The sequence below is a fragment of the Thermococcus nautili genome (assembly GCF_000585495.1).
Taxonomy (GTDB): domain Archaea; phylum Methanobacteriota_B; class Thermococci; order Thermococcales; family Thermococcaceae; genus Thermococcus; species Thermococcus nautili.
The window spans coordinates 1,307,750-1,417,326 of the sequence record NZ_CP007264.1; the positions used below are offsets into that span (position 1 = coordinate 1,307,750).

Annotated in this window: 119 protein-coding genes, 6 tRNA genes, 1 rRNA gene, 1 other RNA gene and 1 pseudogene (2 of these 128 running past the window's edge); 69 read left to right on the forward strand and 59 right to left on the reverse strand. The window is 53.5% G+C overall.

Going from position 1 to position 109,577, the window contains the following annotated elements; translation table 11 throughout:
• The 6 genes from BD01_RS07140 to BD01_RS07165 all read left to right on the forward strand — a co-directional run.
• On the forward strand, nt 1-487 hold the 3' end of the coding sequence (locus BD01_RS07140) for a glucose-1-phosphate thymidylyltransferase (RefSeq protein ID WP_042691367.1). The gene continues 572 nt to the left of window position 1, outside the view; only the last 487 of its 1,059 coding nucleotides appear in the window; its start codon lies beyond the left edge, outside the window; its stop codon occupies nt 485-487.
• Nucleotides 488-496: 9 nt separating this feature from the next.
• Complete coding sequence (gene rfbB / locus BD01_RS07145; RefSeq protein ID WP_042691370.1) at nt 497-1,498, forward strand: dTDP-glucose 4,6-dehydratase; 1,002 nt, start codon at nt 497-499, stop codon at nt 1,496-1,498.
• Between the two features lie 2 nt (nt 1,499-1,500).
• Nucleotides 1,501-2,058, forward strand: coding sequence for a dTDP-4-dehydrorhamnose 3,5-epimerase (rfbC, locus tag BD01_RS07150; RefSeq protein ID WP_042691372.1), 558 nt, complete (start codon nt 1,501-1,503; stop codon nt 2,056-2,058).
• A 9-nt stretch (nt 2,059-2,067) separates the two neighbouring features.
• Nucleotides 2,068-2,961, forward strand: a complete 894-nt coding sequence (gene rfbD / locus BD01_RS07155; RefSeq protein WP_042691375.1) for a dTDP-4-dehydrorhamnose reductase — start codon at nt 2,068-2,070, stop codon at nt 2,959-2,961.
• 256 nt (nt 2,962-3,217) lie between these two features.
• Nucleotides 3,218-4,447: a GDP-mannose 4,6-dehydratase gene (locus tag BD01_RS07160; RefSeq protein ID WP_042691378.1), complete on the forward strand. Its 1,230-nt coding sequence runs from the start codon at nt 3,218-3,220 to the stop codon at nt 4,445-4,447.
• Nucleotides 4,448-4,484: 37 nt separating this feature from the next.
• On the forward strand, nt 4,485-5,729 hold the full coding sequence (locus BD01_RS07165) for a flippase (RefSeq protein WP_051482181.1): 1,245 nt from the start codon (nt 4,485-4,487) through the stop codon (nt 5,727-5,729).
• On the opposite strand, the gene BD01_RS07170 is transcribed toward BD01_RS07165, so the two are convergent.
• The 4 genes from BD01_RS07170 to BD01_RS07185 are packed head-to-tail and all read right to left on the reverse strand — an operon-like array spanning nt 5,715 to nt 11,199.
• Nucleotides 5,715-7,997: a DUF2206 domain-containing protein gene (locus tag BD01_RS07170; protein ID WP_042691381.1), complete on the reverse strand. Its 2,283-nt coding sequence runs from the start codon at nt 7,995-7,997 to the stop codon at nt 5,715-5,717. The genes BD01_RS07165 and BD01_RS07170 overlap by 15 nt on opposite strands.
• Nucleotides 7,998-8,009: 12 nt before the next feature.
• On the reverse strand, nt 8,010-9,137 hold the full coding sequence (locus BD01_RS07175; RefSeq protein WP_042691384.1) for a glycosyltransferase family 4 protein: 1,128 nt from the start codon (nt 9,135-9,137) through the stop codon (nt 8,010-8,012).
• A gap of 9 nt (nt 9,138-9,146) precedes the next feature.
• A complete protein-coding gene (locus BD01_RS07180) occupies nt 9,147-10,214 on the reverse strand; it encodes a glycosyltransferase (RefSeq protein ID WP_042691387.1) in 1,068 nt (355 codons plus the stop codon).
• A 13-nt stretch (nt 10,215-10,227) separates the two neighbouring features.
• Nucleotides 10,228-11,199, reverse strand: a complete 972-nt coding sequence (locus tag BD01_RS07185) for a glycosyltransferase family 2 protein (protein ID WP_042691389.1) — start codon at nt 11,197-11,199, stop codon at nt 10,228-10,230.
• 184 nt (nt 11,200-11,383) lie between these two features.
• Between BD01_RS07185 and BD01_RS07190 the strand changes: the two genes are divergently transcribed.
• From BD01_RS07190 to BD01_RS07265, 16 genes are all read left to right on the forward strand, one after another.
• Nucleotides 11,384-11,461, forward strand: a tRNA-Glu gene (locus BD01_RS07190).
• Between the two features lie 10 nt (nt 11,462-11,471).
• A tRNA-Ile gene (locus tag BD01_RS07195) sits at nt 11,472-11,549 on the forward strand.
• A 625-nt stretch (nt 11,550-12,174) separates the two neighbouring features.
• Nucleotides 12,175-12,250: transfer RNA gene (locus BD01_RS07200), tRNA-Gln, on the forward strand.
• Between the two features lie 393 nt (nt 12,251-12,643).
• The gene (locus BD01_RS07205; protein WP_042691391.1) at nt 12,644-12,850 is read left to right on the forward strand and encodes a helix-turn-helix domain-containing protein; all 207 of its coding nucleotides are present in this window, start codon (nt 12,644-12,646) and stop codon (nt 12,848-12,850) included.
• A gap of 5 nt (nt 12,851-12,855) precedes the next feature.
• On the forward strand, nt 12,856-13,287 hold the full coding sequence (locus BD01_RS07210; protein ID WP_042691394.1) for a DUF7344 domain-containing protein: 432 nt from the start codon (nt 12,856-12,858) through the stop codon (nt 13,285-13,287).
• Between the two features lie 221 nt (nt 13,288-13,508).
• Nucleotides 13,509-14,102 carry a DUF1102 domain-containing protein gene (locus BD01_RS07215; RefSeq protein WP_042691397.1) on the forward strand — a complete coding sequence of 198 codons (594 nt, stop codon included), beginning with the start codon at nt 13,509-13,511 and terminating at the stop codon, nt 14,100-14,102.
• Nucleotides 14,103-14,116: 14 nt separating this feature from the next.
• The gene (locus BD01_RS07220) at nt 14,117-14,662 is read left to right on the forward strand and encodes a DUF1102 domain-containing protein (protein WP_042691399.1); all 546 of its coding nucleotides are present in this window, start codon (nt 14,117-14,119) and stop codon (nt 14,660-14,662) included.
• Between the two features lie 46 nt (nt 14,663-14,708).
• Nucleotides 14,709-15,767, forward strand: a complete 1,059-nt coding sequence (locus BD01_RS07225; RefSeq protein ID WP_042691402.1) for a signal peptidase I — start codon at nt 14,709-14,711, stop codon at nt 15,765-15,767.
• Between the two features lies 1 nt (nt 15,768).
• Nucleotides 15,769-16,638, forward strand: a complete 870-nt coding sequence (locus tag BD01_RS07230; protein ID WP_042691405.1) for a COG1470 family protein — start codon at nt 15,769-15,771, stop codon at nt 16,636-16,638.
• A gap of 2 nt (nt 16,639-16,640) precedes the next feature.
• Complete coding sequence (locus BD01_RS07235; RefSeq protein ID WP_042691408.1) at nt 16,641-17,603, forward strand: DUF5305 family protein; 963 nt, start codon at nt 16,641-16,643, stop codon at nt 17,601-17,603.
• Nucleotides 17,604-17,679: 76 nt separating this feature from the next.
• Nucleotides 17,680-18,213, forward strand: coding sequence for an inorganic diphosphatase (locus BD01_RS07240; protein ID WP_042691409.1), 534 nt, complete (start codon nt 17,680-17,682; stop codon nt 18,211-18,213).
• A 30-nt stretch (nt 18,214-18,243) separates the two neighbouring features.
• Entirely contained in the window at nt 18,244-18,804 is a 561-nt protein-coding gene (locus tag BD01_RS07245) for a DNA-directed RNA polymerase (RefSeq protein WP_042691412.1), read from the forward strand.
• 2 nt (nt 18,805-18,806) lie between these two features.
• Entirely contained in the window at nt 18,807-19,010 is a 204-nt protein-coding gene (gene spt4 / locus BD01_RS07250) for a transcription elongation factor subunit Spt4 (protein WP_042691415.1), read from the forward strand.
• Between the two features lies 1 nt (nt 19,011).
• Nucleotides 19,012-19,539 (forward strand): GTP-dependent dephospho-CoA kinase, encoded by a 528-nt coding sequence (locus BD01_RS07255; protein WP_042691417.1) that lies wholly within the window; start codon nt 19,012-19,014, stop codon nt 19,537-19,539.
• The gene (locus tag BD01_RS07260) at nt 19,529-19,825 is read left to right on the forward strand and encodes a 30S ribosomal protein S24e (protein ID WP_042691419.1); all 297 of its coding nucleotides are present in this window, start codon (nt 19,529-19,531) and stop codon (nt 19,823-19,825) included. Before BD01_RS07255 ends, BD01_RS07260 begins: the two co-directional genes overlap by 11 nt.
• A 10-nt stretch (nt 19,826-19,835) precedes the next feature.
• Nucleotides 19,836-20,009 (forward strand): 30S ribosomal protein S27ae, encoded by a 174-nt coding sequence (locus tag BD01_RS07265; protein ID WP_011250646.1) that lies wholly within the window; start codon nt 19,836-19,838, stop codon nt 20,007-20,009.
• A gap of 66 nt (nt 20,010-20,075) precedes the next feature.
• On the opposite strand, the gene BD01_RS07270 is transcribed toward BD01_RS07265, so the two are convergent.
• Nucleotides 20,076-21,356, reverse strand: coding sequence for a S8 family peptidase (locus tag BD01_RS07270; RefSeq protein ID WP_042691425.1), 1,281 nt, complete (start codon nt 21,354-21,356; stop codon nt 20,076-20,078).
• Between the two features lie 244 nt (nt 21,357-21,600).
• On the opposite strand from BD01_RS07270, the gene BD01_RS07275 reads away from it, so the two are divergent.
• Nucleotides 21,601-22,176 (forward strand): HemK2/MTQ2 family protein methyltransferase, encoded by a 576-nt coding sequence (locus BD01_RS07275; protein WP_042691428.1) that lies wholly within the window; start codon nt 21,601-21,603, stop codon nt 22,174-22,176.
• Here BD01_RS07275 and BD01_RS11435 read toward each other — a convergent pair.
• Nucleotides 22,161-22,295, reverse strand: coding sequence for a hypothetical protein (locus BD01_RS11435; RefSeq protein ID WP_262926564.1), 135 nt, complete (start codon nt 22,293-22,295; stop codon nt 22,161-22,163). The genes BD01_RS07275 and BD01_RS11435 overlap by 16 nt on opposite strands.
• A gap of 123 nt (nt 22,296-22,418) precedes the next feature.
• On the opposite strand from BD01_RS11435, the gene twy1 reads away from it, so the two are divergent.
• The 11 genes from twy1 (at nt 22,419) to BD01_RS07330 (ending at nt 37,029) form a co-directional block, all read left to right on the forward strand.
• Nucleotides 22,419-23,420, forward strand: coding sequence for a 4-demethylwyosine synthase TYW1 (twy1, locus tag BD01_RS07280; protein ID WP_042691431.1), 1,002 nt, complete (start codon nt 22,419-22,421; stop codon nt 23,418-23,420).
• A 62-nt stretch (nt 23,421-23,482) separates the two neighbouring features.
• The gene (locus tag BD01_RS07285) at nt 23,483-25,708 is read left to right on the forward strand and encodes a prenyltransferase/squalene oxidase repeat-containing protein (RefSeq protein WP_042691434.1); all 2,226 of its coding nucleotides are present in this window, start codon (nt 23,483-23,485) and stop codon (nt 25,706-25,708) included.
• A gap of 6 nt (nt 25,709-25,714) precedes the next feature.
• Nucleotides 25,715-26,812, forward strand: coding sequence for an FtsZ/tubulin family protein (locus BD01_RS07290; protein WP_042691436.1), 1,098 nt, complete (start codon nt 25,715-25,717; stop codon nt 26,810-26,812).
• Nucleotides 26,809-27,429 carry a hypothetical protein gene (locus BD01_RS07295; RefSeq protein ID WP_051482182.1) on the forward strand — a complete coding sequence of 207 codons (621 nt, stop codon included), beginning with the start codon at nt 26,809-26,811 and terminating at the stop codon, nt 27,427-27,429. The genes BD01_RS07290 and BD01_RS07295 overlap by 4 nt, the downstream gene beginning before the upstream one ends.
• Before the next feature lie 44 nt (nt 27,430-27,473).
• The gene (locus BD01_RS07300; protein ID WP_042691441.1) at nt 27,474-28,088 is read left to right on the forward strand and encodes a class III signal peptide-containing protein; all 615 of its coding nucleotides are present in this window, start codon (nt 27,474-27,476) and stop codon (nt 28,086-28,088) included.
• 1 nt (nt 28,089) lies between these two features.
• Nucleotides 28,090-28,518 carry a hypothetical protein gene (locus BD01_RS07305; RefSeq protein ID WP_042691444.1) on the forward strand — a complete coding sequence of 143 codons (429 nt, stop codon included), beginning with the start codon at nt 28,090-28,092 and terminating at the stop codon, nt 28,516-28,518.
• Entirely contained in the window at nt 28,490-28,960 is a 471-nt protein-coding gene (locus tag BD01_RS07310; RefSeq protein ID WP_042691446.1) for a hypothetical protein, read from the forward strand. Before BD01_RS07305 ends, BD01_RS07310 begins: the two co-directional genes overlap by 29 nt.
• Entirely contained in the window at nt 28,957-30,756 is a 1,800-nt protein-coding gene (locus BD01_RS07315) for a hypothetical protein (RefSeq protein ID WP_042691449.1), read from the forward strand. The genes BD01_RS07310 and BD01_RS07315 overlap by 4 nt, the downstream gene beginning before the upstream one ends.
• 11 nt (nt 30,757-30,767) lie before the next feature.
• Entirely contained in the window at nt 30,768-32,999 is a 2,232-nt protein-coding gene (locus tag BD01_RS07320) for a hypothetical protein (protein WP_156927399.1), read from the forward strand.
• Between the two features lie 926 nt (nt 33,000-33,925).
• Complete coding sequence (locus BD01_RS07325) at nt 33,926-36,280, forward strand: DUF2341 domain-containing protein (RefSeq protein WP_169730288.1); 2,355 nt, start codon at nt 33,926-33,928, stop codon at nt 36,278-36,280.
• 5 nt (nt 36,281-36,285) lie between these two features.
• The gene (locus BD01_RS07330; RefSeq protein ID WP_042691456.1) at nt 36,286-37,029 is read left to right on the forward strand and encodes a DUF2101 family protein; all 744 of its coding nucleotides are present in this window, start codon (nt 36,286-36,288) and stop codon (nt 37,027-37,029) included.
• Here BD01_RS07330 and BD01_RS07335 read toward each other — a convergent pair.
• The gene (locus BD01_RS07335) at nt 36,984-37,259 is read right to left on the reverse strand and encodes a hypothetical protein (RefSeq protein ID WP_042691458.1); all 276 of its coding nucleotides are present in this window, start codon (nt 37,257-37,259) and stop codon (nt 36,984-36,986) included. The two genes, BD01_RS07330 and BD01_RS07335, sit on opposite strands and share 46 nt — an antisense overlap.
• Nucleotides 37,260-37,376: 117 nt before the next feature.
• Between BD01_RS07335 and snatA the strand changes: the two genes are divergently transcribed.
• Together snatA and BD01_RS07345 are read left to right on the forward strand one after the other, a co-directional pair.
• A complete protein-coding gene (snatA, locus tag BD01_RS07340) occupies nt 37,377-38,027 on the forward strand; it encodes a neutral amino acid NAAT transporter SnatA (RefSeq protein WP_042691461.1) in 651 nt (216 codons plus the stop codon).
• A gap of 51 nt (nt 38,028-38,078) precedes the next feature.
• On the forward strand, nt 38,079-38,357 hold the full coding sequence (locus tag BD01_RS07345; protein ID WP_042691463.1) for a family 4A encapsulin nanocompartment shell protein: 279 nt from the start codon (nt 38,079-38,081) through the stop codon (nt 38,355-38,357).
• On the opposite strand, the gene BD01_RS07350 is transcribed toward BD01_RS07345, so the two are convergent.
• The 3 genes from BD01_RS07350 to BD01_RS07360 form a co-directional block, all read right to left on the reverse strand.
• A complete protein-coding gene (locus BD01_RS07350) occupies nt 38,341-39,264 on the reverse strand; it encodes a triphosphoribosyl-dephospho-CoA synthase (RefSeq protein WP_042691466.1) in 924 nt (307 codons plus the stop codon). The two genes, BD01_RS07345 and BD01_RS07350, sit on opposite strands and share 17 nt — an antisense overlap.
• Nucleotides 39,265-39,308: 44 nt before the next feature.
• The gene (gene pfpI, locus BD01_RS07355) at nt 39,309-39,809 is read right to left on the reverse strand and encodes a deglycase PfpI (protein WP_042691468.1); all 501 of its coding nucleotides are present in this window, start codon (nt 39,807-39,809) and stop codon (nt 39,309-39,311) included.
• Between the two features lie 70 nt (nt 39,810-39,879).
• A complete protein-coding gene (locus BD01_RS07360) occupies nt 39,880-40,335 on the reverse strand; it encodes an Lrp/AsnC family transcriptional regulator (protein ID WP_042691471.1) in 456 nt (151 codons plus the stop codon).
• Nucleotides 40,336-40,450: 115 nt separating this feature from the next.
• Here BD01_RS07360 and BD01_RS07365 point away from each other — a divergent pair, with 115 nt between their 5' ends.
• The gene (locus BD01_RS07365; RefSeq protein ID WP_042691474.1) at nt 40,451-41,617 is read left to right on the forward strand and encodes an OBG GTPase family GTP-binding protein; all 1,167 of its coding nucleotides are present in this window, start codon (nt 40,451-40,453) and stop codon (nt 41,615-41,617) included.
• Here the strand turns inward: BD01_RS07365 and BD01_RS07370 are convergent.
• Nucleotides 41,614-42,096 carry a hypothetical protein gene (locus BD01_RS07370; protein ID WP_042691476.1) on the reverse strand — a complete coding sequence of 161 codons (483 nt, stop codon included), beginning with the start codon at nt 42,094-42,096 and terminating at the stop codon, nt 41,614-41,616. The genes BD01_RS07365 and BD01_RS07370 overlap by 4 nt on opposite strands.
• A 149-nt stretch (nt 42,097-42,245) precedes the next feature.
• On the opposite strand from BD01_RS07370, the gene BD01_RS11320 reads away from it, so the two are divergent.
• The 5 genes from BD01_RS11320 to BD01_RS07390 all read left to right on the forward strand — a co-directional run bounded on the left by BD01_RS11320 (nt 42,246) and on the right by BD01_RS07390 (nt 48,115).
• Nucleotides 42,246-42,419 (forward strand): hypothetical protein, encoded by a 174-nt coding sequence (locus BD01_RS11320; RefSeq protein WP_167729093.1) that lies wholly within the window; start codon nt 42,246-42,248, stop codon nt 42,417-42,419.
• On the forward strand, nt 42,416-44,032 hold the full coding sequence (locus BD01_RS07375) for a sodium/proline symporter (protein WP_042691479.1): 1,617 nt from the start codon (nt 42,416-42,418) through the stop codon (nt 44,030-44,032). Before BD01_RS11320 ends, BD01_RS07375 begins: the two co-directional genes overlap by 4 nt.
• A gap of 129 nt (nt 44,033-44,161) precedes the next feature.
• Nucleotides 44,162-45,640: an FAD-dependent oxidoreductase gene (locus BD01_RS07380; protein WP_042691481.1), complete on the forward strand. Its 1,479-nt coding sequence runs from the start codon at nt 44,162-44,164 to the stop codon at nt 45,638-45,640.
• 2 nt (nt 45,641-45,642) lie between these two features.
• Nucleotides 45,643-46,803, forward strand: coding sequence for an NAD(P)/FAD-dependent oxidoreductase (locus tag BD01_RS07385; RefSeq protein WP_042691484.1), 1,161 nt, complete (start codon nt 45,643-45,645; stop codon nt 46,801-46,803).
• Between the two features lie 73 nt (nt 46,804-46,876).
• Nucleotides 46,877-48,115, forward strand: a complete 1,239-nt coding sequence (locus BD01_RS07390) for an MFS transporter (RefSeq protein WP_042691487.1) — start codon at nt 46,877-46,879, stop codon at nt 48,113-48,115.
• Here the strand turns inward: BD01_RS07390 and BD01_RS07395 are convergent.
• The 14 genes and pseudogenes from BD01_RS07395 to BD01_RS07460 all read right to left on the reverse strand — a co-directional run bounded on the left by BD01_RS07395 (nt 48,099) and on the right by BD01_RS07460 (nt 59,849).
• Nucleotides 48,099-48,635: an RNA 2'-phosphotransferase gene (locus BD01_RS07395; RefSeq protein WP_042691490.1), complete on the reverse strand. Its 537-nt coding sequence runs from the start codon at nt 48,633-48,635 to the stop codon at nt 48,099-48,101. The genes BD01_RS07390 and BD01_RS07395 overlap by 17 nt on opposite strands.
• 32 nt (nt 48,636-48,667) lie before the next feature.
• A complete protein-coding gene (locus BD01_RS07400; protein ID WP_042691492.1) occupies nt 48,668-49,426 on the reverse strand; it encodes a hypothetical protein in 759 nt (252 codons plus the stop codon).
• A gap of 54 nt (nt 49,427-49,480) precedes the next feature.
• Complete coding sequence (locus BD01_RS07405) at nt 49,481-50,800, reverse strand: NAD(P)/FAD-dependent oxidoreductase (RefSeq protein ID WP_042691495.1); 1,320 nt, start codon at nt 50,798-50,800, stop codon at nt 49,481-49,483.
• 124 nt (nt 50,801-50,924) lie between these two features.
• The gene (locus BD01_RS07410) at nt 50,925-51,386 is read right to left on the reverse strand and encodes a putative toxin-antitoxin system toxin component, PIN family (RefSeq protein WP_042691498.1); all 462 of its coding nucleotides are present in this window, start codon (nt 51,384-51,386) and stop codon (nt 50,925-50,927) included.
• Nucleotides 51,362-51,628 carry a ribbon-helix-helix domain-containing protein gene (locus BD01_RS07415; protein ID WP_042691501.1) on the reverse strand — a complete coding sequence of 89 codons (267 nt, stop codon included), beginning with the start codon at nt 51,626-51,628 and terminating at the stop codon, nt 51,362-51,364. Before BD01_RS07415 ends, BD01_RS07410 begins: the two co-directional genes overlap by 25 nt.
• A pseudogene (locus BD01_RS11255) lies at nt 51,583-51,879 on the reverse strand (type II toxin-antitoxin system RelE family toxin); the annotation flags it as partial. The gene BD01_RS07415 and the pseudogene BD01_RS11255, both read right to left, overlap by 46 nt.
• Before the next feature lie 58 nt (nt 51,880-51,937).
• Nucleotides 51,938-52,147, reverse strand: a complete 210-nt coding sequence (locus BD01_RS07420) for a hypothetical protein (protein ID WP_042691504.1) — start codon at nt 52,145-52,147, stop codon at nt 51,938-51,940.
• A gap of 45 nt (nt 52,148-52,192) precedes the next feature.
• Nucleotides 52,193-53,743, reverse strand: a complete 1,551-nt coding sequence (locus BD01_RS07425; protein WP_042691506.1) for a potassium channel family protein — start codon at nt 53,741-53,743, stop codon at nt 52,193-52,195.
• A gap of 80 nt (nt 53,744-53,823) precedes the next feature.
• A complete protein-coding gene (gene pyrH, locus BD01_RS07430) occupies nt 53,824-54,501 on the reverse strand; it encodes a UMP kinase (protein ID WP_042691509.1) in 678 nt (225 codons plus the stop codon).
• Nucleotides 54,502-54,585: 84 nt separating this feature from the next.
• The gene (locus BD01_RS07435; protein WP_042691512.1) at nt 54,586-55,752 is read right to left on the reverse strand and encodes an NAD(P)/FAD-dependent oxidoreductase; all 1,167 of its coding nucleotides are present in this window, start codon (nt 55,750-55,752) and stop codon (nt 54,586-54,588) included.
• Nucleotides 55,745-56,017, reverse strand: coding sequence for a (2Fe-2S)-binding protein (locus BD01_RS07440; protein WP_042691515.1), 273 nt, complete (start codon nt 56,015-56,017; stop codon nt 55,745-55,747). The genes BD01_RS07435 and BD01_RS07440 overlap by 8 nt, the downstream gene beginning before the upstream one ends.
• Nucleotides 56,014-56,520 (reverse strand): 4Fe-4S dicluster domain-containing protein, encoded by a 507-nt coding sequence (locus BD01_RS07445; protein ID WP_042691518.1) that lies wholly within the window; start codon nt 56,518-56,520, stop codon nt 56,014-56,016. Before BD01_RS07445 ends, BD01_RS07440 begins: the two co-directional genes overlap by 4 nt.
• Before the next feature lie 196 nt (nt 56,521-56,716).
• The gene (locus BD01_RS07455) at nt 56,717-58,153 is read right to left on the reverse strand and encodes an FAD-dependent oxidoreductase (RefSeq protein WP_042691524.1); all 1,437 of its coding nucleotides are present in this window, start codon (nt 58,151-58,153) and stop codon (nt 56,717-56,719) included.
• Nucleotides 58,154-58,409: 256 nt separating this feature from the next.
• Nucleotides 58,410-59,849 carry a Kelch repeat-containing protein gene (locus tag BD01_RS07460; protein WP_042691528.1) on the reverse strand — a complete coding sequence of 480 codons (1,440 nt, stop codon included), beginning with the start codon at nt 59,847-59,849 and terminating at the stop codon, nt 58,410-58,412.
• A gap of 97 nt (nt 59,850-59,946) precedes the next feature.
• Here BD01_RS07460 and ffs point away from each other — a divergent pair.
• The 8 genes from ffs to BD01_RS07495 all read left to right on the forward strand — a co-directional run bounded on the left by ffs (nt 59,947) and on the right by BD01_RS07495 (nt 63,905).
• Nucleotides 59,947-60,260: signal recognition particle sRNA (gene ffs, locus BD01_RS11190), an RNA gene on the forward strand.
• 47 nt (nt 60,261-60,307) lie between these two features.
• Nucleotides 60,308-61,306: a pyridoxal-phosphate dependent enzyme gene (locus BD01_RS07465; RefSeq protein ID WP_042691531.1), complete on the forward strand. Its 999-nt coding sequence runs from the start codon at nt 60,308-60,310 to the stop codon at nt 61,304-61,306.
• A gap of 34 nt (nt 61,307-61,340) precedes the next feature.
• A complete protein-coding gene (locus BD01_RS07470; RefSeq protein WP_042691533.1) occupies nt 61,341-62,243 on the forward strand; it encodes a dihydroorotate dehydrogenase in 903 nt (300 codons plus the stop codon).
• A gap of 81 nt (nt 62,244-62,324) precedes the next feature.
• Nucleotides 62,325-62,561, forward strand: coding sequence for an AbrB/MazE/SpoVT family DNA-binding domain-containing protein (locus BD01_RS07475; RefSeq protein ID WP_042691536.1), 237 nt, complete (start codon nt 62,325-62,327; stop codon nt 62,559-62,561).
• A complete protein-coding gene (locus BD01_RS07480) occupies nt 62,549-62,959 on the forward strand; it encodes a PIN domain-containing protein (protein ID WP_042691539.1) in 411 nt (136 codons plus the stop codon). Before BD01_RS07475 ends, BD01_RS07480 begins: the two co-directional genes overlap by 13 nt.
• On the forward strand, nt 62,956-63,675 hold the full coding sequence (gene queC / locus BD01_RS07485) for a 7-cyano-7-deazaguanine synthase QueC (RefSeq protein ID WP_042691543.1): 720 nt from the start codon (nt 62,956-62,958) through the stop codon (nt 63,673-63,675). The genes BD01_RS07480 and queC overlap by 4 nt, the downstream gene beginning before the upstream one ends.
• Before the next feature lie 67 nt (nt 63,676-63,742).
• Nucleotides 63,743-63,819, forward strand: a tRNA-Phe gene (locus BD01_RS07490).
• 8 nt (nt 63,820-63,827) lie between these two features.
• Nucleotides 63,828-63,905: transfer RNA gene (locus BD01_RS07495), tRNA-Gly, on the forward strand.
• A 236-nt stretch (nt 63,906-64,141) separates the two neighbouring features.
• Here BD01_RS07495 and BD01_RS07500 read toward each other — a convergent pair.
• The gene (locus BD01_RS07500) at nt 64,142-64,897 is read right to left on the reverse strand and encodes a DUF835 domain-containing protein (RefSeq protein ID WP_245599212.1); all 756 of its coding nucleotides are present in this window, start codon (nt 64,895-64,897) and stop codon (nt 64,142-64,144) included.
• Between the two features lie 154 nt (nt 64,898-65,051).
• Between BD01_RS07500 and cobO the strand changes: the two genes are divergently transcribed.
• Both cobO and BD01_RS07510 read left to right on the forward strand, forming a co-directional pair.
• On the forward strand, nt 65,052-65,579 hold the full coding sequence (cobO, locus tag BD01_RS07505; protein ID WP_042691549.1) for a cob(I)yrinic acid a,c-diamide adenosyltransferase: 528 nt from the start codon (nt 65,052-65,054) through the stop codon (nt 65,577-65,579).
• A 103-nt stretch (nt 65,580-65,682) separates the two neighbouring features.
• A complete protein-coding gene (locus tag BD01_RS07510; RefSeq protein WP_014122777.1) occupies nt 65,683-65,934 on the forward strand; it encodes a UPF0147 family protein in 252 nt (83 codons plus the stop codon).
• Nucleotides 65,935-65,951: 17 nt separating this feature from the next.
• Here BD01_RS07510 and BD01_RS07515 read toward each other — a convergent pair whose 3' ends face one another.
• A complete protein-coding gene (locus tag BD01_RS07515) occupies nt 65,952-66,509 on the reverse strand; it encodes an aldolase (protein ID WP_042691553.1) in 558 nt (185 codons plus the stop codon).
• Nucleotides 66,510-66,514: 5 nt separating this feature from the next.
• A complete protein-coding gene (locus BD01_RS07520) occupies nt 66,515-67,081 on the reverse strand; it encodes a hypothetical protein (RefSeq protein WP_042691557.1) in 567 nt (188 codons plus the stop codon).
• A gap of 78 nt (nt 67,082-67,159) precedes the next feature.
• On the opposite strand from BD01_RS07520, the gene BD01_RS07525 reads away from it, so the two are divergent.
• Nucleotides 67,160-67,237 (forward strand) — tRNA-Tyr (locus BD01_RS07525).
• Between the two features lie 138 nt (nt 67,238-67,375).
• Here the strand turns inward: BD01_RS07525 and lrpA are convergent.
• Both lrpA and rlmD read right to left on the reverse strand, forming a co-directional pair.
• A complete protein-coding gene (gene lrpA, locus BD01_RS07530; protein ID WP_042691562.1) occupies nt 67,376-67,801 on the reverse strand; it encodes an HTH-type transcriptional regulator LrpA in 426 nt (141 codons plus the stop codon).
• A gap of 61 nt (nt 67,802-67,862) precedes the next feature.
• Entirely contained in the window at nt 67,863-69,119 is a 1,257-nt protein-coding gene (rlmD, locus tag BD01_RS07535; RefSeq protein WP_042691565.1) for a 23S rRNA (uracil(1939)-C(5))-methyltransferase RlmD, read from the reverse strand.
• A 120-nt stretch (nt 69,120-69,239) separates the two neighbouring features.
• On the opposite strand from rlmD, the gene BD01_RS07540 reads away from it, so the two are divergent.
• Nucleotides 69,240-69,455 (forward strand): hypothetical protein, encoded by a 216-nt coding sequence (locus BD01_RS07540; RefSeq protein WP_042691567.1) that lies wholly within the window; start codon nt 69,240-69,242, stop codon nt 69,453-69,455.
• Between the two features lie 46 nt (nt 69,456-69,501).
• Nucleotides 69,502-70,329 carry a MinD/ParA family ATP-binding protein gene (locus BD01_RS07545; RefSeq protein WP_042691569.1) on the forward strand — a complete coding sequence of 276 codons (828 nt, stop codon included), beginning with the start codon at nt 69,502-69,504 and terminating at the stop codon, nt 70,327-70,329.
• On the opposite strand, the gene pyrE is transcribed toward BD01_RS07545, so the two are convergent.
• Entirely contained in the window at nt 70,291-70,839 is a 549-nt protein-coding gene (gene pyrE / locus BD01_RS07550) for an orotate phosphoribosyltransferase (RefSeq protein ID WP_042691571.1), read from the reverse strand. The genes BD01_RS07545 and pyrE overlap by 39 nt on opposite strands.
• A gap of 123 nt (nt 70,840-70,962) precedes the next feature.
• Here pyrE and BD01_RS07555 point away from each other — a divergent pair, with 123 nt between their 5' ends.
• Nucleotides 70,963-71,763 (forward strand): PrsW family glutamic-type intramembrane protease, encoded by an 801-nt coding sequence (locus tag BD01_RS07555; protein WP_042691574.1) that lies wholly within the window; start codon nt 70,963-70,965, stop codon nt 71,761-71,763.
• On the opposite strand, the gene BD01_RS07560 is transcribed toward BD01_RS07555, so the two are convergent.
• Entirely contained in the window at nt 71,747-73,426 is a 1,680-nt protein-coding gene (locus BD01_RS07560) for an ATP-dependent DNA ligase (protein WP_042693257.1), read from the reverse strand. The two genes, BD01_RS07555 and BD01_RS07560, sit on opposite strands and share 17 nt — an antisense overlap.
• 149 nt (nt 73,427-73,575) lie before the next feature.
• Here BD01_RS07560 and BD01_RS07565 point away from each other — a divergent pair, with 149 nt between their 5' ends.
• Nucleotides 73,576-73,881 carry a nucleotidyltransferase domain-containing protein gene (locus BD01_RS07565; RefSeq protein WP_042691577.1) on the forward strand — a complete coding sequence of 102 codons (306 nt, stop codon included), beginning with the start codon at nt 73,576-73,578 and terminating at the stop codon, nt 73,879-73,881.
• Here BD01_RS07565 and BD01_RS07570 read toward each other — a convergent pair.
• The 9 genes from BD01_RS07570 to BD01_RS07610 all read right to left on the reverse strand — a co-directional run bounded on the left by BD01_RS07570 (nt 73,878) and on the right by BD01_RS07610 (nt 81,152).
• Entirely contained in the window at nt 73,878-74,780 is a 903-nt protein-coding gene (locus BD01_RS07570; protein ID WP_042691580.1) for a pantoate kinase, read from the reverse strand. The genes BD01_RS07565 and BD01_RS07570 overlap by 4 nt on opposite strands.
• A 39-nt stretch (nt 74,781-74,819) precedes the next feature.
• Entirely contained in the window at nt 74,820-75,476 is a 657-nt protein-coding gene (locus tag BD01_RS07575) for a hypothetical protein (protein WP_042691582.1), read from the reverse strand.
• Nucleotides 75,473-76,165: an ABC transporter ATP-binding protein gene (locus tag BD01_RS07580; protein ID WP_051482183.1), complete on the reverse strand. Its 693-nt coding sequence runs from the start codon at nt 76,163-76,165 to the stop codon at nt 75,473-75,475. The genes BD01_RS07575 and BD01_RS07580 overlap by 4 nt, the downstream gene beginning before the upstream one ends.
• A complete protein-coding gene (locus tag BD01_RS07585; protein WP_042691585.1) occupies nt 76,162-76,593 on the reverse strand; it encodes a hypothetical protein in 432 nt (143 codons plus the stop codon). Before BD01_RS07585 ends, BD01_RS07580 begins: the two co-directional genes overlap by 4 nt.
• Nucleotides 76,586-77,935, reverse strand: a complete 1,350-nt coding sequence (locus BD01_RS07590) for a radical SAM protein (protein WP_042691587.1) — start codon at nt 77,933-77,935, stop codon at nt 76,586-76,588. The genes BD01_RS07585 and BD01_RS07590 overlap by 8 nt, the downstream gene beginning before the upstream one ends.
• A 39-nt stretch (nt 77,936-77,974) precedes the next feature.
• Nucleotides 77,975-78,103 (reverse strand): subtilosin A family bacteriocin, encoded by a 129-nt coding sequence (locus tag BD01_RS07595; protein ID WP_042691590.1) that lies wholly within the window; start codon nt 78,101-78,103, stop codon nt 77,975-77,977.
• Nucleotides 78,104-78,257: 154 nt separating this feature from the next.
• Entirely contained in the window at nt 78,258-79,919 is a 1,662-nt protein-coding gene (locus BD01_RS07600) for a Na+/H+ antiporter NhaC family protein (RefSeq protein WP_042691592.1), read from the reverse strand.
• Nucleotides 79,920-80,208: 289 nt separating this feature from the next.
• Nucleotides 80,209-80,796, reverse strand: a complete 588-nt coding sequence (udg, locus tag BD01_RS07605; RefSeq protein ID WP_042691595.1) for a type-4 uracil-DNA glycosylase — start codon at nt 80,794-80,796, stop codon at nt 80,209-80,211.
• 5 nt (nt 80,797-80,801) lie between these two features.
• Nucleotides 80,802-81,152 (reverse strand): hypothetical protein, encoded by a 351-nt coding sequence (locus tag BD01_RS07610; RefSeq protein ID WP_042691597.1) that lies wholly within the window; start codon nt 81,150-81,152, stop codon nt 80,802-80,804.
• Between the two features lie 146 nt (nt 81,153-81,298).
• On the opposite strand from BD01_RS07610, the gene tes reads away from it, so the two are divergent.
• The 5 genes from tes to BD01_RS07635 all read left to right on the forward strand — a co-directional run bounded on the left by tes (nt 81,299) and on the right by BD01_RS07635 (nt 87,631).
• Nucleotides 81,299-83,065 carry a tetraether lipid synthase Tes gene (gene tes, locus BD01_RS07615; protein WP_042691600.1) on the forward strand — a complete coding sequence of 589 codons (1,767 nt, stop codon included), beginning with the start codon at nt 81,299-81,301 and terminating at the stop codon, nt 83,063-83,065.
• Nucleotides 83,066-83,077: 12 nt separating this feature from the next.
• Nucleotides 83,078-83,377, forward strand: coding sequence for a DUF3213 domain-containing protein (locus tag BD01_RS07620; protein ID WP_042691601.1), 300 nt, complete (start codon nt 83,078-83,080; stop codon nt 83,375-83,377).
• A 120-nt stretch (nt 83,378-83,497) separates the two neighbouring features.
• Nucleotides 83,498-85,807, forward strand: coding sequence for a methyl-accepting chemotaxis protein (locus tag BD01_RS07625; protein WP_042691604.1), 2,310 nt, complete (start codon nt 83,498-83,500; stop codon nt 85,805-85,807).
• A gap of 39 nt (nt 85,808-85,846) precedes the next feature.
• Nucleotides 85,847-86,587, forward strand: a complete 741-nt coding sequence (locus BD01_RS07630; RefSeq protein ID WP_042691607.1) for a hypothetical protein — start codon at nt 85,847-85,849, stop codon at nt 86,585-86,587.
• An 18-nt stretch (nt 86,588-86,605) separates the two neighbouring features.
• Complete coding sequence (locus tag BD01_RS07635) at nt 86,606-87,631, forward strand: CheF family chemotaxis protein (protein WP_042691609.1); 1,026 nt, start codon at nt 86,606-86,608, stop codon at nt 87,629-87,631.
• On the opposite strand, the gene BD01_RS07640 is transcribed toward BD01_RS07635, so the two are convergent.
• Nucleotides 87,624-88,898 carry an outer membrane protein assembly factor BamB family protein gene (locus BD01_RS07640; protein ID WP_042691612.1) on the reverse strand — a complete coding sequence of 425 codons (1,275 nt, stop codon included), beginning with the start codon at nt 88,896-88,898 and terminating at the stop codon, nt 87,624-87,626. The genes BD01_RS07635 and BD01_RS07640 overlap by 8 nt on opposite strands.
• Nucleotides 88,899-88,967: 69 nt before the next feature.
• Between BD01_RS07640 and BD01_RS07645 the strand changes: the two genes are divergently transcribed.
• Nucleotides 88,968-89,717 carry a PH0542 domain-containing protein gene (locus BD01_RS07645; protein WP_042691615.1) on the forward strand — a complete coding sequence of 250 codons (750 nt, stop codon included), beginning with the start codon at nt 88,968-88,970 and terminating at the stop codon, nt 89,715-89,717.
• Here BD01_RS07645 and BD01_RS07650 read toward each other — a convergent pair.
• Both BD01_RS07650 and rrf read right to left on the reverse strand, forming a co-directional pair.
• Nucleotides 89,685-90,734 (reverse strand): coiled-coil domain-containing protein, encoded by a 1,050-nt coding sequence (locus BD01_RS07650; protein ID WP_042691618.1) that lies wholly within the window; start codon nt 90,732-90,734, stop codon nt 89,685-89,687. The genes BD01_RS07645 and BD01_RS07650 overlap by 33 nt on opposite strands.
• Before the next feature lie 74 nt (nt 90,735-90,808).
• Nucleotides 90,809-90,930, reverse strand: a 5S ribosomal RNA gene (gene rrf, locus BD01_RS07655).
• Between the two features lie 53 nt (nt 90,931-90,983).
• Here rrf and BD01_RS07660 point away from each other — a divergent pair.
• Nucleotides 90,984-92,471 (forward strand): hypothetical protein, encoded by a 1,488-nt coding sequence (locus BD01_RS07660; RefSeq protein ID WP_042693261.1) that lies wholly within the window; start codon nt 90,984-90,986, stop codon nt 92,469-92,471.
• Between the two features lies 1 nt (nt 92,472).
• Nucleotides 92,473-92,835 carry a ribonuclease P protein component 4 gene (locus tag BD01_RS07665; protein ID WP_042691620.1) on the forward strand — a complete coding sequence of 121 codons (363 nt, stop codon included), beginning with the start codon at nt 92,473-92,475 and terminating at the stop codon, nt 92,833-92,835.
• Here BD01_RS07665 and BD01_RS07670 read toward each other — a convergent pair whose 3' ends face one another.
• Nucleotides 92,836-93,999: a cell wall-binding repeat-containing protein gene (locus tag BD01_RS07670; protein WP_051482184.1), complete on the reverse strand. Its 1,164-nt coding sequence runs from the start codon at nt 93,997-93,999 to the stop codon at nt 92,836-92,838. It abuts the gene before it with no gap.
• 223 nt (nt 94,000-94,222) lie between these two features.
• A complete protein-coding gene (locus tag BD01_RS07675; protein ID WP_042691623.1) occupies nt 94,223-94,795 on the reverse strand; it encodes a cyclase family protein in 573 nt (190 codons plus the stop codon).
• 53 nt (nt 94,796-94,848) lie between these two features.
• Between BD01_RS07675 and BD01_RS07680 the strand changes: the two genes are divergently transcribed.
• Complete coding sequence (locus BD01_RS07680) at nt 94,849-96,114, forward strand: adenosylhomocysteinase (protein WP_042691625.1); 1,266 nt, start codon at nt 94,849-94,851, stop codon at nt 96,112-96,114.
• Here the strand turns inward: BD01_RS07680 and BD01_RS07685 are convergent.
• From BD01_RS07685 to BD01_RS07705, 5 genes are read right to left on the reverse strand one after another with little or no spacing between them, the layout of a single operon-like run.
• Complete coding sequence (locus BD01_RS07685) at nt 96,065-96,976, reverse strand: hypothetical protein (protein WP_042691628.1); 912 nt, start codon at nt 96,974-96,976, stop codon at nt 96,065-96,067. The genes BD01_RS07680 and BD01_RS07685 overlap by 50 nt on opposite strands.
• A complete protein-coding gene (locus BD01_RS07690; RefSeq protein ID WP_042691631.1) occupies nt 96,957-98,204 on the reverse strand; it encodes a DUF58 domain-containing protein in 1,248 nt (415 codons plus the stop codon). The genes BD01_RS07685 and BD01_RS07690 overlap by 20 nt, the downstream gene beginning before the upstream one ends.
• Entirely contained in the window at nt 98,201-99,013 is an 813-nt protein-coding gene (locus BD01_RS07695; RefSeq protein WP_042691634.1) for a hypothetical protein, read from the reverse strand. Before BD01_RS07695 ends, BD01_RS07690 begins: the two co-directional genes overlap by 4 nt.
• Nucleotides 99,000-100,925: a DUF4129 domain-containing protein gene (locus tag BD01_RS07700; RefSeq protein ID WP_042691636.1), complete on the reverse strand. Its 1,926-nt coding sequence runs from the start codon at nt 100,923-100,925 to the stop codon at nt 99,000-99,002. The genes BD01_RS07695 and BD01_RS07700 overlap by 14 nt, the downstream gene beginning before the upstream one ends.
• Nucleotides 100,915-101,889, reverse strand: a complete 975-nt coding sequence (locus BD01_RS07705; protein WP_042691638.1) for an AAA family ATPase — start codon at nt 101,887-101,889, stop codon at nt 100,915-100,917. The genes BD01_RS07700 and BD01_RS07705 overlap by 11 nt, the downstream gene beginning before the upstream one ends.
• A gap of 121 nt (nt 101,890-102,010) precedes the next feature.
• Between BD01_RS07705 and tsaA the strand changes: the two genes are divergently transcribed.
• A complete protein-coding gene (gene tsaA, locus BD01_RS07710; RefSeq protein ID WP_042691641.1) occupies nt 102,011-102,667 on the forward strand; it encodes a tRNA (N6-threonylcarbamoyladenosine(37)-N6)-methyltransferase TrmO in 657 nt (218 codons plus the stop codon).
• On the opposite strand, the gene wtpC is transcribed toward tsaA, so the two are convergent.
• From wtpC to BD01_RS07735, 5 genes are all read right to left on the reverse strand, one after another.
• Nucleotides 102,639-103,673 (reverse strand): tungstate ABC transporter ATP-binding protein WtpC, encoded by a 1,035-nt coding sequence (gene wtpC, locus BD01_RS07715; protein WP_042691642.1) that lies wholly within the window; start codon nt 103,671-103,673, stop codon nt 102,639-102,641. The two genes, tsaA and wtpC, sit on opposite strands and share 29 nt — an antisense overlap.
• Nucleotides 103,660-104,412, reverse strand: a complete 753-nt coding sequence (gene wtpB, locus BD01_RS07720; RefSeq protein ID WP_042691645.1) for a tungstate ABC transporter permease WtpB — start codon at nt 104,410-104,412, stop codon at nt 103,660-103,662. Before wtpB ends, wtpC begins: the two co-directional genes overlap by 14 nt.
• A gap of 34 nt (nt 104,413-104,446) precedes the next feature.
• Entirely contained in the window at nt 104,447-105,493 is a 1,047-nt protein-coding gene (wtpA, locus tag BD01_RS07725; protein ID WP_042691648.1) for a tungstate ABC transporter substrate-binding protein WtpA, read from the reverse strand.
• A gap of 171 nt (nt 105,494-105,664) precedes the next feature.
• Nucleotides 105,665-106,222, reverse strand: a complete 558-nt coding sequence (locus BD01_RS07730; protein WP_042691651.1) for an HD domain-containing protein — start codon at nt 106,220-106,222, stop codon at nt 105,665-105,667.
• 2 nt (nt 106,223-106,224) lie between these two features.
• Nucleotides 106,225-106,533, reverse strand: coding sequence for a hypothetical protein (locus BD01_RS07735; protein WP_042691654.1), 309 nt, complete (start codon nt 106,531-106,533; stop codon nt 106,225-106,227).
• Nucleotides 106,534-106,582: 49 nt separating this feature from the next.
• Between BD01_RS07735 and BD01_RS07740 the strand changes: the two genes are divergently transcribed.
• Nucleotides 106,583-107,140 (forward strand): Era-like GTP-binding protein, encoded by a 558-nt coding sequence (locus BD01_RS07740; protein WP_042691657.1) that lies wholly within the window; start codon nt 106,583-106,585, stop codon nt 107,138-107,140.
• Here BD01_RS07740 and BD01_RS07745 read toward each other — a convergent pair whose 3' ends face one another.
• The 3 genes from BD01_RS07745 to BD01_RS07755 are packed head-to-tail and all read right to left on the reverse strand — an operon-like array spanning nt 107,141 to nt 109,105.
• Complete coding sequence (locus BD01_RS07745; RefSeq protein ID WP_042691660.1) at nt 107,141-107,569, reverse strand: secondary thiamine-phosphate synthase enzyme YjbQ; 429 nt, start codon at nt 107,567-107,569, stop codon at nt 107,141-107,143. It abuts the gene before it with no gap.
• On the reverse strand, nt 107,569-107,850 hold the full coding sequence (locus BD01_RS07750; protein WP_051482185.1) for a hypothetical protein: 282 nt from the start codon (nt 107,848-107,850) through the stop codon (nt 107,569-107,571). The genes BD01_RS07745 and BD01_RS07750 overlap by 1 nt, the downstream gene beginning before the upstream one ends.
• Nucleotides 107,804-109,105 carry a hypothetical protein gene (locus tag BD01_RS07755; protein WP_042691663.1) on the reverse strand — a complete coding sequence of 434 codons (1,302 nt, stop codon included), beginning with the start codon at nt 109,103-109,105 and terminating at the stop codon, nt 107,804-107,806. The genes BD01_RS07750 and BD01_RS07755 overlap by 47 nt, the downstream gene beginning before the upstream one ends.
• Before the next feature lie 69 nt (nt 109,106-109,174).
• On the opposite strand from BD01_RS07755, the gene BD01_RS07760 reads away from it, so the two are divergent.
• Nucleotides 109,175-109,577, forward strand: the start of a protein-coding gene (locus BD01_RS07760) for a TRM11 family SAM-dependent methyltransferase (protein ID WP_042691665.1). It continues 698 nt past the right edge of the window; the window shows 403 of its 1,101 coding nt (coding positions 1-403); its start codon is at nt 109,175-109,177; its stop codon lies beyond the right edge, outside the window.

The window sequence follows — 109,577 nt, forward strand, 5'->3', positions numbered from 1 at the left end:
CGAACTTGAGATTACCGACGCCATCCAGTGGCTCATCGACCACGGCTACAGGGTAGGATGGACCAAGGTTACGGGCTGGTGGAAGGACACGGGGAAGCCGGAGGACTTGCTTGACGCCAACCGGCTCATACTCGACGACTTGAAACCAGACGTGAGAGTTCAAACCGAGGCAAGGATTCATGGAAGGGTTGTCATCGGTGAGGGAAGCGAGATAGACGAGAACACGGTCATAAAAGGTCCGGTAATAATCGGTAGAAACGTCAGAATCAGGAACTCATACATAGGGCCGTACACCAGCATCGGCGACAACGTCATCATCGAGAACACAGAAATAGAAGACTCAATAGTCCTCCCGGACAGTGAAATTCGGAACGCAGGCAGAATCGTCGAAAGCGTCATTGGCAGAGGCGTTAAGATTCAAAAGGGCAACACACACCCCTTTGGAAAGAAACTCGTCGTTGGTGACAATTCAAGGATAATACTGTGAGGTGGAAGGATGAAACTCCTTGTAACGGGAGGAATGGGTTTCATAGGGAGCAACTTCATCCGCTACGTCCTTAAAGAGCATTCTGACTGGGAGATAATCAACCTTGACAAACTCGGCTACGGTTCGAACCCAGCCAACCTGAGAGACCTTGAAGACGACCCTCGCTACACCTTTGTGAAGGGTGACATAGCGGACTTCGAACTCATAAAAGAGCTCGTAAAGCAGGTTGACGCAGTCGTAAACTTTGCCGCTGAAAGCCACGTGGACAGGAGCATCTCAAGTCCCGACCACTTCATAAGGAGCAACGTGATGGGCGTTTACACAATCCTTGAGGCAATACGAAAGGAGAACCCAGAGGTGAGACTCGTCCATATAAGCACAGACGAGGTCTACGGGGACATACTGGAGGGTTCATTTAGAGAGGAGGACGCGCTGAAGCCTTCCTCCCCCTACTCAGCGACGAAAGCGGCCGCCGATTCCTTAGTCCTTGGATGGGCGAGAACTTATAATCTGAACGCATCAATAACTCGCTGTACCAACAACTACGGCCCATACCAGTTTCCAGAGAAGCTCATACCCAAGACGATAATACGAGCGAGTATGGGGCTCAAAGTTCCAATCTATGGAACTGGTCAGAATGTGAGGGACTGGATTTATGTGGAGGACCATGTGAGAGCTGTCGAGAGAGTTCTGCTGAAGGGCGAACCAAGGGAAATCTACAACGTTTCTGCCGGAGAGGAGAAGACAAACCTTGAAGTCGTCAAGACGATTCTCAGGCTTCTCGGCAAGGATGAATCACTCATAGAGTTCGTTGAGGACAGGCCCGGACACGATTTGAGGTACTCCCTTGATTCATGGAAAATAACGAGGGACTTAAAGTGGCGTCCAAAGGTGAGCTTCGAGGAAGGTATAAGGCTGACGGTTGAGTGGTACCTGAAGAACGAGGACTGGTGGAGACTGCTGGTGAATGAAAAAGTTCTCCACCCGACGCCGTGGAAGCTAGGGTGGTAACCATGCCCTTCGAGTTCGAGAGGCTGGAGATTCCAGACGTGGTTCTTATCAAGCCGAAGGTCTTTGGTGATGAAAGGGGCTTCTTCATGGAGACATACAAAAAGCCAGACTTCGAGAGGGCGGGCATTAAGGGGGAGTTCGTCCAGGACAACCACTCCCGCTCGCGCTACGGCGTGTTGCGTGGACTTCACTTTCAGCGTGAACCCTATGCTCAGGCCAAGATTGTCCGCGTTGTTCGGGGAATAATCTACGATGTTGCCGTTGACTTACGAAGGAACTCACCAACGTTTGGAAAGTGGGTGGGAGTTATCCTATCAGAGTTCAACAAATGGCAACTCTATATTCCCCGGGGCTTCGCCCACGGTTTTGTCGTGCTAAGCGATGTTGCAGACGTGGTTTATAAGGTGGACAACGTTTACGCTCCCGACCACGAGGGTGGTATTATCTGGAACGACCCGGAACTTGGCATAGACTGGCTAGTAGATGAACCAATAGTCTCAGAGAAAGACAAAAAATGGCCGACGCTGAAAGAGGCTATCAAGAGAGGCTGGGTGTTCTGAGGTGATGCTATGAGGGTCGCAATCATAGGGGCAAACGGCCAGCTTGGAACTGACTTAGTAAAGGTCTTCCGGGGGGAGCCAGGCTTTGAGGTCGTCCCGCTGACCCACAGGGACCTCGACGTGACGGTTTCCGAGAGCCTGAAGATTCTGAAGGAGGTCAAACCCGACGTCATAATCAACACGGCCGCCTACGTTCGTGTGGATGATGCTGAGCTCTATCCGGAGAGGGCCTTTACTGTTAACGCTATTGGAGCGCTCAACGTTGCAAGGGTTGCAGAGGAAATCGGAGCGGTGAACGTTTACATCAGCACAGATTATGTCTTTGACGGGGAGAAAGGAGAACCATACGCCGAGGATGACGTTCCAAACCCGATAAACGTCTACGGGACGAGCAAGCTTGCGGGGGAGATTTTCACGCGGAACTACTCAAGCAAATACTACATTATCCGTGTCGCAAGCCTCTACGGTAAGGCCGGCGCAAGTGGAAAGGGCGGGAACTTCGTGAACTGGGTCATTGAGAAGGCGAAGCGGGGCGAGAGACTTAGGATAGTTGACGACCAAGTAATGAGTCCGACTCACACCCTCGACGTTGCGAAGACTTTGGTGAGGTTCATACGACTTGAACCATCAGAGTATGGAGTGTACCACATGGTGAATGAAGGTTACTGCTCTTGGTACGAGTTCACTAAGACAATTTTTGAGATCCTTGGCTGGACCGTTGAAATTGAACCCATAAAGTCGAGCGAATTGAATCGGCTCGCAAGGAGGCCGAGGTTTTCGGCGCTGGAGAATGCAAGACTTCATGCGCTTGGCTTAAGAATGACCGGATGGAGAGAGGGATTAAGAGAGTACTTAAAAGAAATAAAGCTTCTTTACACTAGCGAAGGCAAAACACACGAATAGGGGAATTCAAAAGTGAATGAAGTGAATCCGGCGCTTTGCCGTTTACACTTGTGGTCAGGATGATTACATTGCATATGTTACGTTGATATTTGTTTTTAGTATCACTACATACCAGTAGACTCTTTAATATTTGAACTCTTCGAAAATATAAGCTGGTTCATGACAATAAATACATCAAAGCTAGATTTCAGTAAGTATCACAAAATCGAGAAAAACTTAAAAGGTATCTACCTGTAGGAAGTCAAGAGGTGTTGCTATGAGCTGGAATGACAGAAATGTTCTAATTACCGGTGTTAGTGGATTCGTGGGCTCCTATTTGGCTAAATACCTGATTGACCAGGGAGCAAACGTTTATGGCTTAATTAGAAGAAGGGCCGACGGTAGGATACCAAAGAACCTCGTAGATAGGGGCATATACAATGAGGTAAAACTTATTGAGGCCGATTTGCTAGATTTAGCTGGTTTGGCCAACGCAATTGATGAAGCTCAACCTGATGTTATTTTCCACCTCGCTGCGCAGTCCTTTGTTCCGAGGAGTTTCACCCATCCGTTGGAGACTTTCCAGATAAACACCCTTGGCACTGCTAATCTGCTTGAAGCAGTTAGGGTAAAGGATTACGACCCCACCATCGTCTTTGCAGGTTCCAGTGAGGAGTACGGTCTTGTAATCAGCTCGGAGGAACAGTACAATAGGGTTAAAGCTAAGTATGGTCATGTATCCCCCGAGCCCGAGAGAATCCCTGAGGTTCCAATAAACGAGGGCAATCCACTAAGGCCAATGTCACCCTATGCCGTCAGCAAGATTCACGGTGAATACATATTTAGAAACTACTATTACACCTACGGAATGAAGACCATCGTTTCAAGGGGATTCAACCATGAGGGGGCAGGAAGGGGAATAATGTTTGTTACCTCAGTAGTCACTAATCAGGTCATGAAGTACAAGTTTGGAGAGACGGATAAGATTCTCATTGGCAACGTCAATGCATTCAGGGACTGGAGCCATGTCATGGACATCGTCAGGGGTTACTGCCTGCTCGCGGAAAAGGGAAGACCTGGTGACGTCTACAACCAGGGTTCGATGCGGACCAACTCCGTCATGAGCTATATCCTCCTGAGCTTAGAACAGGCGGGTTGGAAGATTGAGAAAATCGAGACCATGAAGAATAACAAAGTCGTGGAGAATCCAACTGAAATTGACGATTCCGAAATGTTTGGAGTTAAATTCGAGAAAACCAAACTGGACAGGATGATGCTGGAAAATGAGATAGAATTTACAATAGAGGATGAGGGTGTCTGGGTGCACACTGACAAGGGCAAGATACCGGTGGTCTTTGACCCCAACAGATTCAGACCATCTGAAGTTCCGATTCTAATGGCTGATACAAGGAAGATACAGAAACTTGGGTTCAAGGCCGAGCATAGATTAACGGACATAATTAGGGATCAGCTGAACTATTTCCTCAGGCCAGAGAACAGGGTATGAATCCTTTTCTGATTTTCCAATTTTCGGAGGAGTTGCAATGTCTGCAGTTAGGACAATAACAAAGAATACGCTAGCGCTTATGGTTGCCTCTGTTGTTTCCAAAGGTCTTGCGTTCCTTACCTTAATTTTATTGGCAAGGTATTTGGGAAGCGAGAATTATGGGAAGTTGGCATTTGCAATGGCATTGACATCATTTTTTACAGTAATAGCGGATTTTGGCTTGAGTTCTTTGATAGTCAGAGAGGTTGCAAGGGGGAAGGAAAAAGCTGGGGTGTATCTGGGGACTTTCTCCATATTTAAAGTGTTCCTTGCTGTAGTAGTGTTCTTGGCTCTGGTTTTGATATCCCATTTTGGTGGTTATGACTACAGTACAAAAATTTTGATTCTTCTATTCGGGATTTACACTATTTTGCTTTCGTATTCAACGTTCTTTATATCCTTCTTTAGAGCGTTTGAGAGGATGGAATATGAGGCATTGGTTAGAAGTATTGAGAAGGTGTTTCTTCTGGTATTGACTGCAATGTTTATTTACCTTAATAAAAAGCTCGTATATTTTGCGGTCCCATACTTGGCTTCAAGCTCTGTTGCTGTTCTCTTAGCTTTATTTCTTGTTATACATAAGGTGGACAAGCCAAAGTTTTTATCTGACAAGGGGTTTTTAGTTGAAACACTGAAAGAATCTTTACCATTTGCCCTTACTTCAATATTTGTTATTGTGTACTTCAAAACAGATACTGTTATGCTGTCTTTTATGATAGGGGATAGTGCAGTAGGAATTTACAATGCGGCACGTAATCTTATTGAGGGATTGATATTTTTGATACCGTACCCATTGTCAATGGCACTGTATCCGATAATGTCGAGGTATGCACTTAATTCCATAGAAGAGCTCAGAAAAGTCTACATTTATGGGTTTCTGGCATCTCTTCTTCTTGGTTTAGCTGGTGTGTTGTTTGTTTTGAGTTTTAGAGAGAAGATAATATTACTCATATATGGGAGCGAATATCTAGAAGCAACAAAAGTTTTAGCGGTTTTGGTCTGGACGTTCTTAGTTATTTGTGTGAGTACGATTTCCAGCACGTTGTTAAATGCTGTAAATAAGCAGAAGATAGTGACCATTGGGACAGCGATAGGGGCGTCTCTAAATGTTGTATTTAATTACCTTTTGATCCCCAAGTACAGCTATGTTGGGGCGGCTTATGCAACATTAATAACGGAAGGTGTTGGATTTGGAATTTATTTGTACTATACTATGAGGTTCCTGAGATTAAGGACACCATAGAATTTCACTTCCAGAGTTTGTGTATATTTTACTGTGGGAGATTATGGTTCGGGAATATGGAAACCTGTACGGATGAACTCCTTGTAATAACTGATCCCATGTCCATGCAGTCTTCAACTTTGTTACTGGGTATGAAAGGTAAAGATAAGATTCTTTAATTGTGGTTGATTCAGGGGATGCATGATAGATATAGATCTCTTCTTGTATAAACCCGCCATAAACTGTAAATTCAGGATCACCTTCAACTACATCAACCCTATATATCTGAGATGGTAAATGGTACTTATATAACCACCGAGCACTAATAACATCTAACCTTTCTACATACCCCATATAAAAGCTAGCAACTATCTGAGGATTATCACTCTTGTTAACCGAACTGTAGCTTAGAGAAATTGAATTGGGATGATCTTTTGTGATTTCATATATAAATCCACTACTGAACAACAATAATAGCACTATTCCGGCAATAGATGTTATTTTAACATAATTTATAACTTGTGAAGGCGTCTTTAACGCCGTTCTTGCTAGGTATAAAAGACCCAAAGAGTAAAAAACTCCAATAATGTAAGAAAACATATGGAACAATCTTCTCGGGTCTACAACAGCAAAGTATGGAACAATTATTGTTGCCACTAACATTCCTATTGCATATATTGAAAAGCCTAAGTAAACATACCATTTGACTTTATTGTTTTCATTTTTTGTATGAATATGTTTAATCTGATATAGGAAGCATCCTATAACCCCAATAGCAATTATAAACTGGATGTATAAATATAGAAATCTTGTTATTTCATGATATATATCTCCACTTTCTTTGCTTAAGATGTATGCACCTCTTGAGAATTCTAACACGAATAATTTTAACTGCACTATAACTTGAGCGATTGTATCTATCTGAATAATTAATGCCTTAAACACTAAGGAAGTTGCTACGCTTGAGTACCATGCAATGTGAACAATTATTCCAAACAAGATTATGAGAGCTAATTGTTTATTAATATACGTAGAAAATAATTTTCCATTAGCCTCTTTAGGAAATAATCTCAAAAATGCGCCTCCAAATGCAAGTCCCACCAAATATATAAAGGATGACGAGTAATGGGAGATAACCATGGAGAAAGTAAATATTAAGGATAAGAGTAATGTATATTTTTTGACACTAAAAAGCGATAGTAAAATCAGAACAAAAAATAACTCTGCAATCGATTGCTTAGAGATTAGAGGAACTATTCTATAAAATGGCATGATTACACATACTAACAAAGCGGAGATTCCCGCTAGCTTATTTTCGTTCATGCCCCCAAATTTTTCTTGGTAATCTCTGTAAAAGGTCAAAAATACCTTGTATGTTGCGAGTACAGTAAAACTATAAAGGCCAGGCCCAATAATCTTGTAAATCTCATTTAAACCCAACTTCAGTATCAAAGAGTATATGGGCCATAATATGGCACAAACCAAGCTAGTATTATAGTAGGACAAGCTAAACATTGGAATATCACTTTTGTATAAGAACTCATATGAAGGGTTCCAAATTCCGTTAATTATGGTGGTCTCAGAGACAATGTACTCCCCTATCGCATCTAGCGGAGGTATGTACTCAGTTATTAACGTTATGTGCCATATTAGAGCAATAGCTACAATCCAAATAGCGTAAGAATATAATTTTCCGGGAATTATATCAGCAAATCCAACTAACAAAACGACTAAAGCAATGACAACAATCATAACCATTAATAAGATATTGTTAGCATAATAATTTACTAAATACGTCCCAAATATTGCCATAAATGGTATCAAGCTCAAGAACAAAAATTGTGAAGACAAAATATCCTTCAAATTAATAAAATCTGGATTGCAGTAGTCTCTATCTCTAAAATATGCCCAAATCGACAGTAGCAAGGTTGCTAGGGTGAACGTAACCACAATTGGAATTTCTGAGATAGGTTTATCTGTTATTCCAAGCATTGGATAAAACATATTCATTAGGAACCCAACAAACATATCAAAAAACAAGCTAAGCCCAACAGCATACATAAAACTCTCCTCGGATGTTAGTTTATGTATTTTAAGTATCCTAAGAAGTAAATATCCCGGAATAAATGTGATATACACAAAACCTAGAATCTGTCTTAAAAATGGAATCTCAATACCAAGTTTGTTCATGCTAAATATTCCAAGATATGCTAACTGAATACTGAATATTACTATAAGAAAGCTTTTGATATCCCAATCGTTCATTTTAAGAGGACTTTTAATTTTCATATCCCTACACCTTTATGTTCCATTATATACTTCTTCATATACTTTTAAGGTTTCTTCTGCTGTTTTTCTCCAGCTGAATAGCTTAGCTCTTCTTAAACCTTTTTTAGATAGTTCCTCTCTCAATCCCTTGTTAGTTAGAACTTCGTACATTGCTTTAGTCAGACCATTAACATCATAGGGATTGACCATTATTCCCGCATTACCAACGACCTCTGGCAGAGATGAAGTGTTTGATGTTATAACTGGCGTTCCACAAGCCATGGCCTCCAGAGGGGGCAAGCCAAACCCTTCGTATAAAGATGGATAAACAAATAAATCTGCGGCATTATATAGCGATGGCAAGTCTTCTCTTGGAACATAACCAGTGAAAATAATATCTCTCTGTAGATTAAGCTTGCCAATAAGTTCAAAAATATCCTCGTATTTGTATCTCTTTACACCCGTTATTAATAGCTTATGTTCAAATTTTTTCTTTTTAAGTTTATAGTAGGCCTTAATGAGAGTTGAAACATTTTTGTTTGGTGCTAAACCCCCAACGTACAATATAAATGGATAGTTTAGGTTGTATTTTTGTTTGATTTTTTCGACTTCATTTTCTGGTAATGGCTTGTAGTCTTCATCAACTCCCAAGTGAACAACTCTGATTTTTTCCTCTGGAATTTTGAAATATTTTATGATGTCTAACTTAGTATTATGTGAATCTGCAATAATTGCATCAGCAGTTTTGAGAGTTCTTGGAAGAAGAAACCTATAAGTATAACGAAGTGCTAAATGATAGAACTTCGGGAAAAGATATGGCATAACGTCGTGGATTGTAACTACCTTCTTATAGCTTTTTAGTTTTTGAATGATAGTTGGATTTTCTGGAATATGTATAATATCTAAATCTAACTTCTTTGTAATCAAATAATAGTTTAAATAAATATGCCAAAGATAATACGGGAGTTTTTTTGAAAATTTTTCAAATGGATTTTTTATAATTATCCTGTCTAATCCGAGAAATAAATTATTTTCCTCATAGTTTACTAAATAGAGAATATCTCTATTAATTTTTGAAATTTCGTTTATTAAGTTATAAACATAAGCACCAACTCCCATTGACGTTCTATTCAACCTATCTGCGATAATTCCAACCTTCATTTTATCCACCTAATTGAGCATCTTGTTGATTATATTCACGATCTCTTTCCCAATTCTCTCAGGAGTAGCTTTCTTTTTGTATACATCATATCCTCCATATGCAATTTTTTCTCTCAATTTTTCGTTATCTTTTAATTCTAAAATTTTATCGGCTAAATCATCGGAGTTTGCATGTTCCACAAATAATGCACTCTTTTTATCTTTAAGTAGCTCTCTATTTGCTGGATTGTCCCCGACTATTGTTGGTTTTCGCATTGCAATGAATTGGAATGTTTTTCCAGCTATGACCCGTTTAGCTTTATCTATATCCGAAAAATGTCCACCGAGACAGACATCAGCTTTTGCTATTTCCATCGGCAATTTCTCATATGGAATCCACTCTCTAAATGAGATGTTTTGTAAGTTTAATTTCTTGGCATATCTAATTATTCTCTCATATTCTACGCCTTTACCGATTATATTAAAATGAATGTCAGAATACTTCTCCAATTTCTTGGCGGCCTCGATGATATATTTTACTCCATGAAGAGGAAGGTATGTAGAATAGTAAAATACTTCAAAAATCTCGTTGTCCTTTTCAATGTACCTCGGATAAAATACACTATTATCAGCGCCAACAAAGATACTCTTAAATTTGTCTCTTTCTATCCCAAAGGTGTTAACAAAATAATCTATATGAGCATTAGTATCTAACAAAACAATGTCGGCAAGTTCGCATGAAGATTTGTCCAACAGATAACTTGATTTCCCAAATAGGGAATTGGGCTTGATAATCTGCCTATCAAAGCATAAAGTGTCATATACTGAGATAAATGCATCAAAAATTATTGGCTTTCCTGGTAACACTGACTTAACTATTGGAACTATAGGCTGGCCCAAAAAACCAACAAAAATGATGTCGACTTCTTTCTCTTTTTTTATAAGAACTTTCCTTAGAACCTCATAATATCGCTTAGAATAAGAATTTAGTTGGCTGGTGTACTCAACAACGTTAATTCCATTTTCCTTTAAACCCCTTAATATTAAGGAATTCCTCACATAACTTGGTTCTCTCCCTGAGATGAAGAGAACCTTCATTCCCTTACCACCGTTACTCCTTTTTCTCATACTCCAACTTCTTCAATCTGTAAAGTACATCATCCAATAGCATCCTCTGGGACTTAAGCATATCTGCCAACAATCCCAAAACTACCGTTTGAACCCCTATTATAAGCAACAAAGTTGCAAGTATCGCGGAAGGTAACCTGCTACCAACGCTTCCAGTGGTGTAGTAATATGAAAGGACCCTCCACCCAAAGTACAATCCGACGATTATAAAAATGGCCCCTACAATTCCAAAAACCTTCAATGGATTGTAATCCCTGTATGACCTCAGTATTATCATACCTGCTCTTTTGGCATATCCAAAGATGTTTGAAATCAACCTGGATTTTCCGTCTCCCTGTCTCTTTCTAAACTGCACAGGTACTTCAACAATCTTTAATCCGTAGTGATTTGCCTGGATAATAGTCTCCTGGACATAAGTATAATCCGCCAAAACATGTAATCTCATCGCAGCATCCCTTGAAAAAGCTCTAAATCCAGTTTGCGCATCAGATGTCGGAAATCCTGAAGCAATCCTTGTTACCCACGTTGCTATTTTATTTCCAATGCGCTTCTGCATTGGCATGTACTCAATCCATCCTTTAAACCTTGAGCCTAAGACTATGTCGGCCTTGCCATCAAGTATTGGTTTCACTAATTTTGGAATCTCTTTGGCGTTGTACTGGCCATCGGCATCGATGTTAACAATTATATCCGCGCCGATTTCAAGGGCGGTTTCTATTCCCTGCCTGAATGCCCTCGCTAGCCCTCTGTTCCTCCTGAAGCTAACCACTATATCTGCTCCAGCTTCTTTGGCGACTCTTGCGGTGTTATCTTTGGAGCCATCATTAACAACGATTATTTTGATATCATCTATTTTCCCTTCAAAATCATCAGGCTTAAGCTCCCGTATTTCTCTGATGACATTGGGAATTGTTTTCTCTTCATTGTATGCGGGAATCGTGACTGCAAGCTTCATGAGATTACACCTCTCTAACTTAAGATGTCACGATCTCATTATTACTAGCGCTACGTTAATACAGTCTAATTTTTAAGGGTTTTCCTTAGTGTCTGGGTACATTTTTGAGAGTATGAATTGGGGCCCTGCTTATGTGCATAACCGAAAACTTTTTAAACCCTCCCTCGCCCTTAATCTCGGACACGCCCCGGTGGTGTAGCCCGGTCAATCATGCGGGACTCTCGATCCCGCGACCCGGGTTCAAATCCCGGCCGGGGCACCAGAATTCTTATGGGCCCGTGGCTCAGCCTGGTCAGAGCGCCCGCCTGATAAGCGGGAGGTCCGGGGTTCGAAGCCCCGCGGGCCCACCATTACAGCCCTTTCTGACGAAAGCGCTGGCGGAAAGTTAAGTGCTTTTCTAAGGATTGGCAAGTTCTGAGATGGGTTCTACTCAACTTGCCCTTTGATTAGTGTTTCACTCTAGACTAAGAAGGCGTCCTTCGGACGCCGATGATAAGTTGAAACTATCTCAAGAGGGTTTTATTGTAGTGTTAACCCCTATTAACTTGCCTCTTTTGTTAGTGCACGACTGACTTTTTGCTCGTTAGTGATAAGGGCAATCCTTTGGTCAAGCTTTCCTAAAGCTTGCTCGCCTGCGCGAAGTTTGACCAGGGTTTGTGATTCTTCTCCAAAAATGCGATTTCTAAGAAGTTTGCACTCTTAAAAGACAGTGTTATCAGGAGAATTCTCTTCAAAGGGGCCATTTAGGAGGGGTTCCTCTAAGAAGCGCTCCTCCGGAGCGCGAGAAAAGGTAAACCCACGTGAGAAAGCTTCCAGAAGTGAGAATTCCAAAACATCTCCTAGATGTTGAAAGTGCAAACGCTCTTGAAGAAGCCCTTGTCAAATGAATCACAAACTTTGATGAAACTTTTGCTTGGCAAAAGTTTCTAGGGAGTAAAATTTATAAATCCTCCCCTTTAGCTATTCAACGGGCACAGCCCCGTGGTGTAGCGGCCAAGCATGCGGGACTCTGGATCCCGCGACCGGGGTTCGAATCCCCGCGGGGCTACCATCGTCTAAGGGCTCCAGAACCCCGAACCCCCTCTCTTAAATTCCCTTCTCGAACCTCATGTTATACCCCAAAACGTATTTTTGTCGTTGATGTTTATCCTAACACGTCGCGATTTTCCTGGTCTTTCCCATGAATTCGCCTTCAAAGATGAGCTGGATGCACGGTTCTACCTGTTTATTTTGGAAAATCCGTGAAATTCCGTTTGATGTTCCGACTATTTCTGCCTTTGTTTTTGAACATAGGCCTTTTGTTGAGCGTTTTTACCAGAATTCAGCCTGATTCACTTTCTCTTCTTCTCTAACTTCCCTTCTCGAACTTTTGAGGCAGGTTTAAATACTACCTTTCCCTATTCTTCCCAAGGCCGGGTCTTACTCCGGCCGGGAGGTCGTAGTCATGAAGAGGGATTTTGAGAGTGAAATGGTTGAGATGCTCCGCGAGAGGGAGCTGACCGTTGCATTCATCACCCGTTTTCTTATGGAAAGGGGCTTTGACGTCACGAGGCAGGGGGTCGAGCGGGCCCTCAGACGGTTGGCCAAGGCCGGTCTCGTCGAGACGAGGGTCGGCAACAACGGTAGAAAACACTACAGGTTAGCACGGTGATTGCCATGGGAACCTCCTCGGTCATACTCGGAAACAGCAGGAGGATGCTCATGATTGAGTACCTCCAGAAGTCCGACGGGAGGGCCGAGCTGAGGGATATGGTTGAGTACATAGCCGAGAACGAGGGGAACACTGACCGGAAGCACAGAAAGAGCGTTTACGTGAGCCTGGTTCAGACGCATATTCCGAAGCTCGAGCGCGAGGGGGTTATAACCTTCAAGCACGGCGTCATAACCCTCGTGAAGGTGCCCGACGATGTCACAGTTTACATGGAGACCGTCAAGAAGAACGACATAAGCTGGAGCTCCTTCTACATTGGGCTCTCGCTGATGTTCTTCATAACGGCCCTCTACCTGAACAACCTTCACCTCGCCCTCGCATCGCTGGTTTACGCCGGTGTTGGGGTTATCCACCACAGGAAAATGAAGCGCATTTAGGCCTTCTTTTCTTGGGTAATCTCCCATTACCGGCCGTTAATCCGACATTTCATATATACCCCAATGGGTCAAGGAATTAGTGAGCAACCCGATGGGGTTGCAGAGGCACTGCGTTGATTTCACCGTTGCAGTGGTCGTGAGTGTGTCTTGGTTTAGGGATGAACCTTCACTCTCACCGCTGGCTTCTCTGCCACAGTGCCTCCAATCTGGAGGCGAAAAAAATGAGAAAGAATATTGCCCTTGGAATTTTTGGCCTGTTGGTGGCCTTTGGTCTCGTGTTAGGGGCTGGAGCCAACTTCAGGGACTACAACGCTGACAGGAGTGTCCACTGGGACATCGTCAGCGATGATAACGAGCTCATTGATTTAACGCCCATTCAGCCCTACGCGTACATAAACGACGGTGGCGTTCTCGTCGTTGATATAAGCCCGGACAACCCGAACTACCCAGGCTACGGCCAGGGCCTCAGCCCGAACTCGGAGTACAACTTCGATGAGGTCTTTGAGGTAAGCAACGACCTTTGGGAGGACAACATGACCATCGTCGTCAGGATTACCAACGCCAACACCGCAATACAGTTCTACGGCGCCGACCACGACGTTCATGATGCTAACACTAGTGCAATCGTTTACGCCAGCGACATGGCCAAGAACGACGTCTGCTTTACACTAGGTCCTGGAGAGGCCGTTAAGGTTGGTATGGACTTCACCGTTGGGAACTCGCTCCCCGGAGACAGCGAGAGCAGCACCATACACATCCAGGCATGGAGACTCGGCACCGAACCGGCAGACTTAGTTGGAAAGTGCGGGCAGTGAAGGGGGTATGAAAGATGAATAAACTATTTGGATTGGCTTTACTGATGGTTGGAATGCTCCTGGCGGTTGGAGCCGGGGCAAACTTCAGGTATTACTCTGCCGACAGGCAGGCGAGCTTTGATGTCGTCTCCGACGACAACGAGCTGATTGATTTGACGGCCCTTCAGCCCTACGTGACCTACGATGCCGGAAAGCTTTACGTCGACATCAGCCAGTACAACCTGAACCACCCAACAGGTGGTGGAAACGGCATGAGCCCGAACACGACCTACGTCTTTGAGGAGATGTTCCAGGTAAGCAACGAGCTCTGGGAAAACAACAACACGGAGTATCCTATATGCGTCACCATCAAGACCCAGCACGATGACGTCTTAATCTTCGCGGGAACCTACGACAGCCCCATAGCGGGACCTGCCCACAACATAAACTTCACCGTGACCCACGGAAACCCCATTCCCATTGGAATGATATTCGACAACACGAACTCGACAACTGGAAGCTACCAGTTCCAGATGAGCATTGAAGCCGTTGCCGGCGAATGCACCGGTGGACCCCAGTGATTTCTTTTCGGGGCCTTTGCCCCAACCCCTTTGAGGGGGAGTTGCTATGAAAAAAATACTTGAGTTCACCTTTGCTTTCATTGTGATTGCCTTTCTCCTTGGCTCGTTAGCGGGCTTTTTCTTGGACCGCCCCGTGTTTCTCTCGTACGTTTACTCCGATAGCATGACGCCCACCATAAACAGGGGCGACCTCTTCTTGATGAATCCCTTTGCGAAGAACTTTGAGGTTGGCGATATCATAGTTTTCCACAGGCGCGACGGCTGGACGGTTCACAGAGTCTTCGCGGTTACCGAGGAGGGCATTATAACAAAGGGCGACAACAACGTTGCCACCGACCAGCAGGACGGCCTTTATCCGCCCGTAAACAACTCTGACGTGGCAGGAAAGGTGGTCGTTCTCTTCGGCAAACCCCTTGTCCTGAGGGGAGGGGGGAACTTAATCCAGTCCCTGAGGGCAAGGCTCAGCAACGTCTACGCGATAGCGGTCCTCCTTATCGTCGGGGCGTTCCTTACGTTTTCGGGGGACTCCAAAAGGAAGAAGCGAGTTAAGTACTACCGCGTGAGCATTAGAACCCTATACGCGGTTGCATCGGCCCTGATAGTGGCAGGTTTTCTCTTCGTGACGGTAGCCTCGTGGGGAACGCTGGCATTCACTTACTCCTCAACGCTCGCCGGCGGCCAGAGGGAGGGATGGTACCTTCCGGGTTCAACCTTCGATAAGAACCTGAGCGTCGAGAACAAGGCCCTGTACCCGTTCTACTACTTCATCAGCGGCGACGGCGAACGGGCCCAGCTGCTGGGGCCGACTTTTTTCCGCATTGGTGGAGGTTCAAGCGTTGAAGTTCCCGTCCACGTCACCGTTCCAGAGGACACAAAGATTTACAGGGAGGAGTTCCAGGTCAGGTCTTATCCGGCAATCCTTCCCGCTTCACTCGTGATTTTCCTGTACTCCTTCAGCCCGTATCTCCCGCTCGTAGCCTACGCCCTGCTAATCTCGGCAGTGCTCCTGGCCTTCTACCATCTCGCGGGGATTTCGGAGGGGGACGTTCTTAGAATCAGGAAACGGAGGGGAAGTATCCTCTCCAAGGTACTCGGAGATGGTTAGCATGAGAAAATTCATACTTATTACGACTTTCCTCCTCGGGCTGCTCCTGATAGTGGGTTCGAGCGGGAATTTTCGGGCTTACACTGCAAGTAGGAGTGCCGAGTTTGATGTTGTGAGCGGAAGCGATTCCTACATAGCATACCGCTGTCTGTCGGAGCCGGTTCCGGTTAACGCAAGCTCGGGCGTGGAGTTCACGGCCATAACAGTTGAAAACCTGATGGACCGGCCGATAACGTTCCACGTGGAGGGGGACTACTCAGCCCTTCCGGATGGCCTCAGCGGGAGCGTTAACGGTTCAACTTACACCCTTGAGCCGGGCGAATCGGCTGCAATCGGCGGGAGCTTCTCGGCGGATGACGACGTTGATGACGGCACCTACGGAGTTCCCCTGACCGTTTACGCGGAGTGGGATGGGGGAAGCGCCGAGCTCAAGGACTGCTCGATGTACGCTAAGGTTGAGAAGCCAACCTACGTGCTCAGGAAGGCCATAGTTGGGGACGTTTACAACTACACTGTTTGGAACTGGTATTCAATAACCCTGCAACTCAACTTCACCAACAACGGTCCGGAGGGCGACTTCGTCATAAAGGACTTCATTCCCTCGCAAAGGGGCGCGTTGTACGTGCCGTTCCATCCCGACGCGAGTTCTGGCGATGCCGACATGCATTTCCGGGTTGGTCACTGCGGCTGCTGGGGCTGGCTCATAGTGTGGCACGTCCACGTGGCCCATGGGGAGACGGTAACCCTGAACATTCCAATGAGCGTTATCTTCTACTGCCCGCGTGATTACGTCCTCAACTGCGGGGCTCACCTGTGCGGCACCGACGTCGTCTCGAATAAAATCACGGTTCACGTAACTGGAGGTCGTTGATTATGAAGATTGATAAAAAGCGGGCGCTCCTCGGAGGTCTCGCCCTCTCGGTTTCCCTCGCCTTCATCTTTGCCATCTACTCGGGCGTTGCCTACTCGAGGGAGCCGGTAACAACGAAGGCAACCTACTCAAAAGCCTACGCGCAGGAGGGACACTTTACGGCCTATGGGCTGTTCTCGAACGAAACCGTTTACGGTAACGGGACTTCCCTTGAGTACTATCCCTCAAAGATAACCGACGTGATAGTTGGGACATACGAGTTCTCATCGGACGGTGCCAGGGGAAGCTACGAAGCCGTTCTCCACGTCAACTACTACGTCACCTCGGGCAAGAAGAGGGTCTACATCGTCAACGACACGAAGCTCCTCGCCAAGGGCACCTTCGTGAATTCCTTCGAGGTTCCAGTTGAGCTGAACTTTACTGAGCTGAATGAGAGACTCCAGATGGTTCGCGAAGGAACGGGCCTCTACCGTGCCGAGAGGGAAGTTTACGTCACCGTGAAAGTTCTGGCCAACGGGAGGGAGTCCTTCACCCAGGAAATCCGGCTGAAGCGCGACGCATCAGGGATGCTGTACTTCAGCGGAACGGACAAGGAGTACCAGAAGGTCGTGAGGACCGTCAGCACGACCACGAACTCGCTCTCCTTTGCCGGCTCGGACGTCGGGGTTTCGACGGCCAGAACCGTTTTCCCGGCCATGGCACTGCTCTTCGCGATTCCTCCGGCGGGGTTCATCTACGCCAAGCGCGAAAAGAAGGAACGCGAGCCCAAGGAGCTGAAGGGCCTGAAGAAGTACACGGTTGAGGGAACGTCCCCCGACGGGAAGCGCGTTGAGCTGTCCTCCCCAAAGGACCTTGAGAGGGTCTTCGAGCTCGTTGACAGGCCGATAGTGCACTACCGCGACGGCGAAACTGACGTCTATGCGATAACCGACGGTGAAACCGTTTACGAGTACCGGGCGAATTAGCCCGGACACCAACAACTTTAAAAGCCCAAGCGGAAAGCCACCTTAGGAATTCTAAAAGGGTTAGAGGTGGTTAGAGATGAACCCGTTCCACGAGCTTGAGCCCGGACCGAACGTTCCGGACGTTGTGTACGCGCTCATAGAGATTCCGAAGGGGAGCAGGAACAAGTACGAGCTCGACAAGAAGACCGGACTCCTCAAGCTTGACCGCGTCCTTTACAGCCCGTTCTTCTACCCGGTGGACTACGGAATAATACCCCAGACCTGGTACGACGACGGCGACCCCTTCGACATAATGGTCATCATGCGCGAGCCCGTTTACCCGCTCACCATCATTGAGGCCAGGCCGATAGGCATAATGAAGATGGAGGACAGCGGAGACAAGGACTGGAAGGTTCTCGCCGTCCCGGTTGAGGACCCGTACTTCAAGGACTGGAAGGACATCGACGACGTTCCCAAGGCCTTCCTCGACGAGATTGCCCACTTCTTCCAGCGCTACAAGGAGCTCCAGGGCAAGGTCACCAAGATTGAGGGCTGGGGCAACGCCGAGGAGGCCAAGAAGGAAATCCTCCGTGCCATAGAGCTCTACAAGGAGAAGTTTGGAAAGGAGTGATTCCTTTCAACTCTTTTTGGAGGTCAGGCCATGTACAAGCTTTTGACGGTTAAGGACGTCGTCAGGATTCCGCCCAGGATGTTCACGATGGACCCGAAGGAGGCAGCCAAGAAGGTCCTCCGCGAGACCTACGAGGGCATCTACGATAGGGACGAGGGAGTTATCCTGGCAATCCTTGACGTCCACGACGTTGGGCAGGGAATAATCGTCCCGGGCGACGGGGCCACTTACCACGAGGTAACCTTTGACGTCCTCGTCTGGAAGCCCGAGAACCAGGAGGTCGTTGAGGGCGAGGTCGTTGAGATGATGCCCTACGGCGCCTTCATCAGAATCGGCCCGATGGACGGTCTTGTCCACATAAGCCAGCTCATGGACGACTACGTCGTCTTCGACGAGAAGAACAGGCAGTTCATAGGCAAGGAAACCAACCGCGTCCTCAAGCTCGGCGACTTCGTGAGGGCGAGGATAATCGGCATAAGCGTCAAGAGCAGAATCATCAGGGAGAACAAGATTAACATGACCATGCGCCAGCCCGGTCTCGGAAAGTTCGAGTGGATTGAGAAGGAGAAGAGAAAGGCCAAGGAGGAGTGAGCATGGCGAAGGAGAGGGCCTGCAGGCACTGCCACTACATAACGACCGAGGACCGCTGTCCCGTCTGCGGGAGCAGGGATTTGAGCGACGACTGGTTCGACCTCGTCATAATCCTCGACACCGAGAGCAAAATTGCCAAGAAGCTCCGCGAGAGCATACCAGAGGCCGCCAAAGTTCCTGGCAAATACGCCATAAGGGTCAGGTGAAATGCTGTTCCGCCTAACTGAAGAGCTCCGGCGAGAGCTCAAGGAACCGCTGGGAGAGCTGATAAAGGGCCCGATTCCGGAGCCCTACCTTCGGATTAAGGACGAGCTTAGGGGTAAAACCGTAATCACCGTCGGGGACGTCGTTACGGAGAACGTCCTCAAGCTCGGCATTTCCCCTTCCCTTGCCCTCTACGACCTCAGGACGAAGAGGACCGACTATTCTCCCGACATAAACGCGAAGGCCGTCTTCATGACCGTTTCAAATCCCCCCGGGACCATAACGAAAGCTTTATTAGACGCCATCAGAAAGGCCTTCCGCCTCGTCGAGCGGGGCAGGCCGGTTCACATACTCGTCAGCGGTGAGGAGGATTTGGGGGCGATTCCGGCGGTGCTCTACGCCCCTCTCAACTCGGTCGTCCTCTACGGCCAGCCCGACGAGGGGGTAGTGCTTATAAAGGTAACACCCGAATGCAAGCGCAGGTGTGCGCAAATACTTGCCAAGATGGAGGTGGTTCGTGATGGAGATTAAGGTGACCGAGATAAAGGAGAACAAGCTCCTCGGGAGAAAGGAGATATACTTCGACATCATCCACGAGGGCGAGCCTACCCCGAGCAGGGAAGCGGTGAAGGGTAAGCTCGTCGCCATGCTCGACCTCGACCCGAACACCACCGTTCTCCAGTACATCAGGAGCTACTTCGGAAGCCACGTCAGCAAGGGCTACGCCAAGGCCTACGAGACGAGGGAGAGGATGCTCTACATAGAGCCTGAGTACATCCTCGTTAGGGACGGCCTCATTCAGAAGGAGGAAGAGTGAGGTGGTGTAAATGGCCAAGGGCAAGAAGAAGACCAGCCAGAAGTGGAAGCTCTACGAGGTTAAGGGTGGAAAGGTCGTCAGGAAGAACAAGTTCTGCCCGCGCTGCGGGCCGGGCGTTTTCATGGCCAACCACAAGGACCGCTGGTCCTGCGGAAGGTGCGGCTACACCGAGTGGAAGAAGTGATTTCCCTTTCTTTCCTTTGAACTGGACTTTTCTGAGGACTTCTCGAAGAAGATAAAAGAGAGGAAATCAGCCAAGAGCCGCCTGGACTGCCAGGTCGGCCCTGACTATTCCGTAGCCGTAGTAGATGTCCCATCCGGGGTCTCCGAGGTCGTCGGCGGTAACGTGGAGGATTCCCCTGACGGTGTTGGTGTTCATGTCATCGAAGGTTCCGACCGGGAGAACCTTGCCGTACTTGTTGTAGTAGGCCGCCTGGATGAGCGCAACGACACCGCTGACGTGCGGGGTGGCCATTGAGGTTCCGCTGAGGCTCTCGTAGGTGTCGTCCGGGTAGGTGCTGAGCACGTCAACGCCCGGGGCGCTAACTTCGGGCTGGAGGTTGCTGAAGTAAGCTACGGCGTCGCTCGAGTCGGTGGCTCCAACCGCTATGACCTCCGGGTAGATGGCCGGGTAGCTCGGCTGGTCGGCGGCCTCGTTACCGCTCGCGGCGACGATGACGACGCCGTAGTTGTAGGCCTTGATTATCATGTCGTGGAGGTACTCATCGTCGCTCGGTCCTCCGAGGGACATGCTTATGACCTCGGCGGCGTCATCATCCGGGTCTCCAACGATTATTCCGTCCCCGTCCTTGTCAAGTATTCCGTCCGGACCGAGAAGGGCCTGCTCGATTCCTATCGCTATGTCGGTGTACGCTCCACTTCCCCTGTCGTCAAGAACCTTTATGGCGTAGATTTCAACGTTCGGGGCGACTCCGACGACGCCGATGTCGTTGTTAAGCGCCGCGATGGTTCCGGCGACGTGGGTTCCGTGGCCGTTGCCGTCGTACCAGTCAGCGGGGTCGGTGCTAACCTCGCCGCCTATGGTGCTGACGCCCCAGGCGATGTTGTCCTTGAGGTCGGGGTGGTCCCAGTCTATTCCGGTGTCGAGTATGGCAACCTCGATGACGCCGTTGCTGGCGCCGGTGGTTATACTCCATGTGTCGGGAGCCTTAACGCGCTCTATTCCCCAGGGAATCTCCTGGGCGGGCTGTGTGGGCTCTGGAACGAGCCACCTCGGCCCTCCCCTGTAGAGCTGGGCCTGGGCGTCGAACTCGACATTCTTAACTCCCTCAAGCTTGGCGAGCTTTCCAACCGCGTTGGGAGGAATGTCAATGACGACGGCATCAATCAGCTTGAACTCGTAGACGATTTTACCGCCTATGCCCCTTACTGCATCTCCCCTGAAGTCGTCCCTGTCTATAAGGGCAACCACCCTAACCGTGTCGCTGCCCTTGGCAGCGGTTGGCACAGCAAAGAGGGACAGAACCAGTGCCAGGACGAGCAGTCCGCCAACTACTACCCTCCGCTCCATATTAGTTCACCCCTGCATGTTTTAGCGCACTCATATCAAATCTGGTCTACTTAAGTCTTTTGTAGATTACATATGTCGCACTGTCAACAAAAATAGACTGTCTCTTCACATGTGCTTTCCGTTTCCACTTCCCCCTGTCATTTTGATAAACACCAAGTTTTTAGATAGGTATGCCAAAAAATTTTCGAGATATCTCCTGGTTAACTGCCGAAAGTCCCATAAACACGCTTTGTAATGTGCCACCATGCCACATTACTACGGTCTCAGAATCCTGCTCGACGAGAACGTCTATGAGCCGGCGGAGGATACGTTTCTCCTCGCCGAGACCCTTGAGGTTAAACCCGGTGAAGTGGCGCTCGACGTTGGAACCGGGACGGGGATTATAGCCCTCCTCATGGCGAGGAAAGCCAAACGCGTCCTCGGCGTTGACGTGAATCCAATGGCTATAGAACTCGCCAGGAAGAACGCCCTGCTGAACGGAATCAGAAACGTCGAGTTCCGCCTGAGCGACCTTTTTGAGAACGTCTCGGGAAGGTTCGACGTGATAACGTTCAACGCCCCCTACCTGCCGGGTGAGCCGGAAGAGCCAATAGACTTGGCCCTCGTCGGTGGGAAAACCGGGAGGGAGGTGATAGACCGGTTCATCCGGGAGGTGCCTGATTATCTGACCGAGAACGGCAGGGTTTACCTCGTCCAGAGCTCGATAACCGGGATTGAAGAAACGCTGAATCTTTTCCGGGAAGTCGGCCTTAGGGCTGAGGTTGTCGCCAAAAGGCACCTCTTCTTTGAGGACATCGTGGTTATTCAGGCCAGGCGGTAGCGCCTTATCTCGTGGAGGAGCTTTACCTTGGGCCTCTCGTTACCTTCCTCGGGCTCCTCGCCAGGGAAGAGAACTATCTCCCTCGGCTTGAGCATGGGTTCGGGTTTTATGCGCATCATGGTTGTGGGCTCGGCCTTGACCTTTTAAACCTTTCGCAGATTGACGAAGGAATTTTCGACGATGCACAGTCGCGACCAATCAGGTTTTTAAAACCTCGCCCGAGTTTGGGTTAGGTGAGACTAATGGCGATAGTGGTTAAGGCCAACCCGAACATGCCCGAGGAAATCGCGCTCCTCTTCAGAAAACAGCACTACGAGCTCGTTGGCAGGCACAGCGGAGTTAAGCTCTGCCACTGGCTCAAGGAGAGCCTCACCAAGGGTCGCTTCTGCTACAAGCAGAAGTTCTACGGCATAGCGAGCCACAGATGCCTTCAGATGACGCCGGTCTTGGCCTGGTGCACCCACAACTGCATCTTCTGCTGGCGCCCGATGGAGGGCTTCCTCGGCACCGAGTTGCCAGAACCCTGGGATGACCCTGCTTTCATCGTCGAGGAGAGCATAAAGGCCCAGAGGAAGCTTCTCGTCGGCTACAAAGGCAACCCCAAGGTTCCGAAGGAGAAGTTCGAGGAAGCGTGGAACCCGAAGCACGCGGCGATTAGCCTATCGGGCGAGCCGATGCTCTACCCGTACATGGGCGACCTCGTTGAGGAGTTCCACAAGAGGGGCTTCACGACCTTCATAGTCACCAACGGAACCGTTCCGGAGAGGCTGGAGGAGATGATTAGAGAAGATAAGCTTCCAACGCAGTTCTACGTCTCGCTGACCGCTCCTGACATCGAGACTTACAACCGCGTCAACGTCCCGATGATTCCCGACGGCTGGGAGAAGATAAAGGAAACCCTCAGGCTCATGCGCGACGCGGAAACGAGGACGGTGATTAGGCTCACCCTTGTCAAGGGCGAGAACATGCACAGCCCCGAAAAGTACGCCGAGCTGATTAAGATAGCGAACCCGATGTTCGTCGAGGCCAAAGCCTACATGTTCGTCGGCTTCTCGAGGAACAGGCTCACAATCAACAACATGCCGAGGCACGAGGAAATCAGGGCCTTCGCCGAGGAGCTCGTGAAGCACCTGCCCGGCTACCACATCGAGGACGAGTACGAGCCGAGCAGGGTCGTTCTCATCATGCGCGACGACGTGGACGGCAGAGGAAGGGGATTGACGGGAAGGTTCATTTCTGATTGATTCCACGCCACGTGGAAAACTTTATTTATCTTCCCCACCATTTTTGGTTGGGGTGTGAGTATATGAACAGGATAGCGGCGGTTTTAATGGTTCTCCTCCTGGTAATTCCCGGCGCTTACGCTGGCCAAATCAGCTGGAGCGTTAACTTTCTCGAAGATACCTCTTCCAACGTTCAGAGCGTTCGAGAAATGAGCCTCGTTCTCATGGCCCTGTCCGGTGCCCAGAAAGCCGTTGGTAACACGTCTGCCGATAAAATCGACTCCCTCGCCATGAGGCTGCTCTCCCTTCAGAACTCCGACGGCGGGTGGGGTTACCTTCCGAACGAGACAAGCAACGTGGTTGACACTTCTTATGCCCTTATTGCCCTTCTTAAGGCAGAACCTTACGTTTCTCCGGTTCACCGCTCCGCTCTCATCGAGGGTGTTTCGGGTGCGGTGTCGTACCTTCTCACGTCATCGTCCGGTAATGGCTGGGGCTACGTCCCGGACAGTGCTCCCGCCTTCTACCCGACCGTCATGGCCGTCTGGGCCCTCGGTGAGTACGGCTACTACTATACTGAGAGCCCAATAAAGAACGCAGTCGGCTTCCTCCTCTCCGCCCCCTCGACCCTCCCTGCTCCTCAGGCTCTTGCGCTCAAGGTTATAGCCCTCCACGCCGTTAACTACCCTGTGCCCGACGACATCGTCTCCAACGTTGAGGAACTCCTCAGGAGCGACTCTATAACGACCCTCGACAGGGCCATGCTCACTTATGCCCTTGAGCTCGTCAGGCCCCTTGACTTCACCACCTCCTTCTTCGTGAGCAAACTGCTCGAACTCGCCAACGTTTCCGGCGACTACGCCTACTGGCTCTCGTCGCCAACGTATCCCCTCACGACTCCCGAGGTAGTCAAGACGTCTGCATTCGCACTCATGGCCGTTGCATATCTCGAGCAGTACACCCCTCAGCTTCCTGCTGAGCAGAACCCCTACGTTGCCCCGTGCTCCGCCCTTGAGTCCCTCCAGAACGACGACGGGGGCTGGCCCCTTGTTAAACCCGGCCCGTCAAACGAGAAGGCAACCTACTACGCCCTCCTCGCTCTCAAATACTGCGTTCCGACCAACAAGTCCGTCGAGAAGGCTCTCTCGTGGGCCAGGGAAGCTCTTACCGTCGATGGGGCGAGGATGGTGAGCACCCACAGGTTCTCCCCCGCTTACTTCTACGCCCTTGAGACACTGCTCCACTCCAACGCCCTCTCGGCGGAGGAAAAGGAGAAGGCAATCAACGACATAATCTCCTCCCAGCTTCCCTATGGAATTGGCCTCTGGGGCAACAACCTTGGTCCCCAGCCCTACCAGACGGCACTCGCCGTCAGGGCTCTCGTTGACCTCGGCGTTCCTGCCAACGACTCCCTCATCCAGCGCGCAGTTAAGTGGGTTCTGGACACCTCCAACGGGGGATGGGGAATCTACGTTTCGACGCCCTACTTCTCCTACATGCTGAGGCCCGACGTCATGACGACCGTTTCGATAATCGAGGCCCTTCAGGGAATCGTGCCCGAGGACAAGCTCAGGCCCCACGCGGACTGGCTCGTTTCCCAGCGCGTTGACGGTGGCTGGGCCTACTGGAAGCCCTACTACGATCCGATGAGCGGCCGCGTTATCCAGGAGAAACCCACCGTTGAGCTGACCGTCCGCGTCACCGACGTTCTGGCTGAGTTCGGCTACAACTTCAGCAGGGACACCCTCAACTTTGTCATCGGGGCCAAGCAGAGCGGCGAAATCAACGGAAAGTCCGTCGAGACGGCCTTTGCAGTGATGTACCTTTCCCGCTACAAGTTCGTTCCGAAGGTCACCCTTGATGACGTCAGGCTGGCCCTCGGTTCGGAGCTCTTTACACTCGTGACATCCGGACTCTCCAAGAACGAGACCGAAAAGGTTGTGGGTTCTCTCATCGAGCTCTACGGGAACTCCTTTGTGGTTGCCAACACGACTGAAATCGGTGAGGGTTACTACATAGTCGTGGCGCCCTACGGAAGCTACAATGTCTCAGCATACAACCCCTACCTCAGCTTCCGCGTTGAGAATGGAAGCGTAGTGGTGGCCAACTACACCGCGCCGGTGGATTCCTCGATAGTGCTGGTTCCAGGTTATACCGCAAAGGGGAAGGTACTCTTCGTGTTCTACTCCCCATCGAGCAGGTGGATGGCCGTCGAGCTATTCACAACGGGCTTCATACGCTACATTCACGGTGATGCAATGGTGCTGACGTACGAGAACGACAGGTTCATCCAGAAGGTCGTGGGGTGAAGGCCCTTGAGGGCCCTGATAATAGGAATCGGCCAGTGCGGGACGAAGATAGCCGACCTGTTCGCGCTAGTTGACTTCGAAACCCTCGCGGTGAACACCTCCCGCGGCGACCTCGAGTACCTCAAGCACGTCCCACAGGACAGGAGGATACTCATAGGTGAGAGCCTCACAGGCGGTAAGGGCGTCAACGCTAACCCCATACTGGGCAGGGAGGCAATGAAGCGCGACCTGCCGCTGGTGATGCGCAAGATAAACTCCATAGTCGGCTACGAGGACGTTGACATCTTCTTCCTTACCTTTGGCTTCGGCGGTGGAACCGGTGCCGGCGGAACGCCCGTCCTGGCTGAGGCCCTCAAGGAGGAGTACCCTGATTCGCTCGTCGTTGCCATCGGCGCGCTCCCGCTCAGGGAGGAGGGCATAAGGCCCACCATCAACGCCGCCATAACGATAGACAAGCTGTCCAAGATTGCGGACTCGATAATAGCGATAGACAACAACAAGCTGAAGGAGGGCAACGACGACATAAGCAGGGCCTACGAGAGGATTAACTACACCATAGTCGAGAGGATAGCCTCTCTTCTGGCCCTCGTGGATGTTCCCGGCGAGCAGACCCTTGACGCGAGCGACCTCAAGTTCGTCCTCAAGGCCTTTGGAAGCTTCGCCACCGTTGGCTACGCGAAGGCCGAGGCGAGCAAGGTGAAGAGCCTGTCGAGGCTGATAATCAAGTCCTTTGAGAGCGAGGGTCTCTACCTCGACGCCAACATCGAGTCCGCCCTCTACGGCCTCGTCGCGGTACACGGCCCGCCGGAGGTTCTCAAGGCTGGAGACATCTTCGAGGCCCTCGATTACCTCACGAGCAAAATCAGGGGCAAGCAGATTTTCAGGGGCTTTTATCCGGACCCGCGCGAGAGAGAAGTTGAGGTCGTCACGCTCCTCAGCGGAATCTACGAGAGCAGGAGCATCGAGGAAATCGTCAAAACCGCCAAGCAGTACGCGAGGTCCTTCATGGAGGCCAAGAAAGAGGCGGAAACAAAGAAGAGCGAGCTCCTCAGCGGTTTGCCCGACTTCGACGACATCTACCCAGTTCCCGAGGGTGAGGAGTGATGGAGAACATCAAGGACTCGGTGGAGGTCGCGCTCGAACTCGATGAGAAGTCCGTTTACTCTCACATCGCCCACGAAAGTGCGGAGGATATAATCCGGATTATCTCCTCCCTCGACGCCGAGAGGGCAAAGCTTCGTGGGGAGGTCATTTACTACACCGACGACTGGGACGCGCTGATAAGGGAGAGGATGGCCAAGGGAAAGCGTCATACGGCCTTCGACTTCTACAACCCCGCCCTGCTCGACATCTGGGAGGAGAAGGTTAAACTCGGGAAGAAGCTCAAGAGGCTTGAAAGGCTCTCCTACGCGGTTCTCGGGACTGTTGTTGGGCTGACCGGCCTTGCGACGGTTCTGATGGGCACACCGTTCATCCTGCTCGGTCTTGCCATTCTCCCCCTGGCGGTCGCCGTGAGGGACAGGGTGAAGAGCTCGCTCGACCTGCTCTACTACGAACTCACCCAGTTCTTCATAGATGAACTCCGGGCAATCGTCACCAAACACGGGCTCACCCCCGAGAAATACAAGTTTAAGCTGTTCACAGGGGGTTATTTTGGCGTAGAAACAAAGAGAACGCCTTCGGGCATATTTGCGGTCGTTGAAGACAAATCTGGGGAGTAACCGTTAAATATGGTTCAATCCTATGACCTTATGGAGGGAGTGAGATGGGGTTAGTCCTTAGAAGGCGCGGTCAAATTTCGCTTGAGTTCATGCTTGTGTTCTCGATAATGCTGATTATGCTACTCTACTCAGTCAAGAACGTGGGGTTTGATTCAAGCTCTCCCTCCTCGGGTACCCTGGCGATTCAAATCGCCCTTGAGGAAAAGAGCGTTGCGAACGTTATAGCCGGGGCAATTGACCAGGTTTACGCCCAGGGTCCGGGGTCAAAGGTTACCGTTTACGCGCACTTCAACCTGCTCCGCAACTCCGAGTACCTCTCCAAGGCATTTAACCTGACATCCCCTCAGGTTCAGTTGCTTTTCATAGGGACTAACGACCCGCTCTTCCCTACCGGCGCTGAGAACTCCGTGGTTGCCGTCGCGGTCGCCAACTCAACGGTCGGACCCGTGCTTACCGGCTCCAACAGAACAGGTGTCTGGGTTCAGACCTACTTCCTGTACAATTCCACGACACAATCAAAATTCATGGTTCCGCTCAACCCGGCAGACGTGCCCGGGACGATGAGAATTGTTGTTGAATGGAACCCTGAGTTGCCGGTTTCGATGGCGTACAACGCCACGTCTAAAACGCTCTACATAAACATCAAGCCGGGTGCCTGAAATGAGGGGTCAGATAAGTCTTGACCTGCTCTTTGCAGTCGCCATAATCTCGATAACCATGCTGAGCGTGATGAACGTTGCCCTGAGCGAGAAGACTGAGACCGAGGTCCTCGGCACGTCGGCCCAGCTGAAGGCCTTTGCCATAGACATAAGAGGAACTGTCGCGAGGCTCTACGCGTCCCCTGGAATCACCGTTGTGAAGGAGTCTCCCGTTGAGCTTGGGCCAGGGGAGTGGATTAACGTGACCCTGAGGGCCGATGGATACCTGCAGATTCGCGCCCAAATCGGTGGTAGGGAGTACGTTGTGGTGGAGAAGCTCCAAGTGCCCCCTGGAACGACGAGCTCGGTCCTGCTGACCCAAACCATGAGGGAGTTTAAACTGTCGTCTAGGAGGTTGCCCGATGGTGTGGAAGTCGTCGTCGAAACGTAGGGGTCAGACCGCAATCGAGTTGCTGTTCATAACTGCGATAATCCTGACCGGGATAGTCTACATTCTCCCCTCCGTCGTGTACTCGAATCAGGCTGTCTCGCTCTCGGATGCCTTCAGAACCGCCGGTTCGGACGTTTGCTCTTACCTCAACACCGGCGTCGTGGTCAACGACTCCCTTCACGCGCCCCTCAACAACCTCGTTGAGCTGTGGAACTACACCCCCCTTGGGTGTCGCTTCGTTGGCCTGTCCGTTGAGACGAACTCCTCCGTTAACGCAACACTCGTCTTCGAGTATCCAGGGGGAGCCTTTCCCAACGCCTTTGAGGGCAACGTGACGCTCTACCTTAAGCTCAGGCTTTCGCGTATCTCGGGCTTCAAGCTGGTCGGCGAGAACCTGTACTACGGCGAGAAACCGGTTAACATTACGGTGGTGGTGAGATGAGGCGAGGTCAGCTCTTGAGTTTTGATGCCCTCCTTGCGATTGTTATAGTGATATTCATGCTCGGCGCGGTTAGTGCTACCTCCGACAACCTGAAAGCGGGCATAACGAACCTTCTCGGCTGGTATGACAGGACGAGCATTCCAGATACCATGCTCGATGTTCTCCTCCAGAGCGCGGGCACTCCCTCAAACTGGGACGAGAACATCTCAGCCCTCGTGGTTCCAGGACTGAGGGCGTCCTCCGGCCAATACGTCGACTACAACAAGGCGGTTACCTTCTTTGACCTGCTCAAGAACAACGATTCCCGCGTTCAAAGTGCCCTCCTGAACCTCAGTCTGGGTCACCCGTTCCTGCTCGATTTCTATTTGGGCAAGTGGTCATTTGAGGCCAACTTCACATGGAACCCGAACGCGGGAGGAGGTATTCCGCCGGGTGTGGTTCAGTATGACTGTAACAATGCAACTAAAATTCAGGCTAGTGCTTATCCTGTTTTAATAAACTGTTCTAATCTCTTAGTTAATTACCATATTTCATCATTCTGTTCAATATGCACAACGGGCTCAGTAACTTTACGGACCAGACCGGAATCTGAAATTGATATTATTGGGGGATACTATCAGTGTCCCAATCTATATCTTGCCATTGGAGGAACCCTTAGTGTGTATGGTGGTGCTGCTAGAGCGGTAAAAGTGGAGGAAGGGTCTATCTATATTAAGGGGGGCATAACCTTAAGAGGTTCTGCAAATCTCCATATTACCGCTATGTACAATTTGTATGTGTTTAGCGATGGGGCGTCATCGCCTATTCTAGATTTCAGTGGGGGTGCTAATACAACTGTTGATGTTGGGTATGGAGGAGGCGGAAACTTGTATATTAAGGTTGGGGACACTTGGTATGCTGTTACGGGAAATCCTGCTGATAAGGATAACTGGTACCGGTGGGATAATGACCATTGGATTAAAGCTCCTGAGGAGATTAGTATAAAGGACGTTGGTGCCGGAAAGTTTGTAGTATATGCTGGTTCGATTCAGGTAATCGATGCAAGTGGGGCGAATATACAGTTTAATATTAGGGGTATTTCACCTCCTCCCTTGGAGTGGCAACCCGTTGTTCCTTATTGTTGGCAACTGGGTCCCTCTGGTCCGCCCCTAACTGTCTTCTCTCTCGAGGGCAACTACATCTACCCTCAACAGCTCAACGCGAGCCAGGCATGGAATCGCGTCGCGTACCTCAACGGCTCGTTCCTTGTAAATCCAACCAACGTTTCCAGTGTGCTGAAGGCCAGGGCAAACGCGAGTTGGGTGTCATACTCGGAGAGGAACACCGTTATCAGCATGTTCCAGTACAACAGAACCACTACTATCGTCGGCAACGCTTCGGGAATAATCCTGGCAGGTGTCCTCCGCTATGATATTCCAGACTACGCCATGCTCCGCGTGGATGTCCCGGCTGAGAGTGGTTACGTTCTTCTTGTGGCAGTTGATGGAGGAACACTCAAGGCTATAGGCTTTTGGAAGACCTCTCCAGAGGACGCCCTCAATGCCGAAGTTTGGGAGTCGAGCGGCGGAAACGTCAGCGTGGTTGCAACATATCGGGGCTCAAACACCTCTGTAACGATTCCCTGGGGTGTAATATTCAGCGGGCCGGCCGGATTTGGCAGGCCGGTCATGCTGTACCTGTACTCCAACGGCTTCACTGGGCCCGTTACCCTAACCGATGAAGGGGACATCGGTGTTTTGATGACCCCTATGTACGAGCCTCTGCTTGTAAAACTCTGGGTGTGGGATGAACCATGAGGCGAGGCTTTGTGTTCACCCTGGACGCTGTCCTTGCCCTCTTCCTTGTCTTAATCATGATAACCGCAATTACAACGGCCGAGAGTCAAGTTCAGTCTGTTTACAAAACGAAGATGCGTATGGGAGAGCTTGGAGACGCGAACGCAATGCTTAAACTTCTTAGAACGGTTCCGCTAAGTCAGCTCGTCCCGGCTAGCGTTATCCAGGACTGGGAGTCAGGAACTGACCCGGTTCTTAACCTGACCCTGGTCACCCCGGATATGAGCCCTCTTGAGATAGCCGCCACGTACTGGGCCGTGAGTCCAATTTATCCTGGCCAGGATTACAGAAAGAAGGCCTCTGTAATCCTCGGCTACATTCTGAATTCGACTCTTAGGGGTTACAACTACGAGCTCCTCATAAACAACTGGACGAACGCGTTCATGAGCAAGGGGGCCTATAACTACTCCCTCGCTAAGGACGTGTCCTCAGCGACCCTTGTACTCAGTGGTTACGCCTACAACCAGACTCCCCGGGGCTACGTTGCAAGGGCATTCCTCAGCAAGCTGAAGGCCAAGGTTACGAGCTACACTTACTTTGGTAGCTCTGCGTTTGCTTATGGTCCAAACGAGAACGACTATACTGTGGTTAGGTATTACATCCCAAACGAAGGTGAACTTCCAGTTGATGCAAATATTACTGAAGTAGAGTGGTTCCCTCAGCCGAGATGGTTTAGCTGTGGAGGAAGTTATTCGTACATGGAGCTATATATTGATGGGGAGCCTGTAAAGTGTGGTCAGTTTAAGGAAGGCCAATTTGTGGCATATAAAACGTGGGAAGTCCTTAAGGATGATAGCTTGACAAATAGTTGCAACATATTGGATATATTGAAGCGTCACTCCGACCTAAGAAGGCACGTGTTTGAGGTGCGTGTTTATAATCCTTGTGCAGGGGGTGTTCATCCGAACTCCTTTATAACAATCAAGTATACAACCTCCCAGGCAAACACCTTCAACTATCCACACCAGTTCCACTTTGATGAGATAATCACCAGGCACCCATTCCAGGTTGAAAACGCAGTGTTTATCCCTGGCCAGTTCAGGAACATGAGCGTCCAGGTGAAGATAATAAACGCCTCGGAGGTTGGCAAAGCTCCGAAACTTTACATCACGTATAGGGACAAGCGGGTTGAGATTGGTTACGGAACTTACATTGGTGATGATACCTTCAAGTGGACTAACGAGCAAATCTTATCGAAATTGGAGGGAGAAGGGATAACGTCTGATGAGTTATCGGATACATATCTATGGTTTGCTGTCACATTTGGAATGGATTATAAATCCCCATTATATCCTCCAACGGTGACCTTTAACTCGGAGGTTAAGCTTGATTTCCAAGACTCATATGTGGACATTGATTATGTCCCATCAACATACATCTCGATGTATTCAATAGACATTACTCGGTCAATAACCGCGGAAGATGTCGTTAATGAAGAATATGAAAAAAGTAAGTATGGCACTGAATTTTACACCATGCTTGAGTGGAGGTTTAACATCTCTGAATCAGCAACGCCCCTCTTTGCTCGTCTTCATATCGTGAGATTACACACAATAGGGTGTGATGAGGATAGTTACGACCAGAAACTCTACATTAAGAATGACAAAATCTCATGGACTACAGTCTACTGTCATGGGGGGAACTGTAATCCGAATAATCCGTTTATTGACCCAGGGTTTACTAGGTGGGGCTTTGTGAATGGGATGCCTGATTATAGGGGCAATCCTATTAACGACGCCCTGTACCCAGGTGATAATTATATCGAAGCCAAAACCGGTTCGTGTTACGTTATGTCAAAAGAGTTCACTACTGGGGACTATACATACCTCCTCAACGCCTACGCTCCCTACGGCAACGTCAAGCCCTACCTCATGCAGGGATATCCGAACATCAAAGCCTACAACCTAACCTATGCGTACGATGTAGGCGGTTCCGTTGAGTACGGCTCTATAATAGTTGGCGATACGAAGGCGATAGCCAGTGGAGAATACGCCAACATAACTGCCTGTCAGCTCGACCCCGATAAATACGCCGTTGACGACGCCGTTTTGAGGCTTTTCAAGAACCTTGGGGGAGATGGCTGTACAAAGCCCGTGCTCGTTGACCTGGGGGACACGATGATAAGCTACGTCTCCCTTCCGGGCGTTCCCAGGTCTATATCTCCGATAACGGTGACCCTTAGGATATGGAGGGTGGGAGGATGAAAAGGCGCGGCTTTATAATAAACTCAACAGTCCTCGTTCTGCTCATACCCTTACTCCTGCTCCTTGCAACGTACAGCAACGTTACTTCCTACGTTCTTCAAGCACAGTCGCAGGCAGCTCGTCTAAAAACAACGCAGGACGTGGTCTCGTATCTCCAATTTGACCTTCAGAACGTTATGCGTCTGTCCCTAAAGAGGGCCCTCGTTCTCAGCATTGCCTTCGTTACAACTGTTGAGCCCCTTGACAACGCTCAGCTTGCCCTGGAAAGTCTGGTTAAGTATGGAAGCTACTCGCAGATAAATTCTGCTGGTGCCGATTGGATTTCTCGGGAAAGGCAGTTCATGGGCAACGCAACCCTGCTCGATTGGCTGAACAACATGAGGGACTACCTGGCAACCATGGGTTATAGAATGGTCACTCCACCATCCCAGATACTCAATGACATCCGCCTTACTATAGCCCCCCTTGATTCGTTCCATATCGTTGCAAACATCACGATTCCCCAGATTGTCATAGAGGATTCCTCCGGCAAGATAGTTTACAACTCCAGCATACCTCCTACGGGCTCCCTTTACGTCGTCGTGCCTGTGACAAACCTTGAAGACCCTCTGATTTCCTACCTAACCAAGGGTAGGCTATCTCGGGTTATCGTCCCCTGTAAGTTCGCATATCCAAACATAACCCCTCCGTATTATCTCGTAAACGGCTATGGCGACCCCCAGACAAAGCCCCTTAAGTTTGCGGCCCCATTTGCTTCGGCCATCTCCTCCGACGCAATCTACTATGGGGACACATACCCGGGCGGCGGTGCTCTAGCTTACGTTCTCAAAGAGCAGCCGACAACAACCCCGAGCTCCGCCTTTGTTTTTGACACCCGCGTAAATGGGTCCCTGATTTCTCCGGCTAGTGTTTTCAACGATGGGGACATGGGCGTCATGGTGTTCTCCGGTAGGGTTGGTGCTGGGACTTCCTGGTGCAACGACAACTATCAAATGAAGGCTGGCTTTACGCTCTCGGGAGTCTCTGATGGACAGATTGTTCTCCTGAAGTTCAACCCCTCCTCTGTCCCGTTCTCTCAGATACGTCACAATGGAGCGTATGCGGACATGGCAATATACACATCCAGCTGTACCCTTGCCAATTACTGGATTGAGAAGTGGGACTCAAACGAGATTCTTATATGGCTGAAGGTTACGGGTACCTCCTATTCAATCTACTATTCCTCCGATGGAACCCAGCCTCTGAGCAGGGGGCAGTTGTACTACGTTTTCGGGGATAACTACACAGAGAACGTTGACCTCTCTCCGGGTCAGTCTATGTTCCTCTTCAACACCGATTCTCCCGTCTTTGTCCGCTACAACGCCTCCGCATCTGCTAATTCTGACTTTGGTGGGGGGGTTGAGCTTAACGTTCCGGCACTGGTGCCGTCAAATGTTCTTAAAGTTTCCATTGACTATCCCTATACCGTTTCAGACGTGCAGGTTCCAATTTATCTGAACTCAACCTGGGCATCGCGGATTCCACACTCTGGGAACGAAGCCCAAATCGAGGTCTACTCTGATTCCGGCCTGACCCAGCGGTTGCCCTTCTGGATTGAGTACTGGAACGACAACGGGGCCCTGATATGGGTCAGGACTAGCGTTCCAGGCGACGTCTACATTAAGTTCGGAGACGACCTACCGCTCACCAGAGGGGATGGGGATGAGGTGTTCTTGTTCTTTGATGATTTTAACGAGAGCCTGAGTCAGCTTGAGGAGAAGTGGATAATAGACCCGTACAATCAAGGTGTGTCCGTGAGCATAAATCCCTCAGGAAACGGTACCATGACGATATCCGGTGGAGATTCGATATTCGCCATGAGGAACAAGAACCCCCTCGATATAACTAGCGACTTCGTAGTTGAGTTCAGGATGAAACCAAACTTCACTTACGTCGGTGACTGGGATGCAGGGATTGGACTGTGGGATGGAGAGTGGGGGTATTATGATGAGAGTGGTCCTTGGTGGGATAGGACTTATTACTACCTCCTCCAGCAGCTCTTCACGGACGACATTGGATATTATGGTAACCCTCTATCAATCCACTGGGCTGAGTGGGAAACGAGGAAGTCAAACCCGACATCTATACAGGACTTTAGTCTGTACTATTTCTGGGCCGAGGAAGACTCAGATTCTGACATAACAACCAACAGGGACTATGGCTTCCACACCTATGAGGTCATCGAGTTATTATCTCAAGATGAGACCTACTTCAAGGACCTAACCCGTGGAGAAACAAACACGTACGATAGTGATTACACTACCCTTGACTTCCTCAAGTACATCTACCTCGTCATAGACAGCGAGGAAAAGAGCAGGGGGGCAGTCTTTGACTGGATTTTCATCAGAAAATACCTGAATCTCGCAGACCTAGACGAAAGTATCTCCCGGGTTTATACCCCTGAGCCAATTTCATTCCAGCTCGTTGACAACTGGACGACGGCTGGAAGACTGTTCATACTCCAGGACTGGGGGACAACCCTCGCGAGCTACTCAACTGGCACCTGGCCGATTAACGTTCCCAACCGCTATGAGGTTGATGTGGTGCCTTCCAGCACTGGGCTCTTCCTCAACTACACTCACAACCCCAACTCCGTGATTCCCGAGAACTCAAGGACGGTGGTGGATGTTTCCATCGCCGGTGACGTTGGTGTCTACCTTACTGTAAGAAACAGCGCTGGAAACTCCGCCCACTTTTCCTGGGTCTTCTGGGGTCCGTACCCCTACGCCGTTCTTTCGCCCCTCGTTGGGGTTCCCGAGCAGAAGCCACCAGAGGGCAACTATGTGACCGCGAGGGTCTTTGACATTCAGCCATTCCGCCAATGCGTTATCGACGAAAGGTACTTCGGTGTCGCGGGTGCTCCATCCTTCTTCGAGCGCCTTGAGGGTGGAAGCTCGGCACACCGCGCCCACTACATCTCCCTGGCTGAGGCTATGCAGAGGGCGGTTTACGGTGGTGTCAGATATCCGATTGGCCTGGTGAGCTTCATACTTCCCAAGAACCTTCCGGCAAACCTTAACTTCCTGGTTCGCGAGCAACCTGCGGTTGACTACATATACCTTGACTACGCTGACTATCCAGGTGACGACCCAGACGCAATGCAGGTCCTTGGAATCTCAGCCACGGGAGGAATAACGTCAACTCCCGTCCTGGACCAGAACTTTTACCTTACTCCGGCCACCGCAAGCCTCATATTCGGCCCGTACGCCAACGACCTGCTCGTTCCAATAGGCTCAGGGTGATGTAAATGGCAGTGGACGAGTTCCTCTACTCAATCGGTGAGGGGGTAGAGCGCATCGCCTCCGCCTTCAGGTCTTTCCTTTTCCCGGAACCCGCCGAGAACCCACCGCGTTTCGGTTTCACGCGGAGGCTCGTTAAATCCAGGGTCACACTCCACGAGCTCTTCAGCCTTCATCTTCAGCTCTGCTTCCTGCTCTACCTGGTCCTGAACTTTGTGGTGGTGTTCCTGGTGAGTAACCCCCTGTGGGTGCTCATCCTGGCGGTTCCCTACTTCCTGTACCTCCGCTATCTTTTCAACCGCTACGGTCACTTTCTCCTCGAGGAAAAGCCATACCTGGTGTTTTACACAGTAATTTCGGCGCTCTCTTTCCTCGCGTTCTTTGGCTACTCAATCGTCAGGCTCTACGCCGGTGGGGTCCTCTACGTCTACGCCTACGTGATGGGGATAGCCGTCCTCGTCCTGCTCTTCCGCTGGTACTTCAAGAGAACCTTTGGCAGGGACTACACGTACGGTGTCGTCGAGGAGCTCAAAGGCGACCTCGTCAGGGTCTTCGTGCACGATGACCTCTCCGCCAACGTCAAGCCCGGCCTTTACTGGCTCCCGGCCGTTCCGGATGCGGAACCCGGCAGGGTCGTCAAGGTTCTCGTGGAGGACAGGGCCTTCAGGAGCGCCAAGCCCGTGAGGATAATCGAGGTCTATCTCTCTCAGTCCTCCCAGAGCTCCACCGAGCCGAAGAACGCTATGGAATGAAGGACGAGCAGGTAAATGGAGTGGTGAGGTTCTACCAGGTTGGTTTTGGCGAACCCCTCTCCCCTTTTCTCTATCACCAGGGGTTCGACCAGCGGGTGTCCGGGGTCGAGTGTCAGGGAGTCTCCTTGGCTCTTCACCTGGTACCCTATTCCCCGCGCAACCCTTTCCACGAACCTCCTGAACATCTCCCACCTGTAGACCCGGGTTCTGTAGTAAACCGTGTGCCCCACACTATCACCAACGAAGGTAATGTTAAAACCTTAAAAAGTTTTTCTTAATGCAACTTTGTAACGTAACAACCCCATTAAGTTTTTAAGGACAGCCCATCGTGCTCGGTTGGTGGTGTCATGATAGACGTTGTGACCCTTTTTAAGTACCTCCTGATTCTCTACGGTGGTCTGTTTGCGATAACGAACCCCGTTGGAGCCGTTCCTGTGTTCTTGAGTGTTACCCATGACCTCAGCCTGAGGGAGAGGCGGGAGATAGCGACGAAAACGGCCCTGACCGTTATCGTGACCCTAATCGTTTTTGCCCTCATCGGTCAGTGGATTTTCAAGTTCTTCGGCTCGAGCGTTGACGCCTTCGCGATAGCCGGTGGAATCCTCCTCTTCAGGATGGCAATGGACATGCTCTCGGGCAGACTCTCCTCCGTCAAGATAAGCAGGGAAGAGACAGAGGAGTTCGATGAAGAAGTCGTCACGCTTGAGGAGGTCGCCATAATACCCCTCGCAATCCCCCTGATTTCCGGCCCAGGTGCCATAACGACGGTGATGCTCTACATGGCGAAGGCCGGGAGCGTCGCCGAGAGGGCGGTTGTCCTGCTCACGATAGTTCTCATCGGCGTTACGGTCTGGCTCGTTCTCTGCTCGGCGAACGTGATTAAGGCCCGCCTCGGGAGGGTCGGCATAAAGGTAATGACGAGGATGATGGGTCTAATCCTGACGTCGATGGCCGTCCAGATGATTATAAACGGCATCAAGGGGGCCTTTGGCCTCTGATTTTTCCAAAACCCTTAAATCGTCCGGGTTGAACTTTCATCGGTGTTGAAAATGCGTGGAGACCTGATAAGGATTCTGAGCGCCGTTGAGGAGAAGGCGAACGAGCTGAAGCTTGAGGGTTTCGAGCCCGACGTGGTTCTCGTTGGAGGCGAGGCCTACGAGTTCATAAAGGCCCAAGTGAACGAGGAGTTCGGTGGCGACGAGGAGGTTCTTGAGCTCTCTGGGCTTCCCGTGAGGATAGTTGATGAACTCGGCAAGGATGCGGTTGTGATAGACAGCAAGGCCCTCGGCTACGCACCCGCTGCCAAGCGTTTCACCGTTGTGAGGTGACCAGCCAGGCCCTTCCGTTTCTCATTTCGACCCGTACTCCGGCCAGAAACAGCAGGCTCAGCGAGACTGCCATAACGTCCGCCAGACTGCCCGGGTTCCTTAAGTCACCCTTCTCGCGCATGAACGCGTCGAACTCCTCAAGGCTCATCCTTCCCCCCACGACGTCTCTTGCCTTTTCCCTAACGAGCTCAGCTTCATCCCTACCGGCCTTGCGCAGGATTAGCGTGTCGAGGTTTTCAGCGAGGAGTTCAATGAAGACCCCAACAATGGTCTCCTCCAGCGGGCAGGGGATTCTTTCTGCGAGCCTCTCGAAGGTCCCGTAGGTGAGCCTGTAACCCTCAATCCACTCGCGGAAGATGAGCTCCCGCTCTCTGCTAATCTCGGCAATCCTGGAAAGGTTTATCCTGTCTCGGAAGAGTTCCTCGAAGGCCTTCTCCGAGTAGACATCGTACTTCACCCCGCTCGGGAGCCCCTTGGGGTTCGCGATTCTTATCGCCCGGTAGAGCTCCATCGTGTCCCCCACCGTTGACTCCTCGATGAGTAGCTTCGCCTTCTCGCCACCCTCCAGTATCTTCCTCGTCATCGAGAGCCCCATCAGGAGCGGAATCGAGAGGACGATTACCCCGAAGTTCGGGTTGGCATCTTGTACCCTCTTGCTCGCCTCAACGCCACGCCTTATGAGCTCACCTATTCCGGCCTCGTTCGGCCTGAGAAGACCGGAGCGGATTGACTCAGCCCGCTTTATCGCCTCGTGGTAGATGCCGGCCAAAGCAGGATACGCAACGAGAAAGTTGTAGATGCTCAAATCCTCGAAGTCCCTTCTCCTGCTCACGTTCCCTGGCTTTGGAACGGCTACCTCTATTAACGGCCCCGTGAGAAAAGCCCTGATGAGCTCCCACCGGTTCATTCTTCCACCGGTAGAAAAGAGGGGAGAAACCTTAAAACGCTTTCTCAGCGGAGCAGTTTGACGAACTCCCTCATCCAGGCGTACAAATCCCCGGGGTGCCTTGAGCTGACCCAGTTGCCGTCAACGACAACCGGCTCATCAACCCATTCTACCCCAGCGTTCCTCATGTCGTCCCTTATTCCGGCGTAGCTCGTCCCCTTCCTGCCCTTGAGCACACCGGCTGAGATGAGTATCTGCGGCCCGTGGCAGATGCTCGCGACCGGCTTTCCGTCCTCGAACATCTTCCTCGCTATCGCCACGGCCTTCTCGTTGAGCCTCACCCTCTCGGGTGCCCTTCCGCCCGGAAGGACGAGGGCGTCGAATTCATCGGGGTCAACCTCGTCAAAGGCCAGCTGGACTTCGACGGTGTAGCCGTGCTTTCCGGTAATCTTCCCGCGCTCGAAGCTTGCTATGTAAACCTCGTGCCCCTCCTCCTTGAGCCTGTGAAGCGGATAAATCAGCTCGACGTCCTCAAAATCGTTGGCGCTGAGGAACAGAACCTTCACTTCAATCACCCCCTTAACGTTCAGAAGAATATATGGGTGACCGCTTATAACCCTAACTGGACAAAAATGGTTAGAGCGGGAGCTCAGTAGTTTCCTTGTGGGTCTTGAGAACGACCATCGTGTGGGTTGATTCGACCCCGTCGACCTCTCCAATCTTGTCGAGGAACTCGTTGAGCTCTTCACTGCTCCTCGTTCTGATTTTGACGAGCATGTCGTAGTCCCCGGTCGTCTCGTAGACCTCGCATATCTGGGGGTACTTCTTGAGCTCGTCCGCGACGTGGCCGTACATCCCGGCGCGGGCCTTTATGAGAATGAAGGCGAGAATCTTGAAGCCCAGTGAGTCCGGGTCGAGAATGACCGTGAACTTCTTTATTATTCCCCTATCCTTCAGCTTCTTTATGCGCTCGTATATGGTTGATTCGGCGAGACCGACTTCCTTAGAAATCTCACGAAGGGGCGTTCTGCTGTTCCGCTGGAGTATCGTGAGTATTTTTCTATCAACCTCATCCAGACCGCTCCTCGTCATTCTCACCACCGTCATGGAAAATTTTCGGCAATCCTTATAAATTTGCCGATTCTCGATAACCATACGTTTATAAAACGCCGTTCGTCTTTTAGTTTCGGGCCGGGGGTGAGCAGGAATGCCAACGAACGTAACAGCGGAGTACCTTGCCGCGGAGGAGGAATACAGGAACGCAAAGACAATTCCCGAGAAGATTCGAGCCCTTGAAAAGATGTACGCGACGGTTCCGAAGCACAAGGGAACCGAGAAGCTCAGGCTCCAGATAAAGCGCAAGTTAGCGGAGCTCAGGAAGGAGCTTGAGAAGCAGAGGCAGATGAGGAAAGGCGGTGGCGGGCCCTCGATGGCCGTCAGGAAAGAGGGCGCGGCGCAGATAGTTTTAGCTGGTCTTCCCAACGTTGGCAAGAGCTCCCTCCTCAAGGCCCTTACCAATGTGGATGCCGACGTTGCCGACTACGCCTTCACAACCGTTCAGCCGATTCCGGGAATGATGCACCACAAGGACGTTCAAATCCAGCTCGTTGAGGTTCCCGGCCTCGTTGAGGGCGCCGCTCTGGGTAAAGGAATGGGTCCGCAGCTCCTTAGCGTCATTAGGAACGCCGATGCAATAGCTATAGTCGTTGACCTCTCCCAGGACCCGGTCAAGCAGATGGAGATTCTCCTCAGGGAGTTCGAGAGAGCCGGAATAAAGGTCAACAAGAGGAAGCCGAGGGTCGAAATCAAGAGAACGGCGATGGGCGGAATCGTCATCAACGGCCAGGAGAACATAAAGGGCGACATTCAGGAAGTCATGAAGATGCTCCGCGAGGAGCGCATACACTCGGCTGAGATAACGGTCAAGGAGCCCGTAACGCTCGAGGAGTTCGCCGATGCCATAGACGAGAGCCTCGTCTGGAGAAGGGCCATAATCATAGCCAACAAGGGCGACGCTCCCGGCAGTAAGGAGAACTACGAGAGGCTCGTTAAGGCCTACGGCGACCGCTTCAAGATAATTCCGATATCGGCGAAGAAGGGCATAAACCTCGACAAACTCAAGGACGAGCTCTACGATTTGGCCGGAATCATCCGCGTCTTCACCAAGAGCCCCGGCGAGGAGCCGGCTTATCCTCCGGTCGCGCTCAAGAAGGGCTCTACCGTTATGGATTTGGCCGAGAGGATTCACAAGGACTTCGCCAAGAACTTCCGCTATGCGAGGGTCTGGGGAAAGAGCGTCAAGTTCCCCGGCCAGAGGGTCGGTGCCGACCACGTGCTCGAGGACGGCGACATAGTGGAGATTCACGCCCGCTAACGGCAGAAGGGCCCCTTGCAGGTTCTTCTCCCCTTCCCGGTCAGTACGTCAAGGCTGTATTCCTTTCCGTCGAGGCTGTCGAGGATTAACCTCTCGCCATCCTTCTCGTAGAGCCAGAAGACCTTGTAGGCGAGTTCTTCTCGAACGACCTCAATCCTCGGGAGCCACCACGAAATCACGCGCGAGTTTCCCCAGGTTATGGCGCTCTCAAAGGCCTTCATCCTCGCCTCCTCTTCATTGACTAGCGGGTTCATAACGGCCTTTTCCTCAACCTCCCACTCCTGGAGTTCTATGAACCTGTCCCCTCTCTCGGCACCGAGCCGGTAGAGGTCGACGTAGGCGAAGTAGTCGAAGACCTTATCCCTCATTCTCAACCTCTTGTAGTAGAGCCTTAGGTGGTATATCCTGTATGGATACAAAACGAAGCTCGATTCTATTTCAGGGCGGAATATAGGCTTCATGACTTTTACCCGGTTCATGCCCAACACCGTAACGGTTTGTACTAATTCGGCTTCCCGAATTCCCACAAACTATTCAACATATAGTTTTGAACGATAGGTTTATAACTTTTTGGCAATAATATACAGCGCTGGCCATTGGCCAGCATATATATGCAGGAGGGTTCAATATGGGGCTCAGTGCCGGTGGATGGGCATTGCTACTGGTTCCAACCCTTTTGGGAATAGCAACGATGCTCCTCTATGGTTTTTGGGACAGAATAACCGGCGAGGAGTACTACGTTGACGACGACATTCTCGCCTACGACGAAGACCTGATTAGACAGCAGGAGGGAGGGGCATGAACACCGAGATACTGATTGGCTTCCTCTTCTACCTCGCGCTGCTGGCCTACATCGGCTGGTGGGCCAACAAGTACACCAAGACCGAGGACCAGTACTTCGTGGGCGGAAGAAAGGTTCATGTCCTGGCCGCTACACTTTCCGATAAGGCGAGCGACTTCAGTGGCTGGCTGATGCTCGGCTATCCGGGAAGCGCCTTCAAAGCCGGTCTCGGTGCATTCTGGGCTGCGGTGGGCTGTCTCTTCGGAACGCTCGCGGACTACGTGCTCATTGGACCAAGGCTGAGAATCTACGCCGGTAAATTCAGGGCGATAACCGTTCCGGACTACCTTGAGGCCAGGCTCAAGGACGACACAAAGATGATAAGAATCCTCAGCGCGCTGATAATCCTCATATTCATGACCGCTTACGTCGCCGCCCAGTTCACGGCCGGTGGAAAGACGTTTGCAGAGGGCTTTGGAATCAGCGACAACGCGGGAATAATTCTGACGGTGATAATCCTGACCGCCTACGTCATAACCGGCGGCTTCTTTGCGGTCGTCTGGACCGACGTCGTTCAGGCAATGTTCATGCTCCTGACGCTGATAATCGTCCCGTTCCTGGCGCTCGCTGAGATTGGAGGCTTCGACAAGGCCACCCAGATAATAGCCCAGGCCGACCCGACCAAGCTCGACCCGTTCGGAGGGGCAACCGGCTGGGCCGCGATAATCTTCGCCATCGGCTACGCCTCCTGGATAGTCGGCTACCTCGGCCAGCCCCACATAGTTACGCGCTACATGAGCGTTGAGGACCCGAGGAAGCTCAGAAGGCCTGGAATCTTCATCAGCGGAACCTGGACGATACTCGTCCTCTGGGGTGCTTTCTTCGCTGGATTCCTCGGCTTTGCGATGTACCAGGCCGGAATGCTCCAGGTCAGCGACCCGGAGAAGGTAATCCCTGCGATGGCCGTCGAGCTCATGCCCGGCTGGCTGGCCGGCTTCGTCATAGCAGGTATAATCTCGGCCGTCATGAGCACCGCCGACTCACAGTTGCTCGTCGCTTCCTCCGCCATAGCGAGGGACTTCTACCACAAGGTCCTCGGCAAGGAGGTCGGCAAGAGGCAGATGGTTAACATATCGAGGCTCGTCGTTGCCGGCGTCGCCCTCGTCGGCCTCTGGTTCGCGCTGACCGGCAACAAGGTCGTCTATGAGATGGTAGCGACTGCCTGGGGCGGTCTCGCGGTCGGTTTCGGCCCGATTCTCGTGCTGAGCCTCTGGTGGAAGCGGGTCACCAAGGAAGGCGCAATCGTCGGCATGGCCTACGGACTAATCAGTGAGGTTCTCCTTGAGGCCAAGGTCTACGGATGGGCCTTCAACCCGGACGCCCCCGGAATCTTCGGAACAATCGGCTCCTGGTTCAACGGCGTCCCTGTGTTCTTCATCAACTTCTTCGTTACCCTGTTCGTCATAATCGTCGTCAGCCTATTCACAAAGCCGCCAGAGGACGTTGTGAAGCTCCACGAGGAGCTCTTCAAGAAGGTTCCCATCGAGACCGGAAAGAAGAGCCTCACCGAAACCAGGGCCAAGAGCCAGGTTGAGAACGTCGCCGACTTCCTCATCGAGCGCGGTCTTGCCTGATACCTTTACAATTTTTTCGAGGGACAAGGCGTTTTCAACCTTTTGGTTTTAAACCATTTTTGGTCAACCTAACGTTTATAAGGTTTGGATGACATACGTAAAGATGACTAAAATTTCGGAGGTATGGGCATGAGACCCCTCGACCTTACCGAGAAGGACCCTTCTAAGAGAGTTACAATCTACTTCGAGGGCCGACCCCTTGAGGCATACGAGGGGGAAAAGGTTACCGTCGCCCTGCTCGCGAACGGCGTCTACTGGCTAACGACGAGCACCGGGGGAAGAAAGAGGGGCGCCTTTACTTTTGGGCCCGTCCCGATGGTCGTCAACGGCGTCAAGAACGTCAACGCAAGGAAAACCGCCGTAAAGGACGGCATGAGGCTCGAGAGACAGGGCTACGGCGACTTCCAGGAGAGGGTAGAAATCGATGAAGGCAAGCCCGTTCTCCAGTACGTGGTTGATGTAGCTATCATTGGCGCCGGTCCTGCCGGCCTCGGCGTCGTCAAGGAAATCGGCGGAAGGCTCACGACGGCGATAATCGAGGAGAGGGGCTGGCTTGGTGGAGACTTAAAGCTCAAGGGCGTCGAGCAGGAGGGCTTTGGAGACCCCAGTGAGGCCCTGAAGGAGCTCTCCGATTTGCCCGAGAACACCCGCGTCTTCCTGAAGAGCGTCGCCATTGGAGTTTTCGACAAGGGTGAGTACTTCCTCGTGCCGATAGTGAGGGGCGACCAGCTGATTGAAATTCTCGCCAAGCGCGTGGTTTTAGCTACCGGAGCCGTTGACAACATCATGCTCTTCGAGAACAACGATTACCCCGGCGTCTTCAGGAGGAGCGACGCGCTTGAGGTCATGAACGTCTGGGGAGTTGCGCCAGGAAAGAAGGTCGCTGTCGTTGGGGCCTTTCCTGAGGAGCTGACTGCCGAACTCGACCGCTGGGGAATTGAGTACGTCGTCGTGCCCAACCCGAAGCGCGTTGAGGGCAACGAGAAGGTCGAGAGGCTCATAGATGCAAACGGCAACGTTTACGAAGTTGACGCCGTTATAGTCTCCGACGGCAGGAGGCCCGACATAAACCCCGTAACCCAGGCCGGCGGAAGGCTGTACTTCAAGCGCGGCTACTACCGTCCGGTTCTCGACTCGAACCACAGAATCCGCGAGGGAATCTACGTGGCAGGCAGTGCGGTTTCGATAAAGCCCCACTACGCGAACTACCTCGAGGGAAGGCTAGTCGGCGCGTACATTCTCAGGGAGTTCGGCTTCGACGCCGAGCCGTGCGTCTACGAGGAGAGGCTCAAGAACTACGAGCCGATAGCCGTCCCAGTCCACAGGCTTCCGCTCGACGAGTTCAACGGCGAGGACGTTCAGATTTGCGGCTGTGACGTGACGCTGAGAAAGGTTGACGACGTTGTGAAGTCCGGCATCACCGACCTCCAGATAATCAAAAGGCTGACCCACCTCGCCATGGGCTTCTGCCAGGGACGCTTCTGCCTCTTCAACGGTGCAGTGGTGGTCTCCCAGAGAACCGGAACGCCGATGGATAAACTTGACATTCCGGTCGCGAGGCCCCCGCTCAAGAACATCCGCATGAAGGTCCCCGCGAGGAGGGATTGAAGATGCCGACGAGGGAACTTCCCGAGAGGAGCGAGATAACGATTATCGGTGGTGGAATAGTCGGCGTCACGATAGCGCACGAGTTAGCTAAGCGCGGTGAGGAAGTTACAGTCATAGAGAAGCGCTTCATCGGCTCGGGCTCCACCTTCCGCTGTGGGACGGGCATAAGACAGCAGTTCAACGACGAGGCCAACGTCCAGGTTATGAAGCGCTCCGTCGAGCTGTGGAAGAAGTACAGCGAGGAGTACGGCTTCTCCTTCGAGCAGACCGGCTACCTCTTCCTGCTCTACGACGACGAGGAGGTCGAGGAGTTCAAGCGCAACATCGCGATACAGAACCGCTTCGGCGTTCCGACGAGGCTCATAACGCCGGAAGAGGCCAAGGAGATAGTGCCGCTCCTCGACATCAGCGAGGTTATCGCCGCTTCCTGGAACCCCACAGACGGAAAGGCGGACCCCTTCCACTCCACCGCGAAGTTCGCGATAAAGGCCGAGGAGTTCGGGGCCAAGCTCGTAGAGTATACCGAGGTCAAGGACTTCATCATCGAGAACGGCGAGATTAAGGGGCTGAAGACGAGCAGGGGAGTCATAAAGACGGGCATAGTCGTCAACGCCACCAACGCCTGGGCCAAGCTCATCAACGCGATGGCCGGGATAAGCACTCCAATTCCGATAGAGCCCTACAAGCACCAGGCGGTCATCACACAGCCCATAAGGAAGGGGGCCATCAGGCCTATGGTCATCTCCTTCAAGTACGGCCACGCCTACCTCACCCAGACCGCCCACGGCGGTGTCGTCGGCGGAGTCGGCTACGAGCTCGGGCCAACCTACGACCTCAGCCCGACCTACGAGTTCCTGCGCGAGGTGAGCTACTACTTCACCAAGATTATTCCGGCCCTCAGAGAGCTCCTAATCCTCAGGACATGGGCCGGCTACTACGCAAAGACACCCGACAGCAATCCTGCGATAGGAAAAATCGAGGAGCTGAGCGATTATTACATTGCCGCTGGTTTCAGCGGGCACGGCTTCATGATGGCTCCTGCAGTGGCAGAGATGGTCGCCGACCTAATCACGAAGGGCAGAACAGACCTGCCGGTCGAGTGGTACGACCCGTACCGCTTCGAGCGCGGAGAACTGCGCGGGCAGGCGCTTCAGATGGGCTGATTGCCCACGATTTCCACCCTTTTCTTATCATTTCGACGGAAATTTTATAAGTCCCTCGCCGGTTCTTCCAGCGATGAGCAAGCGAGAACTCGTTGTCACCCAGGGAAAGCGCGAGAAAACGCTCAAGCTCAAGAAGCTCCGGGTTAAGCGGAGGAACGTCGTAATCCTAGCCGTAGCCATGTTCATCGCCAACGTCGCCTTTGGAATGGCCTTTCCCTACCTCAGCGTCTACATGCGCCTCCTCGGCGCGAGCATGTTCATGGTCGGCCTTCTGAGCGTGGCCTTCAACCTGACCTCGACGGTCTTCCAGTACCCCTTCGGCTGGCTCTCCGACTCGACCGGCAACAGGAAGGGCTTCATAGCCTTCGGCGTGGCCTCGATAGGATTCTTCTACATCGTCATGGCCTTCGTCGGCTCCGCCACCAGCGTTCTAATCCTGAGAACCCTCCAGGGTGTTTTCGGTTCCGCCATGACCCCGGCGCATTCAGCGCTGATTTCAGAGCTCTCCACGAGGGCGGGCTCGATATTCGGCCTCTTCAACTCCATCGAGAACGCCGGTTACATGGTGGGCAACTTCCTCGGCTCCGCGATAGTCGGCTACCTTGGCGTCAGGAAGCTCTTCCTAATCTCCGGCCTCCTCCTGTTCGTATCTGCCGGAATAGTCCTTCTAATCCGCGAGCGTCCGACGGGAAGGCGCTCCCTCCTCGGTATGATTCTCGTGCAGGAAGGCAGGGAAAGCTGGAGGGCGACGGTCAAGGGCTCGGCCTTCAAGAGGCTCATGCGCGGGCACCTCGGGCTATTCTACGTCACGGTTTTCCTCGTCATGATAGCGAGCGGGCAGTTCTACAGCGTTTCCTCCGTTTACTTCAAGGAGACCTTCGGCGAGTGGAGCGTTGGCGTAATCTTCGGCATAGAGAGCCTCGCCGCGGCGCTAACGGGCTACTTCCTCGGGAAGCTGATAGACAGGCACGGCGCGAAGCGGTTCTACCTGGTTGCGATAGCGGGCTACGGTTTGGCCTTCCTGCTCTATGCCGTCGTTAGAAACGTCTGGCTCGTCTTTGGAATAGCCTTCCTCTCGGGCGTCAAGTGGGTTCTGACAATAAACTCGACCTCCGCCTACGTGGCTCAGAACGTTAAGGTGAGCGAGAGGGCACAGGGAATGGGCCTGCTCAACGCCATGATGAGCCTTGGCTGGGTCGTCGGGCCTTTGATTGGGGGCTACCTCTCGGGAATAAGCTTCCAGCTGAACTTCATGAGCACGCTGATTCCCCTCGGGCTGGCCTTTCTGCTCGCCCTCAGACTGCCAGGGTGATACACTCGGGCGGAACGCGCTCGACGATTCTCACGTTCTTTCCGGCCTTGTAAACCCTCAGGCCTTTTCTCCTCAGGCATTCCGCATCTATGATGAGCAGGACCACGTCCCTCCCGTGCCTTCTGCCCGTTTCTATCGCCTCCTCCCTGCTCGTGCTGAGGTGAACGAACTGCCTCCTCATCGGCTTGAGGCCCTCGCGCATAATCCTCCCGAGGTTCCTCCTCGGCGTGCCGTGGTAGAGAACCCTTGACTCCGTGTCCTCCTCGTGGTCGAGCTTAACTTTGAAGCTGTGGCCGTAGCGGGCGCGGATTTTGCCGTCTCTAATCTCGTAGCGTCCCTTGGAGTCCCCATCAACTATTTCCCTCACGAACTCCTCTGTAACGTCAGGATAAACAGTTTGGAGGGCTTTAACGAGCTCGTTCAGCGGGACGAAGCCTTCTTCGTCTGGCTTCAGCCCGAACTCCTCTGGCGAGTGCCTGAGAATGTAGGCCATGAGCTTGCTGACCTTCACGCGGTTCATACCCACCCCCGAGAAAGAAAAGGGACGGTGCCTTAAGTCCCTTTCCCGGTTTTGATTTCTTGGAACTCTATCCGTTCGACCGCGGTTACAATGTTAGTAATCCTCACGCCTCCCTGCTCTGAAACTGTTTTGAGGGTGTACCTGAAGACGACCTCAACGGGGTATCCTCCCCCGAACCTCAGAATCGCAGTTCCGTTAATGGTGACGTTTCCGTTTCCCTCGATTCCTGGAACTTCGCCGAGCATCATTGTATTGGTGACATTGTAGTAGAACTCCTGAGTGCCGTTCATGAAGTCCACATTGAAGGGTTCAAGCTCCGTTAGATACCTTCTCACGACTTCAAGGACGTTGGTGGATTCCCAGAGCTTCTCAACGGCCTCTGGCTCGGTCAGGTTCTCGCCCCTGCCCGCGAACTCGAAGTAAGCGCTTTCGTTGGTCACGATGATTCTCGATTTGATAGTCGACGGGCCCACCGTGGCGGTGGAGTTTACCTCTGCCCTCCTGCGGGCGATGTCAACGTAGCCTACTTTACTGCCCTTTATCTCCATCGTCTGGTTTGCGTTTCCAATTATGACCACTGTAACGCCCGTTGTTTCTTCCCGGAACCTAAGAAACGTTATCCTGTCGAGATTCTGAAGGAGCTCTTCTTGGGTGTAGTTCCTTGGCTCTCCCGCAGGCAGGAGTGTGGTGGTTGGAGTTGGGGACGTTTTTGTCGACCTTCCGCTTTCTCCCGAGATGCACCCCGAGGCAATGACGACGATTAAAAGGAGAACGATGAGGTGATGTTTCATTCAATCACCCAAAAAGGTTAGAAAAACTGACTTTAAAAAGTTGTTGAAATGGACTCAGCGGAACTTTCTCAGCGCCATCTCGGCCGCGACGCTTATCGGGTCTATCGTCGGGCTTATCGGCGGGGCGTAGGCTGTCTCAAGGTAAACGATATCTTCTACCGTCGCTCCCTTCTGAGCCAAGGCCGAGAGCGTCATTATTCTGCCCCAGACGCGTTCGCCGCCGACTATCTGCGCGCCGACGAGCTTCCTGTCCGACTTCCTGAAGAGAACTTTTACCGTTATCGGCTTTCCGCCGGGGTAGTACTCGGGCTTTGTTGAGCCCTTGAACTTGCCGACGGCAACTTCAATCCCTTCTTTCTTCGCCCTCTCCTCAGTGATGCCAAAGGTGCCTATCTCGAGGCCGAAGAGCTCTGTTATCGCTGTATTGAAGACGGGTCTAAAGGAGACGTCCTTTCCTGCTATGTGCTCCGCTGCCACTTTCGCCATTCTAACAGCGCTCGTTCCGAGCTGGCTGAGAGTTCTTTCCCCAGTTACAGCATCTATCACCTCGGCGCAGTCGCCTATCGCATAGATATCCGGGTCGCTCGTCTGGAGGTGCTCGTTGACCACTATTCCCCTGTTCACCTCAAGCCCTGCCTCCTTTGCGAGGTCCGTGTTGGCCCTAACGCCGGTCGCAACGAGAACCAGCTCGGCCGGAACCTCCTCGTCGCCTATCCTAACCGCCTCAACGGGACTGCCGATTATCTCGCTAACTCCAACGCCGAAGCGGAAGGAGACGCCGTTGGCTTCCATCTCCTTCTGGACGAGCTTGGCGGTGTCTTTGTCGAGCATCGTCGGCATGAGCCTGTCCATGAGCTCGACGACCAGAACCTCCATTCCGAGCTTCGCGAAGGCCTCGGCCCCCTCAAGGCCGATTAGACCCGCGCCGATGACTACCGCTTTCTTCGGCTTTCTCTCGGCGATGTAAGCTTTAATCCTCCTCACGTCGTCGAGGCTCTTGAGGGTGAAGACGCCCTCGTTCTGAACCCCTCTAATCGGCGGGACGAAAGCTTTGGAGCCGAGGGCAAGGACGAGCTTGTCGTAGGGAACCTCGCCCTTGTCGGTAATTACGACCTTCCTATCGCGGTCAATTGCCTTTGCCTCGGTGTTGAGCATGAGCTTTATCTTCTGCTTTTCGTAGAACTCGTTCGGGAAGACGATGACGTCTTCGGGCTTCTCTATCGTCCCGCTGATGACGTGGGGCAAAGCGCAGGGCGAGTACTGCATCGTGCCTTCCTTCCCGATGACGATGATTTCGGCCTTCCTGTCGAGCTTTCTCATAAAGAGGGCGAAGTTGCTCCCGGCTGTTCCAGAACCGATAACGACGATTTTCATGAGCACCACCAGCTTGAGAAGGGAGGGGAGGTATAAAAAGTTGGCTTTGGAAAGGGCGTTGTCTTTTCAAAAAGAATGCGCAGGAGAGGAGACAAACGTCAAGGTTTCCCGTCAGAACATCCATTTACGGGTTATCATACCTTCCAACGACCTCAAGGAACTCCGCCGGCGTTAGAATCAGGAACTCATGACCTTTCAGGGCGAATCTCCTGTTCTCGTTTCTCAGCTTCAGCACGTGCTGTTTATCGAGGCTTATCAGGAAGTCGGCCTTGGCAGAATAAACCACGTCAAAGAACTTGTTGTCGTCGAGGTCGGGGGAGACCTCAAACCTCACTGCCGGGTTCACAACGATGGACGAGGCCCGAAAAACCCTGTAAATCCAGAGCGCATAAATCCTACTCTCAAGGTATTTTAGAACCTTCTCGCTCGTCAGCTTAAAGCGTAGCTCCTCAAGTATCGCTTCGGAAGTGTAGGAAACGACTCTTCTTTTAACTACCAAATCCATAACCTTTCCGGAACTTCCGAAGGGGTTTATAGTGGCCGTTATGACGACGTTGGTGTCTAAGACGACCTTGCGCGCTTCCATTCCTCGTCCACTTCCTCGAGGAGCTTTTCAATTTCTTCCTCCGGCGGAATCCTCCGCTCCCTCGCGAGGAGCTTGTAGGTCTCCCACAGCTCCTCTGGGGACTCGTAGTGGAGCAGGAAGAACCTCACGGCTTCCTTGATGAGCTCGCTTCGGCTTGAGAACTCGCCCTTTTCGACGAGCTCGTCAATCTGCCTCATCAGGCCTGAATGGAAGCGGACCGACACCTTGTCCGTTGTGGACATTCAACCACCGTAGGACAATAGTCGGACAGAATATATAAGGGTTGCGAAGGTTCAGCGATACGCCCTTTCGCGGGGGTTCGGCTTTTAGGAACGGTATCCTCATCCCAGCGGACGGTGTAGAGAACCCTGTAATTGCCGAGTCTAACGCGGTAGGCCCTTTCAGAACCACGCATCTTCTTAACGTCAAAGCTCTCAACTGGGACGGGGTTGATTTTCAGCGTCTCAACGAGTTCCGCAAAACGCTTTAAATGAGCCGGAGAAGACTTCTTATCCCTTTCTCGGCTCTTTTGCCGATGATTATCCTGAAGCTCATAGGCCGAGCTCCTTCTTCAGCTCTTCCCAGTCCTTCCCGCTCTCAAGTGCTTCCCTTTCGAGGGCTTCTATCTCCTCCGGGCTTTCCCCTTCTTCCTCTTCAATTAACCTTGCTTTGAGCATTAGAAGGGCCTTCTCCATCTCATCAAGTCGTTTCTTCATCTCACGGATATCGTAGAGGAGAACGTTTATCGGGTCAGCTTCCATGCCCCCACCACTTCTGAATAAACGAGAGAATATAAAAGGGTTGAGTCAGCGCATCCACTTCCTCGCTATCACCGCGACGATGAGGGCCATAAAGACGGCTCCGGTTAAGGCTTCAAGGGCGCTCAGAGCCTTGAGCCAGCCGGTAGGATGCATGTCCCCGTAGCCAAGGGTCGTGAAGGTGACGAGGGAGTAGTAGAGGGCGTTGGCGAAACGGATGACAATGTTTGAGGTTTTTGGGAATCCCTTAATGAAGTTGCTCCATATTGTGTAGGGAATGGTGTTTCCAATGATTACCAAAAGCGAAAATAAAAACAGGCGAACCCAGTTCGTGCCGTATTCTGAGGGCAAATCTGCTAAAAGCCATTCAACAAAGTTATGGAGTCTTGCTTTAATCTGCTCGAACTTGCTCCTTGCGTTTTGTAAGCGTGCACGTCTCTTAGCTCTCATTTCTAGGACGAACATTCTATCGGCTTCGTCGCGTTTGCCCTCTTTTTCGTAACTGAGACGTTGGACACGACGAGCTTCGATTTCCGCTTCGGGGAGTTTGAACCATTCAGTTGGGATGTCAATATCAATGCCTTTTCGGATGTCCACATGAGAAAAATCGAGCTTTCCGTAGAATTTGAATTTTTCATTTTTAGGTTTCCCCTGGAAAGATACAGGCTCATTAAATGAAGCTCCCTCGAAGGAGACGTCTCCCTTAAAAACAGAGTCCGTAAAATAGACATACCCGTTGAAAGTTGTAGCTGAGAAGTCGGAGTTATTCAAGAATATTATGTTTTCAAAATTGCAACGAAGACCCACATATAATTCAGAGAAGTTTGCTTCGTCGATTTTACAGTTATGAAGTTCAAGAAATCCCGTAAACTGAGAACCTGAAAAGTCACCTGCCACAATTTTTGAGTTGGTTATAACGAATTCTTTGCCGATGATGCAATCATTTATACTTAATGAGAAGGCGTTGATATTCTTGAGTACAATATTCTGTAACTTAGAATCCCAAAACGTTAACCCAATCTTAGTAAACTCAATGTTTTCTCCTAAAATCCCCTCTAGAGTAGATTCTATGAGGACTAGTTCTCCTCCAAAAATACAGTTATTAAATATCAAAATTCCTGAGGGGGAATCAGTTACAATTTCAACATTTTCTTCAAATGTGCTTCCGGAAAAATCTAACCCCGGATACAGTCTTGTTTTGTGCAATTTTAGCACTCCACTAAAGGTTACATCATGAAAATTAAAATACATATTGCTCTTAAATATTGAGTTACTTAAATTTATTTCATGTTTAAATACTGCATTTTCAAACGTAAATCTCTGATTCCACTCGTTGCCTTTCTTGTCCTTATATTCAATCGTCACGTCTGGAATTTCTGGGAAAACAAAACCTCTTGCATCCACAGGCTTTTCAAAAACAAATCTCTTTATTTTCCTTCCATCAACTTCAATCTCTTCAACATGTGGCTTAAATCTATCTAAGAACTTTTTATAGAACTCTACAGCTTCCTCCCCACTCTTATTTGGCTTATGAAAAATGCAGTACTCTTGGTCTGCTGTCTCAGTGTCGCAGTTCCCGAAGTGCGCCATCTTGCACATGGCTGTATATTACCGGGCTTAATGATAAAAACGTTTTGGCTCAGCAAAATTAGTCAGCAACCAAAATCAAAAGAAAGACTTCAAGGCTCCACCACAGTCCCGCTGTGCTTCCCTCTGACCACGTCGAAGAGGTGATAGGCGTCCTTCTTGCCGACGATGTATGTCCTTATCCGCCCGCGCTGGATGAACTTCGCCGCCAAGGCATCGACGACGCCGCTTCCTCCAGCTTTACTCTCGGCCTCCATCGCAATCTCGACGAGCTGTTCAGGGGTTATTCTGTCGAGTTTCTTCGCGTTCGGGTTCTTCCTCGGGTCGGAGTCGTAGACGCCGTCCACGTTGGTGACAACCACCAGAAGGTCGGCCTGAAGGTACTCGGCGAGGAGGGCCGAGACGGCATCGGTCGTGTGGCCTGGGTGAGTTCCGCCCATTATCGGTATCTTCTTGAGCTGTATGACCTCCCACGCCTTACGGAAGTCCTGAATGACGAAGGGATAGGCCTTCTCGCCGAGCGCCGCTATGAGGAGCATCGCGTTCGCCCTCGTGATGTGGATTCCTATGTAGTCCTTGAAGGTCTCGTTGGGCGTGAAGGTCTTCGCGGCTTCTATGTACTTGCGCGCCACCTTTCCACCGCCGACAACCACCGCTACCTCGTGGTCCTCGCTTATCTTGATGAGCTCGTACGCTATCGCCTTGATGAACTCGACGTCCGGGTCTTCGGGAACGAGAACAGAGCCACCTATGTCGAAGACGATTCTCATGACGACCCTCACGGTGCTAATCGGCTCGATTTATAACCTTTTTCTTGACGGAGGGATGTTAAAAGGAAAAGCCGGAGAAAAAGCTCACCCAATCTGGAACGCCGAGCTTCTCAGCTCTCCGCGCTCGAAGCGGTACGGGTCGTACCACTCCCAGTCCAGGGGAGCCTTAGAACGACCCTTCGAGATTAGCTCGGCCATGGCCTGGGCAACGGCCGGCGCCATCATGAAGCCGTGGCCAGAAAAGCCCGCCGCGATGTAGAAGTTGTCCAAAAGCTTCCCGATTGCCGGGTTGCTGTCGGGTGTCTTCGCGTAGAAGCCGGCCCACTGCCTTACAACGTGGGCGTAGCGGAGCGGAGGGGCGATTCTCACTGCGTAGCGGAGGACCCCGCGCAGGAAGTCGTAGGTCGGCTCAACATCTTCTAAGCTCTTCGCCTCGTGCTCTATCCCCGCACCGCAGATGATTCCGCCGTCCTCGCCGTCCTGAATTATGTAGGCGTCTTCCCACGCTGGCGGGCACACCAAAGGCTCGGCCTGTCCCCTCTCAAGCGGTTCGGTCTTGACTAGCTGGTGCTTGTAGGCCTTAATCGGAACGAGGTCACGCCTTAAGCCCGCCATCTCGTTGATTAGAGGTTCCCAGGCGTTGGAAGCATTTAGGACAGCGTCAACCTTAACGCTCTCAACCTTCCCGTTGCTCCTGAACTTTACGGCGGTTATAGTGTCCCCCTCACGCTCAAGTCCAACGACCTCTGTGTGCTCGCGCGCGTCAGCGCCAAGCTCCCTCGCCCTCCGCAGATAGGCGAAGAGCGTCTTGAATGGGTTCGCCTTGGCGTCCTTTGGGTTCCATGCTCCCGCCAAAAACGGCTCGGTGTTGAGGATTGGCACTATCTCCTTCGCCTCGTCCATGTCGATGAGCCTCGTCGGGACGCCGAAGCGGTTCTGCAACTTTATGTTGGCCCTGAACGCCTCAACTTCTTCTTCGCTCGTCGCTAAGAACAGGTAGCCGGTCTGGTTGAAGCCTATATCCGCCCCAAGCTCCTCCTCAAGCCTCTCCCAGCGCTCAACCGAGTGCTTCATGAGCTTGATGTTAGCCTCGTCCGTGAACTGGGCGCGTATTCCAGTGGCACAGCGGAAGGTGGAGCCCGAACCGAAGTAGTTCTTCTCGAAGAGGACCACCTCCTCGCCGAGCTTGGCCAGCTCGTAGGCCGTGGCAACCCCTATTATTCCGCCTCCGATTACCGCGATTCTACTCATCGGCACCACCCACGATGACCTCTACGCGAACCGGTCGAATCGGAACCCTCGCCTTCGGGAGCGGTATTTCCTCGGGCCTCTTCCCGGTCTTCCTCGCGAGGATTGAGATTACGATTGGAATGCACGTCCTCCCCTGGCACGGCCCCATGCCGACGCGGAGGAGCCTTTTAATTTCCTCAATGTCCGTGACGCCTGAATCTATGAGCCTCTCGACGTCTTCAACTGTTACGTCGTTACAGCGGCAGACGATTTTCTTTCCGGTCATTCTCTCACCACCTTAACCGCCCGAACGTCCCAGGCCAGCTCAATTGGCACCTCAACAACGATTATCGGCGTGTCGCCCTTGCTCTTCTCCCTCGGGACGACGGTAATTACCTTCCCCTTTCCGACCGGCTCGCCGACCCTGTTGAGAAGAACGACCTCCTCGCCCTTCTCGGGAACCGGAAGAAGCTCGTGGGGCATCGTTATGCGCGCTTTGTCGCCGACGTAGTGCACCATGAAGAACGCCAGGCCTGGACAGATTTGGACGCAGAGGGAGCATCCGATGCACTTGTCGTAGTCAACAATCGGTAGGTCGTTCGGGGTGGGCATGTTTATTGCGCCCGTCGGGCATATCTCCCTGCACGGGGCGCACGGTATCTCCTGCGGGCACTCAGGAACTGCGACGGGTCTCTTCCTGAGCCTCTCCTCGCTCGGCTTCGGAATTATTGAGAACAACTCCTCCGGGGTTATGTATCCCCTCTGAAGGTAAGCAGGAATCTCGTTCATGCTCTCGCCTCCCACAGCCCTTGCTTCGCAAGCGCTGGCGGAAAAGTAGAAACTCTCAAAATCTGCCCAATTTTGTTTGGGCACCTAACCAATGCCAACGACTCGTTGTTTACCCCTCGAAATTGCCCTTCGGGCGAGATGGGTTTGTAAACTCCTAAAAACGGTGCCATATGAAAGATGTGCCCAAGTGAAACGTTCATTCTCCCACCACCAGTGCTTTTTTAATCCCCTCCGCTACATGCCTGCCGAAGGGCCCGGAGCGGAACTCGTCGAGGTCGCGCTGGGCCTTCTCTATCTCATCAACCCAGCTCTCGTCCGCTATTCCGAGCCTCAGCGCTGCCGCTATTCCCGCTATCTTGCCCTCGAGCATCGCGGTGGTTGCCTCCTCAATTCCGGCCGAATCTCCCGCAACGAAGATTCCCCGAACGGTCGTTTCCATCCATTCGTCGCGAACCGCCACGTGGCCTCCCAGCTCGCGGACGTACTTTATCTGACAGCCGGCCTGGTGGAGCAGTTCAATGCTGGGCCTCAGGCCAACGGCGAGCGCTATGACGTCAACCTCGAAGGTCTTCTCGGTTCCCGGAATCGGCCTCCAGTTCTCGTCGAGCTGGGCCACAACGGCCCTCTCGACCTTTTCTTTTCCTTCGGCCCGGAGGATTGTGTGCCTCGTGAGTATTGGAACTCCAAGCCTTCTGACCTTCGCCGCGTGGACGAAGTAGCCGCCGACTTTGGGCATGGCCTCTACTATCGCCTTCACCTCGACGCCGGCCTGTATGAGCTGGTAGGCGAGGATAAGCCCCACGTTTCCCGCTCCAACGATGAGAACCCTGTCTCCGGGCTTGACGCCATAGGTGTTCATGAGCGTCTGGATTGCTCCGGCGCCGTAAACCCCGGGCAAATCGTTGTTCTCGAAGGGAATCATCCTCTCCATCGCGCCGGTGGCGACGATAACTGCCCTTCCCCTGAACTCTATCAGCTCGCGCTCCTTTCTGACCGCCAGGACGAGCTTCTCTTCGCCCTCCTGGAAGATGCCAACCGCTGAGGTTTCAAGGAAGGCTTTGACGTTCTCGCTCTTCCTCAGCTCCTCCTCGAGGATTCTCGCGATTTCCACTCCTCTAACTCCCGCGAACTGCTCACGCTTTCCGAAGAACTTGTGGGTCTGCTTGACGAGCTGGCCGCCGAGCATGTGGTTCTCGTCTATGAGAACGACCTTGGCCCCGGCCCTCGATGCGTGAATTGCCGCCATCAGCCCAGCGGGGCCGCCGCCTACTACAATGATATCCACTCTAACGACCTTCGCATCTTTGAATTCCGGCGGCTTGGCCTTAGTCGGGAGCCTGGACCTTCCGTGCTGGCGCTCTATCCTCATGCCGTCCTCGACGAGGGTTATACACGTCCTGACGTTTGGAATCCCGTTGACGACCATCAGGCAGGAGGAACACTTGCCGATGGCGCAGAAGAGGCCCCTCGGGCGCTTCTCGTTCGGGGAGTAGTTGAGGACCCTGATTCCCGCGGCGTACAAAGCTGTCGCTATCATCTCGCCCTCGTAGGCTTTGAGGGGTTTCCCTTCAAAGTATATTGTAACCTCCCTGCCACGTTCAAACCTGAGAACAGGATGTTCATTGAGGCGCATTAACGGTCACCTATGAATGGATGCTTCGTTTTGTTTATGAAAATTTTTCAACCCGAAGGTTCTTCACCTTTGGTTTTCGAGCCGAGATGTACGTGAGAAAAGGAAAAGAACTCAAATCCATCTGTTTCAGGTCTTGTTTGAGACTGCATGTGAGTCTAACGACCGTTCTGGTTGGCCGTAGTTTGAGTAGAGTTTCTGACCGCTCCCTGCCTGAATGGCGAGGCTTTCAAAAGAAAGATGTAAGCTTGCAAGGCGTTTAGCCCTCTGGTTGGGGCCCCTTTCTCTTGCGAGCCCCGTAAAGAGTTATTCCCATCATAAAACCAATGCTGAGTACTAAAACCGTCAGAACTCTTTCATTGGAGGGATACTGTGTCTCCACCACTATCCCTTCGCTTAAAACTTCAGCTTTGGAGTGTTTGACTTCAATGTTTGGGATACTTTCCAGAGCACTAGAAGTTTCGACTTGAGCATTGGTATCCATTACTCGAGCGTTTGAACCTTCACTAGAGAACCCGAAACTCGACTTAAACCACGAAAAGTCGCCAGGAGTAAGCCTGAGGACCCAAGCGTCCCCACGACCGGCGCCGAAGCTCACAGTCCAGCCCGCGACAGTAACGTCTCCCCCGGGTTCGATGGAAACCGCATAGGCCCAATCACTGCTGGACCCTCCGTAAGTCTTTTGCCATTTTACCTTACCATTAGCGTCAAGTCGAAGAATCCAAACGTCATAACGGCCAGAACCAAAGCTTTTAGTGCCGCCTACAATGGTGATATCCCCATTCTTTTCAATCACAGCCCCGTAAGCCCTCTCATTGCCATCTCCACCGTAAGTTTTCTGCCACTTAACGTTTCCATCACTATCGAGCCGAAGAACCCAAACATCTTCCCTTCTAGAACCAAAACTTTCGGTGTACCCAGCTACAACGATGTCTCCGTTCTTGGTAACCGCAACTGTATAAGCCTCATCATTTTTGAACCCACCATAAGTTTTCTGCCACTTTACACTACCGTTCTCATCCAAGCTGAGGACCCAGACGTTGGAATAAACGGGAGCACCTGTGCCAAAGCTGTAGGTATGGCCAACTACGATGATGCCTCCGTCTTGAGTCAGAGCAATCGCGTATGCATCTTCCTCATCACTCCCCCCATAGGTTTTTTGCCATTTTACGTTTCCATTCTCATCCAAACGAAGAACCCATACGTCGCCGTCCATGTATCCCGCCACGATTATGTCTCCGTTTGGCGCAATGACAACGGCTTTGGCCTCATCCCACCCGGAGCCACCGTAAGTCTTCTGCCATTTTACATTACCCTCGGCATCAAGCCGAAGAACCCAAACGTCATAACTTCCAGCACCGAAGCTTTTAGTACTCCCAGCGATAACGATGTCCCCGTTGGGGGCAACGGTGAGGGCGTTGGCATAATCATTACTCAATCCACCGTAGGTCTTACTCCATCTCGCATCGCCCTCACTATCAAGTCTAAGAACCCAAACATCCGCAGAGCCAGCACCGAAGCTGTCAGTGCCCCCAGCAATGATAATGTCTCCGTTTGGAGCAACGGCAACCGCATTAGCAATATCTCCATATTTGCCGCCGTAACTCTTTGCCCACAGGGGGCCGCTCTCGGCATTAACCACCGGAACAGCCAGCGATGAGAGAATAAGTGCGATTATAAAGGGCAACATCCTTTTCATAATACCCCCTTGTTACTACAACATCTCAGAAAATAAGAGGTTTTCGGTATCCAAGCCTACCAAACCTTTATATATCCGGCCCTGAAATTAACGTTGGCGGCGGGCTAGGCCGGGGGGTTCGGCGTCCCCTGTAACCGGAAACCGCCGATATGCCGGGGCCGAAGCCCGGGGGGCGGTTCCCAAAACCGCGCCCCGAAGCCGGGGTGTAACGATGAGCCCTCGTCCCGGGGGGCCGGCGGTGGGCGAGGTCCGGCTGGAGGGCCGGGCTAACGCCCTTTGCCCGCCGAACCCCGCCAGGCCCGGAAGGGAGCAGCGGTAGGCGGGACGTTCGGCGCTCCCGGGGTAGCGGGGGTGAGGGAGCCCCGGTGGAGGGGCGCGGCGGAGGGTTCCCACCCCCGGGCGCGCCCGCCGCCGCTAAACTTTTGAACGTTTCTACCCAAATCTTAACGGTGGTTCCGATGCACCCAAAGATAGGTTCGCTTCTCGCGAGGTTCCCGAGGGTTGAGCTGATAAAGTGGGAGACCCCGATTCAGTACCTTCCGAAGGTCAGCGAAAGGCTCGGGGTTGACGTCTACGTCAAGCGCGACGATTTGACCGGCTTCGGAATCGGCGGAAACAAGGTCCGGAAGCTCGAGTTCCTTCTCGGCGATGCGATAGCCAGGGGTTGCGACACGGTCATAACAACCGGTGCCGTTCACTCCAACCACGCGTTCGTTACCGCTCTCGCTGCCAAGAGCCTCGGATTAGATGCCGTTCTCGTTCTAAGGGGAAAGGAAGAGCTCAAGGGCAACTACCTCCTCGACGAGCTCATGGGAATCGAGACGAGGGTTTACAGCGTCGAGAAGACGAGCGAGCTCTGGCCGATTGCTCAAAAGGTCGCCGAAGAGCTGAAAAAAGAGGGCAGAAAACCCTACCTCATTCCCGCCGGCGGAGCCTCCCCGGTTGGAACGCTCGGCTACGTGAGGGCCGTTGGGGAAATCCACGCCCAGATGACAAGGCTCGGCGTTGAGTTCGACTCGGTCGTTGACGCCGTCGGCAGTGGAGGAACTCTGGCAGGTCTGCTCCTTGGCTCGGTCCTCGTGAAGGCCCCCTGGAAGGTCGTCGGCATGGACGTCGGCGGCTTCGTTGAAGGCCTGGGAGAGCGCGTGAAGAAACTCGCCCTTGAGGCGTCGGAACTGATGGGCGTCAGCGTTGAAGTTCCCGAGCCGGAAATCCACGACTACGGCTTTGGAGCATACGGAAAGATAGTGAAGGAGGTCGCCGAGCTCATAAGGTTCGTAGGCACGAGCGAGGGAATAATCCTCGACCCGGTCTACACCGGAAAGGCCTTCTACGGCCTCATGGAGCTGGCTGAGAGGGGAGAACTCGGCGAAACCGTGCTTTTCATCCACACCGGCGGCTTTCCGGGCGTCTTCCACTACGGCGAGGAGATGCTGGAACTAATCCAAAAGGCTTAAAGTTCCTCCCTCTTTTTGCCTTTGAGGTGTCGAGATGGCGAGCCTTGAGGTCGAGCTTTTTGGGATAAGGTTCGAGAACCCGCTCATTCTCGCATCGGGAATCAACGACAAGGTTCCGGAGCAGTGGATTCGAGCGCACGAGGAAGGTGCTGGAGGAGTCGTTACGAAATCAATCGGAATCGAGCCAAGGAAAGGTTACGACAACCCCACCATCGTCGAGCTTCCCTACGGTCTGATAAACGCGATGGGCCTGCCAAACCCGGGCTGGAAGGGCTTCCTTGAGATGGTTGAGGGCTACACCTTTGACTTCCCGCTGATAGTCTCGATTTTCGGCGGAACGCCTGAGGAGTTCGCCTTCTTAGCTGAAAAGCTGAGTGACGTTGCCGATGCCTTCGAGCTGAACCTCAGCTGTCCCCACGCCAAAGGTTATGGCATGGAAATCGGTCAGAACCCGGAGAACGTCTACGAGGTGGTGAAAGCCGTCAAGGACGCCACCGATAAGCCGGTTATAGCGAAGCTGACGCCGAACATAGACGACATCACGAAGCTCGGCTTGGCGGCGGAGAAGGCCGGTGCAGATGCCGTCTCGGCGATAAACACTCTGAAGGCGATTGCAATTGACATCTACGCAAGGAAACCAATCCTCAGCAACCGCGTTGGAGGCTACTCCGGGCCCGGCGTTAAGCCCGTCGCGCTCAGAGCTGTTTACGACCTCGCGAAGGCCCTCGAGGTTCCGGTGATAGGCATTGGCGGAATAACAACGTGGCAGGACGCCGTTGAGTTTCTCCTCGCTGGTGCATCGGCGCTTCAGATTGGAACTGCAGTCTCGCTCAGGGGCTGGAAGGTCTTCAGGGAAATCAATGAGGGCATCGAAGCCTACCTCGAGAGTGAGGGCTTTTCGAGCGTGGAGGAGATAGTTGGTCTCGCCCTTGAATGAGGTATTCTATTTTTGTCCCATACTCCTTCTGGCCAAAAGGACTTTATAGGAGGAAAGTCTACTATACTATGGTGAACTACTATGCCGGTCACGAAGGTAACCCGGAACTACCAGATAACGATTCCGGCCGAGATTAGAAAAGCTTTGGGCATAAAGCAGGGCGAATACCTCACCGTTGAGCTGAGGGGGGATGAGATAGTTATCAAAAGGGCAAAGAGAACGTGGAAGACCTACCGCCTGGGCAGAAAGTACAGCCTCGAAGAGATGGAAAGAATGATTGAGGAGTCCATAGAGGAGGCGTTGACATGGGAAGAGTAGCGGTTATCGACACGAACTTTTTCGTTTATGCCCTGTTTGAGGATTACGAGAGACACGAAGAGGCCCTCGACATCTTAATGAACCTTGATAAGTGGGTCGTGCCTACAATAACCCTCTATGAGCTCATTTGGCAACTGGCAAAAATGGGTGTTCCCCCGAATAACGCTGAAGATATGATTAAGCAGATAATTGAAGAACCCAGGACAGAAATCGTCGATGATAGGCGGTATTTACTATCGGCCTTCGAGCTCTTCGGAAACCTCGGTCTCAAGCACTACAACGACTCCGTAATCCTTGCGATAGCCAAGGAAGTCGGAACCCTCGCGAGCTACGACAAAAAGCTTAGAAACCGTGCAATGAAAGTTGGAATTAAACCCATCCCGGAGGTGTTGGAATGAAGCGCGCGGTGGTGCTGTTTTCCGGTGGACTCGACTCAACGGCCTGCCTCTACTGGGCGAAGAAGAACTACGACGAGGTCATAATGCTCGTCATCAACTACGGGAGCAACGAGGAGCGCGTTACGAACAGAGTTGCGGAGTTCTTTTCGAAGGAGCTCGACGTCCCGCTGAAGATAGTTCGCCTCGACTTCCTTGAGGAGTTCTCAAAGCTTCGCGGAACGACGCTCGTCGGAGGGGAGACGCCGAAGGTAACGGCGGAGGAGCTTGAGGATTTCGAGAGGGCGAAGGAGACGGCCAAAAGCGTCTGGGTTCCCGCTCGTAACGTCGTCCTCATAAGCGTTGCCGCTTCTCTCCTCGATGCCCTCGGAGGCGGGGACATAATAGTCGGCTTCAACGCGGAGGAAGGTGCCACTTTCCCGGACAACACGCCCGAGTTCGTCGAGAAGATGAACGAGATGCTTCGCTATGGAACGATGGCCGAGGTGAAGGTTGTTGCCCCGCTCATAAACCTTGACAAAAAAGGTATAGCAAAGCTCCTTAAGGAGCTGGACGCGAAGTACGAGTACTCCAACTCCTGCTACATGCCGAAGGGCTTCACCGAGGACGGAAAGCCGATTCACTGCGGTGAATGTGAGAGCTGTGTCCGGAGGCACCGCGGTCTCATTGAGGGCATTGGGGAGGATAAGACCGTTTACGCCGTCGAGCCGAAGATTTGATGTGCATACCTGTTCATTCGCCACCGCAAGATTTATAAATCTCTTCCTTGCCCTTATCTTTGGGCATGGGGCGGTAGCTCAGCCTGGGAGAGCGCCGGACTGAAGATCCGGGTGTCGGGGGTTCAAATCCCCCTCGCCCCACCACTTTCTGTGCGGTGGTAGTCTAGCCTGGTCTAGGACACCGGCCTTCCAAGCCGGTGACCCGGGTTCAAATCCCGGCCACCGCACCACACAAACTTCGCCTGTGCGAAGTTTGACCAAGGCTCGTAGCTCCTTTTGGAGGGCTAAATTTCGAGTCATTTCTTATCAACTGGCCCTTTTTGAGTTGGAGAACCTATCGAATTGCTCTTTTACCGTGGGTTTACTTTTAAATCGACGCCCCTCGGGCGTCAATGGATGTGAATAAAATCTGGCTCCATTCGAGCCTTGGGCAAGGGGCTACAAGCTTTTGGTGGAGCTTCACTCCTCACTTACTGAGCATCTTCTCGAGTTCCTCAACTGGCTTTAGTTCTGAGACCAGCATGTTAAAGGTCTTCTCGTCGAGGGCTTCCCGCTCTATTGAGACGAGCAAGATTCCCCTGTTGAGAGTTGCAAGGTCCCTCAGGCTGGCTATGAACTTCAAAACGCTTTCGGGTTTGTTTTCAAGCAGAAGGTACTCAACGCAGTCTATAAGAATGACCTTGTCTAGATTGGTGGATTCAAGGAACGCTTTGAGATTCTCAAGTAGGTATGGAAGTCTGGTGGGGTCTACGGCCTCGTCGTGCCTAACCTTCGAGACCCAGAGAACCGGGACGATTTTGAGCCCTAGTCTTGACCTGAAGACCTCTGGGGGGTCTCTTGTGACGGCAATTCCCGGAAGGTGCCTGTGCTTTGTTAGCTCAACGAATAGCCTTTCGGTTGCTTCACTCCTCCCCCAATACGCACCGTACGCTATTTCTTGACTTGGCTCTGTTGCTATGGGGACGATGACGTATTGCCCCCTAGCAAAGGGCAAGTAAAGCATTACTGAGGAAAGGAATAGCAAAAGGGCGCCGATTGTCAGGAGAATTGACCGTATGATTGCGTACGTTTCATTGCCATACAAGACTGAAGTGCGGAGAAGAACTCCTATAAGCTCCGCCACAACGACGAGAAGAAACGCTCCGATGAGCAGATTAAAAACCCTGGTGAAGTAGCTAACCCGGAGATTCCTCTTAACGCTTTTTTCAATCGTGAGCAGCATGATGACTATAGCGAGCGATAGTAGGAGCACGGTCAAATCCCTAAGGAAATAACCCATCGAAAGTACGTGAGGCATGTATGTACATTGATGCTCAGGTTTTTAACGGTTTCGTGGGGTTTTTAAAGGGTTGGAGGATTTATCCATGGTGGTTCCAATGTCATGGAAGGAGAAGCTTGGTTTGGTTCACATCTACACCGGAAACGGGAAGGGCAAGACGACGGCCGCGTTCGGTCTTGCCGTTAGAATGCTCGGCTCCGGCGGAAAGGTCGCGATAGTCCAGTTCATGAAGGCCCCGAAGGTTTACGGCGAGCAGAAAAAGATTGAGGAGTGCGGTGCACTGATAGAGTCCTTCGGCCTGCCGAAGTTCGTTCACGGGAAGCCGGAGCCTGAGGATATAGAGGCCGTTAAGAGGGCCCTCGCAAGGGCAAAGGAGCTCGTTTCAAGCGGGGAGTGGGATTTGGTGATACTCGACGAAATCTGCGTTGCCCTCGGTTTCAACATGCTGGACATCGAGGAGGTTAAGGAGCTCATAAAGAGCAAAGCCCCGAAAACCGAGCTCGTTTTAACTGGTCGCTACTGTCCGGAGGAACTCTTTGAGCTGGCCGACTACGTCACGGAGATGAGGGAGGTAAAGCACCCGTACCAGAAGGGAATCCTCGCGAGGAGGGGCGTTGAATACTGAAGTCCACTTCAAGAACCGAAAAGCTTTTTAGTTAGGAAAGCTTAAGATAAGCCGGGGAGATTTTAGTAACAATTTTTTAGGATAATCGAAAGGGGGTGATAGAATGAGCGAGCTGATTCAGCAGATTGTGCAGGTTCTCAAGGAGCAGGTCGTCCAGGACACCGTTGTTCCCAGGAACATAAGGCGCGCCGCCGAGCAGGCCATAGAGGTTCTCCTCGACGAGAGCAAGGAGCCCGCGGTTAGGGCGGCCGATGCAATAGCCATTCTCGAGGAGATTAGCGAGGACCCGAACATGCCCATGCACACGAGGACCATCATATGGGAAGTTCTCGGTGCCCTCGAGCAGGTTAAGTGAGCCTTTGATTTTTCCGCTCATTTCCTGCTCATGTACCACAGCTTGGCGCTCTCCTCAACCAGCTCCGCCTTGTAAAAAGCTTCTCTCAGGCTTTTTCCGACGGTCACGATTCCGTGCTTCGCCATCAGAACCGCGTCCGCACCCTTCAAAGCTTCTGCCGTGACTTCCGCGAGCTCCTCGGTTCCCGCCGGTCTGAACGGCGCTATTGGAATTCTCCCAAGGTAGAGCTCGGCCTCGGGCGTTATTATCGGCAGTTCGCCTTCGAGGAGGGTCGAGGCGACTATCGAGTAAGGCGGGTGGAGGTGGGCTATTGCCTTAACGTCCGGCCTCGCTCTGTAAACGGCCAGATGGAGCCTGTACTCGGAGGAGGGCCTAACGCCAGAGAGCTGGTTTCCGCTGAGGTCTACCACGGCCACCTGTTCCTCGGTCATCTCATCCATAACGGCTCCGGTCGCCTTGATGAACACCAAATTCCCGACGCGGACGCTCAGGTTCCCGCCGAATGCTGCAGTTAAACCGCGCTCGTGGGCCTTTCTTGAGTAGAGAACGAGCTGGCGTTTTGCTATTCGGGTCATGAGAATCACCTCACCTTAACACCGTAGCCGCAGTCCAGACAGAGGGCCCGCTTACCGCGCCACGCGAGCTCACCGCCGCAGAGGGGGCACGTGTCGAGGTTTCCGGCCTCTTTCCAGCGCTCGAAGGTTTCGCTGTCTATGACGAGATAAACCCCGTCCTTTTCCGCCTCGAAGTCGCCCAGAACGGGGGTGCTTTCGAGTTCGCCGGTTTCGAGGTTAACTATCACCGGCTCGAGGCCGATGTTGCCCTCGTACTCCAAATCGTTCGCGGGCAGTATCTCAAGGATAAGAGAGTTGAGCTTTCTGTCGTGGTACGCTATTACCTCGAGCGCGTCGCTCACCTCTCCGCTCGCGGGGATTACATCAACGACCAGGCTCTCTCTCGGAAAGAGTAGCACTACGACGTCCCTGCTCCTGAGCAGGGCGAGGCCCTTGCCCATATAGAGCTCTTCAAGGCCGAGCTCCTTCAGGAATTCCCTGACCTCGTCTCCGCTTGGAAGGCGCTTTTCCGTGACCATGACGTTCATCATTCTCTTCGCGAGCGGAACCGCGACGGTTATCGGCTCTTCCATTTTCCTCACCGCCGATATTCGGAGGGAAAAATTTATAAACCTGCCCCGGGGATAATGGTTCGGGCCAAGCAGTAGGGTCCCGCGGTAGCCTAGCCTGGGAGTGGCGGCGGACTGTAGATCCGCAGGTCCCCGGTTCAAATCCGGGCCGCGGGACCACCAGAATTCTAAGCGCTTCTTGATGTCTTAAAAACAAAAACTGCTGGTAGCGTTTTCATCTGTTGTTCTCGAAAGAAGCATGTAAAAGAGCGTTTAAACCGTCTAGCGGTCCAAAAGTTAAAAAGAAATCCCTTCGGTTCACTTCATTCTCTCGAGGATTATCGCCGGGCAGACCTTGGTGACGCCCTCAATCCTGCCGATTTTGTTTGAGATTATATCCGATAGGTCCTCCCCGTCCCTGGCCCAAATCTCGGCCATTATCATGTGGTCACCGCTCGTCAAGTAAACGTGCCTCACGAAGTCGAACTCCTTGAGCTTGCTGGCGACCTCAAAAATCTTCTCCGGCTTGGTGTCTATCCCGGTGATGCTCACGAGGTTGTAGCCGAGCTTCGATGGGTCCACAACTATGGTGTACTGCTTTATCACTCCTGCCTCCTCAAGCGCCTTGACGCGCTTCCTAACTGCCGTCTCGCTTATGCCGAGAACCTTCGCTATCTCCGTGAAAGGTGTCCTCGCGTCCTTGGTGAGCATGTCGAGTATAATCTTATCCCTCTCGTCCAGCATAATCCACCACCTAAGTTCTAATTACGCACCCATTCCTTATTAAGGTATCGGTCTTTTTGGTTTATGTATCGAACTTCTTCAATTCAATCACGGCCTCAACGTGGGGTGTGTGCGGGAACATATCGAGACCGACGGCGCTCTCAATCCTGTATTTCTCCCTCAAAGCCGAGAGGTTCTCGGCGAGCGTTTTGGGATTGCACGATACGTAGATTAGCCTCTCCGGTTCGTCTTTTAAGATTTTCCGGATTAGCTTCGGGTGGAGGCCCGCCCTCGGCGGGTCAACTATCACGGTGTCGTAGTTTGAAAGGTCCTCCACGTCCCTATCGCTCCCCACCCTGAACTGGGCGTTTACCCCGTTTATTTCGGCGTTTCTGTTGGCCATCTCGACTGCAAAGGGGTTAATCTCGACCCCCTCGACGGCAAAGCCCCTCTTGGCGAGGTAAACGCCGAAAGTGCCGACGCCGGAGTAGAGGTCAAGAACCCTTTCGCCGTCGGCGAGCTCCGCCACCTTTCTGACGAGGTTGACAGCTTGATAGCTGTTGGTCTGGAAGAAGCTGTTGGGGTGGATGAGGTAAGTCACGTCGTCGAGTTTCTCCCTTATGAATGGCTCGCCCCAGAAGCGTTCGACGTCGCCGTAGGAAACGTCGCTCTCGCTCCTGTTGACGCTCCAGTAGAGAGATGTGGCAAATGGGAAGTGGTCAGGGAAGGACTCCGGAAGGGCTCCCTCCTTCGTCACGAGGTTCACCATGAGCTCGCCGGTGAATTTCCCCTCGCGGATGACGATGTATCTCAAAAAGCCCTCGTTCTTCCGTATGTCGTAGAGTGAAAGCTTCTCGTCCTCGATGAACTCTCGCAGGGCCTTCAGAACCCTTCTGCTCGCATCGCCGAAGACGGGGCACTCGGCTATGTCAACGGCCTCCCACCACGTCCCGTAGCGCCTGAACCCTATCCCAGTTGTCGAAATGACAACATCAATCCTGTTTCTATGGCCGTATATCTTTGGCGAGGGAATAACCTCGACGTCAAGACCGAGATACTTTGAGAGTTTTGATGCCTTGAAGCGGAGCTGTTCCTCATAGGGCAGGTGCTGGAGCAGACAGCCGCCGCACCTTCCGAAGTAGGGGCACTTTGGTTCGGTTCTGATTCCAGAGGGCTCTATTAGCTCAAATTCAGTCGCTATGAGCTTCCTCTTTTTTCTCCTCCATTTTCTGACTTCCACGAGGTCTCCTGGTGCCGTGTGCGGAACGAGGATTTCCCGCTTTCCTGCCCGAAGAACGCCCAGCCCATCGTCGCTCAGCCTCTCTATAACTCCCCTCATGGCCGGCGATGCTCGCCGCCGCTTATAAACCTGCCCATTGATGGGCCTTTGAACGTTCGCCAAAAGTGTTCACGGAAGGTTTATTTAGTTCGAGAGCGTATTACTATCGGTGCCGGGTTCATGTTTGGGCGCCGTAAGGATATAGTCTACAAGGTTTTGGCAACCAAGAAGAGGGCCGTTGCCCTGCAGAACCTCAGCGCGGAGCTTGAAACGCCCGCTCCGGCCCTGCTCAAGACCGTTCGGGAGCTGGAGTCCGAGGGCCTCGTTGAGGTCTTCTACGGCCGCGAGAAGGCGGCCATCATGGTGAAGGCCAAGACGCTTGAGGACTACATTTGACCTTCAATCATTTTCTTTGAATCAACGGGAATGGGAGAAATGCTTTATGGTTGCGATAGTGGTTACTGGGCGAGGTGGGGCCGGGAAGACAACGATGACGGCCAACCTCTCGACCTACTTCTCGGGCATAGGTCTGAGAACCCTTGCAATAGACGGCGACCTTTACCTTCCGAAGCTCGCCTTTCACTTCGGGATATACAATCCGATAACGAACCTTCACACGCTCTTGAAGAAGGAGGACTCAAGACTCGAGGAGTCCATATACCGGGATGTAAGAACGGGCGTTGACGTTCTCCCCGGGAGCTCAAAGCTCTACGATATCCTAGATATAGACCAGAGGCGGCTCAGGCAGATAGTGATGGACGTCCAGACCAGGTACGACGTTACGCTGATTGACTCGCCCGTGGGGATTCCCTTCGACACAATCTCAACGTTTCGGCTGGCGGAGTATCAGCTAATCATAATCGAGGTGGAGCGGGGCCCGATTCACTCATTCCACAGGATGGTGGAGAACGAGGTCGAGAAGCTCAAGGCCCTCGGTGAGGCCTACGGCCTCAAGGTCGGTGTGCTGATAAACAAGGTTCGCGAGGCCGAGCCGGTAATAGATGGCATAGTGAACTTCCTTGAGGGGAGCTTCAACATTCCCGTCGTTGGAATCGTTGCCCATGACCCCGCGGTTCCGGCGAGCCAGAACGAGGGGATTCCGGTCATAGCCTTCTCCCCGCACGCGAGGGCGTCAAAGGACATAACGACCGCGGGAAGGGTTCTGAGCGAGTGGGTCTTTGGGAGAAGGGAAAAGAAGAGCCTCTGGGAGAGGATAAAGGAGGCCTTTCTGTCAGTCCTTCATGGAGTCCCTTCTGGCGAAAAGCTCTGAGACCGTGACGAGGGGTGCAAAGAGGTAGTCTCCGAGGTTCTCGCGGGCGCCTTCTTCCCGGTCCACTACGACGAGGATAGCGGATACCTTTGCCCCCTGATTCTCAAGAACCTTCGCCGAGCGGAGGACGCTTCCCCCGGTGGTTGTCACGTCCTCGACGAGGAGAACCTTATCCCCCGGCCTCACTTCGCCCTCAATCTGGCTCCCCGTGCCGTGTCCCTTCGGCTTCTTCCTGACGATTACGAGGGGCTTTCCAGTTTCGAGCGAGAGGGCCGTCGCTATGGGAACCGCGCCGAGCTCCGGGCCTGCAACGCGGTCAAACTCGACTCCAAGTTCCTCAGCCTTCTCCTTCATTAGCTCGGCGATGAGCTTCAAAACTTTGGGGTTGGTGATGAGCTTCTTGACGTTGATGTAGTAGTCGCTCTCCTTTCCGGACGTCAGGACGAAGTGACCGAAGAGGATTGCCCCCTCCCTGAAGAAGGCCTCGATGAGCTCATCTTTCTTTCCCATTGAAACCACCGGTGGGTTTTGGCAGGGTCTCTTAAAAACGTGATGGAAGTAGGGGTCAAGTTGACATAAACTAATCAACCGAAAACTTTAAGTTACCACTGTCAAAAGTTAGTCGGTGGTTGAATGCTCGGGGTACTGCTCGTCGTTGGCTACGTACTCATCGCGCTCGCGGTTGGGGTTAGCGTGTTTCTCAAAACGCTGTCCTGGCTCGCGGAGACGGACAGGGCAATATTCCCCCTACCACTCCGCTCGGCTATGGGCTGGGGAATCTTGGCGTTTCTGGTTGCCCTGACCCTCGAGGCGCTCGCCTTATACCCGTTCTGGGGTACTCCCACGGCCCTCCTAATCCTCGCCCTCGTGGTGGGTCCCATCGAGGAAGGCGCTAAGCTAATCCCCTTCATCGCCAAAAAGGACGAGAGCGTACTGACCCGGTGGCACCTCACCATAAAAACGGCACTGGCCTTCGGCTTCATAGAGGCGGTCATGTACTTCATACTCCTCGTCTCCATGGGGAACATAATCGGCGCCCTCTTCAGGACGATAGTCATCATGTTCCACGTTGCCTGGACCGCGATAGCACTGGAAGAGGCCCTCAAAGGGTCCCTCGCGTGGGGCTACCTCAAGGCGGCCCTGATTCACAGCCTCTATGATGCACCCCTCCTACTGTTGTACACCAGCGGAGCCCTTGCAGGCGTCGTTTCCCTCGTAAGCGTTGTTGTTCTCGTGTACCTCCACAACTCGGTTGACGGTGCCTTCGAATTCGCGGTGAGCTACGCGAGGAAAGCCGTCGCCCGGAGGAATGAAAGCGACGCCGAGGAGTACTCGGAAGAAACGCCGATGGAAAACGGTGAAACCTGGGAAAACGGTGAGAGGGTGGAAAATAACGAAGAGGAGAACTCTTGGGAACTCACCGCTTCGCCTTGAACCTCTCCTGGAGCTCGTAGAGCTGGGCGACCCTCTCTATGGTGTCGGCCTCCTCCGGGCTTTTATCTTCCCTCAGCGCCACGTAGCGCGGGAAGCGAAGCGCGAAACCGCTCTTATACTTGGGGCTCTTCTGTATCTCCTGGTAGGTGACCTCGATGACGACCTTGGGCTCAATCTCGACGAACTTGCCCTCTTCACGGACAATCAGGGGCTTGAGCATCTTGGTGAACTCGACCAAATCTTCATCGGTGAAACCGCTCCCGACCTTGCCCACCGGGACGAACTCACCGCTCTCGGGGTCGTAGGCCGCAACGAGGAACGAGCCGAGCAGGTGCGCGCGCCTGCCCTCGCCCCATTCGGCTCCGATAATGACGAGGTCAAGGTTCTCCATCGTGGGCTTAATCTTCAGCCACTTCTTACCGCGGTTTCCGGGCTCGTAGATGGAGTCCAGCCTCTTCGCCATCAGGCCCTCGTGGCCGAGCTCAAGGGCCCTCTTGTAGAACTCCTCGGCCTCTTCAACCTTCTTCGTAACGAGCTGTTCGGCGAGCTTTATCTTATCGCTTTCCTCGACGCTCTCCTCGAGCTTCTTCCTTCTCTCTGCGAACTTCGTGTCGATGAGGCTTTCCCCATCAACGTAGAGGATGTCGAAGAGGTTGAGCTCGAGCGGAATCTTCTCAATCATCTCCTCGATGTTGTACTTCCTCCTGAACCTCCTGAGGACGTACTGGAAGGGTCTTGGACGACCATTCTCTCCGACGGCAACCAGCTCGCCCTCGACTATGACCTTAGAAGGCTTCAGGGAGGCCTTTACAGCCTCAACTATCTCAGGAATCGAGCGGGTGACGTTCTCAAGCCTCCTCGAGTAGATTATCACCCTGTCCCCATCGCGGTGGACCTGAACGCGCGCGCCGTCGTACTTAATCTCGAAGGCCGCCTCACCGCCCATCTCGATTAGCGCTTCCTTGACGTTGGCGGCGTTCTGGGCAAGCATCGGCCTTATCGGCTTCCCAATCTGTATGCTGACCTTTGAGAGTCCCTCGTTCCCCTCGAGCTTTGCAACCTTCGCCACGTAGCCGAAGTCGCTCGTGAGCATGTAGGCTCTCTCGACGAGCTCTGGCTTCACCTTGAAGGCCTCCGCTATGGCATCGCGCAGGATTCCCTCGGCGACGCCCGTCCTCATCGTTCCGAGGACGGTTCTGGCTATGTACTTGCCCTCCTCGGGTTGAGCATCCATGAAGAGATTTGCTAAGTACTTCATCTTCCTGTCCTGGCTCCCCTCTCCGCTCGCCTCGGCAACCTTAACGAAGGTGCTGTAGACGCGCTTTATCGTGAGGGGCTGGCTGAAAAAGCTCTTCTGCTTCCTCTTCTTTAGAGCCAGAGCCACGCTCTCGCCCAAATCGCCGGTGTCCTTAATCGAGTTCTCGATTTCCCTCTCGGGGACGCCGGTTGCCATCGAAACGGCCCTTATGAGAAGCTTCTCGCCGACGCCGAGCTCGCGCTCGTCCCAATCGGGGAAGACCTTGCCGAGAATCAGGTAGGGGACTATCTCGAGCAAATCGTCGGGCGTTTTCTTGAGGAAGTCTGCCACAAACTTCGTCTTGAGCGTTTTGAGCGTGGTCTTCTCAAGCCTCCGGTAGAGTTCGGCCAGCTCGGAGTACTTCATGTCACCCACTCTCACCACCGAAACCAATACGGCGAGGGGGATAAAAGGGTTGTTGGGCCAAGCGTTAAATAGGGGACTAACGTAATGACGACCATGAACGTCGAGGAAGTAGAGCGCGAGCTCTATGTGGCCGAGGAGATGGTTAGGAAATGGAAGCGCACGAACGGGCTTTAAACGACTTCCTTATGAGATTAAAGCGGAAGTTTGGGGATAGAATAGCTTCTGTTTACCTCTTCGGCTCCTACGCGAGGGGTAACTATGGAGAGGAGAGTGACATTGACCTTCTCGTCGTGGGAGACATAGCCCTTGACGACCTCATTGATGACATCTTCGAAGTTCTCATGAAACACGGAGTTGTCCTCAACGTTATAGTTGAAAAACCGGAAGAGTTTGAGAGGTGGAGGGATACTTCCTTCCACAGAACCGTTCTCAGTGAGGGCGTGAAAATATATTAACCAACCCACCTCCCGACCTTCGGCTTCCCCTCGTGGATTTCTGCAACGTCGTATGAAACCTTGAGGTCGGCAAGGAGCGCCTTCGCGTTTTCAAGCTCCTTCTCCAGAACGAGCGCGAAGAGGCCCTTCCCGAGCATTATCATCGAGCTCGGATTCTTCAGAACCCTGTCGAGTTCCTTCGCCAGCTCAAGGAGCTCACCGGTGAGCAGGCCCGTCCTCTCGGCGAAAGCCCTTGCGAGGACCATTAGCCTCTCGGGCGTTGGCTCCTTCAGGAGTTCCTCCAGAGCCTTCCTTCCCTCGGCTTCTATTGCCTTCACGACGTCGCCGTCAAGAACTTCTTTAGTCGAGAGCTTTCCGAGGGGGACGACCAGAACGCGATAGTCCTCGAAGAACAGGTTGTCGGTAACCCCGATTCCGGGCCCGCCGGCCTTAACGCGAACTTCAATTCCCCCGGCGAGCTGGGCTATGACATCGCCGAGGCCTCCCCTGTGGGTCACCTCGGCCTCGTGGGCTATCTGAGACGCCCTAAGCCACGTCCCCCCGAAGGCGTAGCTCAGCGCTAAAGCCGTGCCGAGAGCGCCCCCCGCGCTGTTGCCGAAGCCGTGGCCGTTGGGAAAGTCGAAGTACTGCCAGATTTCAACCTCGCCGAGGAAATCGGAAGGAACGAGCCTCTCGGCGACGGAGTAGCTGATTACGGCTTCTTCTCTATTCACTGGCTCTCCGTTGAAGGCGATGTGGATATGCCTCTCCAGCGTTCCGGTCTCTACGCTTACGAAGACGTTTGTTCCCTTGTCGAGGTTGATTCCAGCGCCGAGCGAACCTGCCTTGAGCGGGTCATCGTGGAAGACCGGCACGAAGAAGGCCGTTATGTGGGCTGGAACGAACGCCCTGATGAGCATTGCACCACCGAAAAAAGTTGGGGAGGGCCCTTAAAAAGCTCACGACGAGAGCACGACGCGCTCGGGGTTTAGGGAGGACAGTGCCCACGGACCGATAATGGCCACCGCAACGGCGGTCAGGAAGAGGATGTCTGTTGCAAGTGAAACGTGAAGCCCGTTCTCAAGGACGTATCGGGGGACCCTCGCAAGGGCGAATAGGAGGAGGAACAGGAACAGGTTCACGGTCCTGACGTTCGAGACCTGGAGGGTCACCGCGAGGGAGAGCATCGAGAGGCCAAATATGAAGAGGGAACTTCCCAGAATTGGCAGGAAGAGCCATGAGGGTCTTGCGCAGCTCGAGCGGTATAGGATAACCCCCACGAGAACCGATGCAACCTCTGCGAGCGCAAGCGCCGGAAGGGACTCGATGAAGAGGTACCTTGAGGGCCTCTCTGGGAGGACGAGAATCAGGTGATAGAACCTCGACGTCTTGCGCTTTATGAGGCCCGTAAACGAGACGGACACCATAACGGCGTAGCCGACGAGCATCATCACGAAGAGGGAGTAGAAGACGAAGTTCCCCTCGACGCCCATGAACGAGCGAGGTATTTTGCCAGAGGAAAACGCCCACACGAGCACCACCACGGCAATCACGCCCAGCGAAGACTCCCTGAGGAACGTTTTGAAGTTCAGGAGCAGGAGCTTCCCCGTGTTCATGTCCTCACCCCCACGGCCTCCACGTAGGCCTCCTCGAGGTCCTCAACCTCCGCGACCTTGAAAACGGCCCTCGTGACGCCACCGGCTATCACCGTCACCCTGTCGGCAACCTTCTGTACCTCCGCGAGGTCGTGGGAGGAGAAGAGCACCGTCTTTCCGTCCTCCTTGAGCTTGAGGAGCAGGGTCCTAATCTCAATCCTCGCGGTGGGGTCGAGGCCGCTCGTCGGCTCGTCGAGGATGAGCAGTTCGGGGTCGTGGACGAGGGCAGAAGCGAGGGAGACCCTGCGCTTCATGCCCTTGGAGAGCTCTTTGAACTTCTTATCCCAGTGCTCCCTCCCGAAGCCCACGCGCTCGAGGGCCTCCCTCGCTTCTGCCTCCCCAAGTCCGCGCGCGTAGGAGCAGAAGAGGAGGTTCTCGATGACCGTCCAGTCCGGGTTCAGGACCTCGTACTCGAACATTACCCCCACCCTGCGGAACATGTCCCTCGACGGTTCCCTTCCGAAGACCCTCACCTCGCCCGCGTCCGGGCGGAGAAGGCCGAGCAGGTTCCTTAGGGTGGTGGTCTTTCCGGCACCGTTCGGCCCGAGGAAACCGTGGATTTCACCGCGCTCGACCTCGAGGTTCACACCCCTGAGGACTTCCCTGCCCCCGAGGGACTTCCTGAGGTTCCTGACCTCGACGACCTTCACCTCCTCCACCCCCATACGACGTAGTACGTCCCGAGGAACAGGGGAATCAGGATGAGGACCGGCTCGACTCCCGTGAGCTTCTTCACAGCGGGCGCCATCAGGAATAGCGAGAGCACGATGTAGGAGTTGGCGAGGTAGTTAAAGGCCTTCCGTGCGCCGACATTCCACTTCCCGACGCCGAGGGGGCCCCTGAGGGAGTTTGCCAAAAGCGATAGGCCGTAGAGGGCGGTTATGAAGCGGAGGTCACTCTGGGATACTCGCGTGGAATACAGGAGGGATACGAGGCCGATTACCACGTCGGTGTACCTCCTCGTCTCAGGCCAGAAGAAAGACTTACCTAACAGGGTTTTCTTTGCAGTGTGAAGGACGAGGGCGAAGGCAACGTAGCCGTATAGGCCTAAGAGGAGAAGAACTAAAGTCTCATCCATCGGTTTTCACCTGGAGGTATTTCTTTAGAGCTCCGATTCCTATAGTGCTCGCCCAGCGGCACTCCTCGGGGGCTATCAGGCCCTTCTCAAGGACGTAACGCGCGCGCAGGACGCAGGGCGTGCAGAAGCTGAGGAACCTGCAGTTTCCGCAAATCCAAGGACCAGGGGCACGGATGCCGTAAAAGAACGCGAGCTTCTCTCTGGCGTTTCTGAAGGACTCTTCCGGCCTTTTAGGGTCGAGCCGGAAGAGAACGTCCCGTTCCGAGTCGCTGACGACGCACATCCTCACCGACAGGTCCGGCCCGATTGTGACGCTCCTCCAGCCTGCCCCGCAGTTTCCAAGGGAAGCCTCGAGCTCCTCCATTCTCGCCACGGGAATCACTCCCGAAAATCTCCTGCGGACACGTTTATCTACCTCACTAATACGCCACAGGTCTTCGTTGGACCATGTGAATCCATCGGCCCTGCCAAAGGGAAGCATCGGACTGTAAGTGAACATTTTGACCCCCAGCTCAACTGCCAGTTCAGCGACCTTTTCCACGTGGTCTATATTCTCGGGGACAATGGTCATGGCAATCCTCACGTTGAAGCCGGCATCGGTGAGCCGTTTTATGTTTTCAACCGTCCTCTTCCACGCACCCTTCAAACCTCTGAATTCGTCGTGAAACGTGGGGTCGTGGCTATCGAGGCTGACGCTGAAGAAGAGCTTGTCCATGTACGATGAGAGTTTCTCAATCGTCCCCGGAGGAAGGTAGAGACCGTTTGTGAGGACGCCAACGAGCTCATGCCTCTCGGCGGCGTACTCGACGATTTCCACGAAGTTGGGATGGAGCGTTGGTTCCCCACCCGTCAGCTCAATACCAACGAGGAGGTGTTCAGAAAGAAAATCTATTATCCGTTTGAATGCCTCAAGGGGCATGTAAAGTGGCGCCCTTTCTTTTATTCTGTAGCAGTGGGCACAGTTCAGGTTGCAGTTCTCGGTGAGCTCAAAGACTACGTGTGACGGGAGGATGTAATCGTGCTCAGCCACCTCAAAGGGGGCATTGATTGGGGTGTCGGAGACAACTACATCACCATTTTCGACGGCAGTTAAGAGGAATTCAAGGATTTTACGACGCTCCTCCTCAGAGGGGGAGAGACTACCCGCGACTTCAGACGCTTTTCTTCTCCCGTCACACATCCTGAGAACCTGGGCGGCATCAAGGTTCACGATTCGTCTGACGTCCCCCCTGTAGATGGATGCGAGGTGGGGATAAATCCCAAGCACGGTCCCCCCGGTGAGTGAGACGTACTTCTCCCCGAGGGTTTCCAATGTTACAGCAGGTTCAATGACATTCTGCATCCTTTCACCCCCGAAGTGCACTCCAAAAAAGTAATGGCCTCAGAAGAGGCCAAAGAGACCGTAAATACCGAACCCTTCAAAGTCCGGAATCGGGCCGTCGGCAAAGCAGAGAGCGCAGAGAGCACAGGTGTTGCATTCCTTGCCCGATACAACGTACTTGGGATCCATGACGCCACCCTCCTGGAGAGTTGTCATTAAATTATGATAGAGAAGGCTACATAAATTTTTCTTTATCTGATTGTAATAAACTCCTCGTTATCAACTTAAGGTTTAGAAACTATGAGAAAAGTTTAAAACAAAGCAAAAATTAGAAAAATATTATTCACTCCTCGACCACGTATATCGGCACCTTGCCGTGGGGTATGCCGTACTTCTTGCCGTACCACTCGCTCAGGAAGTACCAAGCGCCGACGAGCAACAGGACTCCAAGCGGAAGGAGTATCGCCCAGCTCCTTATGCCGAGCGCGAAAAGGACGTAGAGAACTGCTCCGATGGCCGCTACAGTCACGGCGTAGGGTATCTGGGTTGTAACGTGGTCTATGTGGTCTGAACCGCTGAACATAGAGCTCATAATCGTTGTGTCGCTTATCGGGGAGCAGTGGTCTCCGAAGATTGAACCCGCGAAGGTTGCGCCTATCGTGGCGAAGACTATCTCATTGACGCTTCCGCTGAAGGCCAGGCTGAGCTGGACGCCGAGGGGCACCATGATTGTGAAGGTTCCCCAGCTGGTTCCTGTTGTGAATGCTACGAACATCGCTGAGAGGAACATTATCAGGGGCATCCAGGGGCCGAGGTTTGCCCCGGAGCTGGTGGCAACGTCTATTATGTACTTGCCGGTTCCGAGGTGGTCGCCGTTGGTTATCGTTCCGAGGCTCCAGGCGAGAACGAGGATTGTGTTGGCGAAGAGCATCTGCTTCATTCCCCTGATTATCGTGTCCTCCCACTCCTCAACGGTCATCTTCTTCCTGCCAAGGAGCATTACGCTGGCAACGACAACCATGGTGAAGCTTCCCCAGAGCAGGGCAGTTGCTGCATCCGCCTCGCGGAAGGACTCAACGAAGCTGTACTTGAGGAAGTTGACGCTGAAGGGATGCTCAAGCTCGCTCCACCAGCCGAGGTCCTGGGAGTACGCCTCAAGGTTCGCGGCGCCGGTGTACCAGAGACCGAGTATCGAGACCACAACGAGGCTAAGAATGGGGATGATGAAGTCCCAAACGCTTCCGTTGGGCTTCGGCTGGCCGAGGTCTGTTTCTGTCGTCATGAGGGGCTTTGCACCGTCGCGGAGAACCTTTCCGGTCGTCCTCGCGCGGTATTCCGCTTTGAGCATTGCGCCGTAGTGCCTGTGGGTGTAGGCAACTATGAGGACGAGGAGTATTGCGAGTATCGAGTAGAACCTGAAGGGAACGCTTGAAAGCCAGGCACTGTAGGCGTTGTAATCTACGCTGGCGCCCTTAAAACCGTCCTTTATGAGCGAGAGCTCGTAGCCTATCCAGGTTGAGATGAGCGCTATACCCGCAACCGGGGCGGCGGTCGAGTCGTCTATGTAAGCCAGCATCTCCCTCGAAACCCTCGTCCTGTCGGTTATGGGCCTCATGGTGTTTCCAACGATGATGGTGTTGGTGTAGTCGTCAAAGAACACGAGAACGCCGAGGAACCATCCAAGAACCGATGCACCACGACTCGTTTTGACGCGCTTTGCCAGCGCATTCGCCAGCGCCTGAACTCCTCCAGATTTGTATATCAGACCAACACCGGCTCCAATCAGGAAGTCGAAGATTAGAATCCTTGCGTTCCAGTCGTCAGTGACGCTGCCAACAATAGTCTCAAGGGTGTACGTCGTGCCCGTTATTGGATTCCATCCCATAAATATCAGGGAGCCAATCCAGACACCTGAAAACAACGCGAGGATAACCCTCTTCGTCCATATCGCCAGAACAATCGCAACCAGCGGTGGAAGCAGGGACAGCACTCCAAAGTCCGACACGATTTTTCACCTCCGGAAATTCAACCCCGAAGTTTCTTCGAGATATATAAGCTTTTCCCGAACTTTTTTGTCAATCTTTGGAGTTCCTCCGAATGCCCTCAAAAATCCGCGAGCATCTCTGGTCATGTCACTGCTCTGAAGTGCATATAGGTGTACCTGAGTATATTATAGAGCATTGAACCAATAAAAACCTTTCCCAAAAGCGTTCCAGCTCGGCTCGTGCAAAATGGATAAAACCAAAAATCGTAACATTTGGAACCGTAAAATTTGCAGAAACGTGAAGGGAAACTCAGCCAAGTTCCTCGAGTATTTTCGCCAGTTTGACGAAGTCCTTCTCAAGCTCCTCCCTGATGGGTGGCCTGTACAGGGCCGCGGCGGGATGGTACATCGGCATTATGATTATCTTGCCGAAGAGGGTTCTCGCCTCGAAGGTCTTTCCGTGGATTTTGCTTATCGGTTCGGGCTTGAACCCGAACTTCTCAAGGATGTAGCGCATCGAGTGCCTGCCGAGTGGAACTATGACCCTTGGCCTTATTATGTCAATCTGCCTGTCAAGGTAAGGCGCGCAGGCCCTGATTTCCTCCTCCGTCGGGTCGCGGTTTTCAGGCGGGCGGCACTTGACGATGTTGGTTATGTAAACCTCGTCCCTGCTCAGGCATATCCCCGCCAAAAGCTCGTCGAGAACCTTTCCGGCCCTGCCCACGAAGGGTAGCCCTTTCTGGTCCTCCCAGTAGCCCGGCGCCTCGCCGACGAACATCACCTTGGCGTCGTAGCTTCCCGCCCCGGGGACTGCGTTCGTCCTGAGCTGGCCGAGGGGGCACTTCTGGCAGTTCCGGATTTTCTCCTCAAGCTTCTTCATGAGCTCTTCCTTTCCCATAGGCATCACGCGAGGGTCTTCTGGCTGAGGTACGCCTTCAGGAACTCGCTCCAGGCCGTGTAAAAGCCCCTCTCGTAGTCGTCGCGGAAGTCCTGGGTAGCGAGCTTCGAGTAGTTTTCAAGCAACTCCTCGGCCCTCTCCCTGTCGTTGCCCGAAATCAACTGGACAATCAGCGAATCGGTGTCGTTGTCCTTGAGGGCGTTCATTATGCCTTCAACGGCCCTTGAGTAGCCCCTGCCCCACTCGTCGTTGCCCGCTATCTTGATGAGCTTTTCCAAGTGACCCTTTGCCCTGCTGAAGTCCCTTCTCAGCAGAGCCCTGACAAACATCTCCATCCTCATCTCGCGAGCCGGCATTCTACCACCCGACTGGCTTCCGCGGAAGGGCTTTTAACCTTAGCCTCTGCTTCCCAAAGTTGGGTCATACCTATGCAGGAAAATCTTCATATTTACGCAAAAGCTTTTATACCTCACCGTTGGATTAGGGGTAGCGGTGATGAAAGATGGCCGAGAACATCGGTGAGGTACCGAGCGGTGAAAAGGAGTTTGAACAGCTCACCAGAAAGCTCAGGGATATAGTTGAGTTCCCTGAAATAAGCGAGGAAGAGTTTGAGGAGATGCTTAAAACCGCGAGCAGGGTTTATGGTGGCCCGCTGCCCCATAGGACTTACTCCCTCTGCCCCGAAACGAGGCGCGTCGTTCCAGCCCTCGTCTGGGAGAAGGACGGAATGGTGTGGATAACCAAGCGCTGTCCCGAGGGCATGATAACCGACCTCTACTACGAGAGCGTTGAGCAGTACTACCGCTTCCAGCGCTGGAAGTATGATTTCAAGCTCAAGAGCGTCAACGTTGAGAACACCGGCGTCAACTGCCCCTTCGACTGTGGAATGTGCGCCAGGCACCGCTCCCACACGAACCTGCTCAACATCGTTTTAACCAACCGCTGCAACCTTTCCTGCTGGTACTGCTTCTTCTACGCCAAGGAGGGCCAGCCGATTTACGAGCCGACGCTCGAGCAGATTAGGATGATGCTCCGCAACGCCAAGAAGCAGTACCCGGTTGGAGCCAACGCAGTCCAGTTCACCGGCGGTGAGCCGACCCTCCGCGACGACCTGATTGAGATTATCAAAATCGCGAAGGAAGAAGGCTACGACCACGTTCAGCTCAACACCGACGGAATAAAGCTCGCCTTCGAGCCCGAACTCGTGAAGAAAATCCGCGAGGCCGGAACCAACACCCTCTACCTGAGCTACGACGGAATGACGCCCCAGACCAACTGGAAGAACCACTGGGAGATTCCGCTCATCTTCGAGAACGTGAGGAAGGCCGGCGGACCCGGAATAGTCCTCGTGCCGACAACGATTAGGAACGTCAACGACCACGAGCTTGGGGCCATAATCAACTTCGGTCTCAACCACCTCGACATCGTCAGGGGCGTGAACTTCCAGCCGATTTCCCTCGTCGGAAGGGTTCCCAAGAAGGAGCGCCAGAGGTTCAGGATAACGATTCCGGGAGCGATAAAGCGCATAGAGGAGCAGACCAACGGCGTAATCGCGATGGACGACTGGTACCCGATTCCGATAGCCGGTCATATTGCTCGCTTCTTCGAGGCGTTCTCCGGTTCGCGCTACTACATGACGAGCCACTACTGCTGTGGAGCGGCCACCTACGTCTTCCTTGACAGGGAGAACAAGCGCGTCGTTCCCATAAGCAGGTTCCTTGACGTTGAGGGCTTCGTCGAGTACCTGGAGGAGAAGGCCGAGGAGATAGAGAAGTGGAAGAAGCTCGGCAAGCTCCAGAAGCTCAAGCTCGGGGCGGAGATATTCCTCAAGTTTAAGAGCTTCTACGACGACAAGTACGCCCCGAAGGGCCTCAAGGTTCTTGAGCTGATAAAGAACGCCTTCATGCACGGCAACTACGACGCCCTCGGCAAGTTCCACGAGAACGCGCTCTTCATCGGAATGATGCACTTCATGGACGAGTACAACTACGACGTTGAGCGCGTCGAGCGCTGCGTCATCCACTACGCCATGCCCGACGGAAGGGTGGTGCCGTTCTGTACGTTCAACGTGATTCCAGAGCTCTACAGGGACAAGGTGCAGGCCCAGTTCAGCTACACCTGGGAGGAGTGGAAGGCCCTTCACCCCGACTGGGACTACTGGAGCGACAAGTACAGGAGAACCAAAGAGTTCGTCGAGAAGATGAAGAACAGCGAGCTTTACAGGAAGACCTACATAGACATCGAGGACTACTTTGGCCTGAGGAACTGAGGGGGTGGTCGAATGGTCGTTAATCCCGATAAGAAGCTCACCAGGCTCGAGCTCCAGTTCGATAAGGGAAACTGGGAGCTTGCAACGGCCAAGCAGTACGAGCTCCTGACGAGGGCTGAGGTCTGGAGGGCTTTCCTCAACAGCTACACCGGCAGGGGCTTCGTGGTCTTCGACGAGGAAGCTCTGCCCAGAGAGAAAATCCTCGAAACCCTGAAGGAGCTCAACGCCAGGGTTGTGGCCGAGAAAAAGCTGACCGTCGGGGAGCTCATAGAGTCCAGCTACTCCTGGAACAACGTGCTCGAGAAGAGTTGATTTTATTCTCTTCTCCCTTCTTGGACTCGTAATCACCTACACAACCCCCTACACAAAAGCGATTTAACTTTTAACGCCGTAACTTCCCCAGGCGTAGTTGAGATTATGGGGGTGGGCGCGGTGCAATTCCGCAAAAAGATACTCCTGACTATGGTAGCAGCTGTTTTGGTCACGCTCCTCATTGGGGCGACGATAGTTGGCTACTACACGATGAGGATGAAGGGCCAGGTCCACACTGTTCTGAACGAACAGCTAAACGACCAGTTGCCGAAGATGATGGCAGAGGGCATTCAGAAGCCCATTGAAGAGGAAGCCGGAACAATTTCTGTTGGCGCGGCCAAGCTCGGTGCGAAGCTCTTCGATGATTACTTCGAGAAGATGCGAATGATGGGAAAGGTTGCAATAGAGGCCGTTGAGGTTGCCTACAGCAACTATCCTCCAAACAGCGACCAGTTCAGGGCTTTTCTCCTGAACCGATTCAGGGCCGTTAAAAACCTCGACCCAAACGTCGCTTACGTGTACTTCGGAAGCGCTGACGGTAACATGTACATGTGGCCTGACGAGCCCCTGCCTGAAGGCTACGACCCGAGGAAGAGGCCCTGGTATCAGGAGGCCGTCGCGAAGAACGGCCCCGTCTGGACCGAGCCCTACAAGGACGCCTCAACTGGGAAGTGGATTGTAACCTATTCTGAACCTATTTACGTCAACGGCAAGCTCGTCGGCGTCATAGGCGTTGACGTCTTCGTATCCACCCTCATCGAGCAGGCCAAGGAGATAAAGATTGGCCAGAGCGGTTACATAGCAATAATCAACCAGCAGGGAACCGTTATAGTTCACCCCAACGAGAGCCTCGTTCAGAAGCTGAACATCAACGACGTTGACTCCCTCAAGCCGATAGCGGACGTCCTCAAGGAGGGTAAAGACGAAGGATGGGTCGTTTACGAGTTCCAAGGAGTTCAGAAGGTCGCCGGCTACAAGAGGATGAAGACCACCGGCTGGATAGTACTCGCAGTTGTTCCGCTCCACGAACTAACGGACCCGCTGACGAACTCAATTGAAGGTGTTCTCAAGCAGAGCACCGAGAAAATAACAGCACAGATTACCTCAACGCTCGACCAGGCAATTAGAGACTCAATGCTAGGCTCGCTTCTCGCGGCGGTTGTTGGATTGCTCATGATAGCCCTCGCCTACAAGGTTCTCAACGACACGCTCAAGCCTCTTGACCAACTCAGAGGCATTGCCCAGGCCCTTGCAGATGGAAGACTAAGTGAAGTCAGTACTAGACTCAAGCAGATTCGGTACCTTGAGGACGATGAGATTGGTGCGCTCATCAAGGCCTTCGAGGCCGTAGGAAAGGACCTGGTTGGTACTCTGAACACGATAGCGGCCAAGCTTGAGCGCTTGGCTGAAGGCGACCTGAGCAACGGCCTCAGCATGGAGGCCAAGGGCGAGCTCAGGGAAATCCTTGAAGACCTCCGCGACACAACCCACAAGCTCAAGGGCCTAATCGGGGAGATAGTTGAGGTCACGAACGAGCTTGAAAAGAAGGCCAACGTGCTGGCGCAGATATCGAGCGACGTCACCGAGGCCATCAATCAGGTCAACGAGGCCGTTCAGCAGGTCAGCATTGAAGCGCAGAGGCAGCAGGAGCACATCAACGAGATTACCGAGGGAATGCGCTTTGTAGCAGAAACCAGCGCCGAGAGCGTCAGAGCAATGGAAGAGTTCGAAGGCGCAGTTACCGAGGTGGTTAACATAGCCACGGAGGGAAGGGAGAAGAGCGAAGTCTCGGCCAGGCAGATAGAGAGCATACAGGAGACGATGGAGGAGATAGAGACCGCGGTCAGGAAAGTTGCGGAGATGAGTAGGAGTATTGAGGAGATTACGGATGTGATTACGAACATTGCTGAGCAGACTAATCTCTTGGCTCTTAACGCGGCCATTGAGGCGGCTCGTGCTGGGGAAGCTGGTAGGGGCTTCGCGGTAGTTGCCCAGGAGATTAGGAAGCTTGCCGAGGAGAGCAAACAGGCCGCTGACAACATCAAGAACATCATCGACCAGATAACCACCGAAATCAAGGACGCAGTGGAGAGCACCCAGCGCGGTGTCTCAGTCGTGGGTGAGAGTGCGGAAACGCTCAGAGAGACCGTCACGTATCTTACGAACATTGCTGACCTTCTCCAGGAGGCTAGTGGTCGGATGGGTGAGGTTAAGGAGCAGATTATTCGTACGCAGGAGGAGGTTGATAAGGCGTTGCGTGCTTTGGAGAATCTTGCCGCTAGTGCTGAGGAAACTACTGCCAGTGCTGAGGAGGTTAGTTCTGCCGTTGAAGAGCAGACTGCAGCAACAGAAGAACTCGAAAGAGCAGCAAACGACCTCAAAAACATCGTCGAACAGCTCAGAAACATCATCAGCAAATTCAAGCTGTGACTTTCGTTGTTTCCCTTTCCACTTTGAGGGGGTGAGAACGTGGACTGGGTAATGATTGCAGTCATCGCGGTCGTGGTGTTGCTCGGCATGGTGGTTACAGCGTACCTCATAACCAACGCGATAAGCAACCAGATGGGAGAGCTCTACGCGGCCCTGCTTGAGCGGGAGCTGAAGAGCGAGAGCCCCGCCCCGAAAAGGGAGGAGCCCAAGGCTGCCCCCAGGGAAGAGAAGAAGCAGATGAGCGTCTCGGGGGTTAACGAGGACGAGCTCATCAAAAAGCTCCGCCAGGTCATTGACGAGAAGGTTCAGCGCGTCCTCGATGAGGCCAGACACAAGAAGGAGAGGCTGCTCATGCTCCTCGACGTTGCGAGGGGCTACACCCTCGGGTACATAAGCGAGGACGAGTACAACGCGTTCCTTATGAAGGTCCTCGCCGAGCTCGACGAGTTCAAGAAGCTCTGGCTGGCGCGCTTCCCGAGCCAGAAGGACAAGGAGAAGCTCAACCAAGTGATAGCCTACGTCGCAAGGACGAAGCTCCCAATTACCGTCAAGAGCAAGGACGGAAAGACAACCATCAAGCTCCCGCCCGAGGAAGCACTTATAAGGATGACGAGTAGCATCAACAGTGCCGTGAGCATACTCGACGAGATGATATCCTCGCGCGGCGGAAACCCGGCCGTAACGCCCCTGGAGATAAAGCTCTCCCAGGAGTGCGAGAAGCTCCGCGCGAAGGTTGAAAAGCTTGAGAGGCAACTGGAGGAGTGCCAGGCCCTCACCTGAGGGCGGAAGGGATGAGCCATGGCGGTAACGGAAACCAGGGTCAAGGTAGCCATCATATCGTCCTGGAAGGGCTCGGGCCGTGTGAACTGGCGCGATGCCCTCGGGGTTATTCAACACGATAGGCTTATTCTAAAGTATCTTCGCATGGGTGAGGTCGTCGGCGAGGACAACTTCCCATTCTCAACGCTCAGCGACCTGGCCGTCAACGTTCCCGACAACTACAAGCTCAACCCGGAGAAGGAGCACTTTGGATTGAAGTTTTACGTTCCCGGAAGGGGCGACCTCACGCTCATCCTAACGATTGGTGACAACCTCCTTATATACGATGAGAAGAAGTTCAAGGAGTTCGTCCACACGATTTTTGAAACCCTGATAAACGGAAAGGCTGTCAGGATACAGCTCGCAAGGATAAAGGGCGGAGCGATAAACATGGACTCCAAGTGGCAGGACGGTTCGCTGAGAATAGTCTCCGTCAAGTCCGCCAAGAAGGGAAGAACCGAGAGGAACATCGTGGTTCTTGACCCCGACATGAGGCCCATCCCAATATTCTCGGACGTTGAGGACATGGACGTCGAGGAAGTCGACATGGACGGCAAGAAGGTTCAGGCTTGGAAGATAAAACACTTCTACATCAGCGAGACGGTAACGTCCTACCTCTACATCCCCGAGAAGAAGACGAGGCTCTTCATCCTGCGCTACCTGCTCAAGTACATACCAGGCTACTTTGAGTTCATCATGAAGGTCTCGAAGGAGTTCCCAACGCTCCAGGCGGAGTTCAAGGAGGTAATGGAGAAAGAACTTAAAGAACTCGAAAGCCTCGACGAGACTGAGAAGCAGATACTCATGGCGCTCTACTCCGGCCTCAACCCGCTTGAGATACACCAGTTCCTCGGCCTCAGCGAGAGGGAAATCGAGGAAATCTACGACAGGATGATAGACAAGGGGCTCCTCAAGATAGTCATGATAAGGAAGGTCGTTGACCTCACGAGGGAAGGAAGAAAAATAGTGAACAAACTAATCGAATACGGCCTCGTCTCTATGTGAACCTCCGCAGGAGCAGGACAAGGGCTGCGAGGAGAACTATGAACCCAGGCCCGCATATGGAGCTCTTCTGGCTTCCTTTCATGGCGCTGACATCAATCACGTAGAACGTTGAGCTCGCCGTTCCGATTACCGCCTCGCTGCCCTTCACCGCTATGCTCCTGACGTAGCCCGTGTTTGGAAGCTCACCGAGGGTCTTTCCGTCCTTTGGGTTGATGGCGTATAGGTTGCCAACGCTGTAGATGTAGGTCGTTCCGTTCTCGGTCTTGCTCTGGAACTTGCCGGTTCCGGCCAGGAGAACGCCGTCGGTGTAGGCCAGGGTCTTAACGCGGTAGGGGAACTTCCTCTCCCAGAGGGTCTTTCCTGAGGGCAGCTCAACGGCTACCAGAGTTCCGTTCTTGCCGTCGTAGCCTCCGATGTAAGCGGTATCGTTCAGAACCAGTATATCCTCGGTGTAAAAGAGGCTCTCGTTGAGGAGCACCTTCCCGGCAGGGGAGACCACGTAGAGACGGCCCTTAGAGTTGTCCCAGCCGGTTCCAAGAACCGCGTTGCCCTTCCAGACCTCCATGTCGCGAACCCAGTGGCCGAGGCTGACGTTCCAGAGGAGCTTTCCCTCGGGGGATATCCCGTAGAGGGAACCGAACTGGAAGCTTCCAACGTAGCCCGATGGAAAACCGGAGCTCGCGTAGATGATGCCGTCGCCAGCCCTAACGCGGGTAATCATATCGTCGAAGGTAAGGTTCCAGATGCCCGTCAGGTTTTCACCGAGCTTCACCGCGTAAACGTGCCCCTTGTAGGAGCGGGAGCCGTTGTACAGGAAGAAGTCCCCGTCGGCTACGTAGGCAACCCCATCTGAAACCACGAAGTCATAGAGCTTGTTCACGACGTCGTAGAGCGACACTATGCGGCCCTTCTTATCGAACTTGAGGAGGGCGCCGAAACTGCCAGCGAGAACGTCATCTCCGGTGGGGACGAGCTTGACGGTGTATCCAGAGGAGTTCTGCCACAGCCTAGAACCGTTGGTGGAAAAGGCCGATAGGACACCTAGGTAGTAGACCTCAACGAGACCGCTCGAGTTCATGACCTGCCGGTAGGAGCAGGCGGCGTAGACTGCATCCTCCGTCAGGGCAACGGCCTCTATGCTTTTCTGGTACTTCACGTTATCGCAGACCGTCCCCTTCCACAGCACTGGACTCTGGGACGCTGAAACGCTTCCGAGCAGAAGAAACGCCAGCAAAGCCACCAAAATCACTGGAACGCTTCGCTTCATGGCCAATCCCCCAAAAGAAGTGGTGAAAAGCTTATATAAACCTTTGCAGTATCCCCTATGGTGGAAGCGATGGACGAGGAGTTCGACCTTAGGGAGGCACTGGCAACGGGGGAGGGCCTTCAGGAGGTCATAGCGAGGGCAACGGTCAACAAGGAGTTCCTCAAGGAGGTAATAGAACTCCTCGATGACGACCTGTGGACAGTTCAGAAGAACGCCCTCCGCGTCGTCGTCGAAGTTCTGAGGGACATGCCCGAGCTGCACGACTCGCTTATAACCAAGCTCATGGTCATGCTCAGGAAGAGCGAGGCGGTTCCCCTCACCCAGGAGATAGCCAGGGCCTTCGGCGTTCTGGCCGAGATTGCCCCGGGCAAGGTGGCAAAGATAGTGCCGGTAATCTTCGCCAACTACCGCGTTGGAGACCCGAAGATAAAGGTGAACGCGACCTACGTCCTTGAGGAAATAATGCGCGTCAGACCCAGCCTGCTCGGCAACGTCTTCCGCGACATAGGCTTCATGCTGACCTCAAAGGAAACCTCCGACAAGCTCGCGGCGCTCAACTTCATTCTCGCGCTCAGCGAGAACGGAATGAAGTATGTAACTCCCTTCCTGCCCAAGCTCTTCGCTCTCCTCCACGACAAGAACGAGCTCGTGCGTGCGAGCGCCGTCGAGACGTTAGTTGCACTCGGCGAAACCAACGAAAAGCTCAGAAAGATAGTGATGTCAAAGCTTGAGGAGGTAAAGGACGACCGGAGCGAACTCGTTCAGAAGAAGCTGAAAGAGGGGCTCTCAAGACTCATCATTCTCGACAGAGGTGTCTGAATCACTCGTTTCACCGAGCCTCTCCTGGAGGAGCGTCTTAAGGGCCTCCTTAAGCTTCTCGTTCTCCCGTCTTAGGCGCTCGTTCTCTTCCTTCAGCGACTCGGCCTCCGCCAGGAGCGACCTTATCTCGTTTAATGTCTTTTCGAACTTGGACTTGGGAATGAAATCGCTCTTGATGACCTCAATCGCCGAGAGGGCGTCCTTTGCACCGGTCAGGGCCACCAGCTCCTTCTCGATTGCCCGAATCTCCTTAAGCCTCTCTTCGTACTTACCAATCTTCTCGCTCAGGGCATCAACGCGCTTGGCCATCTCCTGGAACATTGCGAGCCTCTTCTTCAGCTCCTCCAGCTCGCGCTCCCGCTCGACGAGCTTCTTTCTTAACTTATCGTTCTCCTTCGCCAGCCCCCTGAGCCGGACGTTCTCCTCAACGAGCTTCTCGTAGTGCTCCTGAAGCTCCCTAAGGGCCTTGGCGAGGTCAACGCTTACACCGAGAACCTCGCGCTTGAGCTCTTCCCTCAGCTCCTCAACCCGCTCCTCGACGAGCTTCCTGAGGTGCTCATCGGCCTTCTTCCCATAGGTCTCCTCAACACGCTTGAAGAGCTCAGCCGGGAGGCGGTCAAGCTTCTCCTCAAGCTCGTTCATCCTCGGGACTATAGCCTCGACGCCCTCAAGGAAAAGCGTCCTCTGCTCCAGCTCTGAAATCCTGGCCTCAAGCTCCTTGAGCCGTTTGTCAACGGAGTAGCTGAGTTCCCTGTGAGAAGTACCGAGCTCCTCAAGCTTGCGGTTGAGGTTCTCTATTCTCTCGCTCAGAAAGGAGCGTTCGATGCGGAGTTCCCGGATAACGGCCGCTATTGCTTCAAGGGCAAGAAGGGAGTAGTCGCCAAGAGTTTCGGACTCAGGGATAGCGGATTTAACCTCGTCCCAGTTACGCAGGGTCTTGAATTCCTCGATAACCTCGGAATGCCGGTCTCGAATGTAGTCCCAAGTCAGCCTGCCCTTCGATGACTTCTTGAGCATAACTACCGACCGTAAAAAAATAGTCCCGGCCTCTTAAATAGCTTTTGTGTAGGTGGTTACGAGAGAAGGTTAGTGGCCGGCGGCGTTCCCGGTTTCCCGCCCCCTCTCGGAGGGCAGTACACCCGGGAACGCAGGCGGGCTTAACTTCCGGGGTCGAAACGAGACCGGGTGTAACCCCGCCGCTATGGCCGCCGTGCCGATAACACCTTCAGAGATGACTTTATAAACTTTGCGGTTCTTCAGGCTTCGATGGAAGAGCTACTCGCGCTACTCAGGGAGGAGCACAGGGAGCCCCTGACACCAGAGACCCGGGTTAGGGATTTCCTTCGCGAAATCCAGGGGAGGAACGGGGAGGAGGTTGAAGTTGAAGGCTTCCTGCTACTCAGACAACCACCTAACGCGCCGAGGGACGCGGTTTACTACCTTCTAACCCCACTCTCACCGGAAGAACTGAAGAAGAGCAAGCTCAGGGCGTACCTAGTTCTGAGGATAGATGAAGCGAGCTCGATTGAGGATAGCGTTTATTCCGGCGCCTACGTGCGGGTCAGGGGAATACTCGACGCCTACCCCTACGGAAACCTCAGGCTTCTCCGCGTCATCGAGCTGAAGGAAACCTCCTACGAAAACCGCTGGCTCCGCTACGAGGGCTACACGCTGAGCCGGGGCGAGCTTGAGAGCCTCATTTCGAGCACGGTCTACGCGAACTACGAGACGGAGAGGGCGATAATATACTCCCTCCTGAGCGCCCCGACCGTCATAGGAGCGGGGAACTGGGGAGAGGGGGTGACGTTCTCGGCCTTCAAGGGAGAGCGCGAGCGCTCGGTTCTCTCACTCTGGGAGGCGTTAAAATACCTCCACTCGCTCCTTCCGGAGGAGCTGAAGCTCAGGAGGGACAGATGGACGGAGTTCGACGATGAGTTCTTGGGCCTCGACTTCAGGTTCGCGAGGCCGAGGGCGAAGTTGGCCTACTACGTCCCCCACACGAGGGCCATGCTGAAGAGGCCCAGGCCGGTGCCCAAGTGGGCGGAGGAGCACTTCCGGGAAAAGAGCGCAGGCTTTCTCAGCCCGAGGCTCGTGATGAAGCCCGAGGACGAGACAGCAACCCTTGGCGAGGCCCCGCTCGTAATAACCGAGGACGTTGCCTACGAGCGAAACCGCGAGCTTGAGGAGCTTATTCCTAACGTCGTCGCCACAATTATGGCCGCCAGAAGGCGCGTTGGAGTTTTAAACCTCGGTGAGATGGAGGACTACCGCTACCGCTTTGAGGCCTTCCTAATGAGAAACCGGAACGAATACGGAGAGCTCTTCGATGCCTTAACTCTCTCGGGCAAGGTCTTTAATGTCGGGCTCAGATACAGGCTCGGGGCGAGGCTTCTCGGCGCGATGGGGCGCTTCGAGGGAAAACTCGGAAGGGGCCTCATAAGCGACCTGCTCGGATTGTACCAGGAGATAACCGACACGTGGATAAACGAACTTCCCGACAGGGAAAAGCTGAGGCTCCTGAGGGAGTACGAGCGCTACATAGGGAACTCCCGGGTGGCGGAGATTGGCGTCAGAATCTTTGAAGACCTCGAGGCGACTTCCATTGACGGCACGGTCACGAGGGAGGAGTTCTTAAAGGCCCTCATCGAGGCCGGTTTCAGGAGGGAGCACGCGGGGGAGACCCTTGAAAAGTTGCTCCGCGAGGGTTACCTCTACGAACCGTTCCCCGGAAAGCTGAAGCTGGTGAGGTGGTAACGTGGGGAAGAAGTTCCTGAGAAAGAAGGAGCAGAGGGAGAAGAAAAGGATAGCGAGGGAGCGCGTTGAGACGCTCTTTACCCTCGCGGAAAGGGTTTTTCCATACAGCCCAGAGCTGGCGGACAGATACGTTGAGATAGCCCTTGCCGTCCAGCAGAAGGCCAAGATAAGACTCCCGAGGAAGTGGAAGCGTCGCTACTGCAAGCGCTGTCACTCATTCCTCGTCCCGGGAAAGAACGCGCGCGTGAGGCTGAGGAGCAAGCCCTACCCCCACGTCGTCATAAAGTGTCTCAACTGCGGGCACATAATGCGCTACCCGTACCTGCGGGAGAAAAAAGCGAGGAGAAAAGGGGAGGAAACCTAATCAGTGCCTTCCGCTCTTCTCGGGCTTTGAACCCATCCCAGGGTTCATCTTAACGGTTTCCCTGTTCGTCATGTAGAGCTCGTGGAGGGCCTTCTTGGCATCCTTGAGGAGCACCCTGGCAACGCTGTAGTTCCCCGCATCAATTGCCTCCTTGACCTTGTCAAGGATTGTCTGAACGGAGCTAACGTTAACCCCTGCCTTCTCAAGGACCTCAAGCTGGGCCTCAATCTTCTCAAGCTCCATCTCAAGGGCGAGCTTTCCGTTCTTTTCCATGGCCCTGTGGAGCTCCTTGTTGGCCTCCTTGAGGGCGAACTCGGTCTTCACCTGAAGCTTAAGGGCCAAAGCGTAGGCTCCGGTGACGTTTCCTGCCTGAAGGCTTGCGTTAGCCTGCTCCATGAGCTGGAGCATCTCCCTAACCTGCTCCATAAGCTGAGTGGAGTTCGTGGTGTTCGCTATCCCCTCGATGGCCATGAGCCTCTCGCGGACCTGCTCCATAATCATCTTAACCTGCTCGGCCGTAACATTGGCCTGGACCTGCTTGGCGGTGCAGTTGCAGGCCTTGAGCTCCCTGGAGACCTTTTCCATGACCTTCTCAGAGGCCCTGCTCTGGACCATTACCATCTCCCTGACCTGGAACCTCTCCATGAGCCTGGTGGCGTTGGTCGACTGGTTGACGTATATTATCATCGCACGGTTCTGGACGGCGAGCCTGAGGGCGGTCTGGACTGCAAGGCTGTCGTTGCCGGCAACGACGACGCTGGCGTTGAACTTGATTCCAAAGACCTTGCTGGCGTTGCCCATAACCGCGAGGTCAGTCTCGTACCTGTTGGCTCCCCACCAGCGGTAAACGGTTATGTTGTACTCCTCAAGGTCGGTAACGTACTCGCTCACAACCGCGTCGGGACCGCCTATTATTATAACCTGGTCCGGGGCGTAGCTCAGTATCTCCGCCGTAACGTTCGGGTCGTAGGTGCCCCAGGTGGTCGTCACGACGACCGCACCGGTCAGGTTGGCGAGGTACTGAGCTATCGCGTTGTCCGCGGCGTTGTCGCTGACGAGGATTACTGTAACCGTCGCTTCCCCTGCGTATGCACTTCCCGCTCCAAATGCCATTCCAATCATAAGCAGTCCGAACAGGACTGCCACCAACTTCTTACCCATCATGGCTCATCACCATTACCAACTATGAAAAAGCCCTATTTAAGCTTTTTTCACGAAATTAAGGGCAGATAGACGGTTTCTAAAAAATCCAGGGCATTTCGTTCGTTCTCATACTTCCCACAACGAACCAGAAAGAACCTAATCGTTCCAAATCGTTCCAGGGGCAAAACTACCCAACAGTTACCCGAAAAAAGCCACAATATCACAGGAGAAACCAAAAGGAACGTTAATCTTCGACTATCGCTACCGCCCTAACAGGGCTTCCAGAGCCACCCTCGATTCTCAGGGGAAGACCTATGAACGTGAAGGTTCGCCCAACCAGAGCCTCAAGGTTGACGAGGTTCTCGAACACCGGCACCTCCGCGGTCAGAAGAATAGTGTGAACAGTCTCGTCGCCGATGCTCATCGCATCAGTGCCAACGGCTTTGGCACCCTCTGCCACCACAAAGAGCGCGACCTCGGGTGAGAGCTCCCTCCCACCAGTGAGGAAGAGGACAATCCTGCCGTGATAACCCGAATCAGGCAGTTCGTCAAGCGTAACGGTTCCCTCTCCGTCGCGGACGTCAACGACGAAGGCCTCACCTATAAACTTCTCAAGGGGCATCTCGTCTATCGTCTTTCCGCCGGGAATGAAGTGAGCAGGAGCGTCAACGTGCGTCCCGGAGTGCTCGCCCATGCGAAGGGCGTTCATGTAGTAGCCGTCGCGCTCGATGAAGGCCCAGGGTTTGACCTTTACCTCAGGGTCGCCTGGGTAAACCGGCGTGTCCTCTCCGAGGGGGAGCGAGAGGTCGACTATCATAACAACACCAACCCTTTTTAACTCCGGAAATTAAAAACCCACCGGTGATTGATATGGACTGCACGAAGGATTACTGCGTCAAGGACATCTCCCTTGCCCCGAGCGGGGAGAAGAAGATTGACTGGGTTTCGCGCTTCATGCCCGTTCTCCAGACGATAAGGAGGGAGTTCGAGAGGGAGAAGCCCTTTAAGGGCGTCAGAATCGCCACGACGCTACACCTTGAGATGAAGACGGCCTTCCTGCTCCTGACCCTTAAGGCCGGGGGAGCGGAGGTTTCTGCCGCCGCCAGCAACCCGCTGAGCACTCAAGATGATGTCGTCGCCGCATTGGCTAAAGCCGGCGTCAAGGTCTACGCGATTAGGGGCGAGAGCAGGGAGGAGTACTACGAGAACATGCACAAGGCTCTGGATATAAGGCCCAACATCATCATAGACGACGGCGCGGACATGATAAGCACCGTTCACCGCGAGAGGCAGGAGTTAATAGACGAAATCTGGGGCGCGAGCGAGGAAACAACGACAGGGGTAATAAGGCTCCGCGCGATGGAGAAGGACGGGGTTCTGAGGTTCCCAATCATAGCGGTCAACGACAGCTATACCAAATACCTCTTCGACAACCGCTACGGAACCGGCCAGTCCACATGGGACGGCATAATAAGGACAACCAACTTGCTCGTCGCCGGAAAGAACGTCGTCGTTGTCGGCTACGGCTGGTGCGGAAGGGGAATAGCGATGAGGGCGAGGGGCCTCGGCGCTACCGTAATCGTTGTTGAGGTTGACCCGATTAGGGCCTTGGAGGCGAGGATGGACGGCTTCCTCGTCATGGACATGAAGGAGGCATCCAAGATAGGAGACATCTTCGTTACCTCGACGGGCAACATCAAGTGCATTCGCAAAGAGCACTTCGAGCTCATGAAGGACGGCGTCATAATGGCCAACGCCGGCCACTTCGACGTTGAGATATGGAAGCCCGACCTTGAGGAGCTCGCCGTTGAAATAAGCGAGCCGAGGCCCAACATCAGGGAGTACAAGCTTAAGGACGGAAGGAGGCTCTACCTCTTAGCCGACGGAAGGCTGGTCAATTTAGCGGCAGCAGACGGCCATCCGGCGGAGATTATGGACATGAGCTTTGCACTGCAGGCGAAGGCGGCGCAGTACATCAAGGAGAACCACGAGAGGCTTGAGCCCAAAGTTTACGTCCTGCCGAGGGAGATTGACGAGATGGTAGCGAGGATTAAGCTGAACGCGATGGGAATAAAGATTGAGGAGCTCACCGAGGAGCAGAAGGAATACCTTGAGAGCTGGGAGCACGGGACGTAGGGAAGTACAGGAAGTACGTTTCTTCTCCATTTCTTAACTCCCCGGCCTTCAGTAGAGTTCGCGTGTCCCAGGGGGACATTAGAACAACCACCTCTGGGGCTTCGTCGTCCCACTCAAGTTTGAGGAGTATCGGCCTTTCAACCGGAAACCCGCCGGACAAGGTGAATGTAACGCTCCTTTCCATCCTCTCAGATACATCGAGAATAAATGAATCGCCGGCCTTCATGGTGGTGCGGAGGAGTAGGTATGACTTTTTAGCGGGTAGTACCTGCTCATTCTGGTCCTCTCTAAAGTGAAGCGCAAATGCCACGGTGGCAAAGAGCAGAAGCGGTGGCAGGAATGCCAGGGGAAGGACGTTCCGTGGGGTTTTTCCGAGGGAACTGCGCCATAGGAGCAGGACCGTCAGCATTATTCCGAGGGGCAGGGGGACGAGAACTTCACGAAGGGACGATATGAAGAGCCTTTCACTCTCCTCACCCTCAACAGACTTAACGTCCCCCTCGAGCCACGTTATAAATAGCGCCAGCAGGAAACCAGTGAACAGCATAATTGCTCCTGGAACGTACCTGTCGAGCAGGTTAAAGTCTATCCCAAAGACTGCGGGCAGAAGATACAGAACCAGCGCCAGGAGGAACGGCTTGAGGAGGTCTCCGGTCAGGTAAACGTAGATGAGCGCGGGAACGATGACAAGAAAGATTCCCAAGAGCAGGGGAGAGACGGGAATTCCAAACCGGGCCCCAATGTTGCCGGCGAGGAACCTGACAACGTCCGTCAGCGAAGCCAGCCATGCCAGCGGGAGCAATGAGACCAGAACGGCGAGCTTGAGTGAATTCGTTGAGACCCTAAAGCGCAAGGGAGACACCCCCAAGGACTTTTTTCAGGGCTGTGCTCGGACTTTCCTGGGAGGGAACCCACTCCACCACGGGCACGCCAAGCGTTCCGGCCAGCTTTCGCTTGTGGAGACGGGAAAGGTACATGACGTCCTTATCAATCGCCCCATACGGGTTGATGTCCACGAGAAGAACCCTGCAGTTAAAGGTTTTCCTGAGCTTTCCAACGGCGTCCCTCAGCTCAGAAACGTTGTAGGGGGTAACGTTGGTTATGATTACCGCGAGGTCAACTTTTCCAGCCCTCTTTGAACGCTCCACCGCGAGGGGCATCGGTTCGGGGTTAGGGGACGGGCCGGCGGAGAGAACAGCCCTCAGAAAGCTTGAAAACGCCTGAGTTCCAGTTCTGGGTGTTACGAACCTTCCAGAGCCCGCCAGATACAGGCCGACCCTCAGGTTTGCCTTGAGGAGGGTGTGAACAAGGGAAAGCGACAGACTTAGGGCGCTTTCGAGGGCCCCGCTGAAGACGTCCCCAGTTCCCATCTCGGTCGTCGTGTCCGCGTACACCATGACGGTTGCCATACCCTCGGGCTCGTACTCGTTGACAAGGGGAACTCCAAAGCGGGCGGTGGCCTTCCAGTTGATTGCATTGAGGGGGTCCCCGGGCTGATACTCCCTAATCTCCTTAAAGTCCCGGGAAGATATTCCCTTGCGGGAGAGAACCACCGGCAGACCACGCCTTTTAGCCCGGATACTCCGCAGGGAACTCGCCCTGAGACTACCAATGGCCGGTCTGGACTCTATCGTAACCTCGTCTCCGAATATCCCGTAGTTCGCCCCGAAGAGTCCAAGGAAGTCCCTGCCTATGACCTCCACGGGGGAGATTGAGTGAACACCCCTCTTTCCGGGGGAGACCTCGTAGGAATACTCGACCTGAAGAACCTCACCGGGGAGCTTTACGAAAACCCTGCGGTTTCGGCCGTGAACCTTAAGCCCGGGAGAGACAACGTCCCCGATGAACACCAAACCCGCGCCCCGCTCAACGGTGAGCCTAACGTGAACCCTGGCGCGCCGGCCCACGGCAAGGTTTCGCGCTTCCACAGTTCTTTCAACGTGAAAACCCGATGGCAGGTCGGAGAGGAGGGAATACGCAAGGATTGACGCCGGGATTAGGCTCGCGTATGCCAGACCAAGAACCCCAGTGAAGAGCGCGAGTGAGAACGGCGCAAGGGTCGCGAACAGCAGGACGTCCATCCGCCTCATGAGTCAACCCCCGAAAAGCCGAGCCTTCTAAGGGTTTTCCTGAGAATTTCAAGACGTCTGAGCCTCTCATCGTCAAGCCTTTTCTCAACCACCCAGGGAGGAAGGAGGGGCGAAAGCCTTGGAGGAGCGTACTCCACTATCGGCCTCACGATTTCACGGAGCTGGACCTCGGCGAGGCCTTCAGGAGCGTTTCGGATTAAAAAGACCGTCAGAGGAACCTTGTCCCCCTTCTCAACGAACGCCTCGATGACCCTTCCAAGCTCCCTTGAGTAGTAGTCCTCCCGAACGCCTCCGGACGGCAGTGGGAGTGGTTCAACCCGGGACTTCTTGCTAAGGTGTGCGGAGACGTAAGTTGAGACGGCGTAGGTCAGGTAGAGGATTAATCCGCTCATGGTCAGCAGGATAAGGAAACGCAGTGCTCCCCTGAGGGTTGGATACGCAAGCAGGAACGAAAAGACGGCCCCAACAAGGAGGAACGCGAGGAATTTCCTCTCAATGAAATCGTTATCGAACATTACCCTAAGGAGGTAGGCCAGGACGTAGGAAACAGCGACCCACGCGGTAATCCCGACGAAAAACCACTTGTACCAATGTGAGCCGGTATAGAGGAGGAACGCAAGGGAAGCCACACCCCACCCAGCGCCCCGAATGAGGAGGTCGTGATACCTTCTTGCGTATCTGGCGAACATTGCAACTCCCGCACCTATACCAAGGAGTATGGACGGGACGGGTTCCTTCATGAACATCAGGCCAATCACAGCCCAGGTAAAGGCCGTTGAGAGGATTGAATTGACCTTACTCTTCTCCATCACCGAACACCCCCAGTCTCTCAAGGGCTTCCACGAACTCCATGAAGTCGCGACTCTCGAGGGGACGCTCCGCGTAGTCAGCTAAAACGAAGAGGGACGCGATTGTCTCAAGAGCAGGGTCAGCGAGCCCCTTTCTCCTGAGGGCGCGGACTATCTCAAAGGGCGTCCTCCTCTCGGTGGGCACTCCCAGGGACTCCACGTAGGGGAGAAAATGCAGGTTGTAGGCCCTAATCACTGCCTCGCGCGGGGGAAGAACGTGGAACTCAAAGCTAACGTCCTCCGCCGAGAAAACGTGAGTCCCGACGCCCGGCCGAAGCTCAAATGCATCTCCCCTGCCAAGGGGCTCGCCATCGAGGAAAGCCTCCGCGGGCCTGTTCAACACGACCCTTACCGGCTCGTTGGGCAGAAAAACCCTCCTGGCCGGGCTGAGAACCCTCAACGGCTCAATGTAAACCTGACGGGACGGCAGGGATAGCTCTGGGAGGTTTTTACGCTTCAGCACAACGTAGGCAATGCCAGCAACCAGGAGCAGGCCCGATGCAAGCTTCATGATGCGGGAGATGTTAAGGGAATGTTTTGCCCCGGACTCAGAGGATGTCGTTTCCTTTCCGTTCTCCACTGGAGGAATTTCAAGGGTTTCGTTGAGGGGCAGGTACAGGTCATCACCCCGATACACTATCCTAACCGTCCCCGTGGCGTTACCGATTCTCAGATAGGCGTAACCCGTCTCATCCGTCGTCAGGTTCAGGCTCAGGTTTCCTACGGTAACCGTTATCGTCCTGTTGGGCAGGGGATTGCCGTTCCAGTTGAAGAAAATTGCAAGGGTCCCGTTCAGGCGCTTAAGTTCAACCTCGGGAACCCGCTTTATTGTAACAAGGGGGTCGCTGTTGGAAGGGTAAGCAAGGTAGCCCCTGTAGTGGGCAACGATGTGGTAGCTTCCCGGCATCTCACCCTCGGGGACGACCGCCGTCAGGTTAAACGTGCCGTTGCTGACCCGAACAACGCCGACTATAGTGCCCGTTGTGTTCTTCGTCCTGTTGAGGGTTACGGTTACAAGGCCGTCCCGCACGGGGCTTCCATTCGGGTACATCACTGTTCCTGTGAGGGGCATTCTAAGGTCGCCGTTGCCCGAGAGGACAGCCGGATATTTCGTTATCTCAACAACGGGCTTTTCAAGGAGCGCCACCCACATAAGGAGAGCTGTCCTGCCGGTTTTGTTTGATGTGAAAATGAAGACCGGGTAGTAGCCGGGGGTGTAGTTTCTACCAACTGGAGGGACCTCAAAAGTGTAGGTTATTACCGAGCCGTTTTCAGTCCGGGAAATAATCCTCAGAGGCAGGCCGGAGGTGTAGTTGAGCGGGCCCGTGAAGTTGGTATAGACCGTGAACTCCTTCGAGACCCCGTAGGTCGTCATAACGATTGGGGTTTCAGTGTCGAGGCGGTATCTGGGCTGGCGGTTGACCCCCTTGAGGGGAACCGGGCCGGACGGGCTTTCGACGTAGGGGAGGTAGTAGGTTCCCCTGTACCAGACTATCATATCAAAATCCCGGGGAAGGTTCCAGGAGAGTAGGGGGACACTCCTCGCGGGTCTTTCAACGCATACCAGCATTGGGTCCTTCGGGAGGATTGCAACGGGACAGCGAGTTTTCTTGTCGGTGGGTTTGAAGCCGAAGTCGGACGTCGGAACGCCCGGGCGGTAGTTGCCCCCTCCAAAGGAGTTCGGGTTAAACGAACCCATCTGGGTCGACCTTGAACCGGCCTTTGTAAGGCTCTTGGAGGCTTCCATGAAGAGCCCGCTGAGGGCGTTTCTTGTTTTACCCCCTCCACCGGCGGAGGAGCCCTCGTACCCAAGGGTCAGGGTCGCGAGGAGGATGAGGAGGAGCAACAGCAGTGCGTATCTTTCACGCCTCATCGTCGTCTCCCTTCGGCACAGGAGTTTTCTGGAGGGCGCTCAGAACCACGTCCCTGCCGGTAACACCTTCAAAGGCATGTTCGGGTTTCACAACTATCCTGTGGGCCAGAGCATCAACGGCGAAGGCCTTCACGTCGTCGGGAATCACGTAATCCCGGCCCTCCATCAGGGCGTTGGCCTTGGCAATCTTCATTAAGGCGAGGGCACCCCTCGGGCTCGGCCCTGCCTCAACCCTGCCGTCCGAACGTGCCGTTCTCACGAGCATCGCGATGTAGGTCAGGATTTCCCTCCCGACGAAGACGTTCTTCTCAACGAGGTTCTGCATCTCCAGGAGGGTTTCCCTGTCAATCACGGGTTCCAAGTCCTCAGTCGGGTCGTCCTTACCCCAGCGCAGACGGGCTTCCATAATGGCTATCTCATCCTCAAGGCTCCGGGGATAGCCAACGCTCAAACGGAGGAGAAAGCGGTCGAGCTGGGCCTCCGGGAGGGGATACGTTCCCTCGAACTCTATGGGGTTCTGGGTGGCTATGACGAAGAACGGCCTGTCGAGTCTGTGGGTTTCGCCCTCTATCGTTACCTGCCTCTCCTCCATGGCCTCAAGCAGTGCAGACTGGGTTTTTGGAGGGGCACGGTTTATTTCATCCGCGAGCAGAACGTTGGTGAAGATTGGCCCCTTAACGAGCTCAAAAACGCCCTTATCGTGGCGCCACACCTTTGTTCCGGTTATGTCCGCAGGAAGCAGGTCGGGAGTGAACTGAATCCTCGTGTAACTGAGCCCCAGCGTTTTGCCAAACGCCTTCGCGAGCAGTGTCTTTCCAAGACCGGGGTAATCCTCAAAGAGAACGTTTCCGTTCACGAGGAGAGCCGTGAGAGTCTTTCGAATGGGCTCCGTATTTCCGATGTAAACGGTGGAAATCTCCGACACGATTTCATCCACAATGCTCCTGAATTCACCGGGCTCCACTCCATACACCTCGCATGCATTTTCAGTTTACCATTGACGCTTGAAAACAACAGCCATTTTTAAAAGTTACGGAGTATTTGGATTTATAAGTCGTGCAGGAGGAGTACAAAGTGTGATGCCCATGAACTTCGAACCCTTCAAAATAACCCCCGTCGGCTTCGTGAGGAAGGAACCGGAAACGCACATCGAAATCCTGCCCGAGTTCTGGGAGGCAACGGAGGGCCTCAGGGAAGGTGACTGGGTCAAGCTCGTCCTCTGGTTCCACGGGAGCGACACGCCCGCAAGGAGAAGAATCCTCAAGGTGCACCCCTACGGGAACCCAAAGAACCCGCTCACCGGCGTTTTTGCCACGCGCTCGCCCTACAGGCCGAATCCAATAGCTCTTTACACCGTCAGAATTCACCGCATCGAGGAGGGCAGGCTCTACATAGACGAGATTGACGCCCTCGACGGAACGCCGGTGGTGGACATCAAGATTTTCGTCGAGCGCTACGACTGCCCCAAGGAAGTGCCGATAGAGGAGCGGGAGGCCGAGATAAGGGCAGGTAGAATGATTGGAGAGGTGAACATAATCCCGAGGAAAGCCGAGCATCTGGACGAGCTTGAGGAGGTTTCGCCGGAGGAATACGACGCGCTGATACTCGAAATCGGCCCGAAGACGACGACGTTGACGGCTAAAGAACTTGTCGAGCTCATCGATGCCCTCAATGAGGTCTACGAGAGCCTGCCGGTGGAGATAAGGGACAAGCTCAGAACACGTGGAGCGCGCTCGCCTTGAAGCTGGCGTAGACCTCCTTTCCCTTCTCTATCCCGAGTTCGAGCATCGATGAGCGGGTTATGAAGGCCGTAAGGATTATATCGCCGAGGGAAAGGTGAACCCTCACGAGCGGGCCGAGCTCCTCGATTGACTCAACAATCGCTTTAAACTCGTTTCTGGCGGAGCTCCTTATTGGCTCGGTCGAGATTATTATGTCCTCCGGTCTTAAGCCGACCCGGACCCTTCCTTTAGCTTCGACCGGAAGCTCAATCTCAACGCCGTTGACCCTGAGCTTTCTCCCTTCGGCGATTCCCTCAATTATGTTCTCGAAGCCGAGGAAGCGAGCAACTTCCTCGCTCACCGGCCTTGAGAAGACGTCCCTGACCTTACCAACCTGAACGAGCCTGCCGTCGAGCATCACCCCAACGCGGTCGCCGAGGCTTATGGCTTCCTCAAAGGAGTGAGTCACGTGCAGAGCTGTGAAGCCCAGCTCTCGCTTCCAGCGCTTCATCTCGGTTAACAGCTTCGCCCTCGTCTGGACGTCGAGGTTCGCGAAGGGCTCGTCGAGGAGGATTAAAGGTGGCTCGACGACGAGCGCCCTCGCTAAAGCTACCCTCTGTTGCTCCCCACCGCTCAGCGTCCTCGGCTTTCTGTGGAGGAGGTGTTCTATCTTTAGAACCTCGGAGATTTCTCGCACTTTGCGCTCTATTTCGGGCTTTGGCACCTTCCTGACCTTAAGGCCGAAGGCTATGTTGTCGTAGACGCTCATGTTGGGAAAGAGAGCGTAGTTCTGGGGGACGTAGGCTAAACCGCGCTTCTCGGGCGGGAGGTCCGTAACGTCTCTCCCGCCGAGGTAAACCCTCCCCGAGTCCGGCTCTATTATCCCCGCGATTATCTCAAGGAGAACCGTCTTTCCCGCACCGCTGGGCCCGAGGATTATGAAGTGCTCGCCCTCTTTAACCTCGAGGGTTATATCCCTGAGGTGGAACTCCTTCCAGTCCTTGGAGATTCCCTCAGCCCTGAGCATTGGCACTCCTCCCGACAATCCAGCGGAGCAGGACGAATATCGTGAGGCTTATCGCGATGAGTATAACCGAAATCGGCCTCGAAGCCCTTAAACCGTAGTTGTTGAAGTACTCCATGACGAGAACCTGGGCGGTCTTTGGATAGTAAGCGACGATGAGTATGGCTCCAACCTCGCTTATGGCTCGAGCCCACGTCATTATGGCCCCGCTCGCAACGCTGGGAAAGGCTATCGGCAGGGAGACCGAGAAGAAGACCCTTAAGCGGGAAGCGCCGAGGGTTCTCGCGACGGCTTCAACCTTCTCGTCCACAGCCAAAAAGCCGTCGCGCGCGGCGTTTATCGTGAACGGCGCCGAAACGAAGAGCATCGCCGCGATTATGCCGGTGTAGCTGTCGAGTATGGCGTTCGAAAAGGTGACGAGGAGCATTATGCCGACGACGGAGTGGGGGATTACGATTGGGACGTCAACGAGGGCCTGAACGAGGCTCTTTCCCGGGAAATCCCTTCTGGCCAGAACGTAGCCGAGGGGGACGCCGAAGAGAAGCGCTATCAGCGCCGTGGCGGTCGCCGTCAGGAGGGAATTTCTGAGGGCCTCGGTTACGTAGGGGTCGTGGAGCGTCTTGACCAGCATCCCCAAGTCCGAGAGCTGCTTGGCGAAGATAACCACTAACGGAAGGGCAATGTAGACGATTAGAAAGCTTCCCAGCGACGCGAAAAAGTAGAGGGTGTAGTCGCGCCTCATGGCCATCCCCAAATTGGAAGGGAGAATAAAAAGCTCACCCCTCAACCTTCACCTCGTCCTTTATCTCCTCGGGGACGTTGCCGAACGCTATCGGCGGCCAGATGAAGTCCTGGTAGTTGGCCTTGAAGACGTCCCTCCCCTTCTCGCTCAGGAGGTACTTGAGGAACTCCATCGCAAGCTCCCTGTGGGGCGCGTCCTTTGGAACTGTGACGCCGTAGACGATGGGCTTGGCCTTGATGACCTTTCCAGTAGAACCGATGTATATGCTCACCTTTCCATAGTAGTCGGCCATCTTGAAGTCCTTGAGGTTTATCTCCTTGGGGAGCTCGATGTACTTCAGGTGGTGCTGCTCGGCGACGCTCTTGTAGATGAAGAAGTAGTCGAGGCTTCCGCTCTCGACGAGGCCCGTCAAATCGGTTTCCTTCGGCCTTATGACGACCTTGTCGTTCTTCACCTGGATTTCCTTCGGAGCAACGATTAGGGAGCTGTTGTAGTAGATGTTGGTGTTCTTCTCGACGAGGGTCTCAAATATGGGCTTGCCGTAGTAGTAATCCGCGAGCTTCATGACCATTACCGAGCGGTAGCCGCAGGGGTCCTGGTTGGGGTCGGAGAAGCCGAAGGTGACGCCGGGCCTCGCGAGGATTTCGTACCAGTTGTCGGAGTTAATCTCGTCGGCGTACTTGCTCTTCTCGGTGAAGGCTATGACTATCTCGTTGGTCGCGAAGAGGACGTAGAAGTCCGTGTAGTTTGGCACCATGAGCTGGGGGATGAGGGTGTAGTCTGCGACGGCAACTATGTCCGCCTTCTTCCCGAGGTCGGTGACCTTCCTCACCGCCGCGACACTACCGCTGGCCTCGTCCTGGAAGGTTACCTTAACTCCAAGGTTCTCTTCGGCGTACTTCGCAAACTCGTCTTCCAGCTGCTTGAACGGGACGCTCAGCGAGCCCGCGTGGAAGATTATCAGCGTCTCTTCCTTGAGGGAGCTCCCAGAGCTTCCGGAGTCATTAGAACCACCGATGCACCCGGAGGCAACCAGGGATAGAACCAGCAGGGCGATTAAAGCCAGACCCGTCCTCCGCATTGAAACCACCAAATGAATGGGCAAAACCGTGTATTTAAACGTTATGCGCAAACAGGACTGTTAACGTAAACGGAAGTGTTTTCGTGAATTAACGCCCCAACGAAACCTTTTATCAGGTTTCGACCCGGGATTATAATGAAGATTCAAAAGGTTCAATTGTTGCACCGCGAACTAACCACGATGCAACTTCTCCCGCATCTCAACGAGCCCCTCAACGAGCTCCCGGAAATAGGAGTAGAACTCGCTCTCGCGGAGCTTCTTCACAGTTCCCCAGAACTCGTCGAGGTTCCTGAAGCCGGCCTTCTCGTACTCGTAGGCCTGAATCAGCATCTCCAGCCTATCGGCGAACTTCACGAGCTTTCCTTCAAGGCTTGACTCCTCCTCGTACTCGCGCCAGAGTTTGAAGTACTCTTTCGGTTCTGGGGAGGAGAGCAACAGTTCCATAACCGCTTTCTTCTCGGCCTTGCCCTTGTCAAGGTAGTACTGGGCCGTCTTCGGGATATCGGTTATCCTCGACTCGCCGACGTCGTGGAGGAGCGCTATCTTCAGGGCCTTCTCGACGTCGATTTCGACCCCTTTCGCCTTCAGCTCGTCCGCGAGGAAGAGAGTTATTAAAGCGACGCGGTAGCTGTGCTCGGCCACGCTCTCCGGGTTTGGAACGCCCCTGAGGAGCCAGCCCGTCCTTGGGAGCCTCTTGAGGTTGCCGAGCTCGATTAGGAGGTCGAGCATGCTCACTCCTCCGTCGTGAAGAGGGCCCTCTCGGTCTCGATGGCGGTCGCTATTATCGCGTCGCCGAGGAAGCGACCGTAGACCTTAACGGTGTCGCCCTTCCCTATGCAGGGACTCCCCGCGAAGTCAACCCTTACCCCGTGGATTTTGAAGGTCGTCCTCCAGCTCGGCAGTTCCATCGGCAGGAACTCGATGACGGGCTTGTCCTCGATTTCGCCTTCGAGGACGACGTTTTTGCCCCTCAGCTTCCCGTTCAGGTCATCGGGGGTGACGACGTAGTAATAGTGATGACCGAGCTTGACGCGCCTCATGCCAATCACCTTTAAATTCAACCGCTGAGTTGAATTAGGGGGTGAAGAGATGATAAAGGTTGCGATAATCGGTGCCGAAAACGTCGGCAAATCAACCCTCATGAACGCACTCGTGGGCGGGAAGGTGAGCGAGGTAGAGGATTTGCCCGGGACGACGAAGGGGCTCGTGAGGAGGCGCTTTGGAAAGCTGAAGATACCCAAGGGCATGAAGAACCCCTTTGGAGGGGCAGATGAGTTCGTGCTCATAGACACGGCAGGACTCTTCGACCCGAGGCTTGAGCTCCGCGGGAAGGTCCTCAGCGAGGAGAAGTTCAGGGAGCTCATAGACGAGATAGTCTCGGCGGACATAATAATCCACATGGTCGACGCGACCGTCGGCCTTCACAGGGGCATGGAGAAGCTCCACCACATGCTCAAGATGCGCTACGACAAGCCGATAATCGTGGTTATCAACAAGATTGACCTCGTTCCAAGGGAGCGCGTGGAAGAGCTCAGGAAAATCATAAAGAAGAGGCTGGAGCAGGAGCCGCTGGCGTTATCGCTGGTTACCTACGAGGGCTTCAACGAGCTCCTTGAAAGGATTGCCCACATGGCGATGTACGTCTAATCACTCCTCCGGGAACTCTGGACAGGGGCATATCATGACGTAGACCTTCCTGTGCCTCGGCCCGTCGAGCTCGACGAAGAGAATCCTCTGCCAGGTTCCGAGGTGGAGCTCAGCCTGGTCTATGGGGACGACAACCTCGGGGTTGAGGAAGATGCTCGCCTTTATGTGCGCGTGCGCGTTCCTGTCAATCCTGTCGTGGGCGTAGCCGGCCCCCATCGGCACGAGCTCGGCCATCTTGGCCTTGATGTCCTCGATTAGGCCCGGCTCGTACTCGTTTATGAAGAGGCCCGTCGTCGTGTGGTGGGTGAAGACGACGGCTATGCCGTGCTTTACCTTGGAGCGGTAAACGAGTCTCTGGACCTCATTCGTTATGTCAACAACCTGACAGCGCTCCCTCGTCTCGATACTTATCTCGTACAGCACATCCATCACCCCATCTCGGCGAGGAGTTTCCTCAGCAGGGCTTGAACATCAAGGTTCTCATTGAAGGCAACGGCCCTTAAAACCACCGCCGTCTCGTAGGCGTTGAGGAGCTCGAATTTGCCGGCGCGAACCTCCGATTTCAGAATGGAGTAAACCTCCTCAACGGCGTCCCTAAAGAGGGCATCGTTGGAGTAGAGTTCCTCCCTTGACAGAAGGAGTGAGACCAAATCCCTGAGGAAGTCAAGCCTGTTTTCTCGCCTTCCCACCAGCGACCTGAGCCTTTCCATTCTCCAACCCCTTTAACTCTTCGTGAAGGGCCTTTATGAGGATTTCTGACATGAGGAGTGAGGCAAAACGCCTATCCCTGACCTCAAGGGCCGTGTCTATCGCCTTCTCAACGTCACCGCGCTTGAGGTAGTGGTGGGCAACGTCGGCCATCACAACGGAGCGGAGCCTCGGACTCTGGAGGGCGAGGCCTATCCTCCTCGCAGACTCAACGTCGCCCGTGAGGATGTAAAAGCGCGCCACCTTCGCCCAGACCTCCTCGGAGCGGGCGAAGCGGGCTATCGTGTTCACTAACTCCCTCTTCTCCGGCGTCGGCTCCTCAAGGATGCGGTTCATCAGGGCCTTGCCGACCCTTGAGGATTCACCCTCGTTCAGGGCGCTCAGGAAATCCCCTATGGCGGAAGGATTCTTGTCGAGGAGGTCGAGGGCAACGCGCTCAAAGAGGCTTTCATCGCCGAGCTTACGGAGCAGGTGAACGGCAAGCTTTCCCCTGCCGGCGAGGGCAAGGGCCGTTGAAAGCTCCGATATGAAGTTCTCACCGAACTTCTCGGACAGCTCCTCCGTGAGGGCGGTAAAGGAGTCAACGTACCGCTCTATGACACCGAGTTCACTCAGCCTGAATGCCAGCTCCTTGAAGGCCTGCCTGGCCCACTCGCGGGAGCCCATTTCGCGGACGGCTGAAAAGGCCCCCTCGTAACTGCCGAGGGCAACGAGCGCCTTTGAGAGCTCAAGGAGCGCCTTCGAGCGGTAGGGCTCGTCGGTGATGTACTCAAGGGCCAGCCGTATCTTCCTGAGCCTGTAGGCCGTCTTAATCGGGTTCACCTCAAGGGAGCGTGAGATTCCCCGGACGAGGGAAACGAGCGTTGACTGCCTGAGCTTAGCGTCGGATATCTCGACGGCGAAGGTTATCGCTTCCCCAACATCCCCAAGGGTTAGAAGTGCCAGGGAGGCCGTTTTGAGGAGTTCGTCCCGCTGGAGAGGGCTTAAATCCCGGGACTCCGAGAAGACCCGCGCGAACACCTTCCGATATGCTCTAATCCTCGCCCTGCCCAGGGAGACGCCGATTGAGAGCAGGACCTTGAGCATTTTGAACGGGTCATCTATTGACGTCAGGGACTCGAAGGCGCTGAGAAAGGCGCGCTTGTAGAGGGGATGGCCCTTTCTCGCGAGCTCCTCACCTATTCTCGCATAGGTGACAGCCCTGACGTAGGGGTCTGGGATATCCCCCGCTGATTCAAGCACCTCAACGACGAGCATTGCAACCACCGGCTCAGGCTTGTTTGACTTACTCGGAAGCTTTTTAAAAGCTTACCCAAAGCGCAATCCATGTATGGAGTAATATTAGGCAAGAATCCCGAGCTGGGAAGGGCGGAGTTCTTCTCGTTCGCGAGACGTTTTGGTCTAAAGGTCAAACCTATCGAGGAAGGAAAAAACTGGATTGTTTTCGAGTCAAAACCTTCAATAGAGAGGCACTTCCGCTGGCTCGGCGGGTCGCTCAAGCTCGTGAGAATCGTCGGAGAAGGCGATGAAGCGATAAAGGACCTCGAATACGCCAAGCTCTTCACGGTCAGCCTCTACGGAAGGGACGACTGGAGGCTCTGGCGGAAGCTGGGGAGCGCCGTAAAGAGGGAGTTCAAGAGGGAAGGCCCGGCAAAGTTCTTCAAGCCGGCAAAGGTCTACTCCATGCCTGCCGAGCTGATTCTGAAGGGTTTTCCAGAGGTCAAAGACA

Excerpts from the sequence above, each read along its gene's own strand:
- BD01_RS07560 (WP_042693257.1), bottom strand. The coding sequence starts at position 73,426 with ATGAAGTACTCCGAGCTGGCCGAACTCTACCGGAGGCTTGAGAAGACC.
- wtpA (WP_042691648.1), bottom strand. The coding sequence starts at position 105,493 with ATGCGGAGGACGGGTCTGGCTTTAATCGCCCTGCTGGTTCTATCCCTG.
- spt4 (WP_042691415.1), top strand. The coding sequence starts at position 18,807 with ATGGCGAAGGAGAGGGCCTGCAGGCACTGCCACTACATAACGACCGAG.
- BD01_RS07445 (WP_042691518.1), bottom strand. The coding sequence starts at position 56,520 with ATGAACGAGATTCCTGCTTACCTTCAGAGGGGATACATAACCCCGGAG.
- BD01_RS07365 (WP_042691474.1), top strand. The coding sequence starts at position 40,451 with ATGCCAACGAACGTAACAGCGGAGTACCTTGCCGCGGAGGAGGAATAC.
- BD01_RS07165 (WP_051482181.1), top strand. The coding sequence starts at position 4,485 with ATGTCTGCAGTTAGGACAATAACAAAGAATACGCTAGCGCTTATGGTT.
- BD01_RS07590 (WP_042691587.1), bottom strand. The coding sequence starts at position 77,935 with ATGCAGAATGTCATTGAACCTGCTGTAACATTGGAAACCCTCGGGGAG.
- BD01_RS07510 (WP_014122777.1), top strand. The coding sequence starts at position 65,683 with ATGAGCGAGCTGATTCAGCAGATTGTGCAGGTTCTCAAGGAGCAGGTC.
- BD01_RS07275 (WP_042691428.1), top strand. The coding sequence starts at position 21,601 with ATGCCACATTACTACGGTCTCAGAATCCTGCTCGACGAGAACGTCTAT.
- BD01_RS07610 (WP_042691597.1), bottom strand. The coding sequence starts at position 81,152 with ATGCCGGCTCGCGAGATGAGGATGGAGATGTTTGTCAGGGCTCTGCTG.
- pyrH (WP_042691509.1), bottom strand. The coding sequence starts at position 54,501 with ATGAGAATCGTCTTCGACATAGGTGGCTCTGTTCTCGTTCCCGAAGAC.
- BD01_RS07650 (WP_042691618.1), bottom strand. The coding sequence starts at position 90,734 with ATGCTCAAGAAGTCATCGAAGGGCAGGCTGACTTGGGACTACATTCGA.
- BD01_RS11320 (WP_167729093.1), top strand. The coding sequence starts at position 42,246 with ATGGGGCTCAGTGCCGGTGGATGGGCATTGCTACTGGTTCCAACCCTT.
- BD01_RS07350 (WP_042691466.1), bottom strand. The coding sequence starts at position 39,264 with ATGAACCGGTGGGAGCTCATCAGGGCTTTTCTCACGGGGCCGTTAATA.
- tes (WP_042691600.1), top strand. The coding sequence starts at position 81,299 with ATGGCCGAGAACATCGGTGAGGTACCGAGCGGTGAAAAGGAGTTTGAA.
- BD01_RS07305 (WP_042691444.1), top strand. The coding sequence starts at position 28,090 with ATGAGGGGTCAGATAAGTCTTGACCTGCTCTTTGCAGTCGCCATAATC.
- BD01_RS07380 (WP_042691481.1), top strand. The coding sequence starts at position 44,162 with ATGAGACCCCTCGACCTTACCGAGAAGGACCCTTCTAAGAGAGTTACA.
- BD01_RS07310 (WP_042691446.1), top strand. The coding sequence starts at position 28,490 with ATGGTGTGGAAGTCGTCGTCGAAACGTAGGGGTCAGACCGCAATCGAG.
- BD01_RS07690 (WP_042691631.1), bottom strand. The coding sequence starts at position 98,204 with ATGAGGCGGATGGACGTCCTGCTGTTCGCGACCCTTGCGCCGTTCTCA.
- BD01_RS07750 (WP_051482185.1), bottom strand. The coding sequence starts at position 107,850 with ATGGAAAGGCTCAGGTCGCTGGTGGGAAGGCGAGAAAACAGGCTTGAC.
- BD01_RS07570 (WP_042691580.1), bottom strand. The coding sequence starts at position 74,780 with ATGCTCATCAGGGCGTTCGTTCCAGCCCACATAACGGCCTTCTTCGTG.
- BD01_RS07470 (WP_042691533.1), top strand. The coding sequence starts at position 61,341 with ATGGCGAGCCTTGAGGTCGAGCTTTTTGGGATAAGGTTCGAGAACCCG.
- BD01_RS07170 (WP_042691381.1), bottom strand. The coding sequence starts at position 7,997 with ATGAAAATTAAAAGTCCTCTTAAAATGAACGATTGGGATATCAAAAGC.
- BD01_RS07740 (WP_042691657.1), top strand. The coding sequence starts at position 106,583 with ATGATAAAGGTTGCGATAATCGGTGCCGAAAACGTCGGCAAATCAACC.
- BD01_RS07285 (WP_042691434.1), top strand. The coding sequence starts at position 23,483 with ATGAACAGGATAGCGGCGGTTTTAATGGTTCTCCTCCTGGTAATTCCC.
- BD01_RS07330 (WP_042691456.1), top strand. The coding sequence starts at position 36,286 with ATGGCAGTGGACGAGTTCCTCTACTCAATCGGTGAGGGGGTAGAGCGC.
- BD01_RS07225 (WP_042691402.1), top strand. The coding sequence starts at position 14,709 with ATGAAAAAAATACTTGAGTTCACCTTTGCTTTCATTGTGATTGCCTTT.
- BD01_RS07405 (WP_042691495.1), bottom strand. The coding sequence starts at position 50,800 with ATGAAAATCGTCGTTATCGGTTCTGGAACAGCCGGGAGCAACTTCGCC.
- BD01_RS07360 (WP_042691471.1), bottom strand. The coding sequence starts at position 40,335 with ATGACGAGGAGCGGTCTGGATGAGGTTGATAGAAAAATACTCACGATA.
- cobO (WP_042691549.1), top strand. The coding sequence starts at position 65,052 with ATGTCATGGAAGGAGAAGCTTGGTTTGGTTCACATCTACACCGGAAAC.
- BD01_RS07425 (WP_042691506.1), bottom strand. The coding sequence starts at position 53,743 with ATGTGCAAGATGGCGCACTTCGGGAACTGCGACACTGAGACAGCAGAC.
- twy1 (WP_042691431.1), top strand. The coding sequence starts at position 22,419 with ATGGCGATAGTGGTTAAGGCCAACCCGAACATGCCCGAGGAAATCGCG.
- BD01_RS07175 (WP_042691384.1), bottom strand. The coding sequence starts at position 9,137 with ATGAAGGTTGGAATTATCGCAGATAGGTTGAATAGAACGTCAATGGGA.
- BD01_RS07390 (WP_042691487.1), top strand. The coding sequence starts at position 46,877 with ATGAGCAAGCGAGAACTCGTTGTCACCCAGGGAAAGCGCGAGAAAACG.
- BD01_RS07345 (WP_042691463.1), top strand. The coding sequence starts at position 38,079 with ATGCGTGGAGACCTGATAAGGATTCTGAGCGCCGTTGAGGAGAAGGCG.
- BD01_RS07660 (WP_042693261.1), top strand. The coding sequence starts at position 90,984 with ATGGAAGAGCTACTCGCGCTACTCAGGGAGGAGCACAGGGAGCCCCTG.
- BD01_RS07675 (WP_042691623.1), bottom strand. The coding sequence starts at position 94,795 with ATGATAGTCGACCTCTCGCTCCCCCTCGGAGAGGACACGCCGGTTTAC.
- BD01_RS07185 (WP_042691389.1), bottom strand. The coding sequence starts at position 11,199 with ATGAAGCTTGCAGTCACGATTCCCGCATACAATGAAGAGAAAACAATT.
- BD01_RS07635 (WP_042691609.1), top strand. The coding sequence starts at position 86,606 with ATGGCGGTAACGGAAACCAGGGTCAAGGTAGCCATCATATCGTCCTGG.
- pyrE (WP_042691571.1), bottom strand. The coding sequence starts at position 70,839 with ATGGGAAAGAAAGATGAGCTCATCGAGGCCTTCTTCAGGGAGGGGGCA.
- queC (WP_042691543.1), top strand. The coding sequence starts at position 62,956 with ATGAAGCGCGCGGTGGTGCTGTTTTCCGGTGGACTCGACTCAACGGCC.
- BD01_RS07230 (WP_042691405.1), top strand. The coding sequence starts at position 15,769 with ATGAGAAAATTCATACTTATTACGACTTTCCTCCTCGGGCTGCTCCTG.
- BD01_RS07555 (WP_042691574.1), top strand. The coding sequence starts at position 70,963 with ATGCTCGGGGTACTGCTCGTCGTTGGCTACGTACTCATCGCGCTCGCG.
- BD01_RS07455 (WP_042691524.1), bottom strand. The coding sequence starts at position 58,153 with ATGCGCCTCAATGAACATCCTGTTCTCAGGTTTGAACGTGGCAGGGAG.
- BD01_RS07180 (WP_042691387.1), bottom strand. The coding sequence starts at position 10,214 with ATGAAGGTTCTCTTCATCTCAGGGAGAGAACCAAGTTATGTGAGGAAT.
- BD01_RS07440 (WP_042691515.1), bottom strand. The coding sequence starts at position 56,017 with ATGACCGGAAAGAAAATCGTCTGCCGCTGTAACGACGTAACAGTTGAA.
- BD01_RS07240 (WP_042691409.1), top strand. The coding sequence starts at position 17,680 with ATGAACCCGTTCCACGAGCTTGAGCCCGGACCGAACGTTCCGGACGTT.
- lrpA (WP_042691562.1), bottom strand. The coding sequence starts at position 67,801 with ATGCTGGACGAGAGGGATAAGATTATACTCGACATGCTCACCAAGGAC.
- BD01_RS07325 (WP_169730288.1), top strand. The coding sequence starts at position 33,926 with ATGGGCGTCATGGTGTTCTCCGGTAGGGTTGGTGCTGGGACTTCCTGG.
- BD01_RS07415 (WP_042691501.1), bottom strand. The coding sequence starts at position 51,628 with ATGTCCACAACGGACAAGGTGTCGGTCCGCTTCCATTCAGGCCTGATG.
- BD01_RS07215 (WP_042691397.1), top strand. The coding sequence starts at position 13,509 with ATGAGAAAGAATATTGCCCTTGGAATTTTTGGCCTGTTGGTGGCCTTT.
- BD01_RS07670 (WP_051482184.1), bottom strand. The coding sequence starts at position 93,999 with ATGATGGGTAAGAAGTTGGTGGCAGTCCTGTTCGGACTGCTTATGATT.
- wtpC (WP_042691642.1), bottom strand. The coding sequence starts at position 103,673 with ATGCTCAGGGCTGAGGGAATCTCCAAGGACTGGAAGGAGTTCCACCTC.
- BD01_RS07500 (WP_245599212.1), bottom strand. The coding sequence starts at position 64,897 with ATGCTGCTCACGATTGAAAAAAGCGTTAAGAGGAATCTCCGGGTTAGC.
- BD01_RS07220 (WP_042691399.1), top strand. The coding sequence starts at position 14,117 with ATGAATAAACTATTTGGATTGGCTTTACTGATGGTTGGAATGCTCCTG.
- BD01_RS07420 (WP_042691504.1), bottom strand. The coding sequence starts at position 52,147 with ATGGAAGCTGACCCGATAAACGTTCTCCTCTACGATATCCGTGAGATG.
- BD01_RS07545 (WP_042691569.1), top strand. The coding sequence starts at position 69,502 with ATGGTTGCGATAGTGGTTACTGGGCGAGGTGGGGCCGGGAAGACAACG.
- rfbC (WP_042691372.1), top strand. The coding sequence starts at position 1,501 with ATGCCCTTCGAGTTCGAGAGGCTGGAGATTCCAGACGTGGTTCTTATC.
- BD01_RS07645 (WP_042691615.1), top strand. The coding sequence starts at position 88,968 with ATGGACGAGGAGTTCGACCTTAGGGAGGCACTGGCAACGGGGGAGGGC.
- BD01_RS07265 (WP_011250646.1), top strand. The coding sequence starts at position 19,836 with ATGGCCAAGGGCAAGAAGAAGACCAGCCAGAAGTGGAAGCTCTACGAG.
- BD01_RS07565 (WP_042691577.1), top strand. The coding sequence starts at position 73,576 with ATGGAAGCGCACGAACGGGCTTTAAACGACTTCCTTATGAGATTAAAG.
- snatA (WP_042691461.1), top strand. The coding sequence starts at position 37,377 with ATGATAGACGTTGTGACCCTTTTTAAGTACCTCCTGATTCTCTACGGT.
- BD01_RS07585 (WP_042691585.1), bottom strand. The coding sequence starts at position 76,593 with ATGGATGAGACTTTAGTTCTTCTCCTCTTAGGCCTATACGGCTACGTT.
- BD01_RS07375 (WP_042691479.1), top strand. The coding sequence starts at position 42,416 with ATGAACACCGAGATACTGATTGGCTTCCTCTTCTACCTCGCGCTGCTG.
- rfbB (WP_042691370.1), top strand. The coding sequence starts at position 497 with ATGAAACTCCTTGTAACGGGAGGAATGGGTTTCATAGGGAGCAACTTC.
- BD01_RS07540 (WP_042691567.1), top strand. The coding sequence starts at position 69,240 with ATGTTTGGGCGCCGTAAGGATATAGTCTACAAGGTTTTGGCAACCAAG.
- BD01_RS07755 (WP_042691663.1), bottom strand. The coding sequence starts at position 109,105 with ATGCTCGTCGTTGAGGTGCTTGAATCAGCGGGGGATATCCCAGACCCC.
- BD01_RS07385 (WP_042691484.1), top strand. The coding sequence starts at position 45,643 with ATGCCGACGAGGGAACTTCCCGAGAGGAGCGAGATAACGATTATCGGT.
- BD01_RS07735 (WP_042691654.1), bottom strand. The coding sequence starts at position 106,533 with ATGAGGCGCGTCAAGCTCGGTCATCACTATTACTACGTCGTCACCCCC.
- BD01_RS07640 (WP_042691612.1), bottom strand. The coding sequence starts at position 88,898 with ATGAAGCGAAGCGTTCCAGTGATTTTGGTGGCTTTGCTGGCGTTTCTT.
- BD01_RS07300 (WP_042691441.1), top strand. The coding sequence starts at position 27,474 with ATGGGGTTAGTCCTTAGAAGGCGCGGTCAAATTTCGCTTGAGTTCATG.
- BD01_RS07400 (WP_042691492.1), bottom strand. The coding sequence starts at position 49,426 with ATGAAACATCACCTCATCGTTCTCCTTTTAATCGTCGTCATTGCCTCG.
- BD01_RS07695 (WP_042691634.1), bottom strand. The coding sequence starts at position 99,013 with ATGGAGAAGAGTAAGGTCAATTCAATCCTCTCAACGGCCTTTACCTGG.
- BD01_RS07680 (WP_042691625.1), top strand. The coding sequence starts at position 94,849 with ATGGACTGCACGAAGGATTACTGCGTCAAGGACATCTCCCTTGCCCCG.
- BD01_RS07410 (WP_042691498.1), bottom strand. The coding sequence starts at position 51,386 with ATGGAAGCGCGCAAGGTCGTCTTAGACACCAACGTCGTCATAACGGCC.
- BD01_RS07435 (WP_042691512.1), bottom strand. The coding sequence starts at position 55,752 with ATGAGTAGAATCGCGGTAATCGGAGGCGGAATAATAGGGGTTGCCACG.
- BD01_RS07520 (WP_042691557.1), bottom strand. The coding sequence starts at position 67,081 with ATGGAAGAGCCGATAACCGTCGCGGTTCCGCTCGCGAAGAGAATGATG.
- BD01_RS07160 (WP_042691378.1), top strand. The coding sequence starts at position 3,218 with ATGAGCTGGAATGACAGAAATGTTCTAATTACCGGTGTTAGTGGATTC.
- wtpB (WP_042691645.1), bottom strand. The coding sequence starts at position 104,412 with ATGAGGCGCGACTACACCCTCTACTTTTTCGCGTCGCTGGGAAGCTTT.
- BD01_RS07480 (WP_042691539.1), top strand. The coding sequence starts at position 62,549 with ATGGGAAGAGTAGCGGTTATCGACACGAACTTTTTCGTTTATGCCCTG.
- BD01_RS07205 (WP_042691391.1), top strand. The coding sequence starts at position 12,644 with ATGAAGAGGGATTTTGAGAGTGAAATGGTTGAGATGCTCCGCGAGAGG.
- BD01_RS07745 (WP_042691660.1), bottom strand. The coding sequence starts at position 107,569 with ATGGATGTGCTGTACGAGATAAGTATCGAGACGAGGGAGCGCTGTCAG.
- BD01_RS07465 (WP_042691531.1), top strand. The coding sequence starts at position 60,308 with ATGCACCCAAAGATAGGTTCGCTTCTCGCGAGGTTCCCGAGGGTTGAG.
- BD01_RS07255 (WP_042691417.1), top strand. The coding sequence starts at position 19,012 with ATGCTGTTCCGCCTAACTGAAGAGCTCCGGCGAGAGCTCAAGGAACCG.
- BD01_RS07370 (WP_042691476.1), bottom strand. The coding sequence starts at position 42,096 with ATGAACCGGGTAAAAGTCATGAAGCCTATATTCCGCCCTGAAATAGAA.
- BD01_RS07270 (WP_042691425.1), bottom strand. The coding sequence starts at position 21,356 with ATGGAGCGGAGGGTAGTAGTTGGCGGACTGCTCGTCCTGGCACTGGTT.
- BD01_RS07260 (WP_042691419.1), top strand. The coding sequence starts at position 19,529 with ATGGAGATTAAGGTGACCGAGATAAAGGAGAACAAGCTCCTCGGGAGA.
- rfbD (WP_042691375.1), top strand. The coding sequence starts at position 2,068 with ATGAGGGTCGCAATCATAGGGGCAAACGGCCAGCTTGGAACTGACTTA.
- BD01_RS07210 (WP_042691394.1), top strand. The coding sequence starts at position 12,856 with ATGGGAACCTCCTCGGTCATACTCGGAAACAGCAGGAGGATGCTCATG.
- BD01_RS07395 (WP_042691490.1), bottom strand. The coding sequence starts at position 48,635 with ATGAACCGCGTGAAGGTCAGCAAGCTCATGGCCTACATTCTCAGGCAC.
- BD01_RS07315 (WP_042691449.1), top strand. The coding sequence starts at position 28,957 with ATGAGGCGAGGTCAGCTCTTGAGTTTTGATGCCCTCCTTGCGATTGTT.
- udg (WP_042691595.1), bottom strand. The coding sequence starts at position 80,796 with ATGGGAAAGGAAGAGCTCATGAAGAAGCTTGAGGAGAAAATCCGGAAC.
- BD01_RS07620 (WP_042691601.1), top strand. The coding sequence starts at position 83,078 with ATGGTCGTTAATCCCGATAAGAAGCTCACCAGGCTCGAGCTCCAGTTC.
- BD01_RS07575 (WP_042691582.1), bottom strand. The coding sequence starts at position 75,476 with ATGAACACGGGGAAGCTCCTGCTCCTGAACTTCAAAACGTTCCTCAGG.
- BD01_RS07475 (WP_042691536.1), top strand. The coding sequence starts at position 62,325 with ATGCCGGTCACGAAGGTAACCCGGAACTACCAGATAACGATTCCGGCC.
- BD01_RS07245 (WP_042691412.1), top strand. The coding sequence starts at position 18,244 with ATGTACAAGCTTTTGACGGTTAAGGACGTCGTCAGGATTCCGCCCAGG.
- tsaA (WP_042691641.1), top strand. The coding sequence starts at position 102,011 with ATGAACTTCGAACCCTTCAAAATAACCCCCGTCGGCTTCGTGAGGAAG.
- BD01_RS07515 (WP_042691553.1), bottom strand. The coding sequence starts at position 66,509 with ATGACCCGAATAGCAAAACGCCAGCTCGTTCTCTACTCAAGAAAGGCC.
- BD01_RS11435 (WP_262926564.1), bottom strand. The coding sequence starts at position 22,295 with ATGATGCGCATAAAACCCGAACCCATGCTCAAGCCGAGGGAGATAGTT.
- BD01_RS07460 (WP_042691528.1), bottom strand. The coding sequence starts at position 59,849 with ATGAAAAGGATGTTGCCCTTTATAATCGCACTTATTCTCTCATCGCTG.
- BD01_RS07235 (WP_042691408.1), top strand. The coding sequence starts at position 16,641 with ATGAAGATTGATAAAAAGCGGGCGCTCCTCGGAGGTCTCGCCCTCTCG.
- BD01_RS07700 (WP_042691636.1), bottom strand. The coding sequence starts at position 100,925 with ATGAGGCGTGAAAGATACGCACTGCTGTTGCTCCTCCTCATCCTCCTC.
- BD01_RS07595 (WP_042691590.1), bottom strand. The coding sequence starts at position 78,103 with ATGGATCCCAAGTACGTTGTATCGGGCAAGGAATGCAACACCTGTGCT.
- rlmD (WP_042691565.1), bottom strand. The coding sequence starts at position 69,119 with ATGAGGGGAGTTATAGAGAGGCTGAGCGACGATGGGCTGGGCGTTCTT.
- BD01_RS07730 (WP_042691651.1), bottom strand. The coding sequence starts at position 106,222 with ATGCTCGACCTCCTAATCGAGCTCGGCAACCTCAAGAGGCTCCCAAGG.